The organism is Nocardioides cynanchi (assembly GCF_008761635.1).
Taxonomy (GTDB): Bacteria; Actinomycetota; Actinomycetes; order Propionibacteriales; family Nocardioidaceae; genus Nocardioides; species Nocardioides cynanchi.
Map to the genome: position 1 here is coordinate 3,268,521 of NZ_CP044344.1, position 112,663 is coordinate 3,381,183.

Genomic DNA, 112,663 nt, shown 5'->3' on the forward strand with positions numbered 1-112,663 from the left:
TAGGCGTCCACGAACATCTCCATGAACCACTCGTACGCCGCGTCGGGGTCGGTGCGCAGCAGGCACATCGCGTTGCCCAGCACCATCAACCGCTCGATGTGGTGGGCCCAGCCGTGCTCCAGCACGCGGCGCAGCACGAGGTCGACCGGCTCCAGGCCGGTCTCCGCTGTCCACCAGCCGGCCTCGAGCGGGCGGGTGTGCGCGAGCTGGTTGCTGGTCCGCATCCTGCTCCCATGCACGACGTACGCGGCCCGCAGGTACTCCCGCCAACCGATCACCTGGCGTACGAAGCCCTCGAGACTGGCGAGGGGGACGCTTCCTCCGACGACCAGCGCACGACTGAGCACCTCGTGCGGTGAGATCAGCCCCACGTTGAGCGCCGGGGTCAGCAACGAGTGGAAGAGGAAGGGGTGCTCGACCGACAGCGCGTCCTCGTAGGGCCCGAACTCCGCGAACCGGGCGGCCAGGAAGTCTTCGAAGGCCGCGTCCGCCTCGGCGTGCGACGTCGGCCAGGCGAACGTCGCGGCATTGCCGGGGTTGTCGGGGAAGTCCCGCCCGACCCAGCCGATGGCGTCCTCGACCTCGACATGCCGGTCGGGGGGTCCACCCGCTGCGGGTCCGGCACCGGGTGCCGTCGCGGCAGCTTCTTCCGGTTCTCCTCGTCGAAGGACCAACGTCCGCCCTCCGGTGCGCCGTCCTCGGTGACCAGGACGTCGAGCCGCTTTCGCTGCCACGCGTAGAAGTGCTGCATCCGCGGAGTCGTGGTCCCGTCGAAGGCCTCGGCCAGCTGGGCGCGGGTGGTCAGGAAGTTCGGGGTGTCGGCGACGTCGTCCGGAGCGAGCCGGTACCCGCCCTCGGCGAGCGCAGCGGTGAGGTCGCGCGACAGCCAGTCGTCGACGACGTCGTAGACCGTGACCCGGGTCGGAGCCAGCCGGCGGATCTCGCGGGCCAGGGCGACGCGGGAGGTCGTGCGGCGGTCGGTGTCCACCTGGACCACGTCGTACCCGCGCTCGCGCAGCCGGGCGCCGAAGCGGCGCAGCGCGGCCCGGTGCAGGACCAGCTTCTGCACGTGGAAGCGGTACTGCCGGAACATCAGGTCGTGCTCGACCAGGACGAACGTCGTGCCGGCGGGGGCGTCGAGGTGTGACTCGAACAGCTGGTGCGGCAGCACCAGCCGGACGTGTCGCTCGGTCACCCGGCCAGCCTACGAGCCGGCCTCCCGCGGTCCGGCGGCCCGTGCGCCAGGTCACGCGGGCGCGGATGCGGGCGATGGAGGTCCGCACCCGTAGAATCGTCTGCAGCCAGTGGGACTGCTTGAGTTCGAGGCCCACTCTCTATGCAACGCACCCGGTGTGGTGGCGCAGTCCTTACTCAGCTGCGCGGAGACCAGCGATCGGGTGGAGCAAGACGCGTCTTGCAGGCTCACCCGTTCCGCACCCGCGGGATCGGCGCCGGACGCACCCGATGACGCCACCCGAAAGCAGCTGATCGCGCATGTCCGCGCCCGAGAACACCACGCTCGACCTCGAGTTCACCGACACCGAGCTCGCCGAGCTGGTCGAGGTCACCGAGACCGACACCCCCGACGACTCCGACGTCCAGGCCCCCGAGGCCGAGCTCGCCGAGCCCGAGTCCCCCGAGGCCGACGCCGAGTCCGAGCCGAGCGAGCCCGTGAGCAACGTCTTCACCGGCCTGCCCGTCGAGCTGATCGAGGCCCTGCGCCAGCAGGGCATCGTCACGCCGACCGCCGTCCAGGAAGCCGTGATCCCCGACGGGATGGCCGGCCACGACGTGCTGGGCCGCGCCCAGACCGGCTCCGGCAAGACCCTCGCCTTCGGCATCCCCGCGCTGGCCAAGCTGGCCGGCAGCAAGAGCCGCCCCTGCCACCCGCGTGCGGTGATGATCGTGCCGACCCGTGAGCTGGCCAACCAGGTCGCCAAGGCGATCCAGCCGCTGGCGGCGGCGATGAACCTGAAGCTGACCACGGTGTACGGCGGCACGCCGTACGACAAGCAGACCCGCCAGCTGCGCCAGCGTGCCGACATCGTCGTCGCCACCCCGGGCCGGCTCGAGGACCTGCTGGAGAACGGCTACTGCTTCTTCGACGACATCCAGCTGACCGTGCTCGACGAGGCCGACCACCTGTGCGACCTCGGCTTCTATCCTGAGATCGACAAGCTCGTCGGGATGACCCCGGCCGGCTCGCAGCGGATGCTCCTCAGCGCGACGCTCGACGGTGACGTCGACAAGCTGGTCCGCACCCACCTGCGCAACCCCCGGCTGCACGAGCTCGACCCCAACGCCGGCTCGGTCACCACGATGACCCACCACACCCTGACCGTCGGCGGCTTCAAGGAGAAGGTCGGCGCCGCCGTCCGTCTCGTCGAGGCCAACGGCCGCACCATCATCTTCACCCGGACCCGTGAGGGCGCTGTGGAGCTCGCCGAGGCGCTGACCGGCCAGGGCGTCGACGCGGTCGACCTGCACGGCAACCTCAGCCAGAAGGTCCGCGAGCGCAACCTGCACCGCTTCTCCTCGGGTGCCGCCAAGGCCGTCGTGGCCACGGATGTCGCCGCGCGGGGCATCCACGTGGACGCCGTCGACATGGTGATCCACTTCGACGCGGCCAGTGACGCCAAGGCCTACCTGCACCGCAGCGGGCGGACGGCGCGGGCCGGCGCCGCCGGCGCCGTGGTCACGATCACCACCCCGAAGTTCCTCCAGCAGGTCGTGCGCCTCCAGCAGAACGCCGGCGTCGAGGTGCTGCACCACGACATCCAGACGGCCCCGGACCACCTGTCCGCCGCGCTGCTGGCCAAGCACGGCTCGGCCGCGCCGAAGAAGTCGTCCTCGTCGTCCTACGCCGGCAAGAAGCCCGGCGGCTACAAGGGTGGCAACAAGTCCGGCGGCTACAAGGGCAGCAACCCTCGGGCGGGCTACAAGGCCGGTGGCGGCTACCAGGGCGGCAAGCCGGCCGAGGGCGGGTCCAGCCACGGCCCCCGCAAGTCCGGCACGTCGTCGTACACCAAGGGCAAGTCGTACGCCGGGAAGCGCGCGACCGCCGCGCGCTGACCGCCACTGACCGCCGGCCGGGTCAGCCCCGGGCCAGCGACCACGCGATCGCGAGCATGGTGAGTCCGATCAGCACGTCGAGGACCTGCCAGGCCCGCGGTCGGGTCAGCACGGGGCTCAGCAGCCGCGCGCCGTAGCCCAGTCCGCTGAACCACACGATGCTGCCCAGGCACGCCCCGGCTGCGAACCACCACTTGTCCGTGGGCCCGTCGTGGGCCGCGATCGAGCCCAGCAGGAGCACGGTGTCGAGGTAGACGTGCGGGTTCAGCCAGGTCAGGGCGGTGGCCTGGAGCACGGCCCCGCGCAGCCGCGGCTCCTCGGGGCCGGTCGGTGTCAGGGCGCCGGCGTGCCGGGCACGCCACAGCGAGCGCACGCCGTACGCCGTCAGGAAGGCCACGCCGAGCCAGCGGACCACCGTGAGCGCGGTCGGTGCGTGCTGCACGAGCGCGCCGATCCCGGCGACCCCGGCGAGGATCAGCACCAGGTCGCTCACCGCGCAGATCACGACGACCGGACCGACGTACTGCCGGAGCATCCCCTGGCGCAGCACGAAGGCGTTCTGTGCGCCGATCGCCACGATCAGCGACAGGCCGGTGAGCAGTCCGGCAACCAGGGCGTCGAGCACGCCCCCACGCTAGAGCCGCAGGTCAGGTCAGGCGCTGGGGGGCGCGTTCCGGCTGCGTCCGGTCGCCACGGCGAGGATGAAGCCGAGTACGGCCACCCCCACGCAGATCCACCCGACGGCGGTGGTGGCGACGTGGTCGGTGACGCTGGTGGGCAGGTCCACCGCCCCGGTGAGCAGCACCAGGCCGATCACGAGCAGGAGTGCCGAAATGCCGATTCCCATGAGTATCTCCTGAGGTCGAGTCTCCCGAGGCGTGCCTGCTTCGTGCCCCGAACCGGCCCGCCGCAATCATCCGAGGAGACGGTGGGGGAGCGCAACGGAGCCGGTGGCCCCGCTCGGGCGTGCCACCGGCTTCGGGTGCGATCCCGCGCGGGGCGTGCTGTCAGAAGGCGCTCTCGTCGAGGTCCATCAGCGACAGGTCGGCGCCCTCGGCGATGACCCGCTCGGCCGCGACCCGCGGCAGGTTGGTCTGCGCGAAGAACTGGGCGGCCGCGACCTTGCCCTCGTAGAACGCCTTCTCCTTGGCGGGCAGGTCACTTCCGAGCTTGCCGAGCGCCACGTCGGCGCCGCGGAGCAGGAGCCAGGCGCAGACCACGTCGCCCAGCACCATCAGCAGCCGGCTGGTGTTCAGCCCGACCTTGTAGATGTTGCGCAGGTCCCCGCCCTCGGCGGACGCGTCGGCACTCATCAGGTCGTTGATCATCACGCCCACGATCGCCTGGGCGTCCTCGAGGGCGGTGGCCAGCAGGGCCCGCTCGTTCTTGAGCCGGCCGTTGCCGGCCTCGCTCTCCAGGAAGGCCGAGATCTCGCCGGACAGGTGGCCCAGCGCGGTGCCCTGGTCCTTGACGATCTTGCGGAAGAAGAGGTCCTGGCCCTGGATCGCGGTGGTGCCCTCGTAGAGGGTGTCGATCTTGGCGTCGCGGACGTACTGCTCGACCGGGTAGTCCTCCAGGAAGCCCGAGCCGCCGAAGGTCTGCAGCGACTCCGTGCCCAGCAGCACCCACGAGCGCTCGGAGCCGTAGCCCTTGACGATCGGCAGCAGCAGGTCGTTGACCGCCATCGCCAGGTCGTCCTTCTCGCCGTTGTGCTCGGCGATCATCACGCGGTCCTGCCAGGACGCGGTGTAGAGCACCAGGGAGCGCATCGCCTCGGAGAACGACTTCTGCGTCATCAGGGAACGGCGTACGTCGGGGTGGTGGGTGATCGTCACCCGCGGCGCGGTCTTGTCCGCGGCCTGGGTCAGGTCGGCGCCCTGCACCCGCTCCTTGGCGAAGTCGAGGGCGTTGAGGTAGCCGGTCGAGAGCGTGGCGATGGCCTTGGTGCCCACCATCATCCGGGCGTTCTCGATGACCTGGAACATCTGGGCGATGCCGTCGTGCACCTCGCCGAGCAGCCAGCCGCGGGCCGGCTCCCCGCCGCCGACGCCCGGGTCGCCGAAGGTGAGCTCGCAGGTGTTGGAGACCTTGATCCCCATCTTGTGCTCGACGCCGGTGACGTAGACGCCGTTGCGCTCACCGGTCGGCTCGCCGGTCTCGGGGTCGAAGTGGAACTTGGGGACCACGAACATGCTCAGGCCCTTGGTGCCCGGGCCGCCGGCCCCCTCGACGCCCACGGGGCGGGCCAGCACGAGGTGGATGATGTTGTCGGAGAGGTCGCCCTCGGCGGAGGTGATGAAGCGCTTGACGCCCTCGATGTTCCAGGTGCCGTCGTCGTTAGCGGTCGCCCTGGTCCGGCCGGCGCCGACGTCGGACCCGGCGTCCGGCTCGGTCAGCACCATGGTGGTCAGCCAGCCGTTGTCCACGATGTGCTGGGCGATCTTCTTGTCCCGCTCGTTGCCGTTGCGGTGGACCACGCCGGCGAACATCGGCCCGGCGCCGTACATCCAGATGGCGGGGTTCGCGCCGAGCACCATCTCGCCCAGGGCCCAGTTGAAGCTGGACGGAGCCGGGGTGCCGCCGAGAGCGGCGAGCGTGCCGAGGCGCCAGTACTCCGACGCCATCCAGGCCTGGAAGCTCTTCTTGAACGCCGCGGGCACCGGGGCCTCGTGGGTCTCCGGGTCGAACACCGGAGGGGTGCGGTCGGACTCGGCGAACGACTCCGCGAGTTCCTCCCGGGCGAGCCGGTCGACCTCGGCGAGGATCTCGCGAGCGGTCGCGGCGTCGATCTCGGAGAAGGGGCCGGTGCCCAGCACCTCGTCGCTCCCGAGCAGCTCGAAGAGGTTGAACTCGATGTCGCGGAGGTTGCTCTTGTAGTGACCCATGTGCCTGCCTGTCCGGTGAGATACGTACGGGTGTCGTCCGAGGCGCAGTGCTACTCGTCGGTAACATAATTCTGCCTCGTGCTGCGGCGCCTCGCAACCGCCGACGGCGGATCGGCCGGATCTCCCGCGGGAACTGTGACCCAGCCCACGGTGGCGCCGACGGCGTTCGGGCGTCGTCTGGGACACTGTGCGCATGCGAGTCTCCGCCAAGGCCGACTACGCGCTCCGTGCGCTGATCGAGATGGCCAACCCCGCGGACGGGGACGGCCGTCCGGTCAGTGCCGAGGAGCTGGGACGCCGGCAGGACATCCCGCACAACTTCCTCCAGGCGATCCTGGCCGATCTCCGCAAGTCCGGGATCGTGCTCGCCCAGCGCGGGCAGTCGGGTGGGTGGCGCCTGGCCAAGCCCGCGGAGGACGTGACCGTGGCCGACGTGATCCGGGCCGTGGACGGACCACTGGTCTCGGTCTACGGGCTGCGCCCCGAGGCGGTGTCCTACAACGAGCGGGCCGATGCCCTCCAGCGGGTGTGGATCGCGGCCCGGCACTCGCTGCGCGACGTGTTCGAGCAGGTCTCGGTCGCCGACCTCGCCGCCGGTGCCCTGCCGCCCGGAGTGGCTGCGCTCACCGAGGACGAGGACGCCTGGCAGCCCCACTGATTCCGCCTCGGTGTCGAGCGGAGTCGAGGCTCACTCGACGGCGGAGACCCAGTCCACGAAGGGCTTGAGCGTGCGCCAGTCGTCGCGCACCGCCTCGAGCAGCTCGGGGTGTGGATGATCGGCTCGAACCCGTAGTCGTGGCCGATCGTCAGCGACTTGTGGCGAAGCAGGTCGATCCGCGGGTGGTCGACGTCGTACCCGCGCGGTGCGGTCTTGAGGGTGTGGCCGCCGATCACCCACCCTCGTCCGGCGAGGCGCTCGAGCAGCGCGGCCAGCGGCTTGCCGGTCTCGTCGTCGTCGATCGCGGCCCGGATCGCGGCGATCCGGGGCCCGGACGCGTCGTAGAAGCCGGCGCCGGTGCGGACCCCGCGGGCCGAGACCTCGACGTACCAGCCGGTGGCCGGGCCGACCCCCACGAAGGCGCCCTGGGCGGTCTTGTACGGCGTCTTGTCCTTGGCGAACCGCACGTCGCGGAACGGCCGGAAGATCTTGGCCTCGCCGAACTCCTCGGCGAGCGCCGCGCAGAGCGCGGTCATCGGCTGCTTGACCGAGTAGTCGTAGGTGCCCTTGTGCTTCTCCCAGAACGCCCGCGTGTTGTCGACCTCGAGGTCGTCGTAGAAGTCGAGGGCGGTGGAGGGGAACCCGGTGAAGTCGGCCGCCATGACTCTCACCCTAGGGCGTGCGCGCCGATGTCGGGATCCCCCGGTCGACCGGCTCTGGGTGGGTTCTTCTCGTGAGATCCCGGAACTTCGTTCCGTCATCTCACTCGGAACGGCTGCTCTACTGAACCGGCTGAGACTCTCGTTCTTCTCGTCGTCCGCCGGAGCTTCGCTCCGTCGGACGACTCGCGGGATGCCGCTCAGGCAATCCGACTGTGGCTGGGTTCTTCTCGTGAGATCCCGGAACTTCGTTCCGTCATCTCACTCGGAGCGGATGACGAGATTCGAACTCGCGACATCGACCTTGGGAAGGTCGCGCTCTACCAACTGAGCTACATCCGCACAGCCGGCCCGGGGCCGACAGGCAGGGATCGTACCTGCTCGCACCCGTCGCGGACGAACGGGCCCAGTGGCAGTGGGCGGCCTCAGACCGGCAAAAGCTCGGGCCGCTTCGGGAGTACGCCGTCACCCGACGAGCGGCCGGTGATCCGGCGCCGGATCCACGGGGCCGCATGGGTGACCGCCCAGGCGAAGTCGGCCCGGCGCCCGACCCGGGCCGGCGCGTGGTCGGTCAGCATCGACGGGTCGAGAGGCACCAGGTCGTGCGGAACGCCGAGCGTCTCCAGCACCTCGATCGCCACCGCCTGGTGCCCGACCGGGCCGAGGTGGAGGCGGTCTTCGGACCACACGGTGGCCGGGTCGTCGGGGCGCATCCGCCACGAGTCGAGCACCACCACGCCGTGCCGGTCGGCGATCTCGCGGACCCGCTCGTTGTAGACGGCGAATCGCCCGCGGAGCCGTCCGAAGGGACCGCCGACGCCCGGGTCGAAGGCCGTGAACATCCCGACCGTGGCGCCACTGGCGACCAGCCGGCCGATCGCGTCGTCGTACACCTCGGCGAGTGCGTCGACGTCGAGCCGCGGCCGGAGCAGGTCGTTGCCGCCGGCGTAGATCGTGACCAGGTCGGGAACGAGCGCGAGGGCCGGCTCCACCTGCTGCTCGACGATCGGGCGCAGGGTGCGGCCCCGGATGGCGAGGTTGGCGTAGCCGAAGTCGTCGGTCTGGGTCGCCAGCACCTCGGCCACCCGGTCCGCCCAGCCGCGGACGCCGTTCGGGCGGGTCGGGTCGGGGTCGCCGACGCCCTCGGTGAAGGAGTCGCCGAGCGCGACGTAGCGGTGGAAGACGGGAGCGGTCACGTCCGGAATCGTCTCAGAGCGATGGATTCGAGACGGCTGCAGGGCGACCTGCTCTCCGGTCCGGAGCGCCGGGTAGCCTGCGACCGTGCTGCTCAGTGACCGCGACATCCTGGCCGACATCGATGCCGGCCGGATCGTGATGGACCCGTGGGACCCGGCGATGATGCAGCCCTCGTCGATCGACGTCCGGCTCGACCGCTTCTTCCGCGTCTTCGAGAACCACCGCTACCCCCACATCGACCCGGCCGCCGACCAGTCCGACCTGACCCGTGTCGTCGAGCCGGACGGTGACGAGCCGTTCATCCTGCACCCGGGGGAGTTCGTGCTCGGCTCGACGTACGAGATGGTCACCCTGCCCGACGACGTCGCCGCCCGGGTCGAGGGCAAGTCGTCGCTCGGGCGGCTCGGCCTGCTGACCCACGCCACCGCCGGCTTCGTCGACCCGGGCTTCTCCGGCCACGTCACCCTGGAGCTGGCCAACGTCGCGACCCTGCCGATCAAGCTCTACCCGGGGATGAAGATCGGCCAGTTCTGCTTCTTCCGGCTGTCGTCGCCGTCGGAGCACCCCTACGGCTCGGAGAAGTACGGCTCGCGCTACCAGGGGCAGCGCGGTCCGACACCCTCGCGGTCGTTCCAGAACTTCCACCGGACCACGATCTGATGGCGTCGATCTCGGACCTGACGATCGCGGTGCTCGGCGGCACCGGCCCCCAGGGCCGGGGCCTGGCCCGTCGCTGGGCGGGGGCCGGACTCTCGGTCGTGCTCGGCAGCCGGTCCACCGAACGAGCCGCCGAGGCCGCGGCCGCCCTCGCCGAGGCCACGGGTGGTGACCTGCGCGGGGCGTCGAACCACGAGGCGGCCGCAGCGTGCGACCTGGCGGTGGTGGCGGTGCCGTACGACGGTCACGCCGACCTGCTGCGCGCGCTCGCGGAGCCGCTGGCCGGCAAGATCGTCGTCGACTGCGTGAACCCGCTCGGCTTCGACCAGCAGGGCGCCTACGCGCTGCCGGTCGCCGCCGGGTCGGCAGCGCAGGAGGCGGCCGAGATCCTCGCCGACTCGACCGTGGTCGCGGCCTTCCACCACCTCAGCGCCGTGCTGCTCGACGACCCCGAGGTCTCCTCGATCGACACCGACGTGCTGGTGCTGGGCGACGACCGGGACGCCACCGACCTGGTGGCCTCGCTGGCGGACGTCGTACCCGGACTGCGGGGCGTGTACGGCGGCCGGTTGCGCAACGCCCATCAGGTCGAGGCCCTGACCGCCAACCTGATCAGTGTCAACCGCCGCTACAAGGCGCACGCCGGGGTCAGGGTCACCGACATCTGAGCGCCGGCTGGACCCGGACAGCAGGAAGCCGACCGCAGCCTCCTGCGATCGGCTTCCCTTTCAGCGGGCCGTGGGAAAGGGTTCACAGCCAGCTGAGACGGCGGACCTTGCGGTGCCGACGGCGGACGCCGGTCGGCTGGTGCCTGGTCGTCGGGTGGATCCGGTCCTCGATCAGGTAACGGGCCTGGGCCTCGATCACGGTGGTGTTCATGGCGCTGTCTCCTCTCGGTGTGGTGGTGGTCAGACCTGCGTCAGGACGATGTCGCCGCTGACGGTGCGGGCCTGGAGCTCGATGTGGTCCTGTCCCTCCTGGGGTGCCCCGACGCTGTCGAGGTCGGAGCGGACCGAGCCGGTGACGGTGTTGAGGTCGGCCCAGACCGGGGTGCCGGCTGGGATGCCGATGTGGACGTCGCTGCTGGCGCCCTTGGCGCTGACCTTGCCGCGCCGCGCCCGGCCGATGCTCAGGTCGCCGCTGCCGGTGGACAGCGAGACGTCGGCGTTGGCCGTGGCGACGTTGAGGTCACCGGAGCCGGTCTTGACCACGGTGCGGGCGTTGGTGGTGCCGACCTCGACGTCGCCGGAGCCGGTGGAGATGTTGAGCTCGCGGACGCAGCTGCCGACGGAGACGTCACCCGAGCCGCTCTTCACGTTGACCTCGGCGTGGCCCTCGGCGATCTCGACGTCGCCCGAGCCGGTGTCGACCGAGACCGGGCCGGAGAAGGTGTCGCAGGTGACCTCGCCGGAGCCCGTCTTGATCCGGGCAGCGCCGACCTGGCCCTCGACCTCGATGTCGGCGCTGCCGGTCTTGACCGCCAGGTTGCTGTCGGTGGGGAGGGTGACCCGGACGTCGAGGGAGCTCTCCCGGCCGAAGAAGCCGCCGCTGTGCTTCGGCCCGATCACCCGCAGCGTGTTGCTCTCGAAGGTGACCGCGACCTCGTCGGCCTCCCCGCCCTCGATCTCGAGGGTGGTCTCGGCGGTGTCGGCCGCGGAGATGCGGACCCGGCCCTTCCCGATCTCGATCACGAGGTCGATCGGCCGGCTGGTCTCGAACTGGCGGTTCATGGTTCCTCCTGGGTGGCCGCTCGCCGTGAGTCGACCGTGAGATGGGTGTGGTCTACCGAGGGAGCGACCTCCGGTCGTCCCCGTGCGGGCTGTGGTGGTGGGTGCTGCTGGTGCTATGGCGGGCTCAGAGCCAGCCGGTCATGCGCTTGGAGCCGCGTCCCTTCGAGCCGCCGAAGGGGTCGTTGCCGAAGAACGGGATGCTCGAGAGGTCGACGTCGATGTTGATGGAACCGTCGCGAGTGGCCATCCGGATGATGTTGACCAGCCACGTGTTGAGCGACTGGCCGGCCTCCGCGGCCCGCTCCTCGGCCTTGCCCTTGACCGCCTCGGGGAGCCGCAGCGTGATCCGGGCCAAGTTGCCGTCCTCGACGTCGTCGGGGGCGGGAGGGGGCGGCGGAGGCGGAGGCGTGGGCGCCGCGGTGTGGACCAGGAAGTCGAGGTCGCGGCCGTTCAGGCGGACGTCGACGCCACCGTTGGGCATCTCGGCGGTGATCTCGGCCGCGGCCTGTGAGACCGCCTCCATGATCGCCAGCCGGGCGCTGGAGTCGAGGGCGAAGGTGAGCCGCTCGGCGGCCTGACGGGTCTCGTCCCCGGCGGAGTCGGCCGCGGAGACCAGCGAGCTCCGGAGGCTGTCGACGTACGGCGTGATGTCCATGTGCATCATCCTGACATCACAATGATGTCATGTCAAGTCTCTCGTGACATCAGTCTGTTGTCACGTGATGTCAGGGCGCGTCACAGGTCGAAGAGGGAACCACCCTCGGGGATGTCGACGTCGGTCCGGGGCTCGGGCGAGGCGGAGCCGGGCCGGGGCTTCTCGGTGGGCTCGGGCTCGTCGTCGCCCTCAGGGGCGTGGTCCGCGGGCTCGGTCCCGGAGCCTGCGGCCGCGGTCGCGGCGGCACTCACGCTCGCGCCGCTCGGCCGGTTGTCGTCGGCCGGCTCGGGCTCCGCGGGGGCGATGTCGAACAGGGATCCACCGGTCGCGATCTCGCTCGCGGGCGCCGGCGTGGTCTCGGCCGGCACCGGCTCGTCGGCGGGCTGCTCGGTCGGAGCCGCGGCCGCTTCGGTCGTCGGCTCCGGCGCGGGCTCGGGCTCCTCGGGGGCGATGTCGAACAGTGACCCACCGGCGGCGGGAGCCGTCGCGGGCTCGGCAGAGGACGGTACGGCGGGGTCAGCGGGGGGCTCCGGCGCTCCGCTGTCGGCGGCCTCCTCGCCCAGGTCGAAGAGAGACCCGCCGGCCGCTGCCGGGGCCGCCGGTGCGGCCGGCTCCGGCTCGACGTCGGTGCCGACATCGAACAACGACGAGCCGCCGGACGCCTTGGCGGCGGGCCCGACGTCGGCGGTCTCGGTGACGGTGTCCTCGGTCTGGGTGTCGTCGCCGGGCTGGGGCTCGGCGCGGGTCTCCTCGCTGCGCGCCTCAGGCTCGGTCGGCGCGGCGGCCGTGGCACCCGCGGACTCCGCGCGGCCGGCCCGGGTCGCGGACTCGCCCTTCACCGAGGCCAGCAGCATCTGGGCGACGTCGAGCACCTCGACCTCTTCGCGGGCCTGGCCCTGGGCCTGCTCCGAGGTCAGCCCGTCGGAGAGCATCACCCGGCAGAAGGGGCAGCCCACCGCGATCTGGTCGGCGCCGGTGCCGACGGCCTCCTTGGTGCGGTTGACGTTGATCCGCTCCCCGATGCTCTCCTCCATCCACATCCGGGCCCCGCCCGCGCCGCAGCAGAACGAGCGCTCGCCGCTGCGCTCCATCTCGACGTACGACGCTCCGGGCAGCACCTGCAGGAGCTCGCGGGGCGGCTCGTAGACCTGGTTGTGGCGGCCGAGGTAGCAGGGGTCGTGGTAGGTGATCGTCCGCTTGGCGGCGCCCGCGCCGGAGGCGACCGGGGTCAGCTTTCCTTCCCGGACCAGCCGGTTGAGCAGCTGGGTGTGGTGGACGACCTCGAGCTCGAGGCCGAAGTCGCGGTACTCGTTCTTGAGGGTGTTGAAGCAGTGCGCGCAGGTGGTGACGACCTGCTTGACCTCGTGCTCGGTCAGGGTCTCGACGTTCTGCTGGGCCAGGCCCTGGTAGATGAACTCGTTGCCCGCTCGACGGGCCGGGTCGCCGGTGCAGGTCTCGCCGTTGCCGAGCACGCCGAACGAGATGCCGGCGATGTTCAGCAGCTCGGCGACCGCGCGGGTCGTCTTCTTGGCGCGGTCCTCGTAGGCGCCGGCGCAGCCGACCCAGAAGAGCCAGTCGACCGACTCCAGGGACTCGAGGTCCTCACCGACCACGGGGACGTCGAAGTCCAGGCCCTTGGCCCAGTCCATCCGGGCCGTGGCCGACATGTTCCACGGGTTGCCCTTGCCCTCGAGGCCCTTGAACAGCTGGTTGAGCTCGGCCGGGAAGTTGTTCTCCACCAGCACCTGGTAGCGGCGCATGTCGATGATGTGGTCGACGTGCTCGATGTCGACCGGGCACTGGTTGACGCACGCGCCGCACGACGTGCAGGACCACAGCACGTCGGGGTCGATCACGCCGTACATCGACTCGTCGCCGATCAGCGGACGCTCGGACTCCTTGCGGGCGGCCTCGGGTACGTCGTCACCCTCACCCGCCAGCGTGGCAGGGGCCGCGGCCATCGCGTGGTCGCGGAGGTTCATGATCAGCAGCTTGGGAGACAGCGGCTTCTCGGTGTTCCAGGCGGGGCACTGCGACTGGCAGCGGCCGCACTCGGTGCAGGTCGTGAAGTCGAGCAGGCCCTTCCAGGTGAAGTCGCCGATCGCGCCGACCCCCAGCCGGGCGTCCTCGTCGAGGTCCTCGATGTCGTCGAGGGTGACCGGCTTGCCGGCCGAGATCAGCGGCTTGACCGCTCCTAGCGCGACCGGGCGGCGTCCGAAGAGCACGTTGAGCGGGGCCACGAAGATGTGGAGATGCTTGGAGTTGAGCACGAAGATCAAGAACGCCAGCATCACGCCGATGTGGAGGATCAGGCCGATCCCGATCAGCGCGGTGCTGTCGGGCAGCACCTTGCCGAGCAGGTAGGAGACGAACGCGGCCTTGCCGTAACCGTGGCTCGTGCCCATGTCGCGGGCCTCGACCGCGCCGCGGAACAGGAACAGGGTCCACACGACGTTGAAGATCATGAACAGCGTGAAGTACGCCGGGCCGAGGTGGGACCCGAAGAACCGCGACTTGCGGCCGAGCGTCTTGGGCTGGTTGCGCAGCCGGATCGCCCAGAACACCCCGATGCCGACCAGGGCCATCACCGCGATGAAGTCCTGCACGAAGCCGAGGACCGCCCAGTTGCCGAAGACGAACCAGCTCCACTCGGGGTTGCGGGTCAGCAGGATGACGTAGGCCTCGAGGTAGACCGTGCCCAGGATGATGAAGGCCCAGAAGACGAAGAAGTGAGCCGCGCCCGGGACGCTCCACTTGAGCAGCTTCTTCTGCCCGAAGACCTCGACGACCTGGCGCTTCAGGGCGGCGCCGAGCTTGCCGGTGACGCCCGCGATCCGGTCGGGTGCCGGCTGGCCGCTGGTGATCACGCGGTAGAGGAACCACACCCGGCGCCCGGCGAACGGCAGCGCGATCGCGTTGAGCAGCAACCCCAGGATCAGTACGGCGGTCACGGTCACTCCCTGTTGTCGCGGGCGTCGTGGTGGTGCGTCGGCGCCGACACTACGGGCAGGAGCAGGCAGCGGTCATGGGCGCCCGACCCCGGGATCGTACCCGCAGGTAACTTGCGGAAACCGGAGTGGTGGCGGAGGTCTCAGCCGGGGCCGCCGAGCCGCCTGGTCAGCGCGGCCGCCGCACGCCGTACCTCGGCCGCGAGACCCTCGGGCTCGTCCTCGGCGAAGGTGACGGCCAGGCCGGCGACGGGGTGCTGGTTGTGGTCGAGCACCGGCGCCGCGACGCTGGCCAGGCCGGGCGTCACCTCGCCCGACTCGGTCGCGTGCCCGCGCCGCCGGGTCTCGGAGAGCACCGCGCGGAGCGCGCTCAGAGTGCGGGGTCCCGTGCCGTGCCGGTCCACGAAAGCCGACGCGTCGGGGTAGAGCGCCCGCACCTGCGCGGCCGGCAGGGCGGAGAGGATCGCCCGCCCGCTGGCGGTCAGGTGAGCCGGCAGGCGCACGCCGACGTCGGTGACCAGGGGCGGGCGGCCCGGCGCACGCTCCTCCACGACGTACAGCACGTCGCGGCCGTGCAGCACCGCGAGATGGGCGGTGTGGCCGGTGCGGTCGACGAGGTCGGCCAGCGTCCGGCGACTGATCCGCTGCAGGGGCTCCTGGCGGCTGAAGCCGCTCCCCACCTCGAACGCCGCGACCCCCAGGCCGTAGCGGTGCTCCTCGGGCAGGTGGACGACGAAGCCCTCCTCGATCATCGCGCCGAGGAGGTGGTACGCCGTCGAGCGCGGGAGACCGCAAGCCCGCGTGATCCGGTCCAGCGAGACCGGATCCGGCTGGCTGGCCAGGAAGCGCAGCACCTGGAGGGTGCGCGTGGCTGCCGGCACCTGACCCATGCCGGGATCGTGCCACGCCGGGCGTCAGCGACGCCCGGGGCTCACTCGGTGGTGCGCGGGCGCTCCGTCGGCGTCTCGCCGACCGTGGTGTCACCGGTGGAGGTGGTCGGCTCCGCTGTGGCCCGGTGGCTGCCGGCGCCGCCCTCGGTCGAGGTCGGCGTGGTGGTGGTGCCCGTCCCGTCGGACGTGGTCGACGTCGTGGCCGTGGACTCGCCCTCCGTCGCGGTCGACGTGGAGGTGGTGGCGGGGTCCGTGCCCTCGGCGCTGCTCTCGTCGTTCCAGACGCTGGGCTCGTACTCGGCGGACTTCGTGTTCACGTCGGGATCGACCCGATCGGCCTCACGGAGCCGGTCCTCGTAGGTGGCCTGCTCGACCTGGTGGCCCTGCTCGGCGGCCCGGGCGCGCTCGACGGCGCGCTCGGCCTCGGCCTGGGCCAGCTCGGCCTTGGCACGAGCCTCGTCAGCGGCCCGCTGGGACTCGGTCAGCCCACTGGCCTGGGTGCTCGCCTCGGCGCGCAGCTCCTCGGCCCGGACTCGCTGCTGCTCGGTGCGCTTCTTGTTCGCCATCGCCACGATCGCAACGATCGCGATCACGACGACCACGGCCAGGATGATCCAGAGCCACATCGGAGTTCTCCCCACGTCGGCGCCCCGGACGTCCCGGGGCCGTGTCGACACTAGACCGGGCCGGGGGGTCGGATCGCCACCCGCAGGGGTGGGCTCACCGGATGAGGCAGCGGGACCGCCGTGAGGATGCGCGACCCCGCTGCCTCCGGTGGGTCAGCGCTGCGGGCGGTTGATCCGCAGGGCCGCCTCGCCGAGGTTGATCACGGCGCCCGAACCGTCGAGCAGCGTGATCCGGAGGGCCACGACCGAGATGCCGGTCCTGGTCTTGGTGACCACCTTGCGCTCGAGCTTGGCCACGCCCGGGATCTCGAGCACGCCCGAGGGCGGGAACGTCTGGGTCTGGCCGCCGGCGGTGATGCTGCCGAGCTGCGTGCCCTTGGCGGTACGGACCCAGCCGTGGGACGTGCGGGTCACGTTCGCCTTGCCGACGATGGCGTTGACGATCAGCTGCCCGCCGCCGAGGTTGATCCGGGCGATCTTGGCGCGCTCGAACCCGTGGGCGCTGCCGTTGCCCTGGCTACCCTTCTGCGCCGAGGCGAGCCCGCTGACCACGAGCTGCCCGCCGACGTTCAGGCTGGCCAGCGACTTGGTCCGGACGACGCCACCGGTGCCGAGGCACCCCATCAGGGACAGCGGGTTGGGGCCGCTGTGCACGAGGTCGGTCAGGGCCGACACGACCCGGGTCGCGTTGGAGTGGCCGCGGAAGATCCCGCCGGTGAGCCCGTCGTTCAGCTGGGCGTGGCTCAGCGCCACCTTGACCGAGGTCCCCGTGGGAACGACGTCGATCCGCAGGGCGAGCGCCTTGGCCGACGCGGCGTGGTCACCGTGGGAGGTCGCGCTGGTCCCGAGCGAGATGGTGGCCAGGCCGGGGACGGTGACCGGCTGGTTGGGCGTCGGTGCCGGGACGTTCTGCGGCGGCCCGACCGGGGGCGTGAAGGTGATGCTGCCGATCGCGGTGTCGGTGCTCGAGTGGAAGCCGGACCCGTCGTGGAACGCCTTGGCGGTCGACCTGATCGCGTTCACGCTCAGGGTGCCCAGCCCGCTGGAGGCGAGGGTGAGCTGAGCGATGGTGTGGCGGGCGTGCGAGGCGACCACGCCGTGCCGTGCGGTGGTCCAGACCCGGGTCTTGACGCCCGAGGCCGTGCCCAGGCCCGGCACCGTGGCGTCGGCGACGTCGTTGGTGCGGTTCAGGCCCGCCAGGTCGGTGCAGCCGATGTGCTGGTAGGCCGTGGTGCCCGAGCTGGCGGGCAGCTGGCCGCCGATGATCCGGGTGCCGTAACCCGAGCCCTGGAAGGCGTACGTCGTTGCCCGGGTGCGGTCGGAGGTGCTGTGGGAGGTGTCGGCTGCGAAGCCCGGACCGGTCGTGGTGAGGGCGAGACCGGCGCAGAGTGCGCCGACCCCGATGGTGAGGGGTGTACGTGCGTTCATGTGGTGCTCCATTTCCCCGTGTTTGAGACTGTCTTAACGAAGCCCTGACGTGGGGGTCACGCCTGCGGACGGCGAGGAAGCCCGATTTTACGTCCGGTAGGGGCGGGTGGCGACGGGCACGCGGATGACCCGGGCCTGACCTCGACTTAGGACTTCCTTGATGTTGACGGCGGGCCGGAGCCACCTTCTTTGTCTCGGATCCCAGACAGCGGGAGGCGCGGGCCGCTGGTGCCGTGCCCGCGACCGGGAGTTGGATGACGGCATGGAGACGGTGCACGTGGGCGTGGGTCCGGTCTCGTTCGCGGAGGTCGTCGCAGTGACCCGCGACGGTGCGGCGGTCGAGCTGACCGAGGAGGCGCTGGCCGCCATCGATCGGGCCCGGGCCGTCGTCGATCGGCTGGCGTCGGCGCCCGACCCGGCGTACGGGATCTCGACCGGCTTCGGGGCGCTGGCGACGCGCCACATCCCCACCGAGCGCCGCGAGCAGCTGCAGCGCTCGCTGATCCGCTCGCACGCAGCCGGCTCCGGCCCCGAGGTCGAGCGCGAGGTGGTGCGCGGCCTGATGCTGCTGCGCCTCTCGACGCTGGCGACGGGGCACACCGGCGTACGACGTGAGACGGCGCTGCTGCTCGCCGCCGTCCTGTCCGCGGGGATCACGCCGGTGGTGCGCGAGTACGGCTCCCTGGGCTGCTCCGGCGACCTCGCGCCGCTGGCGCACTGTGCCCTCGCGCTGATGGGGGAGGGCGACGTCCGTGACAGCTCCGGCGAGCTGGTCCCCGCGGCGCAGGCCCTGGCCGTGGCCGGCCTGGCGCCCGTCCAGCTCGCCGCCAAGGAGGGCCTGGCCCTGATCAACGGCACCGACGGAATGCTGGGGATGCTGGTGCTCGCGATCACCGACCTGCGCCGGCTGCTCGCGACCGCCGACATCGCGGCCGCCATGAGCGTCGAGGCGCAGATGGGCACCGACCGGGTCTTCGCCGCGGACCTCCAGGAGCTGCGCCCGCAGGTCGGGCAGGCACTGTCGGCCGCCAACCTGCGCGCCCTCCTCGCCGGCTCCGGGGTGATGGCGAGCCACCGCGAGGACAAGGTGCACCGGGTCCAGGACGCCTACTCCCTGCGCTGCTCGCCCCAGGTGCACGGCGCCGCCCGCGACACCGTGGAGCACGCCGCCCTCGTCGCCGAGCGCGAGCTGGCCAGCGCGGTCGACAACCCCGTGGTCCTGGCGGAGGACGGGCGGGTCGAGTCCAACGGCAACTTCCACGGCGCCCCCGTGGCCTACGTGCTCGACTTCCTGGCGATCGTCGCGGCCGACGTGGCCTCGATCTCCGAGCGGCGCAGCGACCGGTTCCTGGACCGGGCGCGCAACCACGACCTGCCGCCGTTCCTCGCGGACGACCCAGGCGTCGACAGCGGCCTGATGATCGCGCAGTACACCCAGGCCGCGATCGTCTCCGAGCTCAAGCGTCTCGCCGTCCCGGCCAGCGTCGACTCGATCCCGTCGAGCGCGATGCAGGAGGACCACGTGTCGATGGGCTGGTCGGCCGCTCGCAAGCTCCGGCGCTCCGTCGACGGGCTCACTCGGGTGGTGGCCATCGAGCTGATGACCGCCGCCCGCGCGCTCACCCTGCGGACCACGACCGGTCCGACCGCCGGCACCACGCCCGCGCCGGCCACCGGTGCCGTCGTACGCCTGCTGGCCGAGCGCGGCATCGGCGTCCCCGGGCCCGACCGTTTCCTGTCTCCCGAGATCGAGGCTGCCGTGGCGCTCGTCGCCTCGGGCGCCGTCCTGTCCGCCGTCGAAGAAGTGATCGGAGAGCTCGCATGACCGACTCCAACCCGCGCCTCCCCATCCACGCCCCCCACGGGACCGAGCTGTCGGCGAAGAGCTGGCAGACCGAGGCGCCGCTGCGGATGCTGATGAACAACCTCGACCCCGATGTCGCCGAGCGGCCCGAGGACCTCGTCGTGTACGGCGGCACCGGCAAGGCCGCGCGGTCCTGGCCGGCGTACGACGCGCTGCTGGCCTCGCTGCGCGACCTCGAGGACGACGAGACCCTGCTCGTGCAGTCCGGCAAGCCGGTCGGCGTGATGCGGACCAACCCCTGGGCGCCGCGAGTGCTGATCGCGAACTCCAACCTGGTCGGAGACTGGGCCAACTGGGAGGAGTTCCGCAGGCTCGAGGAGATGGGGCTGATCATGTACGGCCAGATGACGGCCGGCTCGTGGATCTACATCGGCACCCAGGGCATCCTGCAGGGCACCTTCGAGACCTTCGCCGCGGTCGCGGACAAGAAGTTCGGCGGCACCCTGGCCGGCACGATCACCCTGACCGCCGGGCTCGGCGGCATGGGCGGCGCCCAGCCGCTCGCGGTCACGATGAACGACGGTGTGGCGATCTGCATCGACGTCGACCAGTCCCGGATCACCCGCCGGATCGAGCACCGCTACCTCGACGAGCAGGCCGACTCCCTGGAGGACGCCGTACGCCGCGCCGTCGCGGCGCGCGACGCGAAGCGGCCGCTGTCGATCGGCGTGCTCGGCAACGCCGCCGAGCTGGTGCCGCAGCTGCTCGAGATGAAGGCACCGATCGACGTCGTCACCGACCAGACCTCGGCTCACGACCCGCTGTCGTACCTCCCGGTCGGGGTCGCGTTCGACGACTGGCACGACGCAGCCGAGCGCGACCCGGCCGGGTTCACCAAGGACGCCGAGGCCTCGATGGCCGTGCACGTGCGGGCGATGGTGGAGTTCCAGGACGCCGGCGCCGAGGTGTTCGACTACGGCAACTCGATCCGGGACGAGGCCCGCAAGGGCGGCTACGACCGGGCGTTCGAGTTCCCCGGCTTCGTGCCGGCGTACATCCGGCCGCTGTTCTGCGAGGGCAAGGGGCCGTTCCGCTGGGCGGCACTCTCGGGCGACCCGGCCGACATCGCGGCGACCGACCGCGCGATCCTCGAGCTCTTCCCGGACAACGCGCGCCTGCACAAGTGGATCACCATGGCCCAGGAGCGCGTGCAGTTCCAGGGTCTGCCGGCGCGGATCTGCTGGCTCGGGTACGGCGAGCGCCACCTGGCCGGGCTGAAGTTCAACGAGATGGTCGCCTCCGGCGAGCTGAAGGCGCCGATCGTGATCGGTCGCGACCACCTCGACTGCGGCTCGGTCGCCTCGCCGTACCGCGAGACCGAGGGCATGCTGGACGGCTCGGACGCGATCGCGGACTGGGCGATCCTCAACGCCCTGGTCAACACCGCCTCCGGCGCCACCTGGGTGTCGTTCCACCACGGCGGCGGGGTCGGGATGGGCCGGTCGCTGCACGCCGGGCAGGTCTGCGTCGCCGACGGCACCGAGCTGGCCGCGCAGAAGATCGAGCGGGTCCTCACCAACGACCCGGGCATGGGCGTGATCCGCCACGTCGACGCCGGCTACGACCGGGCGGTCGAGGTGGCCGACGAGCGCGGCGTGCGCGTGCCCATGCGTCGATAGTCCGGCACGCCTGGCACCTTCGGGCAGGGGCCCAGGGTGCCAGGCGTGCCGGACGATCTCGGCGAGGCACCGGTCTCACGGGGTCATCCACAGGCGGTGGGAGGCCGGGTGGGTGAGGCCCCCGGGCGGGGGACACCCCGTCCATGGAGAGACATCGGTGGGAACCGGTCTGCGAGAGGCCGGAGGGACTGGTCGTTCCGGCTCGGATCGGTACGACGGGCGGTCCGACCCGCGGGCAGGCGCGCGGTCCTGGTTGGGAGCGATGTGCGCCCGGCTGGTGGGTGCCTCGGGATCGACCCTCCTGTGTGGAGCAGCACGTCCTCGAGCAGTCGGCTCGACTCCCCGACTCTGGTGCGGTCACGGGATGGGCGGCCCTGAGGTGGCGAGGCGGCACGTTCTTCGACGGCCGTGCCGAAGGAGAGGGCGCCTGGTTGCCGGTCCCGCTCCTGCTCGGCGGTTCGAACCTCCGACAGCATCCGCGGTCCACGATCAGCCAGGAGCGGTTCCCTCCGAGGGAGCGCACCGAGGTCGCCGGCCTGCCCGTGTCGACGGTCCAGCGAGCGGTCTTCGACGAGATGCGTCGCGTGGGGACGCTGCTCCACGCCGTACAGACGGTCGAGATGGCGGCCGCAGCCTCGCTGATCTCGGTCGCACTGATGACGGCGTACGTCGTTCCACACCGGAACGGCTACACGGGCGTGCCGCTCGTGCGCCGTGCCCTCGGTCTGGCCATCGACGACAGCCGCTCTCCCCGCGAGACCTGGCTGCGGCTGGTCTGGCTCTCCCTGGGCCTGCCACAGCCGCTCTGCAACCAACCCGTGTTCGACCTTAGGGGTCGGCTACTGGGCTACCCGGACATCTTCGACCCGGTGGCCGGTCTGGTCGGTGAGTACGACGGCGCCGACCACAAGGACCGGGAACGGCATCGGCGGGACGTGGCGCGGGAGGAGCTGTTCCGGGACCACGGGCTGGAGTACTTCGCGGTCGTCGCCGGCGACTCCCGGGAAGCCGCGTCGGCACGGATGCTCGCTACCCGCCGACGGGCCCGCTTCCTCTCGCCGGACCAGCGTGCGTGGACCCTGCAGCCCCCGGCCTGGTGGCCGATTCCGGAGTCCCTCGACGCGCGGCTCGCTCGGCTCGGACTCGTCCCCGCCCTCACCCACGCCTGATTGCGATAGTCCGGCACGCCTGGCACCTCAGCGGACTCTTGGGAGGTGCCAGGCGTGCCGGACTATCCGTGGCGTCGGCTGGCAGGATCGGCGGGATGGAGTCCCAGCCGGAGCGCGACCGGGTCCTGGCGCAGGTGTGGGCGCACGTGCCCGCACCTGACCGGCCGGTGCTGGTCGCTGTCGACGGCGCGGACGGCGCGGGCAAGACGTGGTTCGCCGCCGACCTCGCCCGGGTCGCGGACCGGCCGGTCGTGGTGGCGACGCTCGACGACTTCCACCACGACCGCGCCCGGCGCCATGCCGAGGGGCGGACCGGCGAGACGGTGTGGGCGCGCAGCTTCGACTACGCGGCGGTACGACGTGAGCTGGTCGACCCATGGCTCGCCGGTGCCGGTACGCCGTACCGCCGACGTTGGCACGACCTGGCCCGTGACCAGCGGGTCGACGCCGCGCCGGAGCCGGTGCCCGCGGGCGGTGTGCTCCTCGTGGAGGGCGTGTTCGCGCAGCGACCCGAGCTCGCAGACGCGTGGGACCTGACGGTGTACGTCGACACCCCGGACGCGGTGCGCCTGGCCCGGATGGCGGTGCGGGACGGCGTACCCGGAGAGCCGGACCACCCGGACCAGCGGCGCTACCTGGAGGCGCAACAGATCTACCGCGACGCCTGCCGGCCGCTCGAGCGAGCGGGGATCGTGATCGACAACGCCGCGCCCGAACGGCCCCGGATCGCCCGGATCGCCGCGGGGGTTGCGCACGGGGCGCACAATGACCAGTCATGAGCCCTAAGCCGGCGAAGCGCCGGGTGCCCCTGACCGACATCTCATCGCGCGCCTGGGAGCACCCGGCCGACCAGGGCGCCCTCGTCGCGCTGCGCAAGCTCAAGGGCTTCGACAAGCTCATTCGGATGATGTCCGGCCTGATCAACGAGCGGGCCGTGCGCCTGGAGCTGCTCGGCTCCGCGGTGCGGGTCGACGAGCGCCAGTTCCCGGCCCTGCACCGGCTGCTCACCGAGGTCGGCGCCACCCTCGACGCCACCGACCTCCCGGAGCTCTACGTGCGGGCGACGCCGATGTTCAACGCCGAGACGATCGGCATGGACAAACCGGTGATCGTGGTGGACTCCGGATTGGTCGGGCTCCTCGACGAGGAGGAGCTCCGGTTCGTGATCGGGCACGAGCTCGGTCACGCCCTCAGCGGGCACGCGGTGTACCGCACGCTGCTGCTCCGGATGCTCAGCCTGACCGGCCTGCTGGCCGTCGTACCCCTCGGCACGGTCGGGCTCCGGGTGATCGTCGCCGCGCTGATGGAGTGGTCTCGCAAGTCCGAGCTGTCCGCGGACCGCGCCGGGCTGCTGGCCACCCAGGACCCGGCGGCGGCGTTCCGGACCCACATGAAGCTGGCCAGCGGTGGACACCTCGACGAGCTCGACCAGACGTCGTTCTTCGCCCAGGGCGCGGAGTACGCCGGCTCCTCCGACATCCGCGACTCGGTGCTCAAGCTGCTGCTGATCGAACGGCGTACCCACCCGTTCGCGGTCTCCCGCGCGGCCGAGCTGCGCAGCTGGGTCGACTCCGGCGCCTACACCGCCATCCTGGCCGGCACCTACCCGCGCCGCGAGGAAGACGCCGACGCGCAGCTCAGCGAGGCGGCGCAGGCGGCTGCCCGCAGCTACAGCGACGCCTTCCGCGAGAGCCAGGACGTGCTCGGGCGACTCGTGCACGACGCGGCCGGCTGGCTCGGGACTGCCAAGGGCTGGCTCGACGAGCAGCTGAGGCGCCGGGGTGACGACGAGGAGTAACAACTCCAAGGCTGCTGCGCAGGGCGCCGAAGGCTGTCACCATGGACGCGTGCCGGCCGGAGGGACGATCGACGACGCCGTACGGCGCATGTGCGCCGGCGACGGCGACGCGTTCCGTGAGGTCTACCGGTCGACGCAACCGGCCCTGCTGCGCTACCTCACCGTCCTGGTCGGGACCGCGGACGCCGAGGACGTGGCGTCGGAGACCTGGGCGCAGGCGTGCCGCGACCTGGGCCGCTTCTCCGGGGACGCCGACGGGTTCCGGGGCTGGGTGACCACGATCGGTCGACACCGGGCCCTGGACCTCCTGCGGCAGCGGAGCCGGCGGGTGCGGGTCGACCGCGACCTGACCGACATCGAGGTCGCCGACCCGCGCGACCTCGAGGCCACGGTCGAGGAGGCGTTCGGTACGGCGGGTGCGGTGGCCCTGATCGGCAGCCTGCCGCGCCAGCAGGCGGAGGCGGTGTGGCTGCGGGTCGTGATGGGCCTGGATGCCAAGACCGCGGCGTCGGTGATGGGCACGCGGCCCGGCGCCGTACGGTCGTCGACCAGCCGTGGGCTGAAGACGCTGGCACGTCTTCTGGAGTCCCGGACGGGGTCGACCACCGCTCAGCGTGACATTCGGGTGGCTTCCGGCGCTGAAGGAGTGAGATGAGCGCATGGAAGCAGCATCGAGCGGACCGCCGCGAGGGTGACCTCGGCGGCGGGTGGTCGACGACCCCCCGGGTCGATCGCCTGCTGGAGGCGGCCCGCGCGCCCGGCACGTCCCGCGAACTGGCGAGTGAAGACGTGGCGGCGCGGCACTTCCATCGCGCTCATCTCGAACGTGTCCACACGACGAGAGAAGTAGCCATGTCCAAGCCCTCCCCCCGGGCCGGCATCAAGGCAGCGCTCGCGAGCGCCGGCGTTGTTGCGCTGATGTCGACCGGCGCGGCGTTCGCGAGCTCCGGTCACGCCCCCTGGTCGTCGGGTGCCTCAGGCCGTCCGACGACGATCCCGTCCCACAGCCACCCGACCGACGATCCTTCCGAGACCGCCACCAGTGAGTCGAGCGAGTCCGACGACCCGTCGGCTCCTGCGTCCGACGGCACCACCGGACCCGACGCGCACGCCCTGCCGGGGCTGTGCCGCGCGTACGCCGCGGGCCAGAAGGCCGACCACGGTCACGCCCTGTCGAGCCCAGCCTTCGTTGCCCTGGTGACGGCTGCCGGCGGCCCCGACGGTGTTTCGGACTTCTGCGCCTCCCTGGCTCCGGTGGCGGGTCACCCGACTCACCCCGTTCACCCGACTCACCCCGTGCAGCCGACTCATCCGGCGAGCCCGACTCATCCGGTCCACCCGAGCCACCCGGCGCCGACGCACACCGTGCCCACGCATCCGGCGCCTCCGAGCCACCCGACTCCGACGGCGCACCCGAGCCACCCGGGCGGTCATCCGTCCCACGGCTCGCACCCGACTCGGCCCTGAGGCCGACGCGGACGCCATCCGATCCCGTGTGGGGCGGGGCGGATGGCGTCAGGCGTGCCGGTTGCCGATCGCCTCGCTGATGGCGAGCGTACGGCGTGCGGTCTCGACGTGGAGGTTCTCGATCATCCGGCCGCGGTAGGTCACCACACCCGCGCCGGCGCCGTCCGCCCACGCCTGGACGATCCCGCGGGCGTCCGCGACGGCGTCCTCGCTCGGCCCGAACGCGGCGTTCGCGCCCGCGACCTGGCCTGGGTGGATCAGTGTCTTGCCGTCGAACCCCATCTCCCGGCCCTGGCGGCACTCGGCCAGGAAGCCGTCGGTGTCCTGCACGTCGTTGTAGACACCGTCGAGGATCGCTCTCCCCGTCGCGCGGGCGGCGAGCAGGGCCAGGCCGAGCCCGGTCAGCAGCGGATGCCGGCCGGGGACGTGCTCGGCGTACAGCTCCTTGGCCAGGTCGTTGGTGCCCATCACCAGCACGGTCAGGCGGTCGCTGGCCGCGGCGATGTCCTCCGCGTGCAGCATCGCGACCGGGGTCTCGACCATGGCCCAGAGCTTGGTGCGCTCCGGGGCGTCGTACGACGCCATCGCGTCGACGAGGGCCAGCACGGCGTCGGCGCTGTCGACCTTCGGTACGACGATCGCGTCCGGGCCGGCGGCGCAGGCGGCGGCCAGGTCGTCGCGGTGCCACTCGGTGTCGGCGCCGTTGACCCGGATCGTGAGCTCGCGATGGCCGTAGTCGCCGCTGGCGGCCGCGGCACACGCCGCGTCGCGGGCGGCGGGCTTGGCGTCGGGCGCGACAGCGTCCTCGAGGTCGAGGATCAGCGCGTCACAGGGGAGCGTCTTGGCCTTCTCCAGCGCCCGCTCGTTGGACGCCGGCATGTAGAGCACCGAGCGGCGCGGGCGGAAGTCGCTCACGCGTCGACCCCGATCCCGTCGTAGAGCGCCCTGAGGTCGGGGTCGCGCTCGGCCAACTGCTCGGCGAGCTCGACCAGGACCAGGCACTGCTTCAGCGAGGCGTCGTCCTCCATCTTGCCGTCGAGCATCACCGCCCCACTGCCGTCGTTCCCGTTGGCGTGCAGCGCCGCGACGACCCGACGCGCGTGCGCGATGTCCTCGACGCTGGGGGAGAAGACCCGGTTGGCGATCTCGATCTGCCGGGGGTGCAGGCTCCAGGCGCCGACGCAGCCGAGCAGGTAGGCGTTGCGGAACTGGTCCTCGCACGCGACCGTGTCGGCGATGTCGCCGAACGGGCCGTAGTAGGGGTAGATCCCGTGCGCCGCGCAGGCGTCGACCATCCGGGCGATCGTGTAGTGCCACAGGTCCTGCTGGTACGTCGTGCGGTCGGCGTCGACGTCGGCGCCGTCGGCGGTCCGGGGCGGGTCCTGGCGGACCAGGTAGCCGGGGTGGCCACCGCCGACCCGGGTGGTCTTCATCCGGCGGTCGGCGGCCAGGTCGGCCGGGCCGAGGCTCAGCCCCTGCATCCGCGGGCTCGCGCCACAGATCTCCTCGACGTTGGCGACGCCGCGTGCGGTCTCGAGGATCGCGTGCACCAGCAGGGGCTTCGTGAGGCCGGCCCGGGCCTCGAGCTGGGCGAGCAACCGGTCGACGTACGCGATGTCCTCGGCGCCCTGCACCTTGGGCACCATGATCACGTCGAGCTGGTCGCCGATCTCGGTGACCAGGGTGGTGAGGTCGTCGAGCACCCACGGGCTGTCGAGGGAGTTGACCCGGGTCCACAGCTGGGTGCTCCCGAAGTCGGTGCTCCGGGCGATCTCCACCAGCCCGTGCCGAGCGGCCTCCTTGTGGTCGGCCCTCACGGCGTCCTCGAGGTTCCCCAGGAGCACATCGACGGTGCCGACCATGGTCGGGACCTTGGCCGCCATCTTGGCGTTGGACGGGTCGAAGAAGTGGATCGCCCGGCTCGGCCTGGCCGGGATCTCTCGGAGCGGCTCGGGGGCTCCGACCGCAAGCGGCCGGAAGAAGTCCTTGGCACTGCGCACACCGGTCATGGGCGGAAACTACCGGTGCGCGGACCCGCTCGGGTATGACGCACTCCACTCGGCGGCCCTCGACACGGGTGGCTTGACCCTCACCCTGCGGCAAGCCCCAGGCTCACCGGACCGGCGGACGTCGCCGGTGGACGAGGATGTGACACATGGAGCGGATGACCATCGGCGACTTCGCCCGGGAGGCCGGGCTGACGCCCAAGGCACTGCGCCTGTACGACGAGATGGGTCTGATCGTGCCCGCAGACGTGGATGCGGTCAGCGGCTACCGGTACTACGGAGACGACCAGCTCGAGCGGGCCCGGCTGGTCTCGCGGCTGCGCCTGGTCGGGATGCCCCTGGCGCGGATCCACAGGGTCGCCGACCTCCCGCGGGAGTCGGCGGCGGCCGAGGTGGCGTCGTACTGGCGCCAGGTCGAGGCCGACACCCGCACGCGTCGGGCCCGGGTGCACGCCTTCGTCGCCGAGATGAGAGCGAAGGAGACACACATGAGCGGGATCTCGACCCAGCGGTGCGAGGTGGCCAGCCGACTCGAGCAGGGGCACCGAACCGAGCAGCGGGACGCCACCCACGCCGGAGAGCGGCTGTGGGTGGTCGCGGACGGCATGGGGACGGGCGGTCACGCTGCCGCCGTGGCGCTGGCTGCCTTCTTGGCGACCGAGCTGGAGGGGGAGCCGTTGGGTGCGCTCGACGCGGCGGTGGCGCGGGCCCAGCGCGCCGTGGAGTCCCTGCACGGAGGTCTCGTCACGTCCACGACGCTGACGGCCGCGTGGCTGCTCGACGACCGGCTGGCGGTGGCCCACATCGGGGACTCGCGGGCGTGCGTGCTGCGCGACGGCGAGCTGATCCGGCTGACCTCGGACCACACCGAGGTGCAGAGCCTGATCGACGAGGGCTCGCTCACCGAGGAGGAGGCGCGCAGCGATCCGCGGCGCAACCTGCTCAACCGGGCCCTCGCCGAGGAAGGTCCGGGGGAGGCGGACGTGTTCGTCGTTCCGGTGCGCGACGGTGACCGGATCGTGCTCACCACCGACGGGGTGCACGCCGTGCTCGAGCCCGAGCGACTGCACGCCCTCCTGGGCAGCGGGACGCCGCAGGAGTCGGTGGACGCCGTCGCGGCCGCGGTCGAGGAGGCGGGCGCGCCGGACAACTACTCGGTCGTGGTCGCCGACCTCGCCTGACCGCGCCCGGCTAGGCGTGGGCGGGGGCGTGAGGGTCGACCTCGGCCGCCACGCCCTCGTCGTCGACGTCCGCGGTGTAGTCCGCCTCCGTGGTCTGGTCGACGCCGGGATCGACCTTCGCGGCCCTCAGCACGACCGTCAGCACGATGGTCACCAGGAGGTTGATCAGGAACGCGGTCGCGGCGATGTAGACCTTGGTCGACGTACCGGGGAAGAGGGCCAGCGGGCTGCCGAAGTGCGCCTGCACCGGGGAGGCCTGCCGGTAGGCGACCACCGTCCCGTAGGCCATCCCCGCGGCCCAGCCGGCCAGCACGCCCCACCGATGGAACCACCGCGTGTAGAGCCCGACCACGATCGCGGGGAAGGTCTGGAGGATCCAGACGCCGCCCAGCAGCTGCAGGTTGATCGCGAACGACTTCGACAGCGCCAGCACGAAGACCAGCGCGCCGACCTTGACGACGAGCGAGGCGATCTTGCTGACCTGCGCCTCCTCGGCCGGGGTGGCGTCGGGCCGGAGGTAGGCCCGGTAGATGTTGCGGGTGAACAGGTTGGCCGCCGCGATCGACATGATCGCGGCCGGCACCAGCGCCCCGATCGCGATCGCGGCGTAGCCGACCCCGGCGAACCACGCGGGGAACTCGTTCTCGAACAACTGCGGCACCGCGAGCTGGGGGTTGGGCGGGTTGCCGGACACGGTCACGCCGGCGGCGACGGCGATGAAGCCGAGCAGGGCCAGGAGCCCGAGCAGGAAGGAGTACGCCGGGAGCAGGGCCGCGTTTCGGCGGATCACGCCCCGGTTGCGCGTCGACAGGACGCCGGTCACGGAGTGGGGGTACATGAACAGGGCCAGGGCCGAGCCGAGGGCCAGCGAGGCGTAGGCCCAGTGCAGTGTCGGCGGCGGCATCAGTCCCTTGCCGGCGGCCTGGCCGGAGGCGATCGCGGAGGCGTTGTCGCCGTTGAACTTCGTGAAGGAGGCGTCGGCGGTGCTGAAGATGTGGCCCCATCCGCCGAGCTTGTGGGGCAGGTAGATCACCGCGACGATGATCACGACGTAGATCAGGACGTCCTTGACGAACGCGATCAGCGCCGGTGCCCGCAGCCCCGAGGAGTAGGTGTACGCCGCGAGCACGGCGAAGGCGATGAACAGCGGGAGGTCCTTGAGGAACCAGTTCCCGCTGCCGCCGAACCCGGCGACCTGGAGCACCGACTGGATGCCGACCAGCTGGAGGGCGATGTACGGCGCGGTGGCCAGGATGCCGGTCACGGCGATCGCCAGCCCCAGGGTCTTGGACCCGTAGCGGCCGTGCACGAAGTCGGCCGGCGTGACGTATCCGTGCCGGTGGGAGACCGACCAGAGCCGCGGCAGGAACACGAAGATGATCGGGTAGGCGACGATCGTGTAGGGGACGGCGAAGAAGCCGGTCACGCTGCCGGCGTACAACGTCGCGGGGACGGCGATGAAGGTGTACGCCGTGTAGAGGTCGCCACCGATCAGGAACCACGCGACGAAGGTGCCGAAGCCCCGCCCGCCCAGCCCCCACTCGTCGAGGCTGTCGAGGTCGGCCCGGCGCCAGCGGGCAGCGGCGAAGCCCAGGATCGTGACGACCAGGAACAGGAAGACCAGGACGGTGACGGCGACGGCGCTCATCGGCCGCTCCCGCCACGGCGCCGGTCGGCGACCCTGGACAGGGTGAAGGCGAGCAGGGTGAGCACCGCCGACATCAGGATCATCGCGAACTGGAACCAGTAGAAGAACGGGAAGCCCCACAGCGTCGGGTCCGTCTTGTCGTACAGCGGCACCCAGAGCGGCAGCACGACGGCCGGCAGCAGGACCACCAGGATCACCGCCCACAGTGCGGTGGGGTGTCGGCGGGCGGGCGCGGGTGAGTCCTGGGACATGGCAACCTCCGAGTCGGTCTGAACCAGGCACGACCCTAATCACGGGACCGCCGACGGGGAAGGCCGAGAACCCTCACCCCCGGGCGTCGTACGTCGTCCGGGTTTGAGGTGCGCGGCACGGGGTACGGGCCGGCGTACCACGGGGACTCGTTCGCATCATTGGGGAGGTCCGCCGTGGACTGGTGGAGCCAGGCGTCATGCCTGAAGGAAGATCCGGAGCTGTTCTTCCCGGTGGGGACCCGAGGGCCGGCGGTCCTCCAGGTCGAGGAGGCCCGGCAGGTCTGCCGGCGCTGCCTGGTCCGCACCCAGTGCCTCGAGTGGGCCATCGCCAGTGGACCTGACCACGGCGTCTGGGGCGGGCTCGACGCCGAGGAGCGTCGTCAGCTGAAGCGGAGCCGGGCCCAGGTGAGCTGACGGCTCACAGGTCGGCGAGCGCCCGGTGCCGGGTCACCGGGTTCCACTCGTGCACCCCCGCCACCTCGACGCCGGGCGCCGCGTAGTAGGGGTCGGCGGCGATGATCGCGTCGACCTCCGCGCGGTCGTCCGCCAGGAACACCAGCAGGGCGCCCGACTCGTCGGACCAGGGTCCGGCCGCCAGGAGGCGCCCGTCGGCGGCCAGCTCGGCCAGCCGTTCACGGTGGGCGGGCCGGTGGTCCAGGCGGGCCGGGTCGTCGGAGAAGGACAGCTGGACGGCGAACATGTGGCCATCGTAGGCATCGGGTGCGTCGTACCCCGCGGCTAGGCTGGCGTCGTGGTCGACCCGGTGCCGTCGCTGTTCGAGTAGGCCGGTGGCGAGCCCGCCGTCCGACGCCTGATCGACGCGTTCTACGACCGCGTCGAGGCCGACGACCTGCTGTCGCCGTTCTTCCCGGGTGGGGTGAGCGAGCAGCACCGCGCCCACGTCACGGTCTGGTGGGTCGAGGTGCTCGGCGGGCCGTCGACCTACACCGAGCAGCTCGGGGGTTACGAGTCGATGCTGGCCCACCACCGCGATCTCGGCATCACCGCCGAGCAGCGGCTCCGGTTCGCATCGCTGATGAGCCGGGCCGCGGACGACGCGGCACTCCCGGCCGACCCCGAGTTCCGCGCGGCGCTCGTGGGCTATCTCGAGTGGGGCACCCGGATCGCGATGCACAACTCGCAGCCCGGCGCCGAGGTCGTGGAGCACGCGCCCGTGCCGCGCTGGGGCTGGGGCGTCGCGCCGCCGTAACGTCCCTGATGCCCGGCGGCGCTCTCGGTGCCCGCCGGCGCGGTGACAGGGGGCGGCTTTCCCCGGTTCACCGGTGAAATCGTCGCTCCCCAGCCGAAATTTCGGCAGGGAAGCAGAGGTTTCGGCTGGGAAGTCAGGCCCCGGAGCGGTCGGGTCGGGACTGTTGCGTCAGCGGCTGCGGCGGAACCAGCGACGGCGCGGGGCCGGCGCGGGGGCGGGGCGGGCCAGCTCGGCGGCGGCCCGCGCCCGATCGGCCTCTGCGGCACGGCGGCGAGCCAGGCGGCGTTCGCGCCAGGCGTCCACCTCGGCGTCGACGTCGCGGGGCATCGTGACCAGCGGAGGGCCGTCGACCGGCGTGTAGCGCGCGTGCAGGACCCGGGCGTTGAAGTCCTCGAGCAGGCGCCGGACCTCGGACTCGGCGGTGTGACGGTCGAGCGCCGCGTCGAGCTCGGCGTCGTCCTTGCGGAGCTGGAGGGCGGGCGGGAGGACGCTGATCTTCTCGCGCTCGACCAGCTTCTTGATCCACCAGTCGGGGTCGTGCTGGGCGCCGAGGCCCTCGATCGGCTTGCCGGCGCCGGGCAGGTTGTCGAAGTCCCCGCGCTTCATCGCCTCCTGGATCTGGAGGTCGACCCACCGGTCCTGGCGCTGGATCCGCTGGGCCGCGGCGGCCCGCCCGGTGCGCTCGTCGCGCTCCGGTGTGCGGTCGAGGGACTCCGAGTCACCCATGTCGACATTTTCTCACGACCCGGGCGGGTTCCCGCCACCGGTCAGACAGGTTCGCTGACGGCGGCGTTGAGGGCAGTGGCGAAACCCGTCCAGGCGAGGTACGGCGTGAGGAGGGCGGCAGCGGCCGGGGTCTCGCGCCTCAGGGCGAGGATCTCGGTCGCGAGCACGGTGTCGAGGGCGGCGATCACCACCAGCGAGCTCCGCTTGTCACGGATCCCGAAGAAGGTCCCCGGCCATGCGCCGTTCAGGGCGAGCTGGGTGAGGTGGAGCGCCTTGGTGCGGGCGGAGGCGTGCGGGTACATCAGCCAGCCCGCGGCCGCCGTGGCGGCGTACAGCCCCGACCACACCGGGCCGAACGCCGACGCCGGTGGCGCCCAGCCCGGCCTGCGCAGCCGCCCGTAGGTGTCCGCCGCGTCCCGCGAGGCCAGCCCGCCCAGTCCGGCCGCGGCGACGACGGGGGCCACGGCGAAGGTCAGGCGTTTGAGGTCCATGCCGGCGAGCCTAGGGCGCCGCTGGGCGGTCGCCTCTCGGATCCGAGACGTCGGTGGCCGGGTGGCGCGTTGACCCGGCGACCGCGGACCGGTGGACTGTGGGCGTGTCAGCCCCGGGAGCCCCAGGATCCACGGTGTACGACGTCGGCCAGCGGCTTGCGCCGGCGTGCGGTCGGCGAGCCCGACGGCGCCTCGTCGGTGGTGCGGTGGCCGAGGCTGATCGCGCCGACGGGGTCGAAGTCGTCGGGGATGCCGAACTCCCGGCGAAATGCGCGGTCGTGCTCGGGCGGGATCCCGAAGAAGCAGGCGCCGAGCCCCTCGTCGACCGCGGTCTGGAGGATCAGCAGGCTCGCCATCGCGGCGTCCATGTGCCAGAACGGCACCGGCCAGCGGGCCTCGTCCTCGTCGGTCCAGCCCTTGTCGGCCTCGGCGTAGCGACTGAGGTACGCCGCCTTGCTCGAGCACGGCACGATCAGCACCGGCGCAGTCCGCATGCCCGCCAGCCAGCTGTCCGGCAGCTCGCCGGGGCTCGTGGTGACCGACCAGAACCGGTCGATGTCGGCGCGATCCTCGAGGACGAGGAACGCCCAGCCCTGGCTGAAGCCCGCGCTCGGAGCGCGCACCGCGTTGGCCAGCGCGCGGTCGAGGAAGGCGGGGTCGACCGGCTCGTCGGTGTAGTCACGGATCATCCGTCGCCGTCGTACGACGTCCTGGAACTCCATGGGCCTCAGCATGCCTGACGACTTCGAGCGGATGTGGGCCGAGCTGGCGCCGATCGGGCGGTCCGCGGGCTCGGGTGGCTACTTCCGGCAGCCGTTCACCGCAGCCGAGCAGGAGCTCCGGGCGTGGTTCGACGAGCAGGCCGCCGCCCGCGACCTGCGGGTCGAGGAGGACCCGTTCGGCAACGCGGTCGCCTGGTGGGAGCCGGGCCCTGGCGGACTATCACGATTGCTCGTGGGTTCGCACCTGGACTCGGTGCTGGACGGAGGAGCGTACGACGGACCGCTGGGCGTGGTGTCGTCGTTCGCGGCGCTCGACCGGCTGCGCGCGCGGGGCGTCGTACCGACGCGTCCGGTCGGGGTGGCGGCGTTCGTGGAGGAGGAGGGGTCGCGGTTCGGTCTGGCCTGCCTCGGCTCGCGCCTGGCCACGGGGGCGACGACGTGGGCGGTGGCCCGGGAGCTCCGCGACCGGGACGGTACGGCGTTCGGTGACGTGGTCGCGGGCGGCGTGTCCGACCTGCTCGACGGCGTCGGCTGCTACGTGGAGCTGCACGTCGAGCAGGGACGCGACCTCGTCGACCGCGGTCGGGCGATCGGGGTGGCGAGCCGGATCTGGCCGCACGGGCGCTACCGCGTCGACATCGCCGGCACCGCCAACCACGCCGGGACGACCCGGATGGAGGACCGGCGCGACCCGATGCTCACCTACGCGATGACCGCGCTGGCAGCCAACAAGCAGGCGCGGGTGACCGGGCAACGGGCCACGTTCGGGCGGCTCGAGACCTCGCCCAACTCGACCAACTCCGTGCCCTCGGCGGTCACCGCGTGGCTGGACGTCCGCGCCGAGACCGACGCGCACCTCGCCGACCTGGTCGCGACGATCACGCGGCAGGCGGAGGAGCGCGCCGAGCGGGACGGTACGACGCTCACGGTCACCGCCGAGTCGGTCTCCGGCGCCACCGAGTTCGATGCCGACCTGGCCGCCCGGATCGCCGCCGACCACGCGGAGGGCGACTGGCCGGTGATCGCCACCCAGGCCGGGCACGACGCCGGGATCCTGTCCGCACGGGGGTTCCCCAGCGCGATGCTCTTCGTCCGCAACCCGACCGGGGTGTCGCACTCACCGGCCGAGCACGCCGAGGTGGCCGACTGCCTGGCCGGGGTCGACGCCCTGGCCGAGACCATCGAGCGGCTGGCCACATGAGCGACCCCACGTCGTACCTCCTCGAGCGGGCCTGGGTGGACGGCGCCGTCCACGACGACGTGTTGGTGGAGATCGAGGACGGGCGGTTCTCCCGGGTGGAGGTTCTCGGCCGAGACCGACGCTTCTCGGCCGAAATTTCGGCCGAGAAGCAGCGGCTTCCCCGGTCCACCGGTGAAACCTCCCCCCTCCCCGGCCTCACCCTCCCGGGGCTGGCGAACTGCCACAGCCACGCGTTCCACCGGGCCCTGAGGGGAAGGACCCAGCGCGGGTCGGGCACGTTCTGGACCTGGCGCGAGCAGATGTACGACGTCGCCGGGCGGCTGGATCCGGACTCCTATCTCGCGCTGGCGGAGGTCACCTTCCGGGAGATGGTCGCGGCCGGGATCACCACGGTGGGGGAGTTCCACTACCTGCACCACCAACCCGACGGCACGCCGTACGACGACCCGAACGCCATGGGCCGCGCCGTCATCGAGGCCGCGACCAGGGCCGGGATCCGGCTCACCCTGCTCGACACCTGCTACCTGACCGCCGGCATCGGACGGCCGCCGGAGGGTGTGCAGCGCAGGTTCAGCGACGGCGACGTCGACGGTTGGGGCGAGCGCCTCGACAGCCTGACCGGCGACGAGCGGACCAGGATCGCCGGCGCCTACCACTCGGTGCGCGCCGTACCCCGCGACCAGATGCGCACCCGGACCGCCTCCCCGCTACACATCCACCTCTCCGAGCAGGTCGCGGAGAACGACGAGTGCCTGGCGGCCTACGGCCTGACCCCGACCCAGGTCTTCGCCGAGGCCGGCCACCTGACCGACCACAACACGCTCGTCCACGCCACCCACCTCACCGACGACGACGTCCGGCTGATCGGCCGCTCGGGGGCGTACGTCGACTTCTGTCCCACCACCGAGCGCGACCTCGGTGACGGCATCGGCCCCGGAAGGGCCCTGCAGGACGCCGGGGCGCGGCTCACCCTCGGCAGCGACAGCCATGCGGTGATCGACCCCTTCGAGGAGATGCGCGCGCTCGAGCTCGACGAGCGCCTCGCCTCCCGGAGCCGCGGCCACTGGACCGCGGCCGAGCTCCTCGTGGCCGGCACCCGCCACGACTCCCTGGGCTGGGACGACGTGGGCCGGATCGCGGTCGGTGAGCGCGCCGACCTGGTCACCCTCGCCACCGACACCACCCGCACCGCTGGCACCGGCGCCGACGAGCACACGGCGGTGTTCGCCGCCGCGGCCGAGGACGTCACCCAGGTCGTGGTCGACGGTCGGGTCGTCTTCCGGGCCGCCGACCGCCAGCAGCTCGGGCGCGACCTGGCCGACGTGGTGGGGAGACTGTGGTCATGACGGCGACCCTGATCACCCACATCGGGGAGCTGGTCACCAACGCGCCCGACGCTCCCGACCTGCTGGGCGCGATCCACGACGCCGCGCTCGTCGTCGAGGGTACGACGGTGGCCTGGGTCGGTGCGGCCGTCGACGCGCCCGCCGCCGACCAGGTGATCGACGCGGGTGGGCGCGCCGTGATCCCGGGCTTCGTGGACTCCCACTCCCACCTGGTCTTCGCCGGCGACAGGGGCGAGGAGTTCGCCGCCCGGATGGCCGGCGAGCCCTACGCGGCCGGGGGCATCCGGACCACGGTGGCCGCGACCCGGGCCGCCGGTGACGAGCAGCTCACCAGCCACGTCGCGCACCTCGTCGCCGAGATGCGCCGTCAGGGCACCACCACGGTGGAGATCAAGAGCGGCTACGGGCTGAATGTCCTCGACGAGGCCCGCAGCCTCGCCATTGCCCGGCAGTTCACCGAGGAGACCACCTTCCTGGGCGCGCACGTGGTCCCCGACGGCACCACCCCCGAGGAGTACGTCGCGCTGGTCACCGGCCCGATGCTCGACGCGTGCGCGCCGCACGCCCGTTGGATCGACGTGTTCTGCGAGGTCGGGGCCTTCGACGAGGACCAGGCGCGGGCGATCCTCCTGGCCGGGCGGGCGGCCGGGCTGAAGGGCCGCCTGCACGCCAACCAGCTCGGCCGGGGACCCGGCGTACGACTCGGCGCGGAGCTCGGCCTGACCGCCGTCGACCACTGCACCCACCTCTCCGACGCGGACGTCGCCGCCCTCGCCGACTCCGGAACGATCGCCACCCTGCTGCCGGGGGTGGAGTTCTCGACCCGGCAGCCCTATCCCGACGCACGGGCGCTCCTCGACGCCGGCGTCCGGGTCGCCATCGCCACCGACTGCAACCCCGGCTCCTGCTTCACCAGCTCCATGCCGCTATGCATCGCCCTGGCGGTTCGCGAGATGGGGCTGACCCCGGCCGAGGCCGTCCACGCCGCCACCGCGACGGCCGCCGCGGCCCTCGACCGCACCGACATCGGCAGGCTGGTGCCGGGCAGCCGGGCGGACCTCGTGATGCTGGACGCGCCGAGCCACGTCCACCTGGCCTACCGCCCGGGCGTCCCTCTCGTCACCGGCACCTGGGTGGGTGGACGTCCCGTCTGAGGTAGCAGCCCGCGGCGCGGGGTCGGTCTGAGGTAGGGGCGAGCCAGAGATAGGGCACGGTGCCGATGTCCGGGCCTACCTCACAGGCGCAGTCTCGTCGTATCAGTCACGGATACGAAGGGATGAGAGCCATGAACGACCTGTACCTGCTGGAGGGCGAGTACCACTACCGCGCCAACCGCACCCGCAACGAGCTGCGCCCGGTGCGCTACCGCCGCTGGCGCAAGCGCGTCGCGGCGAACGGCGCCGCCGCGGCGACCAACGAGAAGAACTGGATCAGCTGACGTGGTGTCCGTGGTCCACGACATCATGGACCGCATGACGTCGCCGCTGGTCGGTCGAGATGCCGAGCTGGAGCACCTCTGCTCCACGCTCGGCATCTCGTCGTCGGGCGACGTGGCTGATCGATCCGCGATCCTCCTGGCCGGCGACGCCGGCGTCGGCAAGACCCGGCTGCTCACCGAGCTGCGCGACCGGGCGATCGACAACGGCTGGCAGGTGCTGGCCGGGCACTGTCTCGACTTCACCGACAGCGCACTGCCCTACCTCCCCTTCTCCGAGATCACCGGCCGGATCTCCCGCGAGCTGCCCGATGTCTTCGACGACGTCGCCGCCCGCCACCCCGCCCTCCTCCGGCTCCTGCCCGGCCAGCGGATGCTGAGCCAGGCCACCGACCCCGAGTCGCTGCCCGCCGACCAGGGTGCCCTCTTCGACGGCGTCCACGCGCTCGCCGAGGCTGCCGGCGCCCGGCGGCCGACGCTCCTCGTCGTCGAGGACCTCCACTGGGCCGACCAGTCGACCCGCGACCTGATGAGCTTCCTGTTCAGCCGCGGCTTCGAGGCCCCGGTCGCCCTCGCCGCCTCCTACCGCTCCGACGACCTCCACCGCCGTCACCCGCTCCGCCGCCAGGTCGCCGAGTGGGCGCGGATGAGTGGCGTCGAGCGCCTCCAGCTCGAGCCCCTGGCCGCTGCCGACGTACGCCGTCTGGTCCAGGAGCTGCACCCCGACCCGATGTCCGAGGAGTGCCTCAGCGACATCGTGACCCGCGCCGAGGGCAACGCCTTCTTCGTCGAAGAGCTGGTCGGCGCCACCTGGGCGCGCGGCGGAGGTGTGCCCGTGGACCTCGCCGACGTGCTCCTGGTCCGTCTGCAGGGGCTCGACGAAGCCGCCGTCACGGTCGTCAGGGCCGCGGCCGTCGCCGGGCGCCGGGTCTCCCACGCGGCCCTGAGCGCCGTGGTCGACGTGTCCCCGGCCGACCTCGACCGGGCCGTGCGCGACGCCGTCGAGGGCCATGTGCTGGTGCCCAGCCGCGACGACGACTTCTACCAGTTCCGCCACGCCCTGCTGGCCGAGGCGGTCTACGACGACCTGCTGCCCGGGGAGCGCACCGCCCTCCACGCCGCCTACGCCCGCGCCCTGCTCGAGGGTCGCGCGACCGGCACCGCGGCCGAGCTCGCGCGTCACGCGCGCCTTGCCCACGACTACGCCACCGCGCTCACCGCGAGCCTGCGCGCGGGTGACGACGCCCGCGGCGTCGGCGGTGCGGAGGAGGCGGCGTTCCACTACCTCCAGGCGCTCGAGCTCTGGCACGACTCGCGCCTGCCCGAGGACACCGGACTCGACTACCCACGTCTGGTGGGCCTGGTCTCCGACGCGCTGGTCGCCGCCGGCCACCCGGCTCGCGCGCTCGGCGTGGTCCGCGAGCAGCTCGACCACCTCCCCGAGGGCACCGACGACTCCGTCCGGGGCCAGATCATGGGGGTGCTCGCGGGGACGCTGGTGATGACCGAGACCTCCGAGGACCCGACCGAGCTGACGCGTGCGGCCGTTGCGCTGGTCCCGGACGAGCCGACCAACGCCCGGGCCAAGGTGCTCGCAGCCCACGCCCGCACCCTGGCCCGGGCCGGCCGCAAGGACGAAGGGCGGCCGGTGGCGATGGCCGCCCTCGCCCTGGCCGAGCGGCTCGACATGCCCCGCCTCGCCAGTGACATCCGCACCACGCTGGTGGGGCTCGAGCGCAGTGTCTCACCGGAGTCGATCGCGGAGGCCCTGCGCGCCGCGAGCGAGGATGCCGCTGCGGCCGGCGCCGCCAACGCCGAGCTCCGGGCCCTCCTGCTGCTCGGGCACCACCACCTCGACCTCGGTGAGTTCGGGCGGGCGGACGAGGCGTTCGAGCGCACCAGGGCCCGCGCCCGTGCCGTCGGCACCCCCTGGGTGCCCTGGGCGGCCGAGGCGCGCTGGACCCACGCGGTCTCGCTGAGGCTTCAGGGCCGGTGGGACGAGGCGCTCCAGGTGCTCGACATCAGCCGGGAGTCGCCACCGCCGATCTACCGCGCCCTGATGACCGCCACCCGGGCCCAGGTGATGGCCGCCCGGGGCGAGACGGCCGCCGGTGAGCTCGCGCGGGAGCTGCACGACTTCTGGCCGCTCGAGGGGCTGATCGCGATCACCGGCGGCTCGGCCGAGCTGATGCTGCACGAGCAGGCCGGCGACCAGGCGGCCGCCCACACGACGTACCGCCTGATCGTGGACACCCTGACCCGGATCTGGCACCCGCAGTTCCAGGCCCGGGTGCGCCTGGCCACGATCACGCTGTCGGCCTTCGCGTCGGGGGCCACCCACCGCAGCGCCGCCGAGCGCGCCGACGACCACGACGTCGTCACCCGTCTGGCAGCCGACGCCCACGGGGTGCTCGACCGGCGCGGAGACGCTCTGGTGTCCTGGGGGCCCGAGGCCCGCGCCTGGGAGGCCCGACTGGACGCCGAGCTGCTCCGCTGGAGATGGGCCGCGGACATCGACCCGCCGAACCACGACGAGCTCGTGGAGGCCTGGCGCCGGGCCGAGCGCCGGGCCGAGGTCTTCGCCGATCCCTACGAGCTGGCGGTCGTGCGGGCCCGGCTCGCGACCCTGCTGGCGGCCACCGGTGATGCAGACGCGGCTCGCGAGCTGGCCGTGGCTGTCTCCGACGTGGCCGGTCGGCTCGACGCGGCGCCCCTGCTGGCCATGCTCGGGCCGCTGCGCCAGCCGGGCCGGCCCACCTCGGTGCCGTCGGCGCGGCCGACGCTGACGCCCCGGGAGACCGAGATCCTGGCTCTGGTCGCCGAGGGTCGCAGCAACGGTGAGATCGGGCGCCAGCTGTTCATCAGCACCAAGACGGTGTCGGTCCACGTGTCCAACATCCTGGGCAAGCTCGCGGCGTCGGGCCGCACCGAGGCCGCCGCCATCGCCCGTCGCGACGGCCTGATCGGCTGAGCCCCGGCCCCGGCACCGGCACCGGCACCGGCGCCGCGGGTCGCGCCGGCGCGTCGGGGCCTGATCGACGTACTCCTAGTATGGCGACAGGAACGGAGCCGCCATGCCCACCACCCTCGAGACCGACCCGTCAGCCCTGACCGCGCGACGCTTCGAGCGGATGCGTCCCTTCGGGGGCGACACCGCCCCACCCGTCGACACCACCGGGCTGCCACCCGGACCGCGCTGGCCGGTCTGGCTGCAGAGCGTGGGCCTGCTGCGGTTCCGGCACCAGTTCGTGCCGCATCTGTGGCGGGAGTACGGCGACGTGTTCACCGTGCGGGTCGTGCCGGGTGGCCGGCCGCTGGTGCTCTTCACCAGGCCGGAGCACGCCAAGGAGATCTTCGCCGGCGACCCCGAGGTCTTCCATGCGGGCAAGGCCAACGCGATCCTCGGCCCGATCATGGGTGAGCACTCGCTCCTCCTCCAGGACTCCTCCGCGCACAAGCGCGCCCGTGCGCTGCTGATGCCTGCCTTCAATGGCCAGGCGCTGCGCGGCTACCGCTCCCTGGTCGAGGAGGTGGCGCGGGACGAGGTGGCGCGCTGGCGGCCCGGTCAGGAGCTCCGCAGCCTCGACCGGATGAACGCCCTGACCCTCGAGGTGATCCTCCGCGTGGTCTTCGGGGTGACCGACGAGGACCGCCTGGCCCGGCTCCGGCCCTGCGTCAACCGGACCGTGAACATCAGCCCCGCGGTGCTGCTGGGCTGGGGCTATCCGGCCCTGCAGAGGTTCGGCCCCTGGAGGAAGACCGTCGACAACGCCTACGCGCTCGACCGGCTGATCTACGCCGAGATCCGCGAGCGTCGTGCTGCCGCCGACCTCGCCGAGCGCACCGACGTGCTGTCCCGGCTGATCCGTGCCGCCCCACCCCAGGAGGCGACGAACGGGTCGAGCGCCGCCGACGGTGGGGACCGGCTCACCGACGAGGAGCTGCGCGACCAGCTCGTGACGCTGCTCCTGGCCGGCCACGAGACCACCGCCACGGCGCTCGCCTGGGCGCTCTACGAGCTCGGTCGCGACCCCGCGCAGCTGGTCCGGGCGCGGACGGCGGCCGGAGAGGGTGACGACGACTGGCTCGAGGCGGTGCTCAAGGAGTCCATGCGCCTCCACCCGGTGATCCCGATGGTGGTCCGCACCTTGATCCGGCCGGCCACGGTCGGGGGCTGGGACCTGCCGGCCGGGGCGACCGTGGGGCCTTCGATCATCCTCACCCACGCCCGCCCGGACAACCATTCCGACCCGTCCCGTTTCGACCCCGAGCGGTTCGTCGGGCACAACCCTCCGGTGAACACCTGGATCCCCTTCGGGGGCGGGGTGCGGCGGTGCATCGGGGCCGGGTTCTCGCTGATGGAGGGCGTGGCCGTGCTCCGCCAGGTGCTCACGTCGTACGACGTGACGGCGGTGGGCGCGGACCGGCCCCGGGTCCGCAACATCACCAGCGTCCCGCGGCGCGGAGCCCGGATCCGCGTCGGCTGATCACGATTTGGGCGAACGTCTGACTGAGTGCCATCGGGCCCGTCACACTGAGGGGTCATGGGCTGGGGGGCACGCATCGCTGCTACGCGGATGGACATCCGCCCCTTCCGCGAGCACCGGGACTTCCGGCTGCTGCTGATCGCTGGGACCGTCTTCTACTTCGGCGGGATGATGACCTACGTCGCCATTCCCTTCCAGATCTACCAGCTCACCCACTCCAACCTGGCGGTCGGCGCGGTCGGCCTGGCCGAGCTCGTCCCGCTGATCGTCTTCGGGCTGTACGGCGGTGCCCTGGCCGACCACATGGACCGTCGACTGCTGCTGATCTGGACTGGGATCGCCCAGGCCGCCTTCACCGCGTGGCTGGCGATCAACGCCTTCTCCAGCCATCCGCGGCTGTGGGAGATCTTCCTGGTCTCCGGGCTCCTGGCGTCGTCGTCGGCGATGCAGCGGCCGTCGCGCGAGGCGCTGCTGCCGCGCACAGTCCGGCACGACGAGATCATCGCGGCCAACGCGCTGAGCAGCCTCGGCATGCAGTTCGGCGTGCTGGCCGGCCCGGCCCTCGGTGGCGTCCTGGTGGCGTCGTTCGGTCCGGCCTGGTGCTTCCTGGTCGACATCGTCGGCCTCTTCGTCGCCTCGATGCTCTACGCCGCGATGCGGCGCTACCCGCACGTCGGCGAGACCGAGCCGCCTAGCCTGCGCGGCATCAAGCTCGGGCTCCGGTACGCCATGAGCCGGCGCGACCTGCTGGGCACCTACGTCGTCGACATCGCCGCGATGCTGCTGGCGATGCCGGTGGTGCTCTTCCCCGCACTGGCCGCGGAGGTCTTCGGCAACCCGCACCTGCTCGGCCTGCTCTACTCCGCGGAGACGGTCGGCGCGCTGATCGCGACCGCGCTGTCGGGCTGGACCTCACGGGTCCGGCGGCACGGCCGGGCGATCGTCCTGGCGGCGATGGCCTACGGCGCCTTCATCGCGATGGCGGGCATGGCTCCGACGATCTGGGGTGCGCTCTTCTTCTTCACCTGCGCCGGCGCCGCCGACATGATCTCGGCGCTCTTCCGCGGCACCATCTGGAGCCAGACCATCCCGGACAACCTGCGCGGACGGCTGGCCGGCATCGAGATGCTCAGCTACTCCGTCGGGCCGCTCGGAGGGCAGGTGCGCGCCGGCCTCGTGGCGGACCGCTGGACGGTCCGCGGCTCGATCGTCAGCGGCGGCGTGGCCTGCGTGGGCGGCGTCGCGCTGACCGCGATGTGGCTGCACGACTTCTGGTCGTACGACGCACGCACCGACGAGCATGCCGTGGCCCAGAGACAGGCCCGGCAGCTCGCCGGTGAGCGCGTCAACCCTGCCCAGTAGCACCCCGCGGGTGCGACCGGGTCAGTTCATGCCGAACAGCGCGAACATCATCCCGGCGAAGGCGTGCGGCGCGCCGCTGTCCTTGTCCGGGTAGAAGCACAGCGAGACGTACTGGCCCTTCGGGACGTGGTACTTCCACACGATGGTGTGTCCGGGGCTGATCACCTCGGTCGAGGCCGTGGCGCCGCCCTGCTTGAAGAACGTCGGCGGACCCGACGGGTTCATCAGCCAGTTCATGACGTCCTGGTCGGTGGTGGACTTCCGAACCTGCTCCACGTCGATGAAGTGAGGCTGGATCGCGTTGTTGGTCGACTTCATCCAGCCGCGGTGCGGGTTGGAAGCCGGCGCCTTGAAGCTCATCGAGCCCTTCATGCCGAGCTTGCCGTCGGCCGACGGCAGGGACCGCGTCTGGTGGGCACCCTTGGCCTTGAAAGTGCCGACGGTGTTCCGCTTGAGGTTGATCACGTAGTACGTGCCGGCCTTGTCGATGTCGGTGCCCCACATGTTGGGCTTGGCGCCGGGTGCGGGGATCGGCATGCCGCCGTAGAACACGACGTTCTTGTCGACGCGCTGCACGGTCGGGACATCCCCGGCCATGAGCGGCCCGATGTCCGCGGCCAGGTCCGCGAGCGTGTAACCGCTCTTCAGCCGGAGCAGCTGGATCGAGCCGTTGGCGGTTCCGCGGACGACCTTGAACATGGTCTTGCCGGGCTTGATCTGGGCGCTCGAGAGCTTGAGGCTGCCCTTGTTCGCCTTGATCGTGAAGACCGGAGCGGCGGCCGAGCGGGCCGCCGTGTGCGTATGTGTGGTGGCCTGGGCGGCGCCGCTCACGGCGGCCAGCCCGGTCACCGAAGCCGTGAGCAGCAGCGCTGTGGTCGCCGCCGCACGGGAACGTGTGTGCATCTCGAGTCTCTCCTCCTGATCGGGAGCCCCCCTGCGGAACCCTTGGGGGCAGTTCTAGGCGGCGTCGGCCGGTCCGTCACGCATCGACGCGGAGAATCACTCCCGAGGATGACCTGGGAGGCGCCGAATCATCCTCCGGGATGACCCGGCCGAGGGCGGGCTTGTCCGCTCGGCGACAATGGCCACGGCGACGAGCGGTGTCGAGGGAAAGTTCCGGTCCAGGAGGTGTGCTGAGGGTGAGTGTGGACGAGCAACGCCCGGTGCTCGCCGGTCTGGCTGCCCTGGTGGGCGTGGCGCTCGCGGTCGGACTCGTCGCCGCGCTCGCCGTCGTGGCCGGTGCCCATGTGCTGGGCCTGGGCGGCGGACGGGCCGACGGGGGCCCCGGCGCCGCCGGGGCCACCATGTACCTCCCGAAGCCGCAGAAGACGCAGCCCGCGAGTGGTCCGTCCATCACGCTGGGCTCGGCGCCCACCTCCAGCAGCGCGTCGCACAGCCCCCGCGTCCGCACCCACCCCCGCAAGCAGATCTCGCTCCAGGCCGGCGAGCAGACCGTCGCCCCGATGGGTCGGATCGACCTGAGCGGCACCTACCCCGGTGGGGAGGGTGCGGTGCTGAACGTCGAGAAGTTCAGCAACGGTTCCTGGCAGGGCTTCTACTCGGTCTCGGCGACGGTCACCAACGGGACGTTCTCGACCTACATCCAGACCGGCACGCCCGGGGTGAACCGCTTCCGGGTGGTCGACTCGGACACCCACATCGCCTCCAACGAGATCAAGGTGACCATTCGCTGAGCCCGGCTCGGTGTCAGGCCGCGCCGCACAGCTCGTCCGGTCGCGCCGCCAGGTGCTCGCCGCTACGTCTCTGGTCGGCACGCCCACCGGAGGTGCTCCGCTGGCCGGCGACCACGCCGCCGAGCACGAGCACCATGCCGAGCGCCTGCGGCCACCCGAACGCCTCGCCGGCCACCACCACGCCGAGCCCGGTGCCGACGACCGGGTTGACCAGGCCGACCAGGGCGACCGCGCCCGCGGGCATGGCGCGCAGCCCGGTGAACCAGCACCAGTAGGCCAGGCCGGTCCCGGCGACCATCAGCCACAGGTAGCCCGACACGGCCTGAGCCCCGAGGTGCGGTGGAGGACCTTCGAAGAGCCAGGCGACCGGCAGCAGGGCGAGGCCGCCGACGACCAGCTGCCACGACACCAGGGTCAGCAGGTCGACCGGCGGGGTCCACCTCTTGACCAGCACGAACCCCAGCGCCGACACGACCACGGAGCCGAAGGCGGCGACCAGCCCCAGGGCATCCAGGTGCCCGGGCGAGCGCAGCACCAGGAGCGTGACACCGAGCAGGCCGACACCGGCGCCCGCGATCCGCCGCGGCCCGGCCCGCTCCCCGATCACCAGCGCGGCCAGGGCCATCACCGCCAGCGGCGAGGTGGCCTGCAGGGTGGAGGCGAGGCCGCCGGGCAGCCGGTAGGCGGCCAGGAAGAGCAGCGGGAAGAACAGCCCGATGTTGCACAGCCCGAGGAGGATCGCCCGCCACCACCAGCCGGGCGGGGGAAGCCGACGGGTGACGGCGAGGAGCACGAGCCCGGTCGGGAGCGCTCGCAGAGTGGCCGAGAGCAGCGGCCGGTCGGGCGGAAGGAGGCGCTCGGTGACGAGGTACGTCGTACCCCACGCGGCGGGCGCGAAGGCGGTGAGGGCGAGCGTTCTCCAGGAGATAGTTTCCATGGAAGGTAATATACCTTCCATGGAAGATATAGTGAAGGCCATGGACCCGGACCACGTGGACGCGATCCTGGCGCAGTGGGCTCGCGAGCGCCCCGATCTCGACGCCTCGCCGATCGGCCTGATCGGACGCCTCCACCGGCTCGCGGACGTGCTGAACGTCGAGCTCCGACGTGTCTTCGCCGAGGAGGGGCTCGGGGACGGCGACTTCGACGTGCTGGTCACCCTGCGCCGGCACGGCGCCCCCTACGAGCTGACGCCCGGCGAGCTCGGAGCCTCGACCATGGTGACGTCGTCGGCGGTGACCAAACGGATCGACCGGCTCGAGCAGGGAGGGCTGGTGACTCGCACCGTCAGCGCGTCGGACGGACGGTCGCGCCGGATCCGGCTGACCGAGACCGGCCTCGTGCTCGTGAACCGTCTGATGGCCCGCCACGTCGCGAACGAGCAGCGGCTGGTGTCGGGCCTCACCGCTCAGGAGCGGACCCAGCTCGCCGACCTCCTGCGCCGCTGGGGTCAGACCTTGGAGGGATAGTCCGGCACCCCTGGCACCTTTCGGGGCGCCCGGACGGTGCCGTACGTGCCGGACTATCCCGAGACGGCGCCTCAGCCCAGCCAGTCCATGGTGTTCGGGTGGGGGCCGATCCGGCCGTCCTCGCCGCGGTCGAGCCCGGTGATCGTGGCCAGGTCGTCGTCGGAGAGCTCGAAGTCGAAGATCGCGAAGTTCTCCGCCATCCGCTCCCGGCGCATCGACTTCGGGAACACGATGTCACCACGCTGGAGCTGCCACCGAAGCGCCACCTGGGCGGGGGTGCGGTCCAGCCGGGCGGCGATCTCGGCGATGGTCGAGTCGTCGTTCACGCGGCCCTTGGCGATCGGGGCCCACGCCTCGGTGACCGTGCCGTGCCGCGCGCCGGCCGCGCGGGCCGCCTCGTTGCCGAAGAACGGGTGCACCTCGATCTGGTTCACCGCGGGTACGACGCCGGTCGCCTCCACGATCCGGTCGAGGTGCTCCGGCTCGAAGTTGGAGACCCCGATCGACCGTGCCCGGCCGTCGCCGCGGAGCTCGACCAGCGTCTCCCAGGTGGAGACGAAGTCGCCGTCGTAGCGGGTGGGCAGCGGCCAGTGGATCAGGAACAGGTCGACCTGGTCGAGCCCCAGTCGATCCAGGGACTCCCCGAAGGCGCGGCGCGCGTCGTCGGGCCGGTGGAAGCCGTTGTTGAGCTTGGTGGTGATCCACAGGTCGTCGCGCGGGATGTCTGCGGCCGCCACCGCGGCCCCGACCTCGGCCTCGTTGCCGTACATCTGCGCGGTGTCGATGTGGCGGTAGCCCACCTCGAGCGCGGTCTCGACGGTCTGCTGCGTCTGGTCGGGCGGCACCTGGAAGACCCCGAACCCGAGCTGCGGGATCTCGCGGCCGTCGTTCAGGGTGACGTTCGGGACGGAGTTGCTGGAAACAGTCATGCAGGGCCCGACAACACGATTGCGCAACTTATTCCGCGGAGGCGTTCGCCGGCCTCGGATCGGTTGTGGTCACCCTGTTAGATGGGGGCCGTGCGACTCCTGAGAACCCTCGCCCCGCTGCTCCTGGTGGCGTCCCTGGCCACCGCCTGCGGCTCGGGCTCGAGCTCCACCCCGGGTGGGGCCGGGGGCTCCACGACGCCGACCAGTGGCGGCACCACCGGCACCACCGCGAGCGGGCAGCTCGAGCTGCGACCGGTCTACGCGCGCTACGCCACCGGCGTACCCCTGGGGCCGCAGGTGCCCAAGGCCCTGCTCGACGCGATGTCCTCGCAGGCCTGCCCGATGGACCCGGCCGAGCTCCAGGGAATGCTGATGGAGTGCGACGCCGGCAAGACCGTGTTCCTGCTGAAGGACCCCGTCGTCACCGGTGACGTGACCAAGGCGCACATCCACCAGATCGGCCACAAGAACCTCTACTTCCTCCGGCTCACCCTGGATCCCACGGCCGCGGCCACCCTCGACTCCGACGCCCAGTCGATGGTCGGCACCGAGCTGGCTTTCTGCTTCGGCGGGAGCGTGATCACCTCGGTGATCGTGGATCCCCACTTCTCGGCCGAGCGCCTGACGATCACCGGCAGCTACACCAAGGCCCAGGCCACGAAGCTGGCCGGTCAGATCACCGCGTCGTAGCCCGGCCGGTCAGTAGCCCACCTCGTTCGGGTTGCGCCACTGGCGCTCGAACGGGAGCCGCCAGGCGAACGGCGCGACCAGCTGGTGGATCTGGTTGGGTCCCCACGAGCCCTGCGCGTAGGGCCGGACGATCGGGGGGTTCTCCAGGAGTGGCGTGGACAGCTCCCAGAGCCGCTCGATGCCCTCGGCGCTGGTGAAGAGCGTCCGGTCGCCGCGGGCGGCGTCGTAGATCAGGCGCTCGTAGGCCTCGAGCACCGCTCCGGCCCAGCCGGTGTCGTGCATGGCGAACTGCATCGACAGCTTGTCGAGCTTCATGCCCGGCCCGGGCCGCTTGCCGTAGAACGACAGCGACATCTTGGCCTGGTCGGCCAGGTCGAAGGTCAGGTGGTCGGGGCCGTGATCGCCGACTCCCGAGCCCGGCGGGAACATCGAGCGGGGCGGCTCACGGAACGCGATCGAGATGATCCGGGCCCCCTCGGCCATCCGCTTGCCCGTGCGCAGGTAGAACGGCACCCCGGCCCACCGCCAGTTGTCGACGTAGCACTTGAGCGCGACGAAGGTCTCGGTCTCGGAGTCGTGCGCGACCCCCTCGATGTCGCGGTAGCCGACGTACTGGCCACGGACCACGTCGGTCGGTTCGATCGCGCACATCGAGCGGAACACCTTGTTCTTCTCCTCGCTGATGGCGTAGGGCTCGAGCGCCGTCGGAGGCTCCATCGCGGTGAAGGCCAGCACCTGAAACAGGTGGGTGACCACCATGTCCCGGTACGCACCGGTGCTCTCGTAGAACGACGCGCGCTGCTCGAGGCCGAGCTCCTCGGGGACGTCGATCTGCACGTGGTCGACGTGGTTGCGATGCCAGATCGGCTCGAACAGGCCGTTGGCGAACCGGAACGCCAGGATGTTCTGGGCGGCCTCCTTGCCCAGGAAGTGGTCGATCCGGAAGATCTGGTCCTCCTTGAAGACCTGGTGCAGCTCGGCGTTGAGCTTCTTCGCGCTGGCCAGATCGGTGCCGAACGGCTTCTCCATGATGATCCGGCTGCGCTTGACCAGGCCCGCCTCCTTGAGCTCGTGCACGACGGCGAGGGCGGCCTTGGGCGGCACGCTGAGGTAGTGCAGGCGGTCGAACTCCGCCGTGCGCTCGCCCTCCGCCTCCTCGATGCAGCGGCGGAGCCCCTCCGGCCCGGTGTCACCGGGTGCCCAGTGCAGCAGCTTGGCGAACTCCGACCAGCCGTCGGTGTCGCCGTCGTCACCGGCGAACTCGAGCACGGCCTGGTGGGCGAACTCGATGAACGAGTCGCGGTCGTGCTCCTCGAGCGACGTACCGACGACCTGGACGTCGCGCATCAGCCCCGACTGGAACAGGTGCAGCAGGCCGGGCAACAGCTTGCGCCGGGACAGGTCGCCGGTGGCGCCGAAGAGGACGACGGTCGTGGGCTTCAGAGGCATGTGACCAGCCTGCCCCCACGGCCGTCGTAAGAGAAGGGTGGGGCCGGAACGGGCGGGTCCTCGAGGAGCGAACCCGCCCGCCGTTCAACTGCGGTGGGCCAGCGACTCCTGGTCGGCGTCGGCGTCGGCGTCCGTGACGGCGTCCGCGTCGTCGTCCGGCGTCTGCGCGGCCTCGGCCTCGGCCGGGACGTCGACGTCCGCACCGGCGGCGTCCGGCTCGGCCCACGCCTCCTCGGCGTCACCGAAGCCGGTCAGGGAGAACGGTGCGGTCCCGGTCAGCGTGGCCAGCATCTGGCGGACGTTGGCCAGCTGGGCGTTGATGCTGTCGCGGCGCTGGGTGGCGGCGGCCAGCTCGCGGTCGGTGTCCGCCCGGATCCGCTCGGCGGAGGCCTTCGCCTCGCCGATGATCTGCTCGGCCTTCTCGCGCGCCTCCTCCGCCAGCCGGGCGGCCTCCTTGGCTGCCTGGACCCGGGCCGCCTCGGCCTCGGCGCGGGTGCGGTCGGCGAACTCGCCGGCCTCCTCGAGCCGGGCCTGGGCGGCCGCCATCTTCTGGGTGAACTCCTCCTCGGCCGCCTGCCGACGACCGGCCAGGGTGGTCTCGAAGTCCGCCGCCGCCTTGGCGGCGCGGGCGCGCTGCTCCTCGTAGACCGCCTCAGCCTCCTGCATCCGCACCGAGGCGGCCCGCTCGGCGCTGTCGCGGTGCTCGTCGGCCGCCTTGCGGGCGTCCTCGACGATCCGCGAGGACTCGGCATCGGCCTGGCTGCGGGCGTTCGCGGTGTAGCGGTCGGCCTCCTCGCGCACCGAGGTGGCGTACTGCTCGGCGTTCGCACGATGGGCGTCCGACTCGTCGTGGACCTTGCTGCGCAGCTCGGCCGCCTCGGCGTCGGCGAGGGAGAGGATCTCGCCGACCCGGGCTCCGAGGTGCTCGTAGCTCGGGGGCTCGGCCGACGACGTGCTCGCCGCATGCAGCTCCTCGACCCGGGCGGCGAGCCCGTCTCGCTGCTGGGTGAGCGCGGTGACGGCTGCGGACAGCTCGTCGATGCGGTGGTCGACCTCGGCGGGGTCGTAACCCCGCATCACGGTGCGGAACTCGGTGGAATCGGTCACGGCTGGGGATCCTGAGGGGGAGGGGGATGGGTGGGGGTGGGAACGGCCAGCGCCTGGATGACGCCGGACAGCTGACCGAGCTCGGCGGTGATGCCGTCCCGGCGTCGTGCGAGCAGGGCGATCTCGGCGCGGGCGTCCTCGAGGGTACGACGGGCCTGGGTCCGCAGCTCGTCGGCCTCGGCCCGCGCACTCGCCACGAGCTGGGCTCCTTCGGTGCGGGCCCGGCGCAGCTCGTCGTCGGCGTCGCGCTGCTTCTGGAGGACCTCGTCGGCGACCTGCCGCCGCAGGGCCCGGGCTCCGGTCTCGGCCTCGGCCAGGCGGTGCCGGGCCCGCTCCTCGAGCTGGGCGGCGGCGTCCTCGGCGTCCTGGCGGATCCGGGCGGCATCGGCCTCGCCCAGAGCGCGGGTGTCCGCGGCGTCGCGGGCGGCGAGGTCGCGCTCCTGCCCGGCCTGCCGTCGTACGTCGTCGGCCTCGAGGCGGGCGGAGCCGCCCTCGTCGGCCAGTCGCTCGCGGAGCCGGCTCGAGGCGGCAGCGATCTGCTGACGGGTCTGCTGGAGCCGAGCGCCGGCCTGCCGATGCCCGAGGTGCCGGAGTCGTTCGGCCTCGAGCTCCGCGGTCTCGAGCAGGGACCGGACGGTCTGCTGGGTCCAGGTCGTCTGCTCGGCGGCCGCTGCCAGCTCGCGCCTGGCCTCCACCTGCGCCGCGGCCAGCAGCTCGCCGGCCTGCGCCTGGGCCTCGGCGAGGACCTGCGCGGCCTGCTGCCGGATCTGGGCGGAGGCGGCGTCGGCGTCCTCGCGCGCGGTCCGCGCCGCGACCTCGGCGGCCTCGTGCAGCCCGGCTGCCTCGGCCTGGGCGGCCGCGAGGAGCTTCTCGACCTGGGAGTTGGCGTCTGCGACCCGGGTCTCGACCAGGTCGCGGGTCTCGGAGTCCTGCTGGTCGGCCTGGGCGCGCGCCGCGGTGACCATGCCGTCCGCTCGCTCGCGAGCCTCGGAGACCAGGCGCTCGGCCTCCGTGCGGGCGTCGTGCAGCGTCTGGTCGGCCGCAGCGAGCCGCTCGGCGGCGCTGCTCTCGCCCTCGGCCAGGATCTGGTCGTGATGGGTCTGGGCGGCTTCCATCAGCAGCCGGGCCTGGTCACCGGCGTCGGCCACGATCTGACGTGCGTCCGCGGAGCCGTCGTCCAGCACCTTGCGGGCCAGGTCGTGGGCGCGGGTCGCCTCCGCGTGCAGGCGGCCGACCTCCTCGTGCAGCGAGCGGGCCTCGTCGGTGAGCCGGCCGGCCTCGTCCTCGGCCCGGCTCTGGAGCTCGTCGGCGACCCGCTGGGCGTGGCGGAGCAGTGCCGCGGCCCGCTCGGTGTCCTCTGCGGGGCCGGGTCCCGGGGGTCCCTGCTGCATCGCAGTCATCTGGCGATCCTCCCAGAGGTTGGCCGACTTGGGGAGCCTATGACCACTCTCGGACGGCATCGGGGCGGGGTCACAAGGCGAGCTGGTACCACGCGGTGTCGATCCAGCGGTCGAACTTGCGGCCGACCTCGCGCATCGTGCCCAGATGCGCGAAGCCGCACGACTCGTGCAGGGCCTGGCTGGCCGGGTTGGGCAGCGCGACCAGGGCCAGCGCCACGTGCATCCCGTCGGCGCCCAGGCGCGGCAGCAGGTCGTCGTACAACCGACGGCCGAGGCCCTGACCGCGCGCCTGCTCCGCGATGTAGACCGACGTCTCGCGGGTCAGCCGGTAGCCGGGCCGGGGACGGTACGACGAGGAGTAGGCGAAGCCGACCACGTCACCGTCGACGTCGGCGACCAGGAAGTGGTCGCCGGGCTCGGTGCTCTCGAGCCGGTGCTGCCAGTAGTCGACCGCCGGTGGCTCGAGGTCGAAGGTCGAGATGCCGGTGCGGACCTGCTCGGCGTAGATCGCGGCCACGGCGGCGAGGTCCTGCTCGGCGGCGGGGCGGGTGGCCGTCACGGCAGGAGGCCGTGGGCCCGGAACATCCGGTCGTAGATCGCCAGCACGACCGGCTCCTTGTGCCGGTTGTAGTCCATCCCGGTGCCGCCGCCGGGGCGGGCGTTCATCGCGGCTGCCGCGGTCCGCTTCGCGTCGGCGTACGCCGCCAGGTCGTCGGGGTGGTCGCGCAGCCAGGCCTGGAACATCAGGTGTCGGACCACCTCGGGACAGCCGGGACCGAAGACGTGCACGTAGGCGACCGGGTCGGCGTACGTGACCAGCCGGTGCTCGTGCCACCACGGCTCGCGGATGGTGTGGACGAACCCGGCGGCCTCCAGCTCCGGGAGGTACGACGCCTCGTCGGCCGGGTCGGCGACCACGAGGTCGACGTCGATCACCGGCTTGGCCGGCAGGCCCGCGACGGAGGTGGAGCCGACGTGGTGGAGCTCGAGGACCCGCTCGCCGAGCGCGTCGCGGATCGCGCCCTCGACCCGGGCGAAGTCGGCCGGCCAGCGGGCGTCGTACTCGGTCACCACGATCTCGTAGGGCTGCGAGGGCCCGTCCACCCACGGGTCGGCACCCGGTGGGGGGTCGTCGAAGTAGTGGCGGGTGATCTCCTCGTTCGTCGGGCGCACGGACCCCACGCTAACCGCGGCCGCGCGGACGGGGGGTGTCCCGCAGCGCGATCGCACGCGCCGGCCAGTTGGTGGTGATCATCCAGACCCGGTGGTCACGCAGGAGTCGCCGCTGGAGCCGGGGGCTGTCGACGGTCCACACCAGCAGGGGGACCCCGATCCGCGCCGTCCAGCGGGTCAGCCGGACTATCGCCAGGGCGTAGTGAGCGGCCACGGCATCGGCCCGGGAGGCCTCGAAGCGCTGCCGGGGGAAGAGCTGTCCGAGCAGGCTCCTCGCGGCCTCGCGCCACGTCAGGTTCCGCACGCTGGCGCCGATGCTCAGCCCGACGAGGATGCCCAGGCCGCGGTCGGCGATCCAGTCGCGCATCGCGTTGGTCGCGTCGCTGTTGCCGGTGGTCATGATGATCCGCGCGGGGTCGAGGGAGGCGACGAGCACCTCGAGCAGGTCGATCTCCCAGAGCCGCCCAGCGTCCCGGTCGTGCTGCGAGGTCGCGAACTTCATGTCGACGTGCGCGCCGATCCCGGTCGGTGCGAGGGCGGCGAGGAAGTCCGAGAGCAGCATCACCTCGGGTGCCCGGGCGTGCAGGTCGGCCCAGCTCAGCTTGCGGATCAGGTGGTGATCGCCGACCGGCCCGACCCCGGGGTCGTGAGCGATCACCCACGTGCCGTCGCTGCAGCGCCGTACGTCGAACTCGACGTAGTCGGCACCGACCGCCGCGGCATGCGCGATGCCCTCCACGGAGTTCTCCAGGCTGCGGTCGCTCGCCCCGGCGGCGCTGAGCTCGGCGTAGCCGCACCGGTGGGCCGAGACCAGGACCCGGTGTCGTGCCGCCACAGCCGAACCGTAGCGCCGCTGCCGCGAAGTTCGGACCGATCGGACGCTTCTGCGCCGTTCACCCACGAGACCGGACGGGCCGGGTTAGGTTCGCGCTCCCAACCAGCAAAGGACTCACATGACCCTCACCTCTCGGGCCACCGCCGTCGCTGCGGGCGCTCTCGCCCTCGCGCTCACCGGACCGGGCCTCTCCGCGCACGCCGCTGGCACGAACTGGAAGAGCCTCGTCACGTTCGAGGGCGCCAAGATCCAGGCCTGCAAGGTCCCGACCACGGCCACCGGCCCGTGGAAGGTCAAGCTCCGGATCGACGCCACCAAGGCCACCACGCGCGTCCAGGGCGCCGGCTACGTGATGAAGGGCAACAAGACCACCGACAGCTGGAAGAGCGCCTGGGTGACCCGCGGCCACTACTCCGGCGTCGGCACCGTCAAGCTCCCCCGGGGCGCGCAGTACACGCTCAACGCCGGTCTCGGCGGCGGGCAGTCGGGCGACGGCGGCTCCTTCGTCGCCAAGCAGGTCCCGCACTGCTGATCCAGAACTCGATCACGGTCCGCGGCGCTCCTGCGTAGCGTCGCGGACCGTGATCAGCGCCTCACCGAGGCGGTACGGCGTCAGGCCACCGCGACGACGACGAGCAGTGCTGGGTCCTCGTCGACCAGGCCGGGCTTGACCGCGGTCGTGCCGATGCTGGCCGGCGACGCCGCGCCCTGCGTCGTACCTTCCAGGTCGTCGAGCGCGAGGTCCGCGCCTGGGACGCCGCGCACGGCACCACCGCCTGCGGGGACCTGGTGGACGAATGGGGCTCCGAGCTGGACCTGCTCCGGGTGTGACCGGGGTCACTCCCCGAACCGCCCGACCGGGAAACAAAGCAGTGGGGGCGGTCGTTGGACCCAGTGAACAGAGTTGAGTCGATCCGGCTCAACGAGTTTGCTTCCGACGTGCTCAGCACGGAGGATGGCCCTGCAACCGAAGCAACCAGACCGGCCGCCGCGAGCGGCCGGACGACCCGGAGGTAACCCAACATGGCTCGTGCCGTCGGCATCGACCTCGGTACGACGAACAGCGTCGTCGCCGTCCTCGAAGGTGGAGAACCCACCGTCATCCCCAACGCTGAAGGGGCCCGCACCACGCCGTCCGTCGTGGCCTTCGCCAAGTCCGGCGAGGTCCTGGTCGGCGAGGTCGCCAAGCGCCAGGCGGTCACCAACATCGACCGGACGATCCGTTCGGTCAAGCGCCACATGGGTGGCGACTGGTCGGTGAAGATCGACGACAAGTCCTTCACCCCCCAGCAGATCAGCGCCTTCGTCCTCCAGAAGCTCAAGCGCGACGCCGAGGCCTACCTCGGTGAGACCGTGACCGACGCCGTGATCACGGTGCCGGCGTACTTCTCCGACGCCCAGCGCCAGGCCACCAAGGAGGCCGGCGAGATCGCGGGCCTGAACGTGAGCCGGATCGTCAACGAGCCGACCGCGGCCGCGCTGGCCTACGGACTCGACAAGGGCGACGACCAGACCATCCTGGTCTTCGACCTCGGCGGTGGCACGTTCGACGTGTCCCTGCTCGAGATCGGCGAGGGTGTCGTCGAGGTCAAGGCGACCAGCGGTGACAACCACCTCGGTGGCGACGACTGGGACAGCCGCGTCGTCGAGTGGCTCGTCAAGAAGTTCAAGGACAACAACGGCGTCGACCTGGCCCAGGACAAGATCGCCATGCAGCGCCTCCAGGAGGCTGCGGAGAAGGCCAAGATCGAGCTGTCCGCCTCGAGCGAGACCACGGTCCACCTGCCCTACATCACCCACGGCGAGTCCGGCCCCCTCCACTTAGAGGAGAAGCTGACCCGCGCGGAGTTCCAGAAGATGACCTCCGACCTGCTGGACCGCACCAAGGCGCCGTTCCAGTCGGTGCTCAAGGACGGCGGCGTCGACGTCAGCAAGATCGACCACGTCGTGCTGGTCGGTGGCTCCACCCGGATGCCAGCCGTGGGCGAGCTGGTCACCCAGCTGCTCGGTGGCAAGGAGCCCAACAAGGGCGTCAACCCCGACGAGGTCGTCGCGGTGGGCGCGGCCCTGCAGGCCGGCGTGCTCAAGGGCGAGGTCAAGGACGTCCTGCTCCTCGACGTCACCCCGCTGAGCCTCGGCATCGAGACCAAGGGCGGCGTGATGACCACCCTGATCGAGCGCAACACCACGATCCCGACCAAGCGGTCGGAGATCTTCACCACGGCCGATGACAACCAGCCGAGCGTCGAGATCAAGGTCGCCCAGGGCGAGCGCCAGATGTGGGGTCAGAACCAGCCGCTCGGTAACTTCGAGCTGACCGGCCTGCCGCCGGCACCTCGGGGCATCCCGAAGATCGAGGTCACCTTCGACATCGACGCCAACGGCATCGTCCACGTCTCCGCCAAGGACCAGGCGTCCGGCCGCGAGCAGTCGATGACGATCTCCGGCGGCAGCGCGCTGGGCAAGGACGAGATCGACCGGATGGTCAAGGAGGCCGAGCAGTACGCCGCCGAGGACGCCGCCCGCCGGCAGACGGTCGAGACCCGCAACCAGGCCGACTCGCTGGTCTACACCACCGAGAAGTTCCTGGCCGACAACGGCGACAAGATCCCGGACGACGTCAAGACCGAGGTCCAGGCCGACGCCGACGCGCTCAAGGCCACCCTGGAGAACGCCGAGGCGAGCTCGGACGAGATCCAGGCCGGCGTGACCAAGCTGAGCGAGTCCAGCCAGAAGATGGGCGCCGCGATGTACGCCGCCGCCGAGGCCGACCAGGCCGCGGCCGGAGGCAGCGACGGCTCGACCGGTGGCAGCGACGACGACGTCGTGGACGCCGAGATCGTCGATGAGACGGTCGACGGGTCCGACGGCGGAAGCGCCGAGGGCGAAGCCAAGTGACCAAGAAGCAGCAGCCCGAGGGGGAGCCCGACGTGGCTCCCCCGGAGGCTGCGGCGGACGTCGTCGGCGACGAGGACACCGCGCCCGAGGAGGGTGCGCTCCTCGACGCCGACGACGCGCCCGGAGACCTCACCGGCGAGTCGCCTGACGCCGCCACGGACGATCCGGACGAGCGGGCGGCCCGGGCCGAGCAGGCCCTGACCGAGCGCACGCTCGACCTCCAGCGGCTCCAGGCCGAGTACCTCAACTACAAGCGCCGCGTCGACCGGGACCGCGAGCTGGTGCGTGAGAACGCGACGTACGCCGCCCTCGCCCCGATCGTCGAGGTGCTCGACACGATCGACCGGGCCCGTGAGCACGGCGACCTCGACCCCGGCTTCCAGGCCGTGGCCGACCAGCTCGAGCGGGTCGTCAGCGGCGCCGGCCTGGTGCGGTACGGCGAACCGGGCGACGCGTTCGACCCGCGCCTCCACGAGGCGCTCAGCCACATCGGGGAGGATCCCGACGTGGAGGTCACCACGGCCAAGGTGGTCGCCAAGGCGGGCTACCGGATCGGCGACCGTGTCGTCCGGGTCGCGCAGGTGCTCGTCGTCGATCCCGCCCAGGCCTGACCCGGCCTCGACCAGCTCGACCAGCACCACCCACGACACCGGAGAGGAGGGGGACGTGAGCACCGACGGGATGCGCGCCGACTGGGCGACCAAGGACTTCTACGCCGAGCTCGGCGTGACCGACAAGGCCACCCAGGCCGAGATCAAGAAGGCCTACCGCAAGCTCGCGCGTGCCAACCACCCCGACTCCAACCCCGGTGACAGCGCCAAGCACGAGAAGTTCAAGGCCGTCGCCGAGGCCTACGACGTCCTCGGCGACGAGGAGAAGCGCAAGAAGTACAACGAGGTCCGGTCTCTCTACTCGGGTGGCGGCTTCCGAGGCGGCTTCCCGGGAGGTACGACGACCGGCGGCGGTCCCGGCTTCGACCTCGGCGACCTGATCCGCGAGCGGAGCGCAGGGGGCGGTGGGTTCGGCGACCTGTTCGGGGACCTCTTCGGCGGCGGTCGGGGGCGGCAGCAGAGCCGCGCCCGGCCCACCCGCGGCGCGGACGTCGAGAGCACCGCGACGATCAGCTTCACCGACGCCATGGACGGTGTCACGATCAGCCTGCGGCTGACCTCCGACGCCCCCTGCCCCGACTGCCACGGCACCGGCGGCAAGCCCGGCACGACCCCGCACATCTGTCCGGAGTGCGAGGGCGCCGGCTTCGTGGTCAGCTCCATGGGAGGCGCGTTCTCGATCAACGAGACCTGCCCGCGCTGCGGCGGCCGGCAGCTGGTGTACGACGAGGCCTGCCCCACCTGCCACGGCTCCGGCCGCGGCTCGTCGGCGCGCAGCATCCAGGCCCGGATCCCGGCCGGGGTCAAGGACGGCCAGCGGATCCGGCTGCGCGGCAAGGGCGGCGCCGGTGAGAACGGCGGTGCCCCGGGCGACCTCTTCGTGACCGTGAAGGTGTCCCCGCACCGGTTGTTCGCCCGCAACGGCGACAACCTCACCCTCGACGTCCCGGTGTCCTTCGACGAGGCCGCCCTCGGGGCCGAGATCAAGATCCCGACGCTCGGCGGCAGCCCGGTCACGCTCAAGGTGCCCGCCGGCACGCCCAACGGCCGTACCTTCCGGGTCCGGGGCAAGGGCATGGCGAAGCCCGACGGCACCCGCGGCGACCTGCTGGCCACCGTCCAGGTCCAGGTGCCCGCCCGCCTGAACGACGCTGCCCGCGAGGCGATCGCCGCCTACCGCGCGGCCGGCGTCGACAGCACCCTGCGTGCCAACCTCTTCGAGAAGTCGTGATGGACGGCAACGGCCCCGGCCTGCCTCCCGACGCCGCGGTCTACGTGATCAGCGTGGCCGCCGAGCTGTCCGGCCTGCATCCCCAGACGCTGCGCTCCTACGAGCGGATGGGCCTGATCATGCCGGGCCGCACCGGTGGTGGTGGTCGTCGCTACAGCCACCGCGACATCGAGCTGCTCCGCGAGATCGCCCAGCTCACCGCCGGCGGCGTGGGCATCGAGGGCGTGCGCAGGATCCTCGAGCTCGAGGACCAGGTGGCGGCGCTCCAGGCGCGTGGCCGGGAGCTCGCCGACGAGCTCGACGCCACCCGTGAGGCGCTCCGCCAGGCGATGACCTCACGCCGTACCGATCCCAACAAGCTGCCCGTCCTGCGCCGACCTGATCCGGGCGCCTCCCTCGTGGTCTGGCGACGCCAGCGCTGAGCCGCTCCGCGTGGCCCGATGACGCCATGGACGCGGACCCCGGGCCCGCCTAGCCTGAGCCGCACATCTCGGATGGTCCGGATGGAGGTGCGGCCATGCGGCGATGGCGCTCGGCCTTGTTCCCAGGAGTGGTTCTCGTGGCGGCGCTCCTGCCGGCCGGCATGTCGACGGCGACGACCGCGCACGGCCCCCGGGCGGCGGTCCGGGCCTCGATGACCGCGGCAGCCTCGATCGCCGACCAGGACCGCAACGGGAACCGCGTCGACGACAGGCTCGACGCCCGACTGGCCCACGCGAGTGCCGGCCAGACGCTGCGCGTGATCGTCACCGGTGCGCAGGCACCCACGGCGAAGCGCGCCGTCGGTGGCTTCCACGTCCGCCACCGGCTGCCGCTGATCGACGGCTTCTCGGCGTCGATGACCCCGGCGCAGATCCAGGCGCTTGCCCGCACCTCCGGGGTCCGGCGGATCGAGCCGGTCACCCGGGTCCGCGCCCTCGATGACGGCACCAACCGAGACTTCGGCGCAGCCGCCGTGCCGACCGACCATCCCGGCGTCGACGGCCACGGCGTCGGCCTCTGCGTGGTGGACACCGGGGTGGACCCCAGCCACGAGCAGATCGCGCCGCGCACGGTGACGTTCAAGGACTTCGTGAACGGACGGACGACGGCGTACGACGACCAGGGTCACGGCACCCACGTCACCAGCATCGCTGCGGGCGACGGGGTCGGCGGCTCGAGCGCCGCGACCTTCCGCGGGGTGGCGCCGGCGGCGAACCTGTACGCCGCCAAGGTGCTCGACTCCACCGGGTACGGCGCCAACGACGTGGTGGCGGCGGGGGTGCAGTGGTGCGCCAGCCAGCCCGGGGTCGGCGTGATCTCGATGTCGCTGGGTGACACGGCAGGTGGTGACGGCACGGACGCCGTGAGCCTGGCGGTGGACGCGGCGTACGCGGCCGGTGACGTCGTGGTCGTGGCCGCCGGGAACAGCGGTGACCAGCCGGGCACGATCAACGCGCCGGGGACGGCGACGGGCGCGATCACCGTCGGCGCGGTCTCGGACTGGTCGAGCCCCGTCGGCACCGACCGGCATGACGACGGCATCTGGCTCGCGGCGTTCTCGAGCCGCGGCCCGACGGTCGACGGCCGGGTCAAGCCCGACATCTCCGGGCCCGGCATGACCGTGCGAGCCGCACAGGCCGGCACCGTCAGCGGTTACGTCACCGAGAGTGGCACCTCCATGGCGACGCCGTACGTCGCCGGGGCGGCGGTGCTGGCGCGCGAGGTCGCGCCGTCCGCGACTCCGGCGCAGATCCGCACCGCCTTGAGCTCGACCGCGCGCGACGTGGGCGCGGTCGGGACGGACAACGAGTACGGCGCCGGCTTCGTCGACGTCCGCGCCCTGGTCAGCAGCCTGTCCGGCGACTCCCCGGTCCGGACCACGGCCTTCCCGCAACAGAGCCGCACCGTGGTCACCGTCCCCACCAACGGCGCGGTGGACGTCCCGATCACCGTCCCGAGCGACGGGGTGGGGGTCCCGATCGGCGTCACCGCGACGATCGCCGGTTCACCGGTGTGCTACTTCGGCTGTCTCTACGTGGAGTGGACGCCGGACATCGACCTGGAGCTCCGGGACCCGTCCGGCACGGTTGTCGCGAGCAGCGCCTGTGCGCTGAGCGGGCTGCTGTGCGGGGTCGGGCGGCAGGAGACCGTCGGCTACCGGCCGACCGTGGCCGGCACCTACACGCTGCACGTCTACGCCTTCACCGGCGACCCGAACTACGGGCAGGGCGGGACCGTCGCGGTCGACGTCTCGCGCGGGCCGGCCGGCACGTCGTCGCCGCCACCACCGCCTCCGGCGAACCTCCCACCGATCGCCGATGCGGGGCCGGACCAGACGGTGCTGGTGAACCCGAGGGCGACCAAGGCCACCTTCACCCTCGACGGGCGCGGCTCCTCCGATCCGGACGGGACGATCACGTCGTACGTCTGGCGGCGGGGCACCACCACCGTCGGCAGCGGATCGACCTTGACCCTGACGCGCAAGCCGGGCACCTACACGTTCACCCTCAAGGTGACCGACAACGGCGGGCTGACGGCGAGCGACACCGTGACGGTCACGGTGAAGAAGGCCTGACGCCGCTTCCGGACTCCCAGTGACCGGGTCGTCGGAGATGGCCCGGGAGGGACGTCGACGCGTCGCCGTGGGCGCCGTTGAGCTGTGGCTGGCCGACGAAGAGCGCCTCGCTCAGGTCGGTGCCCCTCAGGTCGGCGTCGCGGAGGTCGGCGCCGAGCAGGTCGGCGCGGCCGAGGTCCTGACCGCGCAGGTCGGCCCGGATCAGCAGGGAGCCGCGCAGGTCGGCGTCGCGCAGCAGCCACGGGCGCAGGTCACGGCCGGCGAGGTCCTGACGGCGGTACGACGTGCCCGACCCGCCGCGGAGGCGAGCAGCCGCCGCGTCGAGCACCGCGCCCACGCGGGGCTGGAGCTCGTCGACGTCCACGCCCAGCAGCTCGGCCGGAGACGCGGCGGTCAGGTGGACGATCTCGGCCTCGAGCGCGGCGGCGTCCTCGTCGGGCGTACGCCGGCCCACCTCCCCGAGGTGAGCCAGCATCTCGTGAAGCAGCCGCATCACCGAGAGCACCGCCGCCATCTCGGGGAGGTTGTCCTGCTCGCGCCACGAGACACCGCCGTAGGTCACCTGCGAGACCTGCTGTCCGGCCCCGAAGCACTCGAAGACCGAGCAGCCGGGCCAGCCGTCCTCCCGCAGCGTCGCGTGGATCGAGCACCGGTCGTCCGCGGCGAGGTGCGGGCACGGCGTACCGCCCGGCTTGTCGATGCCGAAGCCCGAGGCCGCCTGGAACGGGAGCAGCACGCAGCACAGGGCGAAGCAGGAGCTGCAGTCCGCGACCAGGGCCGGCGGTGTCGGGGAGTCGGCCACACCGCCATCCTGCCAGCCGCGAAATTTGTCAGAGTTGAGGGGAATCGACTCAACTTCTGGCTCGTTGCATCAGTAGGCGACCACACTGGTGGCCCGCCGTCAGTCGGCACGCACGCACAGGAGATCGACACACACATGAGCACCTTCGGGGCCGAGAAGTTCACGACGCGCAGCCGTGAGGCCATCGAGACCGCCCAGCTCGCCGCGACCACGGCGGGCAACTCCGCGACCGAGCCCGTCCACCTGCTCGCGGCCCTGCTCCGCGACGCGGAGGGTACGGCGCGCCAGCTCGTCGGGAAGGCCGGCGTCGACGCCTCGGCGCTGGCCGCCCAGGCCGAGGCGGGCGTGCAGGCGCTTCCCCAGGCGACCGGGTCGACGGTCGCCCAGCCGGCGGCCTCCGCCTCGCTGACCCGGGTCCTGGCCGGTGCGATCGACCTGGCCGGGTCGATGAAGGACGACTACGTCGCCACCGAGCACCTGCTGGTCAGTCTCGCGACCGTCCAGTCCAGCGCCCAGAAGCTGCTGGTCGACGCCGGCCTGACCGCCGACGGCTTGCGTGAGGGACTGACCGCCCTGCGCGGCAACCGCCGGGTCACCAGCCCGGACGCGGAGTCGACGTACGAGAGCCTGGAGAAGTACTCCGTCGACCTCACCCAGGCGGCCGAGGACGGCAAGCTCGACCCGGTGATCGGCCGGGACGCCGAGATCCGCCGGGTGATCCAGGTGCTGTCGCGTCGTACCAAGAACAACCCGGTCCTGATCGGCGACCCGGGCGTCGGCAAGACCGCCGTGGTCGAGGGGCTGGCGCAGCGGATCGTGGCCGGCGACGTGCCCGACTCGCTCAAGGGCCGGCGGCTGCTCAGCCTCGACCTGGCCGCGATGGTGGCCGGCGCGAAGTACCGCGGCGAGTTCGAGGAGCGGCTCAAGGCCGTGCTCGAGGAGATCAAGGACTCCGGTGGCCGGGTGATCACCTTCATCGACGAGCTGCACACCGTGGTCGGCGCGGGCGCCGGCGGCGACTCCGCGATGGACGCCGGCAACATGCTCAAGCCGATGCTGGCCCGTGGCGAGCTGCGGATGATCGGCGCCACGACGCTGGACGAGTACCGCGAGCGGATCGAGAAGGATCCCGCGCTGGAGCGCCGCTTCCAGCAGGTCTTCGTGGGCGAGCCGAGCGTCGAGGACACCATCCAGATCCTGCGCGGCATCCAGGAGAAGTACGAGGCGCACCACGGGGTCCGGATCACCGACGCCGCGCTGGTCGCGGCGGCCACCCTGAGCGACCGCTACATCACCGGTCGCCAGCTTCCCGACAAGGCGATCGACCTGATCGACGAGTCGGCCTCGCGGCTGCGGATGGAGATCGAGTCGTCTCCCGAGGAGATCGACCAGCTCCGGCGCACCGTCGACCGGCTGAAGATGGAGGAGTTCGCGCTCGCCAAGGAGACCGACGCCGCCTCCGTCGAGCGCCTCGCGAACCTGCGCGCCGACCTCGCCGACCGCGAGGAGGAGCTCCGGGCGTTGGAGTCCCGCTGGGAGCGGGAGAAGGCGTCGCTCGAAGGCGAGGGCGAGATCCGTCGGGCCCTCGACCAGCTCCGGATCGAGGCCGACAAGATGCTGCGCGAGGGCAACCTCGAGGGCGCGTCCAAGATCCGCTACGAGTCGATCCCCGAGCTCGAGCGCCGGCTCGAGGCCGTGGAGGTCGCCGAGGCCTCCGAGACCGAGCCGCTGGTCGGTGAGGAGGTCGGGCCCGAGCAGATCGCCGAGGTCGTCGAGGCCTGGACCGGCATCCCGACCGGCAAGCTCCTCCAGGGGGAGACCGCCAAGCTGCTCGAGATGGAGTCGGTGATCGGCCGCCGGCTGATCGGGCAGCGCGAGGCCGTGCGCGCGGTGAGTGACGCCGTACGACGGTCGCGGGCGGGGATCTCCGACCCCAACCGGCCGACCGGCTCGTTCCTCTTCCTCGGCCCGACCGGCACCGGCAAGACCGAGCTGGCCAAGTCGCTGGCGGACTTCCTCTTCGACGACGAGCGCGCGATCGTCCGGATCGACATGAGCGAGTACTCCGAGAAGCACTCGGTCTCGCGCCTGGTGGGCGCCCCTCCCGGCTACGTCGGGTACGACGAGGGCGGGCAGCTCACCGAGGCCGTCCGCCGGCGCCCGTACTCCGTCGTGCTCCTCGACGAGGTGGAGAAGGCGCACCCCGAGGTCTTCGACATCCTGCTCCAGGTGCTCGACGACGGACGCCTCACCGACGGCCAGGGCCGCACGGTCGACTTCCGCAACACCTTGCTGATCCTGACCTCCAACCTCGGCTCGGGCTTCCTGGTCGACCCGACCCTGGACCCCGAGACCAAGCGGAACTCGGTGCTGTCGGTGGTGCGCTCGAACTTCAAGCCGGAGTTCCTGAACCGCCTGGACGAGATCGTGGTCTTCGAAGCGCTCACGCGCGACGAGCTCACCCACATCGTCGACCTGCAGCTCTCGCTGCTCGAGCAGCGACTGGCGGTGCGCCGGATCACCATCGACGTCTCCGACGCTGCGCGCGCCTGGCTGGCCGAGACCGGCTACGACCCGGCGTACGGCGCCCGCCCCCTGCGCCGGCTGATCCAGAGCGCGATCGGCGACCGGCTCGCCCGGCTGCTGATCGGTGGCGAGGTCACCGACGGCGGCAAGGTGAGGGTCGACGTCCAGGACGGCGAGCTGGTCCTCCACCCCGCCTGACCCGAGTCGGCACAAAGAGGCAGTGGCACACCGCTGAGTCGGCGCAAACAGGCACGCGTACGACGCCGAGTCGGCGGAAACAGGCACGAGTAGGACGCTGAGTCGGCGCAAACAGGCAGCGGTGCAGCGCTGAGTCGGCGCAAACAGGCACGGGTAAAGCGCAGACTCTGCACTGGAGCGTGCACCTTTGCGCCGACTCAGCGTGATGGTGGTGTCTCTTTGCGCCGACTCAGCCGCTTTGCTGTGTCTCTTTGCGCCGAGTCAGCGTGATTGCTGTGCCTGTTTGCGCCGACTCGGCTACTCCGCGGTGGACTTCGCCCAGAGGTTGATGCCGGACTCGACGGCGTACCGGTCGATCTCGGCCAGCTCGTCGCTCGAGAGGGGTGGGAAGGCCAGCGCGTCGAGGTTGGTGTCGAGCTGCTCGACGCTGGACGCTCCGATCACCGTGGAGGTGACACGCGGGTCGCGCAGCGACCACTGGAGGGCCAGCTGGGCGAGCTTCTGGCCGCGTTGCTCCGCGATCGCGTTCAGCGCCCGCACCCGGTCGAGCACATCGGCGTCGAGGCCCGCGATCGTCGAGTCCGGACGGGCGGCGCGCGAGTCGTCGGGCACCCCGTCGAGGTAGCGGTCGGTGAGCAGGCCCTGGGCCAGTGCCGAGAACACGATGCACCCCATCCCCTGCTCCTCCAGCGCGTCGAGCAGGCCGCCCTCGATCCAGCGGTTGAGCATGGAGTACGACGGCTGGTGGATCAGCAGCGGAGTGCCGAGCTCGCGGGCGATGCTCGCGGCGTCGGCGGTCCGCTCCGGGGAGTACGACGAGATCCCGACGTAGAGCGCCCGGCCGGAGCGCACCGCGGTGTCGAGCGCGCCGATCGTCTCCTCCAGCGGGGTGTCGGCGTCGTAGCGGTGGCTGTAGAAGATGTCGACGTAGTCCAGACCCATCCGGCCCAGCGACTGGTCGAGGGAGGCGAGGACGTACTTCCGCGAGCCGCCGCCCTGGCCGTAGGGGCCCGGCCACATGTCGTAGCCCGCCTTGGTCGAGATCACCAGCTCGTCGCGGTACGGCGCGAAGTCCTCACGCAGCCACCGGCCGAAGTTCTCCTCGGCCCGGCCGTACGGCGGCCCGTAGTTGTTGGCCAGGTCGAAGTGAGTCACGCCCCGGTCGAACGCGCGGCGCAGGATCGCGCGCTGGCTGTCGTCGGGACGGTCGTCCCCGAAGTTCTGCCAGAGACCCAGTGACAGCGGGGGGAGCTGGAGTCCGCTGCGCCCGCAGCGGCGGAAGTCGGCGTCGTCGTACCTGCTCTCGGCTGCGTGATAGCTCATGGCCCCATCCTGCCGCCTGCCCACGATGCCGGAGCACCCGGCCGTGCGTGGTGCAATGGAACCCGTGAGCCAGCCGTCCACGACCCCCGTGCGCCCGTCGCAGGTGACCGTCGCCTCGTGGATGATCATGATCGGCTCGGTCTTCGTGGTGCTGATGGTGTGGGACCGGATCGCCGGTCTGCACTCGCTCGAGTCGCGACAGGCGCTCCAGTCGGTGCTCGACAACCCGGGCGTCAAGGGCTCCGGGCTCCAGGTCGACGACCTGATGCTGGTGGTCCGGATCCTGGGCATGGTCGCCGCCGGCTGCGCCACGGCGATGGTCGTCCTCGGCTACCAGGCCATGCATCGCAGCCGGGTGGCCCGCCTCGTGATGAGCATCCTGGCCGTCCCGCTGTTCGTCGGTGGCCTCGCGATCGGCGGCTTCGTGTCGTCGGGCGTCGCGGCCGCGGTGGCGACACTGTGGCTGGGCCCGGCTCGGGCGTGGTTCGACGGACGAGACCCGGCCGCCGACCGGCCGAGGCCCCTGCCGCGCCAGGTCGCGGACCCGGGTCGGCCCCCGGGCGGTCACCCCTCGGCGTTCGGCTCCCCGACTGCCCCGACCTCGCCGACCGCTGCGGCGGCCCCGCCCTCCACACCCGCGTCGGCGAGCGAGATCTGGGCACCCCCGCGCACCTCGGTGTACGACGCGCGCGGGGCCGCCGGCTTCGGCGCCGCGCCGGCCCCGCGCGAGCTGGAGGGCAGCCGACCCAGCACGGTGCTGTGGGCCTGCGTGATCACCTGGATCTTCGCCGGCCTCACCGCGCTGACCCTGGTGGTCTCGGTGAGCTTCCTGGCGGCCAACTCCACGGCGGTGCTCGCCAAGATGCACGACCAGAACCCGGCGCTGGCCGAGCAGGGTCTGAGCGACCACGCCATCCTGGTGATCTGCTACGTGTTCTGCGGTCTGTGCATCCTCTGGTGCCTGGTGGCAGCCGGGTGCGCCACCCTGGTGTTCCGGCGGGTGCGCTGGTCGTGGCTGGCCCTCGTCGTCTCGACCTCGGGGGTCGCCGCCCTCTGCCTGCTGGGCGTCGTCGGCTCCGTGATCACCCTGGTGCCGCTGGCGGCAGCCGGTGTCACGCTGGCCCTGCTGGTGCGCCCCGAGTCGCGCCGCTGGTTCGGCTGATCAGCGGCCGAGGTCGGCTCCGGCCAGCCGTCGCAGGGCCTCCTCGATGACGCCGGCCTCCTTGCAGAAGGCCCACCGCACCAGGTGGTCGCCGGCGTGCGTGTCGTGGAACGGCTGGGCCGGGATCGCGACCACACCGGCCCGCTCGGGCAGGGCCAGGCAGAACTCCATGCCGTCGGCCCAGCCGAGGGCCGAGATGTCGGTGAGGGCGAAGTAGGTGCCCTCGGGGCGGCGCACGTCGAGACCGAGCCCGGCCAGGCCGTCGCAGAGCAGGTCGCGGCGGGCCTGGAGGTCGCGGCCGAGCGCACGGGGCCAGTCGGGCTCCTGGTCGAGCCCGTGGGCGACCGCGGGCTGCAGGGGAGCGCCGGAGGTGAACGTGAGCCACTGGCTGGCCGCGAGGACGGCCGAGACCAGGTCGGCCGGGCCGGTCGCCCAGCCGACCTTCCAGCCGGTGACGCTGTAGGACTTGCCGGCGCTCGAGAGCGTCAAGGTGCGATCGAACATCCCCGGCAGGGTCGCGAGGGGGACGTGCTCATGATCGTCGAAGGTGAGGTGCTCGTAGACCTCGTCGGTGATCACGACGAGGTCGTACTCGGTCGCGACGTCGGCGACCGCCTGGAGCTCGGCCCGGGTGAGCACCGTGCCGGTCGGGTTGTGCGGGCTGTTGAGGAGCACGAAGCGGGTGCGCGGGGTGACTGCCGCACGGAGCTCGTCGGCATCGAGCCGGTAGTCCGGCGCGCGGAGGGTGACCACGCGGCGTACGCCACCGGCCATCTGGATCATCGCGACGTAGGAGTCGTAGTAGGGCTCCAGCACGATCACCTCGTCGCCGGGGTCGACCAGCCCGAGCAGCGCCGCGGCGATGCCTTCGGTACAGCCGGTGGTGACCAGCACCTGGCTGTCGGGGTCGAGGTCGAGGCCGTAGTGGCGCTGCTGGTGCCGTGCGATCGCCTGCCGGAGCACCGCGACGCCGTTGCCGGGGGCGTACTGGTTGGCGCCGGCGGAGATCGCCTCGCGGGCGGCCTCCAGCACCGAGGCCGGACCGTCGGAGTCGGGGAACCCCTGGCCGAGGTTGACCGCCCCGGTGCGGACCGCCAGCTGCGACATCGTGGTGAAGATCGTCGTCGGGATGCCGTCGAGGCGCGTCGCGGTGCGCACGGTCACGCCTGCGCGGCGGTCCACGCCGCCAGCAGCTCCTGCTCGCGCTCGGGCGACAGACCGACCGCCGGGTTGGTCGCCTGGTCGGGGTGGGCCTGCGCCCAGGCCAGGGTGTCGCGGACGACGTCCGCGAACGGCCGGTGGGTCAGCCCGGTGGCCTCGGCTCGTGACGTGCCCATCGCCAGCGCGAGCTCGGGGCTGCCCTCGGACCACAGCGGCAGCTGGGCCCCGTCGACTCCCTGCCCGACCAGCCAGTCGCCGTCCACCTCGACCAGCGTCGCGTCGCTGCCGAGCGCGGCCAGGGTCTGCTCCACCATCGCCGCGAACGTCGTCGAGGGCCGCGCTGCCGTGAACGCGCCCGAGATCCGGCGCTCGGCCAGCGTGACCGTCCAGGCGCCCATGTCCCGCGCGTCGATGCACTGCATCGGTGCCTCGCCCGGACCCGGCAGCAGGATCGTGCCCCCGCGGGCGGCCCGTAGCACCCAGTAGGGGTAGCGCGCCGTCGCGTCGCGCGGACCCACGACGTACGTCGGGCGCACGATCGCCAGGCCGGCGTCGCCGTAGGCCTCCCGGGCCGCCGTCTCGCAGGACACCTTGAGCGGGCCGTAGGTCTCACCCGTGATCTCGGTGACGTCGTCGGCCGCCTCGTCGAAGAGCGGCGAGGCCTCGTCGGCGCCCACGGTGGCCGGCTCCTCGTAGACCGACACGGTCGAGATGAAGACGTGGTGCCCGCCGCGGTCGCCCAGCGCCTCATGGAGATGGCGCACCTGACCGGGCAGGTAGGCGCAGACGTCGATGGTCGCGTCCCAGGTCTGGCCGGCGAGCACCGCGAGATCGCCGTTGCGGTCGGCCAGCAGGTGGGCTGCTCCGGGCAGCTCGTCGGTCGCGTTGCGGTGGAGGAGGGTGACGTCGTGTCCGGCGTCGAGGGCGGCCTGCGCCATGGCATGGCCGACGAAGTGAGTGCCGCCGATGATCAGGATGCGCATGCTGGGAGAGTAGTCACATGGACCGACACGTTGATCCAGCACTGGCGCGCGACATCGACTCCCGCTGCCGACTGACCGGGGAGTTCACGCTGCGCTCCGGGCAGGTCGCCGGCGAGTACTTCGACAAGTACCTCTTCGAGACCGACCCCGACCTGCTCGCCCGGGTCGCGGCGGCGATGGTGCCGCTGCTGCCCGAGGGCACCGAGCTCCTCGGAGGTCTCGAGATGGGCGGCATCCCGATCGCCACGGTCCTCAGCTCCCAGTCGCGCCTGCCCGCGATCTTCGTGCGCAAGCAGGCCAAGACCTACGGCACCTGCAAGCTCGCCGAGGGTCCCGACGTCGAGGGCCGGACCGTAACTCTGGTCGAGGACGTGATCACGACCGGCGGCGCGGTCCGGGACGCGACCCGCGCACTGCGCGAGGCGGGGGCGATCGTCGAGACCGTGGTCTGCGCCATCGACCGGTCGCCGGGCGACGACAACCCCCTGGCCGACGTCGGGCTGGAGATCCGGGCCGTGCTCACCAAGGCCGAGCTGGACGCCGTACGTTCCTGATTCGGCCGCGCGTCTCGCGGCCCGGTGGGACCATGGGGACCCCCACCTCTCCCGGGAGTCTCGCCATGTCGTCCCCCCGACGGACCACCGTCCGTGCCCTCCTGACCGCGTCCGCGCTGACGGCCTCGCTGCTGGTGTCCGGTGCCGCCGGCCAGGCCGTCTCGGCCGCCTCGACCAGTGGAGCCAGTCCCACGCTGCAGCCCCGCTCCTGCACGGCCAAGCCGATGACCGCGCCCAAGGCGGGTGTCTACTACGGCGTCAGCATCGACTGGGAGCACGACAGCCTCGCTGCCTACGCCCGGCGGCTCGGTCACGACCCCGCGATCGCGGTCACCTTCGCGGGCTTCCCGATGACCCGCCAGGACCGCACCAACGTCTCGGCCGCGGTGGACCAGGCCACGGGCGTCCACAGCGCCCTGCTGCTCACCCTGGAGCCGCACCAGGGACTGGCGGCGGTGACCAAGGCCGCGGCGACCACGCTGGCCCGTCAGCTCAAGGGCTACAACCAGCGCGGCGTGGCGGTGATCGTGCGGTTCGCCCACGAGATGAACGGGTCGTGGTACCCGTGGGGCCAGCAGCCGAAGGCGTACGTCGCCGCCTTCCGTCGCGTGGCCGTCGCCGTGCACCACGGAGCGCCCGGGTCGCTGATGATGTGGGCGCCGAGCTATGGCGGGGGATACCCGTTCACCGGGGGCGCCTACGAGGCGGCGCCCGGATCGGCCGACGCGCTGGCGCTGGACACCGACCACGACGGCACCCTGGACGCCACCGACGACAGCTACGCGCCGTACTGGCCGGGTGACAGGTACGTCGACTGGGTCGGGATGTCGCTCTACCACTGGGGTACGGCGTACCCCTGGGGCGAGAACGAGGTGCCGCAGGCGGGCAAGTTCGCCGACGAGCTGCTCGGCAGGTTCCAGGGACCCGGTGCCGACGAGCGGGTCGTCCCGAACTTCTACGCGACCTACGGCACCGGACACCACAAGCCGGTCGCGATCAGCGAGACGGCCGCTCTCTACAACCCGACCGGCGGCGGTGCCGGTGCCCTCGCGGTGAAGTCGGGCTGGTGGCAGCAGGTCTTCGCCCGGAACCTGCAGCGCCAGCTCCCGCGCCTGAAGCTGATCGACTGGTTCGAGTGGGACAAGTACGAGTCGGAGGTGGGGGGGCCGGTCGACTGGACGGTCACCCGCAGCCGCGCGATCCGGCGGGCCTTCCGGCACGCCCTGCCGTCCTGGCTGAGGTACGGCGTGCCGCGCTGCTAGCTGGTGGCTTCCTCGCCGCGCTGGCGCCACCACTCGATGCCGATCGGGATGACCGTGAGCACCAGCAGGGCCAGGATCAGCAGGTCGATGTTCTTGGCGACCCAGGGGAAGGCCGAGCCCAGGAAGTAGCCCAGGCACATGATGCTGGCCACCCACAGCACCGCGCCGATCACGCTCCAGAGCCAGAACTTCACCCGGTTCATCTCGCTCACGCCGGCGATCAGGGTGACGTAGGTGCGTACGAACGGCACGAACCGGCCGATCAGCAGCGCCTGGCTGCCGTGCCGCTCGAAGAAGTCGACGGTCTGGTCGAGGTACTTCTTCTTGATGATCCGGCCGTCGTGACGGCGGATCGGGTGCCCGATCGCCCGGCCTATCTCGTAGCCGGCGACGTTGCCCAGGAAGGCCACGATCGTGAAGCCCAGGACGCCCAGGGCCAGGCCCACGAGGTTGGGGGTGCCGGCGAGGTTGAGCTTGTCGGTGGCGAGGAACAGCCCGATCGAGACCAGCAGCGTGTCACCGGGCAGGAAGGGGAAGAAGAGACCGCACTCGATGAAGATGATCACGAGGCTGATCAGCACGAACTGGGTGTGGAAGTGGTCGAGCAGCCAGTTGGGGTCCATCCACGGGACGCCCAGGAGCATCGTCTGCAGGCCGGTCACTCGATGAGGGTACAGAGCGTCGTCTGACGGCCACCTGTCCGGTGCGGGGTGTCGCGACGGACTCGTCGAGCCGGGGGGTGGCCTGGGCTAGCGTCCCGCCCATGGAGCAGATCGACAGCGACGCTTTCCTGGCTGCGGCCCGGGTCGCCGGCCACCTCGCCCGACGGGCCGAGGTCACCGAGCATTGGGACGACGAGAGCGCCTGCGAGGCGATGAGCGTCGGAGGCCTGGCCTGCCACCTGGTCTCCCAGGTCGACAACGCCGTCCGGCTGCTGGGGGCCGGCCCGTCCGACCAGCCGCCGATCGCGCTGGCCGACCACTACGCCGGCGTCGGCTGGCGCGACCCCGACGACGAGGCCAACGTCGGCATCCGCGAGGGGAGCGACGCCCGGGCCGCGGCAGGGCCGCAGGCGCTCCACACCTTGATCGATCGTCGCCTCGCCGAGCTGCCGACCACGCTGGCGTCGGTCGGGAGCGGCGACCCCGTGCTGATCCCCTGGCAGGGCTGGTCGCTGACAGCCGGCGACTTCCTGGTCACCCGGATGATGGAGATCGTGGTCCACTCCGACGACCTGGCTGCGAGCGTCGACCTGCCCACCCCGGGCTTCCCCGACCGGGTGCTGGAGCCGGTGCTCGGCCTGCTGACCGGGCTGGCCGTCCGCCGGCACGGCGCGACCGCCGTGGTCCGGGTCCTGACCCGGCCGCAGCGGGCGCCGGCCTCGATCGCCGCCTTCTGATGGGCGGCCCGGCTCCCGGTGACGACGAGCGCGCGCCGTACGACCCGATGCCCTACGGCCCGGTTGAGGTGGGGGTCGGACCGTGGTCGGGGGAGTGGCCCACCGGTGAGGAGTACGACGCGGCGCTGCTCGCCGACGGAGACCGCCGCAACGTCGTGGACCGCTACCGCTACTGGCGGCTCGAGGCGATCGTGGCCGATCTCGACACCCGCCGCCACGACTTCCACGTGGCGATCGAGAACTGGCAGCACGACTTCAACATCGGCACCGTGGTCCGTACCGCGAACGCGTTCCTCGCCGCCGAGGTCCACATCATCGGCAACCGCCGGTGGAACCGCCGCGGAGCGATGGTCACCGACCGCTACCAGCACCTGCGGCACCACGCCACGGCGGCCGACCTCGCGGCGTACCTCCATCAGCGAGACGTGCGGCTGCTGGGCATCGACAACCTGCCCGGCTCGGCACACCTGGAGACGGCTACCGTGCCGCGCCGGGTCTGCTTCCTGTTCGGTCAGGAGGGCCCCGGGCTCTCCGACGGCGCCCGCGAGGCCTGTGACGGCACCTTCTCGATCGCGCAGTTCGGGTCGACGCGCTCGATCAACGCCTCGGCCGCGGCCGCGATCGCCATGCACGCGTGGATCCGGGAGTACGCCGACCTGGGCGGCGACTCGGCGTGGCGGGGCTGACGCCCCGGCTCAGCCAGAGGTCTTGGTGTAACAGACGACCGTGCTGTCGTGGGTCAGGTTCCAGATCGGCTTCGGCTTCCAGCTGAACAGGTACGACCGGCTGTTGACGCGCGACGGGCACCTCGCCCGTCCCGCCCGGACCAGCGCGCGGCGGCCGGGGAACGACCTGCTGGAGACGGTGAACGAGCCGGTCGCCCGGTAGCTGTGGGCCGACGAGCACGTCGTGGGCAGGTGGCTGGTCCCCTTCAGGCAGCGCGCGACCTTGTCGCCCAGCGGCAGCCCCGACAGGGCCGGCTGGTGGTCGGTGGGCAGGGCGGCCAGAGCCCTGGCGCGGCGGAGCACCAGGTCGCAGCGGATCCAGGTGGCGCCGGCGGTGATCTGGTCGGCGGTCGGCTGGAAGAACACGAAGTCGTAGGCCGACCGGTCGCGCACGGTGTCCTGCTGGCCGAGGGCCTTGCGGAAGTACGGCGTGCAGAGCTTGATCCCCTGCTTGACGATCTGGGTGTCCGACAGGTCGGTCCACAGCACTCCGGAGGGCAGGTCCGGCACGCCGATCACCCGTTCGTCGTGGGTCTTCCGGCACGCGATGGGGGTCGTGGCGTCGGTGCGCGCCGCGGCCTGCGCCGAGGTCAGGTTGCGACACTCCCCGACCGCCGGCCTCGGGAGGGTGCCGCCATCGGCGGACGGTGTGGCGGCCAGCAACCCGGCCGCGGCCAGAGCGAGGGTGAGCGGACCGGTCAACCAGTGGCTGCGTCGCATGATGGGGGACCCTACCGTCGGCCGACCCGGGTGCCGGTGCGGCACTCGGACGCCGGGGCGGTGGGGAAGGTCGTCGGGCCCGGGCGGCAGAGGACGAACGGCCCCCCGGGGCGGGCTCAGCGGGCACTAGGGTTGGAGCTGTCGAGCCCGCAGGTCCCAGAGGAGTCGTCCCATGCCCATTGCCAAGCCCGAGATCTACGCGCAGATGCTCGACACCGCGAAGGAGAAGGGCTTCGCCTTCCCGGCGATCAACGTGTCGTCGTCCCAGACGCTGAACGCGGCGCTCAAGGGCTTCGCGGACGCGGGGTCGGACGGCATCATCCAGATCTCCACCGGCGGCGCCGAGTACCTCTCCGGGCCAGCGGTGAAGAACATGGTGACCGGCTCGGTCGCGTTCGCGGCGTACGCCGTCGAGGTGGCCAAGAACTACCCGATCCACGTGGCCCTGCACACCGACCACTGCCCCAAGGACAAGCTGGACGGCTTCGTCCGGCCGCTGATCGACATCAGTGCCGAGCGGGTCAGCCGCGGCGAGGCCCCGCTGTTCCAGTCGCACATGTGGGACGGCTCCGCCGTACCCCTGACCGAGAACCTCGAGATCGCCCGCGACCTGCTGGCCAAGTGCGCGGCGGCCCACATCATCCTCGAGGTCGAGATCGGCGTGGTCGGCGGCGAGGAGGACGGCGTCGAGGGCAAGATCGACGAGAAGCTCTACACCAGCCCGCAGGACGCGCTCGACACCGTCGCCGCCCTCGGCCTCGGCGACCAGGGTCGCTACCTGACCGCGCTGACCTTCGGCAACGTGCACGGCGTCTACAAGCCCGGCAACGTGAAGCTCCGGCCGGAGATCCTCCAGGCCGCCCAGGACGCCATCATCGAGAAGTTCGGCGCCGACGCCGGCTTCGGGCCCGGCACCCGTCCGCTCGACCTGGTCTTCCACGGCGGCTCCGGCTCCACGGAGGAGGACATCGCGGCGGCCGTGTCGTACGGCGTGGTGAAGATGAACGTCGACACCGACACCCAGTACGCCTTCACCCGCCCGATCGCCGACCACATGCTGAAGAACTACGACGGCGTCCTCAAGGTCGACGGGGAGGTCGGCAACAAGAAGGCCTACGACCCGCGGGCGTGGGGCAAGGCCGGCGAGGCCGGCATGTCGGCACGGGTCGTCGAGGCCTGCGCGAACCTCAGCTCGACGGGCCACGCCCTCGGCTGACCGCCACGTCGGGCCGTCAGTCGAGTGCCGGCGAGGTCGCCGGCTGGCGCGCGGCCGCGGGATCGCTGACCGCGGCGTTGCGCGCCGTGAGGTGGCGGGGCAACGCGAAGAACAGGACCGAGACGAAGCCGAGCGCCAGGATCGCGACCGGGAGCAGCAGGGTGTCGGACATGGCGGCGCTGAACGGCGCGCGCACCGGCAGCGGCAGCTGCTGGAGCTGACCGTCGGGCTCGGCGCCACCGGACAGGCCGTGGGCGGCGATCCGGCTGTCGATCAGGACCGCGATCGCAGCGGAGCCCAGCACCGCGCCCACCTGACGGGTGGCGTTGTAGACGCCCGAGCCGGCGCCGGCGAGATGCATCGGCAGGTTGCGGGTCGCAGTGGCAGCCAGGGGAGCCCAGATGCCGGCCATGCCGATGCCGAGCAGGCCGAAGGCGACCAGGATGTGCCAGACCGGGGCGTCCGCGGTGAGCACCCGCGAGAGCGCGAAGATCGAGACCGCCGTGATCGCGAAGCCGCCGCCGGTCAGGACCCGCGGGTGCACCTTGTCGGTGAAGCGCCCGACGATCGGGGCCAGGATGATGGACATCACCGCCATCGGCACGAAGAGCAGGGCCGACTCGAGGGGTGAGTCGCCACGCACGAGCTGGGCGTAGAGCATCACCGGGAAGCCCATCGCGGTCGCGGTGAACGACATCGACGAGATCGCGAAGCTCGAGATCGAGAAGTTGCGGTCGCCGAACAGGCTGAGCGGCACGAGCGGCTCCTGCCGGTTGACGCGCTGCCACAGCACGAACACGGTGAAGACCACCAGGCCGCCGATGATCGAGGTCAGCACCCAGGCGCTCCAGTGGTACTTGTGGCCCTGCTGGATGCCGAAGACCAACAGGAACATGCCGACCCCGCTGAGGGCGACGCCGACCCAGTCGAACTTGTGCATCCGGGTCTCGAGCGTCGGCACGAGACGCACCGCGAGCACGAACCCGATCACCCCGACCGGGATGTTGATGAAGAAGATCCACTCCCAGCCCAGGGCTCCGACCAGGATGCCGCCGAGGATCGGCCCGATCAGCGTGGCGACGCCGGCCGTGGCGCCCCACAGCGCCATCGCCTGGCCGCGCTTCTCGGCCGGGAAGATCCGGGTGATCACCGACATCGTCTGCGGCGTCATCATCGCCGCGCCGAAGCCCTGGAAGACCCGGGCCACGATCAGCATCTCGATGCTGGTGGTCAGGCCGCACCACAGCGAGGCGAGAGTGAAGATGGTCAGGCCGATGAGGTACAGACGCTTGGGGCCGAAGCGGTCGCCGAGCCGGCCGGTGATCAGCACGGGCACGGCGTACGCGAGCAGGTAGGCGCTGGTCACCCAGACCACGCTGTTCACGTCGGCGTGGAGGTCGGAGATGATCGCGGGCGTCGCCACGGTCACGATCGTGGTGTCGACCAGGATCATGAAGAAGCCGAGGCACAGCGCGAAGAGCGCCGGCCACGGTCGCACGTCGGGAGCGGGCTGCTGCTGCGTGGGAGTGGTCTGCGCCATGACAAGAGTCAACACCGGGCCACCGACATTGATTCCGCGGTTTCCCGTCGGCGGTGGGCCGGAGGCGCGTCTGGCAAGGTGGTCCTCATGAGCCACGTCGACCTGATGGCCGGTCCGCCACCGACCCACCTCCCCGAGGACCCCGCCACCCCCGAGCTCGACGGCGGCGACCCGCCCGCCGACGTCGTACGCCGTCACCCGGCCTCGCCGATGGCCTGGGCCGCGCTGGCCGACCTCGCGAAGGCCGACGGGGCCGACGACGTCACCGTCTACGCCTATGCCCGGGTGGGCTACCACCGCAGCCTCGACATGCTGCGTCGCAACGGCTGGAAGGGGCACGGCCCGGTGCCGTGGGCGCACGCGCCCAACCGCGGCTTCCTGCGCTGCCTGGCCACGCTGGCCCTGGCCGCCCGCGCCATCGGCGAGGACGACGAGTGGCAGCGCTGCTCGGAGTTCCTGCGCGACTCCAGCCCCGAGGCGGCCGACGCACTGCTCGGCTAGGCGCCCAGCAGCGAGCGCACCCGCTCGGTGCCCAGCGCCACGATCAGCGTGGGCAGCCGCGGGCCGCGGTCGGCGTCGACCAGCAGGTGGTAGAGCAGGGTGAAGAACTCCTTCTGGTCGGCCTTCACCTCGTCCGTGGGCTGGTCGTCGAGCGCCATCCCGCGCGCCAGCTTCGGTACGCCGTACACCAGCGAGGTCACCGCATCGAGCTCCAGGTCGCCCTGGAGCCCGGTCAGGAGCAGTGAGAGCCACTCCCGCTCCTGGGAGGAGAGAGCCTCGATGGCGACGGCGTCGGGCTCGGAGCGCACCGACGTGCGCTCGGACTCGGGCACGAACTGCTCGGTCCAGGCCATGGCCCGCGACAGTCGTGGCTCGAGGTCGTCGACGGAGTCGTGGGCGTGCCCCAGGTGGGAGACGATCCGGCTGATCTGCTCGGCGGACCCGGCGGTCACGTCGGCCACCGAGGCCAGCATCCGGAACGGAACGACGACCCGCGGCGCTGGCAGCGGACCGGACGACGCGGTGGCCGCGGCCCGCTCGTGGGCCAGCACCTGCAGGTCGCGCCTGGCGGGGTCGGCGGCCTTCCGGCCGAGCGCGTCCCACTCGTCGTACAGGCGCACGACCTCGGGGCCGAAGTCGATGTCGAAGGTCTGCTTCGGCTGGCGGCGGACGTAGAGCCAGCGCAGGATGCCGGGCTCGAGCACCGTCAGGGCGTCCGAGGCGGTGGGTGCACCGCCGGCCGAGGACGACATCTTCTGCATGCCCGCGAAGCCGACGAAGCCGTAGCCGAACCACGCCGGCCGCGGGTAGCCCCACACCGACTCGACCAGCTCGTGGCCGACCGTGAACGACGAGCCCGGAGTCGCGTGGTCCATCCCGGCCGGCTCGAAGTCGACGTGCTCGAAGGCCCACCGCATGGGCCAGTCGACCTTCCAGACCAGCTTGCCTTCGTCCTGGGTCGCCAGGTTGGTCGTCCCGTGGTAGTCGCACACCGAGCAGACGTAGGCGAGATCGGAGGTCTCGTCGTCGTACGACGTGACCGTGGTGGTGTCGCGGCCGCAGTCGTGGCAGTAGGGCCGGAAGGGGAAGTAGCCGACGCCTGTGCCGGGGGCCGCCTCCTCCTCGTCGTTGGCCACCGACTCGGCCAGCGCCTCGGCCTCCTGGGCGGCGTGGTCGTCGAGCGCGTCCGGCTCGTCGGACGACGGGGGCTTCCGGGTGCGGTACTTCTCGAGCACGGCGTCGATCTCGGCCCGGTGGCGGACGGCGCGCAGCACCTCGTCGCGGTAGATGCCGGAGCGGTAGCGCTCGGCCTGCGAGATCGTCTCCACCTCGGCACCGAGCGCCGCGAAGGTCTCGATCACCGGCTCCTTGAAGTGCGTCGACCAGGAGTCGTGGCAGCTCCAGGGGTCGGGCACGTCGACCAGGGGCCGCCCGATGTGCTCGGCGAACGCGGGGTCCACACCGTGCGGCACCTTGCGGAACCGGTCGTAGTCGTCCCACACGTGCAGGTGGCGGACGGCGACGCCCCGACGGCGCAGCTCGTCGGCCACGAAGTGCGGCATCAGGAACTCGCGCAGGTTGCCCAGGTGGACCCGGCCGGACGGCGAGATGCCGGACGAGCAGGTCACCGGACCCATCGCCCCGGTCTTCTCGTGGTGGCGGACGGCGTCGTCGGCAGCACGGGTCACCCAGTCGACGGGGTCCTTCGTGGCCATGGGCGCGGGCTCCTGGAGAGGTCGGCGGGTGGGCCACGAACGCTACCGGAGCCGGATTCCACCCCCGAGTCGTGGGCCCGGCGCCGGACGCGAGAAAGGGCGCCGGCCGGAGACCGGGCGCCCTCTCCACGGACGTCGCCCGTTCCCCCGCGAAGGGCGCCTGTCCACGAGGAGTCTTGCCTGTCCGCTCGCGGCCACACGAGTCGACGCTGCCGCTGGCACTAAGATGCCAGCATGGCTCCTCGGCGTCGTGCCGTCACGGTCCTGGCGGCGCTCGGTCTCGATCCCGAGGCGGAGCACCGGTACCACCAGGTCCTCCCGCTCTCCGGAACGCCGATCGCCGGCGTCGCCTCCGCGCTCGGCGTACCCGAGGAGCACCTCGGCCAGACCCTGGCCCCCCTCCTCGCTCACCGGATCGTCTCCGTGACCGAGGGCCGCCTGCGGGTCAGGCCTCTGGCCGAGGCCCTGGCGGAGGCGTTGGCGCGCGAGGCGGACGCGACAGCGGCCACCCGCGAGCGGCTCGACGGGCTGGCGGCCGCCGTCCCGTTGCTGGTGGCCGCGGGCTCGCGGCCCGGTCCGGGGGAGGTCGAGGACGTCGGGGCGATCGACGGCGAGGTCAGCTCCGGTGGCAACGCCCTGGCCCTGCTCACCGCGCTGATCGAGCAGAGCAAGGGCGACCTGCTGTTCCTGCGCCCCGACACCTGGATGATGCCGCGCGAGTCGGCGATGGCGCGGGTGGTCGGCCGGGCCGTGGCGTCCGGTCGCCGTTCCCGGGCCATCTACCCGGTGCGAGCGGCCCGGGAGGCGCCCGAGGCCCTCGAGGCGCGGGTGGCCGAGGGTGAGGAGGTGCGGTTGCTCGACGACCTGCCCACCCGCCTGATGATCATCGGGACCACCCACGCGATCGTGCCCGAGCCCCTGGGGTTCGCCGACGAGCCGCGGATCCTGGTGCGGCAGGGCGCGATCGTCGGGGCGCTCACCCTGCTGTTCGAGCTCTACTGGCAGCGCGCGGTCGCCGCACCCGAGCTCCTCGACAGTCCCACCGGGCAGCGCGCCTTCCTGCTCCGCCAGCTGGCCTCGGGGGCGAAGGACGAGCAGATCGCGCGCACCCTGGGCGTCGGCCTGCGGACCGTACGCCGGCGGGTCGCCGAGCTGATGATCGAGCTGGGGGTGGACACGCGCTTCCAGGCCGGGGCCGAGGCCGTACGCCGCGGCTGGCTGTAGGCGGCACGCCCGTCACCGGGTCTCGACACGCGGTCACGACCTCGCGAGCTCGGTCGCGCGCTTGCTCGACCTGCCCGAGCCCACGTAGACCGCTCGTCCCTCGCGGTCTACTGCTCGGGCAGGATGAAGGAGTAGGCCCCCGGCTCGACGTGCCAGCTGCGCTGGCGCTCCGGGCCGCTGATCTCCCCGTCGGCACTGATCCAGAAGGAGTCGCCGGAGATGGTGACCTGCCGGGCCCGGAAGTACTGCACGTCGTCGCGCCGGTGGTGCTCGCCCTTGCGCAGCGAGACGGCGTAGCCGACCTTGGCCGCGGCTCCGATCGCGTGCGAGATCATCACGTCGACCTTGCCGTCCTCGGGGTCTGCCTCCGGGGTCAGCTCGGTGCCGCCGCCGACGTTCGCGCCGTTGCCGACCGCGACCATCAGCACCGGCTGGTCGAGGTCGGTGACGACCTGGCCGTCGACCTCGACGTGCATGTGCACGCTCGGGGGGTGGAACGCCGAGAGCACCGCGCCGATCGGGTAGCCGAGCTTGCCGAGGTTGACCTTGCCGAACCCGACCGAGCCGAGGCGCTCCTTCCAGCGGGCGCCCCGGCGGCTGGCCTGGGCGCCGGCGCCCACGTGCACGTTGTTGACCACGATCTCGCCGAGCTCGTCGACGATCAGGTCCATCGGCCGCACCTCGCCGGTGACGACCAGCTCGGCCGCCTCGTCGAGGTCGAGCGGGATCCCGAGGGTGCGCGCGAAGTCGTTGCCGGTGCCCATCGGCAGCAGGCCGACCACGGCCCCGGCCAGGTCGTGGCGCCGGTAGAGCGCGGAGATCACCGCGTGCAGGCTGCCGTCACCTCCGGCGACGATGATCCGCCGCGAGCCCGCACGCTGGAGCACGCCGTCGAGCTCGCCGGGCTTGGAGGTGGACTGCACCTCCACCGAGCAGTGCGTGCGCAGGATCCGGAGGGCCGACTCGAGCGCCTCGTCGTCGGCGGTCCCGGCGTCCTCATTGGTGATCACGAGCAGCGGGTCCACGGGGCGGACCCTAGCCCACGTCCACGACCGTCAGGCTCCCCCGGTGGGGTAGGGTCGCGTCCGCACGAGGCCCCGCCCGGCGCCGATGGGCGCGAGCGGGGCCGATCCGTTTCTGGGAGCCGGTGGAGGTCCGATGCCCGCGATCGTCGTGCTCGGCGCGCAATGGGGTGACGAGGGCAAGGGCAAGGCCACCGACCTGCTCGCGACCACCGAGCAGATCGACTACGTCGTCCGCACCAGCGGTGGCCACAACGCCGGCCACACGATCGTGGTCAACGGCGAGAAGTTCGCCACCCACCTGCTGCCCAGCGGCATCCTCACACCCGGCTGCACATCGGTGATCGCCAACGGCGTCGTGGTCTCGCCCGAGGCGCTGTTCCGCGAGCTCGACGCCCTCGAGGCGCGCGGGGTGGACGTCTCGCGGATGGTGGTCAGCGCCAACGCCCACGTGATCGCGTCGTACCACTCGACCATCGACCGGGTCACCGAGCGCTTCCTCGGCTCCAACAAGGTCGGCACGACCGGCCGCGGCATCGGGCCGGCGTACGCCGACAAGGTCGCCCGCGTGGGCATCCGGATCGCCGACCTGTTCGACGAGAAGATCCTGCGGGCCAAGGTCGAGGCCAGCCTCGAGGTGAAGAACCAGCTCCTCGCCAAGGTCTACAACCGCCGGGCGGTCGAGGTCGACGCGGTGGTCGAGGAGCTCCTCGCGTACGTCGACCGGTTGCGGCCGATGGTGGCCGACACCTCGCTGCTGCTCAACCGGGCGCTCGACCGCGGCGAGACGGTGCTGTTCGAGGGTGCCCAGGCGACGATGCTCGACGTCGACCACGGCACCTACCCCTTCGTCACGTCGTCCTCGCCGATTGCGGGCGGGGTGTGCACCGGCGCCGGCATCGGCCCCACCCGGATCGACCGGGTGATCGGCGTGATCAAGGCCTACACGACCCGCGTCGGCTCGGGCCCCTTCCCGACCGAGCTCTTCGACGAGGACGGCGAGAAGCTCTGGAAGATCGGTGGCGAGGTCGGCGTCTCCACCGGCCGCGACCGCCGCTGCGGCTGGTACGACGCGGTGGTCGCGCGCTACGCCACCCGGGTGAACGGTCTGACCGACCTGTTCCTGACCAAGCTCGACGTGCTCTCCAGCTGGGAACGGGTGCCGGTCTGCGTGGCGTACGACGTCGACGGCGAGCGCCAGGACGAGATGCCGATGACGCAGACCGAGTTCCACCACGCGAAGCCGGTCTACGAGTACCTCGACGGCTGGTGGGAGGACATCTCCGGCTGCCGCTCCTTCGCCGAGCTGCCGGCCAACGCCCAGGCCTACGTCCGGGCGCTCGAGGAGATGTCCGGGACCCGGATCTGGGGCGTGGGCGTCGGGCCCGGGCGCGAGCAGACGCTCGTCGTACCCGCGTAGCAGCCCGCGGCGGTACTGTCCGGTTCATGCTCGAGCCGCGCGAGGCGATCGACCGCATCAACCAGGTCTACGGCCGCCATCCACACCACCGGGCCCTGCACGCACGCGGCACCTTCTACACCGGCACCTTCACTGCCACCCCCGATGCGACGGGCCTGTGCTCCGCCGCGGCGTTCTCCGGTGACCCCGTGCCGGTGCTGGTCCGTTGGTCCAACGGCGGCGGCGACCCGGGGCGCCCCGACCAGGACCAGGACGTGCGCGGCATGGCCGTGAAGCTCCAGGCTCCCGGCGGTGACGTCGACCTCCTGGGGCAGACGTCCCCGCGCTTCCCGACGCGCGATCCCGAGGAGTTCCTGTCGATGACAGCCGCGGCGCAGCGGCAGGCGACGTTCCCGCTGTGGATGCTGCGCCACCCCACCACGGTGCCCGCGCTGCTGGCCGGCCTCCGCGCCAAGGCGCTGGGCCCGCCGTACTCCTACGCCGAGGTCTCCTACTACCCGATCCACGCCTACGCCTGGGCCGCGGCCGACGGCTCCCGCTCCTGGGTCCGTTACGTGCTCCGGCCGGTGGGTGGTCGTGACGAGCGGCCCGACGGTGAGTTCACCGGACCCGAGCGGCTGACCGACGAGATCGCGGCGCGCCTCGTCGCCGGGCCGGTGCGCTACGACCTGCGGGTCACTGTCGCGGCCGCGGGCGACGACCCGCACGACCCGACCTCGGTCTGGAAGGGTGCACGCGAGCTCAGTGCCGGTGTCATCGAGGTGACCACGAAGGTGTCCGACCCCGAGCAGTCAGGCGGCCTGGTGGTCTACGACCCGACCCACGTCGCGGAGGGGATCGAGCTGTCCGACGACCCCATCCTGCGCTACCGCGGCGCGTCGTACGGCGAGTCGATCTCGCGGCGCTCGTCCTGACCGTTCGGACTTGATCGGGGTCGACAACTGCGGTCAAACGCGGGTGGGTGCCCTCGGCAGATGCTCGGTCCATGACCCTTCCGTACGCCGAGCCACTGACCCTGACCGAACCCGCCGACCTCGTCGTCCCCGAGCCGCCCCGTCGTGGCGAGGACGGCGGCGCCCCGTGCTTCCCCTGCAGCCCCGACTCCGACTCCAACCTGATCTGGTCCGACGACGCGTGGACCCTCCACAACCCCGGTCAGACCGGGCTGCCGGGATCGGTGTGGCTGGCCGCGCGGGCGCACTTCGACTCGTTCGCCGACATGCCGGCCGATGTGGCGTCGACGTTCGCCGGTGTCTGCGGGCGGGTCGAGCGCGCGGTGCTCGCCCTCGGGGACGTCGGGCGCGTCCACGTCTACCGCTGGGGCGACGGCGGCGCGCACTTCCACGTCTGGTTCGTGCCGCGCCCGCTGGGGCGGCTCGACATGAGCGGCCCGCACCTGATGGCCTGGGAGGACGTGCTCCCGCCGGCGACCGATGAGCAGATCGCCGAGGCCGGGCAGCGGATCGCTGCGGCGATGGCGTAGCCCGTGACCGCCACGACCGTCGCCACCCTGGAGCGCCGGCTGGGCCTGGGCGACGCGGTGTTCATCGGGCTCGGCTCGATGATCGGCGCGGGTGTGTTCGCGGCCTACGCACCGGCCGCCCGCGCCGCCGGCTCCGGTCTGCTGCTCGGGCTCGCCCTGGCGGCGGTGGTGGCCTACTGCAACGCGACGTCCTCGGCCCAGCTCGCGGCTGCGTACCCCTGGGCCGGTGGCACCTACCTCTACGGCCGCGAGGTGCTCGGCGAGTGGTGGGGCTACCTCGCCGGCTGGGGGTTCCTGGTCGGCAAGACCGCGAGCTGCGCGGCGATGGCGCTGACCTTCGCGGCGTACGTCGCGCCCGAGGGTTGGCAGCGACCGGTCGCGGCGGCCGTGGTCGTGGTGCTCGCCCTGGTGAACTGCGCGGGCGTGACCCGGACCGCCCTGCTCACCCGCGTGCTGGTCTCCCTGGTGCTGGTCGCCCTGGTCGTGGCCGCGATCGCCTGTCTCCGGGGCGGGACCTCGTCGGGACTGTCCGGCTGGGCGTCGCCCCGGAACGGCGTCTACGGCGTTCTGCAGTCGGCCGGGCTGCTCTTCTTCGCCTTCGCCGGCTACGCCCGGATCGCCACCCTCGGCGAGGAGGTGCGCGAGCCGGCGCGGGTGATCCCGCGCGCGATCGTCGCCGCCCTGGCCGGGGCGGTCGTCGTGTACGCCGTCGTGGGGGTTGCCGTGCTCTCGGTGCTCGGCGCGTCCGGGACCGCCGCGTCGACGGCCCCGCTTGCCGACGCGGCCCGGGTCGTCGCCGCTCCGTGGGTCGTCGGCGTGGTGCGGGTCGGGGCGGCGCTGGCCTCGGCCGGTGCGCTGCTCGCCCTGGTCGCCGGGCTGGGCCGGACCGGCCTGGCGATGGCACGCGAGGGCGACCTGCCGCGCCGGCTGGACGCCGTACACCCGCGCTTCCGGGTGCCCCACCGCGCCGAGCTCTCGGTCGCGGCCGTGGTCGTGGTGCTCGTGCTGACCGCCGACCTGCGTGGGGCGATCGGCTTCTCGTCGTTCGGGGTGCTGCTCTACTACTTCGTCGCCAACGTGTCGGCGTACGCCCAAGGGAGTGGGGTCCGTCGGTTCCCGCGGTGGCTCCAGGTCCTCGGAGCCGCGGGCTGCCTCACCCTCGTCGCCACACTGCCCTGGGAGTCGGTCGTGACCGGGCTGGTCGTGCTCGCCGTCGGTGTCGCGCTGCGCGCGGGTCGCCTCGCTCTGCGGTGACGGCGGACCACCAGGTGGTCCGGAGCCACCACACAGGGCGCTCCTCCACAGGCCGACCCTCCTAGGCAGCGGATGTGGCGGCTCGGCGTCCATGCTCGAGGGATGTCGCAGCGCCGCGAGGTCGACTTGATCGGCGAGCACCTGTCGAGGCAGACGGGCGTGATCTCGCGCGGCCAGGTGCACGCTGCAGGCGAGGCGGTCTGGGACATCCGGCGGCGGCTGCGTAGCCGCGAGTGGGTGCGGCTGCTGGACGGCGTCTACCTCGACCACACGGGCGAGCCGACCTGGCTGCAGCGGAGCTGGGCCGGGGTGCTGTTCCTCCGGCCCGCGGCCCTGGCCGGGTCGTCCGCGGTGCGGGCGGCGCTCGGGCCGGGCTGGCGCGGGTACGACGACCGGGGACCGATCGAGATCGCGGTCGCCCGCGACCGGAGAGTGAACGCCCCCGCCGGCTATCGCGTGCGTCGTACGACCGACTTCGACCGGCGGGTGCTCTGGAGTGCCGGGCCACCACGGGTCCGGCTGGAGGAGGCGGCCGTCGATGTGGCAGCGCGCCAGACGGGGGAGTTCGAGGCGATCGCCGTCCTGGCCGACATCTGCCACAGCCGGCGCACGACCGCGGCGCGGGTCCGCGATGCATGGGCAGGACGGACTCGCCTGCGACGTCGCGCGTGGCTCGGCGCGATCCTCGACGACATCGCCGAGGGCACGTGCTCGGTCCTGGAGCACGGGTATCTCACCCGGATCGAGCGGGCGCACGGTCTTCCACGTGGGCGGCGCCAGGCGCCCCAGGTCGCCGGTCGCGGCCCGGAGTTCCGCGACGTGGTCTACCTGCGGCAGAAGATGATCGTCGAGCTCGACGGCCGGCTCTTCCATGACACAGCGCGCGCCCGCGACGTCGACCTCGACCGCGATCTCGACGCCGCAGCGCTCGTCGGTGGGCTCACCGTGCGCCTGGGGTGGGGGCAGGTGTTCGAACGCCCGTGCCGGACGACGCGTCGCCTGGTCGCGCTGCTGCGGGGTCGCGGCTGGGAGGGGGCGCCGGTCCCGTGCGGGCCGACGTGCACCGTCCAGTCATGAAGGTGGTGGCTGTGGACCACCTGGTGGTCCACAGCCACCACAGAGCGCCCGAGTGGCCCCGATAGGCTCGCCCCGATGAGAGTCCTCGTGATCGGCACCGGTGGCCGGGAGCATGCCCTGGCGCTCGCCCTGGCCCGCGACCCCGGTGTCAGCGAGGTGCATGCCGCGCCGGGCAACCCCGGCATCGGCGAGGTCGCGACGCTGCACGACGTCGACCCGATGGACGGCGGTGCGGTGGCCGCGCTGGCCCGGGCGATCGGGGCCGGACTCGTCGTGGTCGGGCCCGAGGCGCCGCTGGTCGCCGGGGTGGCCGACGCCGTGACCGCGGTGGGCATCCCCTGCTTCGGACCGTCCGCGGAGGCGGCCCGGCTCGAGGGGTCCAAGGCGTTCGCCAAGGAGGTCATGAACGCGGCCGGAGTCCCGACCGCCGACGCCCGGTTCTGCTCGACCCCCGACGAGGTGGCGGCCGCTTTGGACGCCTTCGGCCCGCCGTACGTCGTGAAGGACGACGGCCTGGCCGCCGGCAAGGGCGTCATCGTCACCGACGACCGTCAGGCCGCGCTCGACCACGCCGCCGGATGCGGGAGCGTCGTGGTCGAAGAGTTCCTCGACGGCCCGGAGGTCAGCCTGTTCGGGATCTGCGGCTGGAGCGAGCGCGACGGTACGACGGTCCACCCGCTGCTGCCGGCGCAGGACTTCAAGCGGATCTCCGACGGCGACCAGGGACCCAACACCGGCGGGATGGGCGCCTACACCCCGCTGCCCTGGGTGCCCGACGACCTGGTCGACGAGATCACCCGCACCGTGCTCCGGCCCACGGTCGAGGAGATGGCGAGGCGAGGGACGCCGTTCCGCGGACTGCTGTACGCCGGGCTGGCGCTGACGTCGCGCGGCCTGCGGGTGGTGGAGTTCAACGCCCGCTTCGGCGACCCCGAGACCCAGCCGATCCTGGCGCTGCTCGACTCGCCTCTGGTGCCGTTGCTGCTCGGCGCGGCCACCGACGACCTCGCCGCCGTGCCCCCGCCCACCTGGAAGCCCGGCGCTGCGGTCACGGTGGTGATGGCCAGCAAGGGCTACCCCGAGACCTCCTCGAAGGGCGACGTCATCGTCGGCACCGAGACCCTGGCCCGCGACCCGCACGTCCAGGTCATCCAGGCCGGCACCGCCCTGGTCGACGGCCACCTGGTCACCGCCGGCGGCCGGGTCCTGGCCGTGACCGCGACCGGCACCGACGTCGCCGATGCCCGAGCCCAGGCCTACGAGGGCGTCGCGATGATCTCCTTCCCGGGCGCCCAGTGGCGCCGCGACATCGCAGCAGGCCGATGACCGAACCCTCTCGGGACCGGGCCGTCACCGACAGCGGCGGCACGATGGTGCGCTTGACCGAGCCACCTCGCGCCGTCACGCCCGACCTCTCCCTGCTCGAGCAGCTGCGGACCCGCGCGCGAGCCGAGCCGGTGCGCGCCGCGGGTGCCCCGCCGTACTTCGCGACCGGCGACGTCGTGAGCTGGTTCTACGGCGACTGGGTCGACGTGCTGCGGGTCGTCCGCGACGACGAGCGCGGCCTGGTCGCCTGGTTGCCGCGAGGGTCGGAGCGCATCGTCGCGGTGGCTGTCGACGGCCAGGGGCTGCGCGACCGGCCGGTGGAGGAGCGGCCCAACGTCGAGCGCGTGCTGCGGGCCGTGACGTGGCGGGGACCGGGCGTCCTGAGGATCGCGCCGGCGGAGCGGCCGTGGTCGGTGTGGTACTTCACCGACGAGACCGACGGCTCGTTCGAGGGGCACTACGTCAACCTCGAGCTGCCGCACGAGCGGCCGGTCGACGGCAGCCCGCGGGTGCTCAGTCGCGACCTGGTCCTCGACGTGTGGGTCGAGGACGGCGAGACCTGGCTCAAGGACGTCGACGAGCTCGAGGCCGGGGTCACCGTCGGGAAGTTCACCGCTACCCAGGGCGCCGTGATCCGTGACGTCGCAGAGCTCGCCCGGGCCGAGCTGATCGAGCCGCGGGCGTGGCCGCTCGACGAGGGCTGGGAGACCTGGCGTCCGCCGGAGGGGTGGGACGAGCCGCTGACGCTGCCCGCGTCGGTAGCCTTGCGCTCGTGAGCGTGCCCAACGTCCTGGCGACGCGGTACGCCGCGCCCGATCTCGCGGCGATCTGGTCGCCGGAGCACAAGGTGGTGCTCGAGCGGCGCCTCTGGGTCGCGGTGCTGAAGGCCCAGCGCGACCTCGGGGTCGACGTACCCGACGGTGTCGTGGAGGCCTACGAGAAGGTCGTCGCCCAGGGTGAGCAGGGCGTCGACCTGGCCTCCATCGCCGACCGCGAGCGGGTGACCCGCCACGACGTGAAGGCGAGGATCGAGGAGTTCGCCGCGCTCGCCGGTCACGAGCACATCCACAAGGGGATGACCAGCCGCGACCTGACCGAGAACGTCGAGCAGCTCCAGGTGCGCCAGTCGCTGGAGCTCGTGCGCGACCGCACCATCGCCGCGCTGGCCCGCCTGGCCCGGCTCGCGAGCGAGCACGAGGCGACCGTGATGGCCGGGCGTTCGCACAACGTCGCCGCCCAGGCGACCACGCTCGGCAAGCGCTTCGCCACCGTGGCCGACGAGCTGATGACCGGTCTCGAGCGGGTGGAGGAGCTGCTCGGGCGCTACCCGCTGCGCGGGATCAAGGGCCCGATGGGCACCAGCCAGGACATGCTCGACCTGCTCGGCGGCGACGAGGCGAAGCTGGCCGACCTCGAGCAGCGCGTCGCCGACCACCTCGGCTTCGCACGGGTGCTCGACAGTGTCGGCCAGGTCTACCCGCGCTCCCTCGACTTCGACGTCGTCTCCGCGCTGGTGCAGCTGGTGGCCGCGCCGTCCAACCTGGCCACCACGATCCGGCTGATGGCCGGGCTCGAGCTGGTCACCGAGGGCTTCGCCGAGGGCCAGGTCGGCTCCAGCGCGATGCCCCACAAGATGAACACCCGCTCCTGCGAGCGCGTCAACGGCCTCGCGGTGGTCCTGCGCGGCCACCTGTCGATGGTCTCCGAGCTGGCCGGCGACCAGTGGAACGAGGGCGACGTCTCCTGCTCCGTCGTACGACGGGTGGCGCTGCCCGACGCGTTCTTCGCCACCGACGGGCTGTTCCAGACCTTCCTCACCGTGCTCGACGAGTTCGGCGCCTTCCCCGCGGTGATCCACCGCGAGCTCGACCGCTACCTGCCGTTCCTGACCACGACCAAGGTCCTGATGGCCGCGGTCCGCGCCGGCGTCGGTCGCGAGGCCGCGCACGAGGCGATCAAGGAGCACGCGGTGGAGGTGGCGCTGGAGATGCGCCAGGGGCGGTCCCACAACGACCTCTTCGACCGCCTCGCCGCCGACCCACGGCTCGGCCTCGACCGCGCCGACATCGCCGCGCTGGTCCGCGAGCCGATCGAGTTCACCGGCGCCGCTCGCTCCCAGACCGCCGCCGTCGTACGCCGCGTGGAGCAGGTCGTGGCCCGCCACCCCGACGCCGCGTCGTACACCCCCGGCTCGATCCTCTAGCCCGCGAGCAGCCGGTCGAGCTTGGCCTCGAGCCGGGCGATGTCGGCCTTCGTCGCCGACTCGAGCTCCGAGCGCAGGTCGACCACGATCGTGCCGCCCGGCTCGAGCTTGACCTGGTCGACGTCGGTGATCTTGTAGGCGTTCTGCCGCCGCAGGGCCGCCTCCATGTCGGTCTGCCGCACGCCTTCGTGGCGCAGCGCCTCGGGGATCCACTTCCCGCCGCGCGCGAGCACGGTGGTGGTGCCCTCCATGAAGGCCGCGATCTTCGCGTGCGGGCGCACGACCCGCACCAGGAACGCGTTGGCGGCGATCAGCACGGTGGCGCCGATCAGGCCGCCGAGCAGGGAGTTGTCGGGGCCGATCACGGCGTTCTGCACGACGTTCGAAAGGAGGAGCACCACGATCAGGTCGAAGGAGTTCAGCTGTGCCAGGTCGCGCTTGCCGGCGACCCGGAGCAGCACGATCAGCGCGAGGTAGACCACGACGGTCCGGATCACCTTGTCGAGCACGGAGATGTCGAGGTGCATGAGGTCGGTCCACATGCACCAGATCATCGTCGCGGTCGACCGCCGTGCTGCTTAGGCTGGCCGCATGGACAAGGCGGTGTCGGTGAAGGTGACCGGACGCGTCCAGGGCGTCGGCTTCCGCTGGTACGCCGTGCAGGAGGCCGAGCGGCTCGGCGTCCGCGGCTGGGTCCGCAACGAGCCCGACGAGTCGGTGGCCGGCCACTTCGAGGGACCGGCCGACGCCGTCGACGCCCTGGTCACCTGGTGCGGCTCCGGGCCGTCGTCCGCCTCGGTCCGCCACGTGGCGGTCCGCGAGTCCCGTCCCACCGGCACGGCGGAGTTCACGGTCAGGTACTGATCGGGTGGCGACCGCCTGTCGGTAGCCTTCGACCCATGCAGTCGCCCGTCGCCCCACCGATCGAGGGTGCGACGCACCTGCACTCCGGCAAGGTCCGTGACCTCTACGAGCTGCCCGACGGCCGGCTGCTGATGGTCGCCAGCGACCGGATGTCCGCCTTCGACTTCATCCTCGAGACGACGATCCCCGACAAGGGCGAGATCCTCACCCGGATGTCGCTGTGGTGGTTCGACCAGCTCTCCGGGCTGGTGCCGCACCACGTGCTGTCCACCGACGTCCCGGCCGAGGTCCGCGGCCGCGCGGTGATCTGCGAGCGGCTCGAGATGTACCCCGTCGAGTGCGTCGGCCGTGGCTACCTGACCGGCACCGGCCTGCTCGACTACCGGGCGACCGGTCAGGTCTGCGGCATCAGCCTGCCCGAGGGGCTCCTGGACGGCAGCAGGCTCCCGGAGCCGATCTTCACCCCGGCGACCAAGGCCGACTTCGGCGACCACGACGAGAACGTCTCGTACGACGCCGTCGCGGGCACCGTGGGCGACGGCGTGGCCGAGCAGCTGCGCAGCCTGACCCTGGCGGTCTACGCCCGGGCCGAGCAGATCGCCCGCGAACGAGGGATCCTCCTGGCCGACACCAAGCTGGAGTTCGGGGCGCGCCCCGACGGCACCATGGTGCTCGCCGACGAGGTGCTGACGCCCGACTCCTCGCGCTTCTGGCCGGCCGACGACTGGCACCCCGGCCGGGCCCAGCCGTCGTACGACAAGCAGATCGTGCGCAACTGGCTGCTCTCGCCCGAGTCCGGCTGGGACCGGGCATCCGGCGCGGCGCCCCCGCCCCTGCCCGACGAGATCGTCACGCTGACGCGGTCGCGCTACCTCGAGGCCTACCAGACCCTGACCGGCGAGACCTGGTGACCCGATGAGCACTTTCACGGTCACCATCGACCTGCCCCATCCGCCGCCGGTGCTGTTCCGGTTCCTGGCCGAGCCGCGCAACCGGCCACGCTGGCAGAGCTCCCTGCGCACCGTCGCCGACATCGACGAGGGCGAGCCGCATCCGGGTCAGCACTGGCGCGACGTGACCAAGGTCGGCATCCGGCCGCAGATGCAGCTCACCGAGCTGGTGCCCTACCGGTTGATCTCCGAGACCGGCCACTGGCACGGCGTGGACGGCCTGCTCAGCCTCAAGTTCCTCAAGATCCAGCAGGGCACGCGGGTCACCGCCGAGGGTCGCCTGATCGGGCGCGGTGCCTTCGCGCTCGCGGCCGCGGTCAGTGGCCGCTGGGCTCCGGAGACGATCCGCAAGGACCTGCTCCGCGCCTCGGAGGTGCTGTCGCAGGAGCCCGGCGACGGCGTGGCGCGAGGCTAGGCGAAGCCTTCGGGCTCAGGCGAACGGGTTGGGTCGTCCGCCGGGCAGCTGCGCGAGCAGCTCCTGGGCCTGGGCGAGCAGCTTGTGCTCGACCAGGACCTCGTAGCGGGTCGCGATCACCGCGCGCACCGAGGAGAAGTCGCGCTGGCCGCGGGTGGCGGCGTACCCGATCAGGGCCCAGACCAGGCCGAAGACCAGACCGAAGAGCACCGTCGACAGCACGGTCGCGATCGCGGTGGTGCCGCTCTTGGAGAAGATCGTGATGATCAGCCCGACGAAGAGGCCGAGCCAGACCCCCGACAGCGCGCCGCCGGCCGCGACCTTGCCCGTCGTGAGGCGGCCGGTGATCCGCTCCACGGACTTCAGGTCGGTGCCGACGATCATGCAGTTCTCGACCGGGAAGTGGTTGTCGGAGAGGAAGTCGACGGCCTTCTGGGCGGCGGCGTAGTCGTCGTACACGGCCAGGGACTGGGGGAACTGGAGCTGCAGGAGGGCCGAGCCCTGACCCGGCTGGCCCGGTGCGCCGAACGGAGTGTTGGATGCCATGGCACCAGTGTGCCGGTAAGGGGTGCCGGTACGCCGTGCCAGGTCGACTCGTCCCTAGACTTGGGTCCGACCCGCGCGCTCCGGCGCGCCGACGCTGCGAAAGGCGCGCCCCGTGGCCCGATACGTCGTCGACGTGATGCCCAAGCCCGAGATCCTCGACCCGCAGGGCAAGGCCGTGCTCGGCGCCCTGCCCCGGCTCGGCTTCGGGGGGGTCACCGACGTCCGGCAGGGCAAGCGGTTCGAGGTCGAGGTCGAGGGCGACGCCTCAGCCGCGGGGCTCGACGAGGTACGACGGATGGCCGAGACCCTGCTGGCCAACCCCGTGATCGAGGACTTCACGGTCCAACCCGTCGAGCCGGAGGCGACCACCGAGCAGCCGGAGCCGACCTCGTGAAGATCGGTGTCGTCACCTTCCCCGGCTCGCTGGACGACGTCGACGCCGCGCGCGCCGTACGCCTGGCAGGAGGTGAGGCGGTCGCGCTGTGGCACGGCGACGCGGACCTGCACGGGGTCGACGCCGTGGTGCTGCCGGGTGGCTTCTCCTACGGCGACTACCTCCGGTGCGGTGCGATCTCGCGCTTCGCCCCGGTGATGTCCGAGGTCGTGACCTGGGCCGGTCGGGGCCTGCCGGTGCTGGGCATCTGCAACGGCTTCCAGATCCTCTGCGAGTCCCACCTGCTGCCCGGCGCCCTGATCCGTAACGACCACCGGACCTTCGTCTGCCGCGACCAGCGACTGCGGATCGAGAACAACCGGACGCCGTGGACGTCGTCGTACGCCGAGAACGCCGAGGTCACGATCGTGCTCAAGAACGGCGAGGGCGGCTTCGTGGCCGACGAGCCGACCCTCGCGATGCTGGAGGGCGAGGGCCGGGTGGTGGCTCGCTACCTCGGCGACAACCCCAACGGCTCGCTGCACGACATCGCCGGCATCACCAACGCGCTGGGCAACGTCGTCGGTCTGATGCCCCACCCGGAGCACGCGGTCGAGGCGCTCACCGGCGCCGGCACCGACGGGCTCGGCTTCTTCACCGGGCTCGCCGCGCTCACCGCCCGCTGATCAGCGCGTCTCAGCGCGTCGCGCGGAGCCCGGAGGCCAGCGCGGCCCAGGTCGCCGGGTTCGCGACGCCGAGGGAGGGCCGGCCGACCGCCGACTGCCAGGTTCGCAGCGCCGCGTCGGTGCGGACGTCGAAGATCCCGTTGACCGGCAGCCCGAGGCCACGGGAGGCCGCGTTCAGGGTGCGCTGCAGGTCTCGGACCGCGGGGCCGGTGGAGCCGAACTTCGCCACGGGCTGGGTCCCGGTGGCGAGCAGCGACATCCAGCTGTGCCGGTTCCACGACGGCCGCACCGGCAGCCCGTGGGCGGTCTGCCAGGCGTTGACGGCGGCGAGCGTGGCCGGGGTCCAGTGGCCGTTCAGCTTGCCGGCGTACGCCTTCTGCTCGGTGAGCAGGCACTGCAGCGCCGTGACCAGGGCCGGGTCGGAGGTGGCGCCGGTGCGTGGGTAGTCGGGCAGGTCGACCGGGACGCCGTTGCAGTGCGACTCGGGCCGCGCGGTGGGAGTGCCGAGGCTGAGGTAGTCCTTGTCCACGTTGATGGTGACCCCGCCCCACGTCTCGTTGTGCCCACCGACGTACTGCTTCATCCGGCCGCCCGGGCGCCAGCCGTCGTTGCGGATGTAGCTCGTCGAGGTGTCGGCCTTGCCGTCCCAGCGGGCGATCCAGATCTGGTCGGGCAGGTGGTACGCCGTGGGGTCGTCGATCCGGGCCTCGTCGAGCATCCAGATGCCCGAGCCCGCGGAGGAGTAGACGCCCGAGACGAAGTGCCGGGTGTGCAGCTCGCGGGTCCAGGCGCTGAGGAACGCCATCGCGGAGTCGCGGCAGCGCGTGTTGGTGGCGTCGAAGCCCTCGAGGTCGTACCACATCGTGCTGCCCGGGGCGATGCCGAGCGCCGTGGCCGCCGCGACGGTCTTGTCGGCCTCGGCGACTCCTTGCTTGCGGGCCTTGCCGTAGTGCTGGGTGGCGCCCGGGGTCGGGTCGATGGTGCGGTCGTGGCCGTAGCGAGGGAAGCGGGGGTTGCACGACGCCTGCGGGCCGAGGGTGATCGGCAGCAGCCGCCAGCCGTTGGCCAGCTGGGTGGTGATCCAGGTGGGGGTGAGGTTGGGCTGGTTGCGGCAGGCCCGCGAACTGCCGGAGATGTAGATGCCGACCGCGAGGTAGGGCGACTGCCGCAGCCAGGTGTTCATGCTCTTCTGCGAGGGCGCCAGGCACTGGTCGAACCCGTATCCCCGGAAGTTGCCCGGGGTCACGACGTTCGCGGGCACCGACTGCGCGGACGGGACGACCGCCGTCGGCACGAGTGACGCCGTACTCGCCAAGACGGCCAGCGCCGCTGCGCCGAGCAGGGGACGCAGGAACATGTGGTCACTCCAGGATCGGTGGTCGGGGACCCCGTGGGCGGGGGCTCGGCCAGTGATCTGGGCCCACGGGGACCCGACACCTTAAACACACGAGTCACACCCGTCACAGTGGTTCGGGAGAACTACAGGGCTGTAGTTCGCGGCGGCGGGTCAACCCGGATGCGCTGGCGGTTTCGGACGTCAACGTCCGACACCTCACGTTCCCGGCCGACGTATCGACCGGGAACGTCAGGTGTCACCGGTGAACCGGTGAAGACTTCGTCCTCACGCGACCTCGGCGAGCTCCGGCTCGAGGTCGAGCACGACCGGCTCCGGCGCCCGCCGGTCGCGGAGGAGCAGCGTGGCGACGAGGAGCGCGGCCAGTGAGAAGGCGGCTGAGGTGAGGAACGCCGGCTCGACGCCCGGCACGAACTGGCCGGGTACGGCGCCGGTCGCGTAGACCGACACGATCGCGGCGACGCCCACCGCACCGCCGAGCTGCTGGGTGGTCTGCAGCAGGCCGGACGCGGAGCCGGCGTGCTCGGGCTCCACGCCACCGAGGACGGTGGCGGTGATCGGCATGAAGATGAAGCCGGTCGAGAGACCCGCGATCAGCACCGGCCCGAAGACCGATCCCCAGTACGTCGACGAGGTGCCGAGCTGGCTGAGCCAGAGGTAGCCGACGACCAGCGCCGCGGAGCCGATCATCACCATGGTCCGGGCCCCGAGGACCGAGAGCAGGCGCGGAGTGACCCGGGACATCGCGAACACGCCGAGGCTGAAGGGCAGGAACGCCGCGCCGGTCTCGAACGGCCCGAAGCCGAGCACCCGCTCGTCGTACTGCACGACCAGGAAGAACATCGAGAAGTTCGCCCCGATCACCAGCGCCATCACCATCAGGGCGCCGACCCGGCGCCGGTTGCGGACCAGGTGCGGCTGCACGAGCGGGTGCGGGTGCCGCACCTCGGTGCGGGCGAGCACGAGCAGGAGCAGGAGGCCGACCACGAAGCCGGCGATGGTGCGCACCGACAGCCAGCCGTGCTCGGGGGTGCCGATCAGCGACCAGACGATCGCGACCGCGCCGAGCGTGGCGGTGAGGGCTCCGACGATGTCGAAGCGGCCCTCCCGGCGCGGCGTCTCGGTGACGAAGCGTCGGGCGGAGACGAGGACGGCGATCCCGATCGGCACGTTGATGAACAGCGTCCAGCGCCACGAGCCGAGGTCGGTGACGACGCCACCGAGCAGCAGCCCGATGGACGCGCCGGCCGACGACACCGCACCGAAGAGGGCCAGGGCCCGGTTGCGAGCCGCTTCGTCCGGGGCGCTCGTGGTGAGCAGGGCGAGCACGCTGGGTGCCGCCATCGCCGCGCCGGCGCCCTGGAGCGCCCGGGCCAGCACCAGCTGGGTCGGGGTCTGGGCCAGTCCTCCGAGGAGGGAGAAGAGCGTGAACATGCTCAGGCCGATCTCGAACATCCGGAGCCGGCCGCGGACGTCACCGAGCCGCCCGCCGAGCAGGAGCAGGCCGCCGAAGGCGAGCGTGTAGGCGTTGAGCACCCACGAGAGCGACGCCGGGCCGAAGCCGAGGTCGGTGTCGATCCGGGGGAGGGCGACGTTCACGACGGTGGCGTCCAGCACGAGCATCAGCTGGGCCACCAGGACGATCGCCACCCCGGTCGCGACGCGGCCGGCGTTCGGCGGAAGGTCCGTGGGGAGGTCGTGGGTGGTACGGGTCGTGAGAGCTGTCTGCTGGGAAGAAGACACGGGATGGATCCTGTTCTGGTCCCGAGGGCGGGGCCGAGGTACTCTTAGCGGAGAAGTTCTCCGGTTGGAGACCAATATACGGAGACACTCTCCGTTTGGCAAGTGAGGTGGAGCATGCGCGCCGATGCGCAGCGCAACCGCGAGCGGCTGATCGAGGTCGCCCGGGAGGTATTCCGCGAGCAGGGGTACGACGCGTCGCTGGACGAGGTCGCCAAGCGGGCCGGCGTCGGCGCGGGCACCCTCTACCGCCACTTCCCCAGCCGCGAGGTGCTGCTCGACGCGATCATGCAGAGCTGGGTCGACCGGGTGAACGAGTCGGCCGACAAGGTGCTCACCCACGAAGGATCGCCGCGCGACCTGCTCCTGGCGTGGTTCGAGACCTACGTCGAGCTGATCAGCCTGCACAAGGGAGGCCCGGCGCGGATCACCCAGGCCATGGGCGACTCCTCCTCCCCGATCGTCACCAAGTGCCAGACACTGACGGCGGCGACCGACCGGATCGTCGAGCGGCTCGAGTCCGAGCACGCCCTGCGCGACCACGTCGAAGCCGTCCAGATGGCGCGGCTCGTCGGTGGGGTCGCCACGGTGGCCGACAACGGCAACCTCGACCACGACGCCGTCCGTCCGCTGCTCGAGGTCATCGCCGACGGCATGCTCGTCTCGAGCGACACCAGGTCCTGAGCTAGGCACCGAGCGCGCTCGCCGGCGGGAAGCCCGGTCGGTTGTCGCCGCCCCCGCGGACCGTGAAGATGCTGGTGTGACCAGCACGGCGTCGGAGGGCTGTCGCGTCCGCGTGCTCGGACCCCTGGAGGTCGCGGTCGCCGGCGGGCCGGTGTTCCCGACCGGTCGGCAGGGGGCGCTGCTGGCCCTGCTCGCCGCCGACGCCGCCGCCGTCGTCCCGCACGACCGGCTGGCCGACGCGCTCTGGCCGGATGAGGCTCCGCGGGACCCGCTCAACGCCCTCCAGATCCTCGTCTCGCGGTTGCGGGCCCGCCTCGGGGCGGACCTGGTGGAGACGCGGCCGGGCGGGTACCGGCTGGGCGCCGCGGGTGACCTCGACGCCGCGCGGTTCGAGGCCCTGGTCGCCGAGGCTGCCGGCACTGGCCCGGAGCGCGCGGTCGGCCTCCTCGGAGCGGCCGAGCGGCTGTGGCGCGGCGCCGCCCTCGCGCCGTACGACGACCTGCCCGGCGTGCGTCAGGCCGCGGCCCGCCTGACCGCACTGCGCTTCGTCGCCCGTGAGCGGCGCGCCCAGGCACTGGTCGAGCTGGGACGCTTCGACGAGGCGGTGTCCGAGCTCGAGGCGCTGGTCCTCCTCGACCCCCTGCGCGAGACGGCCGTGTCCGTGCTGGTGACCGCCCTGGCGCGGAGCGGCCGCGCCGCCGAGGCGCTCGGGCGCATGGCCGACCTCCGGGTCCAGCTGCGGGCATCGGGCCTCGACCCCTCGCCGTCGATCGAGGCCCTCCAGCAGCGGGTGCTGACCGGCGACCTCGGCCCCGACGGCGACGCGACCGTGACCGGCTCGCCGCTACGACTGGTCTGCCGCCAGCTCAGCCGGGCGCCGGGCGAGACCGTGACCCTGGGGGAGGCGGGCACGGGCCCGCCTCTGGTGTTCGTGCCGGGGTGGGTTTCGCGGCTCGACTCGGTGGCGAGCGGGTTCGACCCGCGTGGCCGGGTGCTGGCCCGGCTGGCAGCCGAGCTGCGGGTGGTCACCTACGACCGCTACGGCACCGGGCTCTCGCCCGGCCGGGTCACGTCGTACGACCTCGAGAGCAGCGTGGCCGAGCTGCTGGCTGTGCTCGACGCCCTGGGGGAGCGGCGGGTCGTGGTCATGGGGTCGAGCGCGGCCGCCCCGATCGCCATCTCCGCCGCGGCCCGCGACGCCCGGATCGAGCGGCTGGTCGTGCTCGGCGGGTACGCCGACGGGCCCCGTGTCTTCAGCAACCCCGGCGTCCGCGAGGCGATGCTGAGTCTCGTCCGCTCCAGCTGGGGTGTGGGCTCGCGGGTGCTGGCCAACCTCCTGATGCCCGACCGGTACGACGAGAAGGTCTTCGCCCGCTTCCAACGGCAGGTTGCCGACGCCGAGGTCGCGGCCGGCTTCCTGGAGCAGATGTACGACGCCGACGTGTCCGCCGAGCTCGGCCGGGTCCGGCAGCCGACCCTGGTGCTCCACTACGCGGACGACCCGGCGGTGCCGATCGCGGGCGGCCGGCAGGTGGCCGAGGGCATCGCCGGTGCCCGCCTGCGGGTGCTCGACGGCGCCTACCACCTGCCGCCGGCGCGTCACGCCGCGGCGATCGCGGACACGATCGTCGCCTGGTGCCGCGAGCCGCTGACCTCGGGAGAGAGCCCGGCGCCGGCACGACAGTGACCTGCAAGGTCGACCCGTCACGCTCCGGACATGACCGACACCCTCTTCCACGCCCACCCGGTCCGCGGGCCGATGAACGCCGCCTTCTTCTGGGCCGCCGGCGGCATGTTCGACCGGCTGCTGCGCTCGCACAAGCGGCGGGTGTACGCCGACCTCCCGGACACCGTGGTCGAGCTGGGTGCCGGCGTGGGTGCCAACCTGCGCTACCTCTCCCCGGGCTCCACCCTGATCGCGGTCGAGCCCAACCCCGCCATGCACGGGCGGCTCCGGCGCGCCGCCCGGCGCAGTGGCGTCCACCTCGATCTCCGGCCGGTGTCGGCCGAGCGCACCCACCTGCCCGACGCGAGCGTGGACGTCGTCCTGAGCAGTCTGGTGCTGTGCAGCGTCGGTGATCCCGGTCAGGTCCTCCGCGAGGTCCGCCGGGTGCTGCGTCCCGGTGGCCGTTTCGTCTTCGTCGAGCACGTGGCCGCGCCGGCCGGGACGCCGTTGCGCCGGCTCCAGCGGTGGGTCCGGCGTCCGTGGGCGTGGTGCTTCGAGGGCTGCTCCTGCGAGCGCGACCTCGCCTCCGTGGTCGGGGACGCCGGCTTCGACCGCGTCGACGTCGAGAGCTACCGCCTCCGGTCGCCGTTCCTGCCGTTCAACACCCAGATCGCCGGGGTCGCCACCCGATGACCGGCGAACCGCCGCTCACGGTCGGTCTGATGCGGCAGCCCGACGAACCGGCGGCTGACCTCGCCCGCGACCTCGCCGCGCTGTCCTCGGCGGGGCTGGACCACGTCGTGACCGCCGACCACGTCAGCTTCCGGGTCGGAGCCGGCCGGGACGGGCTGATCGACGCCGCGACGCTGCTCGCGACCGGCGACCTCCCGGTGTACGTCGGCCTCTACCTGCTGGCGCTCCGGCATCCGGTCCTGGTGGCCCGGCAGCTCTCCACCCTTGCGGAGAGCGCCCCCGGCCGGCTGGTGCTGGGCGTCGGCGTGGGCGGCGAGGACCGGCACGAGGTGGAGGTGTGCGGGGTCGACCCGCGCACCCGGGGGCGGCGGACGGACGAGTGCCTGGCGGTGCTCCGCGGCCTGCTCGCAGGCGATCCGGTCACCCACCACGGTGACTTCTTCGACCTCGAGGAGGCTCTGGTCCTGCCCGCGCCCTCGCTTCCGGTGCCGATCGTGGTCGGCGGACGCTCGGACGCTGCCCTGGCCCGGGCCGCCCGCTTCGGGGACGGCTGGCTGGGCATCTGGGTGTCCGCGCGCCGGTACGCCGAGGTGGTCTCCCGGATCGCCGAGCTCGCCGACGCCGAAGGCCGCGGCGAGGTGGCGTGGCGGCACGGGCTCAACGTCTGGTGCGGGCTCGGCGCCGACCCGACCGAGGGCCGCGAGCACCTCGCGGCCGCGATGACCGCCCTGTACGGGCTGCCCTTCGAGGCCTTCGCGCGCTGGTCGCCGAGCGGATCGCCAGAGGACGTCGCGGCCTTCCTGGCGCCGTACGTCGACGCCGGGGTGCGCGACCTCAACCTGATCTGCCCCGGTCGGGACCGCGCCGCGGTCCTGACGCGTGTCGCGGAGGTCAGGAGGCTGCTCCTCGACCGGTAGATTGACGTCCGTGCCGCAGACCCTCGACACCGTCGCCGTCGCGGCCGCGGACCCCGACCGTGACCAGCCCTGGGCCGAGCTCGGGCTGAAGGAGGACGAGTACCTCCGGATCCGCGAGATCCTCGGCCGCCGCCCGACCTCGAGCGAGCTGGCGATGTACTCGGTGATGTGGAGCGAGCACTGCTCCTACAAGTCCTCCAAGGTGCACCTCAAGCAATTCGGCGAGATCGCGCAGGAGACGCCTGTCGGCAAGATGCTGGCCGGCATCGGAGAGAACGCCGGCGTCCTCGACATCGGCCAGGGGTACGCCGTCACCTTCAAGATCGAGTCTCACAACCACCCGTCGTACGTCGAGCCCTACCAGGGCGCCGCGACCGGGGTCGGCGGCATCGTCCGCGACATCCTGGCCATGGGCGCACGCCCGGTCGCGGTGATGGACCCCCTCCGCTTCGGCCCGTTCGACGCCGACGACACCCACCGCGTGCTGCCCGGGATCGTGGCCGGCGTCGGCGGTTACGGAAACTGTCTCGGCCTGCCCAACATCGGCGGTGAGGCGGTCTTCGACGCGTCGTACGCCGGCAACCCGCTGGTCAACGCCCTCTGCGTCGGGGTGCTCCGGCACGAGGACCTCCACCTGGCCAAGGCGTCCGGCGAGGGCAACCGGGTGATCCTGTACGGCGCGCGGACCGGCGGTGACGGCATCGGCGGCGTCAGCGTGCTGGCGTCGGAGACCTTCACCAGCACCGGGCCGACCAAGCGCCCGAGCGTCCAGGTCGGCGACCCGTTCATGGAGAAGCTGCTGATCGAGTGCACCCTCGAGCTGTTCGCGGCCGGTGTGGTTGCCGGGATCCAGGACCTCGGGGGCGCCGGCCTGTCCTGCGCCACCAGCGAGCTGGCCAGCGCCGGCGACGGCGGGATGCGCGTCTCGCTCGACCTGGTGCCGCTGCGCGACTCGAGCCTGGTGCCCGAGGAGATCCTGATGAGCGAGTCGCAGGAGCGGATGATGGCCGTCGTCGAGCCCGACGACGTCGAGCGGTTCCTGGCGATCTGCGCGAAGTGGGACGTCGAGGCCGTCGACATCGGCGAGGTCACCGAGACCGGCCGCCTCGAGATCGAGTGGCACGGCGAGACCGTGGTCGACGTACCCCCTCGGTCCGTGGCGCACGACGGGCCGACCTACAAGCGACCCTTGGCCCGCCCGGGCTGGCAGGACGACCTCCAGGCCGACCGTGCCGAGGCCCTGCCGAGGCCGGAGTCCGAGGGCGACCTGCGCGAGACCGTGCTCCGGATGGCGGCCTCCCCCAACCTGTGCGACAAGTCGTGGATCACCGACCAGTACGACCGCTACGTCCAGGGCAACACCGTGCTCGCCCAGCCGTCCGACGCCGGGATGGTCCGGGTCGACGAGGGCACGCACCTCGGCGTCGCGGTGGCCACCGACGGCAACGGCCGCTACTGCAAGCTCGACCCCTACACCGGCGCCCAGCTCGCCCTGGCCGAGGCCTACCGCAACGTCGCCTGCGGCGGCGCGACCCCACTGGCGATCTCGGACTGCCTCAACTTCGGCTCGCCCGAGGACCCCGACGTGATGTGGCAGTTCGCCGAGGCCTGCCGCGGCCTCAAGGACGCGTGCGTGACCCTCGGCATCCCGGTCACCGGCGGCAACGTCTCGCTCTACAACCAAACCGGCACCACCGCGATCCTGCCGACCCCGGTGGTCGCCGTGCTCGGCGTGATCGACGACGTACGACGTCGTACCCCGACCGGCTTCGTCGCGGCCGGCGAGGTGATCGTCCACCTCGGCCAGACCCGCGAGGAGCTGTCCGGCTCGGAGTGGGCCCACGTCGTCCACGACCACCTCGGCGGCCTACCGCCCGAGGTCGACCTGCACGCGGAGAGCCAGCTCGGTCGCCTGCTGGTGGAGGCCGGCCGGGGCGGCCACCTCACCAGCGCCCACGACATGTCCGACGGCGGACTGGCGCAGAGCCTGGTCGAGTCATGCCTGCGGCTGGGGATCGGGGCGACCGTCTCGCTGCTCGGCGACCCCTTCGTCGGCCTGTTCTCGGAGTCCGCGGCGCGGGCGATCGTCACGGTCGAGGCCGAGAAGCTCGAGTCGTTCCTGACGATGGCGGCGAGCCTCGGCGTCCCGGCCGGTGAGATCGGCCGCACCGGTGGCTCCTCGCTGACGGTGACCGACCGGTTCGAGATCCCCCTCGACGAGCTGTCCGGGGCCTGGCGCGGCACGCTGCGCGCCGCGTTCGCCGGCTGAGGAACGGTCCGGTCGCCGCGCGGCTCCGAACTCCCGGGGTGGACCGTCGACAGCTGCTGACCCTGGCCGGCCTCGGCCTGCTCGCACCGGTCGTGGCGTCCTGCCAGACTCGTCCGGTGACCATCCGGAAGCGTCCCGCCGGCGCGAAGCGGATCGGGTACGGCGACGACCCGGCCCAGTTCGTCGAGCTCACGATGCCCGCCGGCGAGCCGAAGGGGGTCGTGGTCGTCGTGCACGGCGGCTTCTGGAAGGCCGCCTTCGGCATCGAGTACGGCCGCCCGATCAGCGCCAGCCTGGCCGATCACGGCTGGGCGGCCTGGAACATCGAGTACCGCCGGGTGGGCAACGGCGGCGGCGACCCCACGACGTTCGACGACGTCGCGGCTGCGATCGACGCGCTGTCCGGGCAGGACCTCGACCTGAGCCGGGTGCTGGGGGTGGGTCACTCGGCGGGCGGCCACCTCGCGACGTGGGCTGCGTCGCGCACCCGCTTCCCGCGGTGGAAGTCAGGGGTCGAGCTGACCGGGGTGGTCTCGCAGGCGGGTGTGCTCGACCTGTCGGCGGCGTTCGACGAGAACCTCGGCAGCGGGGCGGTCGTCGCCTTCCTCGGCCACCGGCCCGGCCGCGACGACGCTCCGCTCGACCCGATCCAGCAGGTCCCGCTGGCGATCCCGGTGCACTGCATCCACGGGACCAGTGACACGAACGTGCCGATCAGCCAGTCGCGTGACTACGTCGCGGCCGCCGTCGCCGCCGGCGCCGCGGCGGAGCTGACCGAGGTCGACGGCGACCACTTCGTGCTGATCGACCCGAAGTCGGATGCCTGGCACCGGACCCTGACCATCCTGGACGGGCTCTGAGCGTGGTCACCGACGGGCTGCGGATCGGGCGGTCGGTGGTGATCCCCGAGCGGGAGCTGTCCGAGCGGTTCTCCCGTTCCTCCGGCCCCGGCGGCCAGGGCGTGAACACCGCCGACTCCCGGGTCGAGCTGTCCTTCGACGTGGCCGCGTCCCCGTCACTGCCCGCGGCGACGCGGGCCCGGATGCTGGCCCGGCTCGAGGGTCGCCTGGTCGACGGGGTCCTGACCCTCGCCTCGTCGGAGCACCGCAACCAGCTCGCCAACCGTCGTACGGCGCGGGAACGGATGAGCGAGGTCCTCACCGCCGCGGCGGCCCCGCCGCCCCGTCCCCGCCGCCCCACCCAGCCCTCCCGCCGCGCCAAGCAGCGGCGCCTCGACGAGAAGAAGCAGCGCTCCCGGACCAAGCAGGGCCGCGCCGGCAACTGGGACTGAGTCGGGATAGTCCGGCACGCCTGGCACCTGGAAAGGGTGGAGAAGGGTGCCTAGCGTGCCGGACTACCCCTGGCTGGGGGTCTCGACCAGGGAGGTCAGGCGGGCCGCGAGCGCCGCGCGTGCGGTGGTGTGGTCCCACGCGAGCAGCTCGCCCATCGGGTGCTCGGCGAGCAGCCCGCGCAGCAGGAGGTCGCCGAGCCAGTAGCCGGCTCGGGGTGGGAGCTCCCGCTCGGACTCCTGGACGGTGAAGAGCGCCCGCACGCGCGGGTCGTCGTACGACGTGTCGAGTCCTTCGAGCGCTCGCCGCGCGATCCGGCCGACGAGGGCCGCGCAGTCGTCGGCCCAGCCGCCGTGGGTGTCGTCGAACCACAGGTACCCGCCGTCGCCCAGGCCGGGATGCAGGTCGCGCGAGACGGCGACCGCGAACCCCTCCTGGAACAGCGCGCCGGCACAGTCTTCGGGCCACCTGCCGGCGCCGTGCCGGTCGTGGGCGACGTGGAAGGCCTCGTGGGACACCAGGATCGCGTCGAAGGGCTCCTCGCCCAGGAACTCCAGGGCCAGGAACAGGGTCTCGCGTCCGGCGTACTCGGTGACCCATCCGTTGGAGGTGTGGGCGCCGACCATCAGGACGACGTCGAGGTCGTCGTCGATCAGGCCCTGCGACCTGAAGTAGCGCTCGGCCCCCGCCACCAGGCCGCGAGCGCGGGCTTCGACCGCGGCCATGGTCGGCGCCAGCCGCAGGACGTCGTGCGCCGCCGCGGCCCGTCTCGCGGTCAGGCCCCAGGCGCGGTAGTAGACCTCGAAGACCGCCGGTTGGGCGGCTTCGTACTTCTCGACCCAGGCGATCTCGCGCTCGGCGTCGTCGCGGATCGCGGCCAACGCGAGGTACTCAGGGACGGTGGTGGTCAGTCGCACGGGGCCTCCTCACACGGTCTAGCCGGCAACGGCGGCGGCGGCGCCGTGCTCGAGGTCTGCGCGCCACTGGGCCGGGCGCGGCACCGAGCGGATGCTGCGGCTCAGCGTCGCGGCCAGGGCCACCAGCACGGTCAGCACCACCAGGACCAGCACGGCCCGATCGCCGCCGAGCGAGGTCAGCAGCCAGGCACCCATCAGGGGCGCCAGCGGCATCACCATCATCGAGGTGAACTGCATGGCCGACGCGACCCGGCCCTGCAGGTCGTCGGGGGTGTGCGCGACCCGGTAGGCGCCGATGCCGGCGTTGCCCGCCGGGTTGAGCAGCAGGAGCAGGAACACCGCGGTGCACGCCGCCCACGGGGTCGACCACCAGATCAGCGGGATCAGGGGCAGTGAGCACATCCAGGCGATCGCCAAGGTCAGCCAGCCGGTGCGGGCGCGCTCGATGATGTACGGCGCGGCGAGGGCGCCGAGGATCCCGCCGACGCCGGCCGCGGTGGAGACCAGCCCGATCTGCGCGGCCGGGTAGCCCTCGCGGATCAGCCGGAGCAGCACCACGAAGAACACCCCGTTGACCAGCAGGTTGGTGGAGGAGGAGAAGAACATCAGGGTCCGGAAGAAGCGGCTGTCCCAGATGAACCGCAGACCCTGCACCAGCTGGGCGCGCAGCCGTGGCTGGACACCTTCACGACGCGGTGGTCGCAGGTCGGTGCGGATCCGGCTCACGGTCAGGCACGACACGGCGAAGGTCACGGTGTCGACCAGGAACGGCACCCAGGCCCGGACGGCGTACAGCAGGCCACCGAGCGGGCCACCGAGCAGGGCGGCGATGTGCTGCCGGGCCTGGTTCTGGCTGAGCGCGGTCGAGAGGTCCTCGGTGGCCACGACGGCGCGGATCGCCGCTCCCTGGGCAGGCTGGAAGATCCCGGAGCCCACACCGGTCAGCAACGCCACGACCACCAGGTGCGGCACCGTGAGCACGTCGAGGATGCCGGCGACGGCGAGCGAGCCGTAGAGCACCACCCCGGCCGCGCTGGCGCCGAGCATGAGTCGCTGGCGGTCGACCCGGTCCGCGATCACCCCCGCGGGCAGCAGGGTGGCGCACAGTCCGAGCAGGCCGACCGACTCGAGCAGCGCCGCGACCAGACTGGAGCCGGTCAGGTGGTAGCCGAGCAGGGGGAAGACGAACAGCGACATCGTCGAGCCGAGCTCGTTGACGGTCTCGCCGATCCAGAGCGTGGTGAAGTCACGATTGCGGGCGAGCTCCCGGTAGCCGGTCATGTTCCGCACCGTATGTTGCGCAACAGGTATTGCGCAAGTGTTCGTGCGAAACTGTGGCAGAATGGCGGTCGTGAGTGAGCCCTACCCCCGTCGGCACGATCCGACCGTGCTCCGAGCGATCGCGCACCCGACCCGCAACCGGATCCTGCACGAGCTCGAGGCGTCGGGTTCGCTCCGGGCCGCCGACGTCGCCCGCCTGCTCGACATCCCGGCCAACCAGGCCAGCTTCCACCTGCGCCAGCTCGCCAAGTACGGCCTGATCGAGCCCGCCCCCGACGACGCGAGGGACGGTCGCGACCGGGTCTGGCGGGTGGTGGACGAGGGACGGCTGCAGTTGAGCCTCGACGAGATGCTCGACGCCCCCGGCGGCCCCGCGGCGGTCAAGGTCTGGCAGCGGAACGCCTCGGGCTGGGCGCACCAGATCGTCGACGAGGCCTACACCCTCGACCGCACCCCCGGTGTGATGCGGGCGATCACCGAGCAGCCACTGCGGCTGACCCGCGACGAGGCCAAGGAGCTCTGCGAGCGGCTCGACGCCGTGCTCCAGCAGACACTGAAGGAGAAGCGCGACGCCGACGACGACGTCGATCGCTCGACGTACCTCTTCTTCTCGATCATGCAGCCGCACCCGCAGCGGACCGGCTCCTGAGGCGTCGGCGTCGCGTGGTGTGATGGGCTCGTGCCTGCCCGTCTCCGGCCCGCCAGCGCCGCCGAGGTGACCGCCGCGCTCGCTGCCGAGCCGCGCCAGCCGGCGCAGACCCGGCTGCTGGTCAAGCACTATCTCGCGGTGCTGTCCGAGCGGGCACCCGGCGCGTCGGTCGAGGTGCGGGTGCCGCCGTACGCCGCGGTACAGGCGGTCCCGGGCGTCCGACACACGCGTGGCACGCCGCCGGCCGTGGTCGAGCTCGATGCCGACACCTGGATCGCGCTGGCCGTCGGGGAGCTGACCTGGGCGGTCGCCGAGGCTGCCGGCCGGGTGCGGGCCAGCGGGGAGCGAGCCGACCTCTCCGCCCTGCTTCCCCTGGCCCAGCCGTGATCGTCGCCCTGCTGCCGACCCAGCGACTGGTCGACGCGGTCGGGCCGCTCGACGGGGTCGAGCTGGTGCTCTGGCGCGGAGACGGGCCGCCGCCCCGGGCCGACGAGGTCGACCTGGTGGTGCCCGACTACGCCCGCGGCCGGGCCGCGATGGGGCAGCTCGGCGTCCTGCCCCGGCTGCGCGTCGTCCAGCTGCAGACGGCGGGGTACGACGGCGTGCTCGAGCTGACGCCTCCCGGTGTCCTGCTGGCCAACGCGCGAGGGGTGCACGACGACGCGACCGCCGAGCTCGCGCTCGGACTGACCATCGCCTCGCTGCGCGGGATCGACACCGCCGTGCGCGAGGCCGGCACCTGGCGCCAGGACACGTCGCGGCGGAGCCTGGCCGACAGCCGGGTGGCGGTGCTGGGCTACGGCGCGATCGGTCGTGCGGTCGCCGAGCGGATGCTGGCCTGTCGGGCCGTGGTGACCGGGGTGGCGTCGGCGGCGCGCGACGACGACCTCGTCGGCCGGGTGGTGACCGTCGACGACGTCGGCTGGTCCGCCCAGCACGTCGTGGTCGTCGTACTCCCGCTGGACGACGCGACCCGTCACGTGGTCGACGCTCCCTTCCTGGCCCGGCTCGCCGACGGCGCGCTGGTGGTCAACGTGGGCCGCGGGCCGCTGCTGGACACCGACGCGGTGCTGGCCGAGGTCGGCCGCCTGCGCTTCGCCCTCGACGTCACCGATCCCGAGCCGCTCCCGTCCGACCACCCGCTCTGGACCGCGCCGGGCGTGCTGGTCACCCCCCACATCGCCGGCGGCACCACCGCGATGCTGCCCCGGATGGCCGACCTGGTCCGCGACCAGCTCACCCGCCTCCGCGACGGCCGCGCCCTCCGTAACGTCATCCGCTGACTCGGCGCAAAGAGGCACGCCAACCACGCCGAGTCGGCGCACAGGGGCATGCCAGGCATGCCGAGTCGGCGCAACAGGCACGGGAACGACGCTGAGTCGGCGCACACAGACACGGGAACGACGCCGAGTCGGCGCACGAGGGTGCGTCAGGCGGTGACGACCTCGCGGAATCCGGTCACCAGCAGGTCGATGTCCGACTCGCTGGCCACGATCGGCGGGGCGAGACGAACGGTCTGGCCGTGGGCCTCCTTGGCCAGGATCCCCTTGGCCAGCAGGGCCTCGGTGAAGTCGCGGCCGGTCATCCTGTCCGGAGCGATGTCGATCCCGGCCCAGAGCCCGCGGGCGCGGACGGCGTCGATGCCGAAGCCGACCAGGTCGGAGAGCCCGTCGTACAGCTGCTCGCCGAGCTTGGCCGCCCGCTCCTGGAACTCGCCGGTCTCCAGCATCGCGACGACCTCGCGGCCGATCGCGGCGGCCAGCGGGTTGCCGCCGAACGTGGAGCCGTGGGTGCCCGGGGTGATCACGCCGAGCACGTCGCGGTCGGCGGCCACGGCGGAGACCGGGTAGAGGCCGCCGCCCAGCGCCTTGCCCAGGATGTACATGTCGGGGACGACGTCCTCGTGGTCGCAGGCGAAGGTGCGGCCGGTGCGCGCCAGGCCGGACTGGATCTCGTCGGCGACCATCAGCACCTGCTCCTCGCGGCACAGCGTGCGCACCTGCTGCAGGTAGCCCTCCGGCGGGATGACCACGCCGGCCTCACCCTGCACCGGCTCGAGCAGCACGGCCACCGTCGTGCTGTCGACGGCGGCACGCAGCGCCTCGATGTCGCCGTACGGCACGAGCCGGAAGCCCGGAGTGTACGGCGAGTAGCCGTGGGTGGCGTCGGAGTCGGTCGAGAACGACACGATCGTGGTGGTGCGCCCGTGGAAGTTGCCCTCCATCGCCACGATCGTCGCCTGGTTCTCCGGGACGCCCTTGACCTGGTAGCCCCACTTGCGGCTGACCTTGATCGCGGTCTCCACGGCCTCGGCCCCGGAGTTCATCGGCAGGATCGTCTCCTTGTCGGTGAGGTCGGCCAGCGCCTCGGAGAACGGCCCGAGCTGGTCGTTGTAGAACGCACGACTGGTCAGCGTCAGTCGACCGAGCTGCCGGCGCGCCACCTCGACGAGGCGCGGGTGGCCGTGCCCGAAGTTGAGGGCGGAGTAGCCGGCCAGACAGTCCAGGTAGCGCCTGCCGTCGACGTCGGTCACCCACGCGCCCTCGCCGGAGGACAGCACGACGTGCAGCGGGTGGTAGTTGTGCGCCGCGTAGGTCTCGGTCAGCTCGATGTGCCGGGCGGTGTCGGGTGAGACGTGGTTCATGAGGACTGCTTTCGGGCCGTCGGGTCGCGGGTCGGGGAAGTCCTCCCATGGTGGCGTACCGGGCAGCCGGAAGCCAAATGATTGTCAGACAATTCTCGTCGTGTCGGGATAGTCCGTGACGAAAGCGCCCTATCTGGGCCCGAAATAGGGCCCGATCGTCACGGACTATCGGGGTGGATAGGTTGGCGGGCATGAGCGATGACGACCTGCGCGCCCGGGTGCGCGACGTCCTTCCCGGTGTACGACGCGACCTCGAGGCGCTGGTCCGGATCGAGTCGGTCAGCGCCGACCCCGAGCGCGCCGGTGAGGTCCAGCGCAGCGCCGAGGCGGTGCGCGACCTGTTCGCGGCCGAGGGCTTCGAGGTGCAGGTCACCAGCGCGGAGGGCGGTCGCCCGGCCGTGATCGCCCACAAGCGGAGCAGCCGCGAGGGCGCGCCGACGGTGCTGCTCTACGCCCACCACGACGTCCAGCCCGAGAACGACCACGCCGACTGGGACTCCCCGCCGTTCGAGCCGACCGAGCGGGAAGGCCGGCTCTACGCCCGCGGCGCCGCCGACGACAAGGCTGGCATCGTCGCCCATCTGGGTGCCCTGCGGGCGCACGGCGACGACCTCCCGGTCAACGTCGTGATGTTCGTCGAGGGCGAGGAGGAGGTCGGCTCCGACAGCCTCCCGGCGCTGTTGAAGCAGCACCTCGACGAGCTGCGCGCCGACGTGATCGTGATCGCCGACAGCGGCAACTGGGACATCGGCGTCCCCGCCCTGACCACCAGCCTGCGCGGCCTGGTCCGCCTCGACGTCGAGGTGCGCACGCTGACCCACGGTGTCCACTCCGGGATGTGGGGAGGCCTGGTCCCCGATGCGCTGATGGCCCTGTCCCGCCTGATCTCCACGTTGTACGACGACGCCGGCAGCGTCGCGGTCGAGGGCCTGTACGCGGGCCCCGCCGCCGATGTCGACTATCCGGAGGCTCGGCTGCGCGCCGAGTCCGGCGCGGTCGCGAGCGTCCGGTGGATCGGCACCGGCTCCAGCGTCGAGCGGCTCTGGACCAAGCCGTCGCTGTCGATCATCGGCCTCGACGCACCCAAGGTCGCCGGCTCCAGCAACACCCTCGTGCCCGCCGCCCAGGCCCGGCTGAGCCTCCGGATCGCCCCGGGTGACACCGTCGCCGGTGCCCGCGCCGCCCTCACCCGCCACCTCGAGCAGCACGTGCCGTGGGGCGCCGAGCTCACGATCACCCCGGTCGACTTCGGCGAGCCGACCGCGATCGACGCCACCGGCCCTGCCTACGACGCGGCCCGGGCCGCCTTCACCGAGGCCTGGGACGGCACCGAGCCGATCGACATGGGTGTCGGCGGGTCGATCCCGTTCATCGCCGAGTTCCTCGACGCCTTCCCCGAGGCCAGCGTGCTGGTGACCGGCGTGGAGGACCCCGACACCCGCGCCCACGGCGCCAACGAGGGCCTGCATCTGGCCGAGTTCGAGCGCGTGGTCCTCGCCGAGGCGCTCCTCCTCGACAAGCTGGGTCACCAGGGCCGCTGATCCGCGAAACCGGTGGTGCGGCGATGCCGGTACGCCGTACCCCTGCACCTAGACTGGCGCCGTGACCCCACCCACCAGCCGCCGGGGCGGCGACGGTCGGCTCACCGCAGCGCTCGATCCGCACGACCAGGGTCCGCAGGACGCCTGTGGTGTCTTCGGGGTCTGGGCGCCCGGTGAGGAAGTCTCCAAGCTCTGCTACTTCGGGCTCTACGCGCTGCAGCACCGCGGCCAGGAGTCCGCGGGCATCGCCGTCAGCAACGGTCGCCAGATCCTGGTCTACAAGGACATGGGGCTGGTCTCGCAGGTCTTCGACGACTCGACCCTGGACTCCCTCAAGGGCCACCTCGCGATCGGGCACTCGCGCTACTCCACCACCGGCGCCAGCACCTGGCACAACGCGCAGCCGACGTTCCGCCCGACCGAGGACGGCTCGATCGCGCTGGGCCACAACGGCAACCTGATCAACACCGCCGAGCTCCGCGACATGGTGGCCGCGCTCCCGGGCCTGCCCGGCGAGCTCGACCTGCACGGTCGGGCGCTCGAGCAGTCGACCAGCGACACCGACCTGGTCACCGCGCTGCTCGCCCAGCACCCCGACACCTCGCTCGAGCAGCGCGCACTGGAGGTGCTGCCGCTGCTGCGGGGCGCCTTTTCGTTCGTCTGGATGAACGAGTCGACGCTGTACGCCGCCCGCGACGCCCAGGGGATCCGGCCGCTGGTCCTGGGCAGGCTCGACCGCGGCTGGGTCGTCGCCAGCGAGGACGCCGCACTGGCCACGATCGGCGCCAGCCGGGTCCGCGAGATCGAGCCCGGCGAGATGCTGGTGATCGACGAGAACGGCCTGCGCTCCCACCACTTCGCCGAGCCCGCCCCCAAGGGGTGCGTGTTCGAGTACGTCTACCTGGCGCGCCCCGACGCCACCATCAGCGGGCGCAGCGTCCATCAGGCGAGAGTCGAG

110 protein-coding genes, 1 tRNA gene and 2 pseudogenes (2 of these 113 only partly in view) are annotated in these 112,663 nt (G+C 72.1%); 64 read left to right on the forward strand and 49 right to left on the reverse strand.

The genetic code is table 11. The features are described from left to right. A protein-coding gene (locus tag E3N83_RS19855; RefSeq protein ID WP_202879245.1) for an FAD-binding domain-containing protein crosses the window boundary here: on the reverse strand, positions 1-392 show its 5' portion. It extends 289 nt beyond the left edge of the window; the window shows 392 of its 681 coding nt (coding positions 1-392); it begins with the start codon at positions 390-392; its stop codon lies off the left edge, out of view. After that, a complete protein-coding gene (locus tag E3N83_RS19860) occupies positions 386-1,195 on the reverse strand; it encodes a cryptochrome/photolyase family protein (RefSeq protein ID WP_202879246.1) in 810 nt (269 codons plus the stop codon). Before E3N83_RS19860 ends, E3N83_RS19855 begins: the two co-directional genes overlap by 7 nt. A 299-nt stretch (positions 1,196-1,494) precedes the next feature. Here E3N83_RS19860 and E3N83_RS15815 point away from each other — a divergent pair, with 299 nt between their 5' ends. Then, positions 1,495-3,072 (forward strand): DEAD/DEAH box helicase, encoded by a 1,578-nt coding sequence (locus E3N83_RS15815; RefSeq protein WP_151084133.1) that lies wholly within the window; start codon positions 1,495-1,497, stop codon positions 3,070-3,072. Between the two features lie 22 nt (positions 3,073-3,094). On the opposite strand, the gene E3N83_RS15820 is transcribed toward E3N83_RS15815, so the two are convergent. From E3N83_RS15820 to E3N83_RS15830, 3 genes are all read right to left on the reverse strand, one after another. Beyond that, positions 3,095-3,697, reverse strand: coding sequence for a LysE/ArgO family amino acid transporter (locus tag E3N83_RS15820; RefSeq protein WP_151084134.1), 603 nt, complete (start codon positions 3,695-3,697; stop codon positions 3,095-3,097). A 27-nt stretch (positions 3,698-3,724) separates the two neighbouring features. Then, positions 3,725-3,919 carry a hypothetical protein gene (locus tag E3N83_RS15825; RefSeq protein WP_151084135.1) on the reverse strand — a complete coding sequence of 65 codons (195 nt, stop codon included), beginning with the start codon at positions 3,917-3,919 and terminating at the stop codon, positions 3,725-3,727. Between the two features lie 160 nt (positions 3,920-4,079). Then, complete coding sequence (locus E3N83_RS15830; protein ID WP_151084136.1) at positions 4,080-5,957, reverse strand: acyl-CoA dehydrogenase; 1,878 nt, start codon at positions 5,955-5,957, stop codon at positions 4,080-4,082. Between the two features lie 193 nt (positions 5,958-6,150). On the opposite strand from E3N83_RS15830, the gene E3N83_RS15835 reads away from it, so the two are divergent. After that, positions 6,151-6,615: an RrF2 family transcriptional regulator gene (locus tag E3N83_RS15835; RefSeq protein ID WP_151084137.1), complete on the forward strand. Its 465-nt coding sequence runs from the start codon at positions 6,151-6,153 to the stop codon at positions 6,613-6,615. Positions 6,616-6,758: 143 nt separating this feature from the next. On the opposite strand, the pseudogene E3N83_RS15840 reads toward E3N83_RS15835, so the two are convergent. From E3N83_RS15840 to E3N83_RS15850, 3 genes and pseudogenes are all read right to left on the reverse strand, one after another. Further along, a pseudogene (locus E3N83_RS15840) lies at positions 6,759-7,376 on the reverse strand (DUF2461 domain-containing protein); the annotation flags it as partial. A gap of 167 nt (positions 7,377-7,543) precedes the next feature. After that, positions 7,544-7,616: transfer RNA gene (locus E3N83_RS15845), tRNA-Gly, on the reverse strand. Between the two features lie 83 nt (positions 7,617-7,699). After that, positions 7,700-8,470 carry an SGNH/GDSL hydrolase family protein gene (locus tag E3N83_RS15850; protein WP_238342939.1) on the reverse strand — a complete coding sequence of 257 codons (771 nt, stop codon included), beginning with the start codon at positions 8,468-8,470 and terminating at the stop codon, positions 7,700-7,702. 85 nt (positions 8,471-8,555) lie between these two features. Between E3N83_RS15850 and dcd the strand changes: the two genes are divergently transcribed. Together dcd and npdG are read left to right on the forward strand one after the other, a co-directional pair. Continuing rightward, a complete protein-coding gene (gene dcd / locus E3N83_RS15855; protein ID WP_151084139.1) occupies positions 8,556-9,131 on the forward strand; it encodes a dCTP deaminase in 576 nt (191 codons plus the stop codon). Further along, positions 9,131-9,796, forward strand: a complete 666-nt coding sequence (gene npdG / locus E3N83_RS15860; protein ID WP_151084140.1) for an NADPH-dependent F420 reductase — start codon at positions 9,131-9,133, stop codon at positions 9,794-9,796. The genes dcd and npdG overlap by 1 nt, the downstream gene beginning before the upstream one ends. 82 nt (positions 9,797-9,878) lie before the next feature. Here the strand turns inward: npdG and E3N83_RS20260 are convergent, their stop codons facing one another. From E3N83_RS20260 to E3N83_RS15890, 7 genes are all read right to left on the reverse strand, one after another. Then, the gene (locus E3N83_RS20260) at positions 9,879-10,007 is read right to left on the reverse strand and encodes a hypothetical protein (protein WP_272950266.1); all 129 of its coding nucleotides are present in this window, start codon (positions 10,005-10,007) and stop codon (positions 9,879-9,881) included. A 29-nt stretch (positions 10,008-10,036) separates the two neighbouring features. Beyond that, positions 10,037-10,858 (reverse strand): DUF4097 family beta strand repeat-containing protein, encoded by an 822-nt coding sequence (locus E3N83_RS15865; protein ID WP_151084141.1) that lies wholly within the window; start codon positions 10,856-10,858, stop codon positions 10,037-10,039. A gap of 124 nt (positions 10,859-10,982) precedes the next feature. Continuing rightward, the gene (locus tag E3N83_RS15870; RefSeq protein ID WP_238342940.1) at positions 10,983-11,513 is read right to left on the reverse strand and encodes a toxin-antitoxin system HicB family antitoxin; all 531 of its coding nucleotides are present in this window, start codon (positions 11,511-11,513) and stop codon (positions 10,983-10,985) included. A gap of 80 nt (positions 11,514-11,593) precedes the next feature. Continuing rightward, positions 11,594-14,464, reverse strand: coding sequence for a heterodisulfide reductase-related iron-sulfur binding cluster (locus E3N83_RS15875; protein WP_151084143.1), 2,871 nt, complete (start codon positions 14,462-14,464; stop codon positions 11,594-11,596). A 140-nt stretch (positions 14,465-14,604) separates the two neighbouring features. Continuing rightward, complete coding sequence (locus tag E3N83_RS15880) at positions 14,605-15,351, reverse strand: IclR family transcriptional regulator (protein ID WP_151084144.1); 747 nt, start codon at positions 15,349-15,351, stop codon at positions 14,605-14,607. A 41-nt stretch (positions 15,352-15,392) separates the two neighbouring features. Next, a complete protein-coding gene (locus E3N83_RS15885) occupies positions 15,393-15,977 on the reverse strand; it encodes a hypothetical protein (RefSeq protein WP_151084145.1) in 585 nt (194 codons plus the stop codon). Positions 15,978-16,130: 153 nt separating this feature from the next. Next, entirely contained in the window at positions 16,131-17,405 is a 1,275-nt protein-coding gene (locus E3N83_RS15890) for a choice-of-anchor P family protein (protein ID WP_151084146.1), read from the reverse strand. A 262-nt stretch (positions 17,406-17,667) separates the two neighbouring features. Here E3N83_RS15890 and hutH point away from each other — a divergent pair, with 262 nt between their 5' ends. The 7 genes from hutH (at position 17,668) to E3N83_RS19630 (ending at position 25,322) form a co-directional block, all read left to right on the forward strand. Beyond that, positions 17,668-19,230: a histidine ammonia-lyase gene (gene hutH / locus E3N83_RS15895; protein WP_151084147.1), complete on the forward strand. Its 1,563-nt coding sequence runs from the start codon at positions 17,668-17,670 to the stop codon at positions 19,228-19,230. After that, positions 19,227-20,888, forward strand: a complete 1,662-nt coding sequence (gene hutU / locus E3N83_RS15900) for a urocanate hydratase (RefSeq protein WP_151084148.1) — start codon at positions 19,227-19,229, stop codon at positions 20,886-20,888. Before hutH ends, hutU begins: the two co-directional genes overlap by 4 nt. 305 nt (positions 20,889-21,193) lie before the next feature. Beyond that, a complete protein-coding gene (locus E3N83_RS15905; protein ID WP_151084149.1) occupies positions 21,194-22,057 on the forward strand; it encodes a hypothetical protein in 864 nt (287 codons plus the stop codon). 95 nt (positions 22,058-22,152) lie between these two features. Next, positions 22,153-22,836: a nucleoside/nucleotide kinase family protein gene (locus E3N83_RS15910; RefSeq protein WP_191907829.1), complete on the forward strand. Its 684-nt coding sequence runs from the start codon at positions 22,153-22,155 to the stop codon at positions 22,834-22,836. Further along, positions 22,833-23,855: a M48 family metallopeptidase gene (locus tag E3N83_RS15915; RefSeq protein WP_151084150.1), complete on the forward strand. Its 1,023-nt coding sequence runs from the start codon at positions 22,833-22,835 to the stop codon at positions 23,853-23,855. Before E3N83_RS15910 ends, E3N83_RS15915 begins: the two co-directional genes overlap by 4 nt. Before the next feature lie 49 nt (positions 23,856-23,904). Next, positions 23,905-24,510: an RNA polymerase sigma factor gene (locus E3N83_RS15920; protein WP_202879247.1), complete on the forward strand. Its 606-nt coding sequence runs from the start codon at positions 23,905-23,907 to the stop codon at positions 24,508-24,510. After that, the gene (locus E3N83_RS19630; protein ID WP_191907830.1) at positions 24,507-25,322 is read left to right on the forward strand and encodes a hypothetical protein; all 816 of its coding nucleotides are present in this window, start codon (positions 24,507-24,509) and stop codon (positions 25,320-25,322) included. The genes E3N83_RS15920 and E3N83_RS19630 overlap by 4 nt, the downstream gene beginning before the upstream one ends. Positions 25,323-25,370: 48 nt before the next feature. Here E3N83_RS19630 and E3N83_RS15930 read toward each other — a convergent pair whose 3' ends face one another. After that, positions 25,371-26,237, reverse strand: a complete 867-nt coding sequence (locus E3N83_RS15930) for an HpcH/HpaI aldolase/citrate lyase family protein (RefSeq protein ID WP_272950267.1) — start codon at positions 26,235-26,237, stop codon at positions 25,371-25,373. Beyond that, on the reverse strand, positions 26,234-27,331 hold the full coding sequence (locus E3N83_RS15935; protein WP_202879248.1) for an HpcH/HpaI aldolase/citrate lyase family protein: 1,098 nt from the start codon (positions 27,329-27,331) through the stop codon (positions 26,234-26,236). The genes E3N83_RS15930 and E3N83_RS15935 overlap by 4 nt, the downstream gene beginning before the upstream one ends. Before the next feature lie 146 nt (positions 27,332-27,477). Between E3N83_RS15935 and E3N83_RS15940 the strand changes: the two genes are divergently transcribed. Next, positions 27,478-28,509 (forward strand): MerR family transcriptional regulator, encoded by a 1,032-nt coding sequence (locus E3N83_RS15940; protein WP_151084151.1) that lies wholly within the window; start codon positions 27,478-27,480, stop codon positions 28,507-28,509. Between the two features lie 10 nt (positions 28,510-28,519). On the opposite strand, the gene mctP is transcribed toward E3N83_RS15940, so the two are convergent. Both mctP and E3N83_RS15950 read right to left on the reverse strand, forming a co-directional pair. Beyond that, on the reverse strand, positions 28,520-30,157 hold the full coding sequence (mctP, locus tag E3N83_RS15945) for a monocarboxylate uptake permease MctP (protein ID WP_151084152.1): 1,638 nt from the start codon (positions 30,155-30,157) through the stop codon (positions 28,520-28,522). Further along, entirely contained in the window at positions 30,154-30,408 is a 255-nt protein-coding gene (locus E3N83_RS15950; RefSeq protein WP_151084153.1) for a DUF3311 domain-containing protein, read from the reverse strand. The genes mctP and E3N83_RS15950 overlap by 4 nt, the downstream gene beginning before the upstream one ends. 174 nt (positions 30,409-30,582) lie before the next feature. Between E3N83_RS15950 and E3N83_RS15955 the strand changes: the two genes are divergently transcribed. Further along, the gene (locus E3N83_RS15955) at positions 30,583-30,822 is read left to right on the forward strand and encodes a WhiB family transcriptional regulator (protein ID WP_151084154.1); all 240 of its coding nucleotides are present in this window, start codon (positions 30,583-30,585) and stop codon (positions 30,820-30,822) included. Between the two features lie 4 nt (positions 30,823-30,826). Here the strand turns inward: E3N83_RS15955 and E3N83_RS15960 are convergent, their stop codons facing one another. After that, the gene (locus tag E3N83_RS15960; protein WP_151084155.1) at positions 30,827-31,108 is read right to left on the reverse strand and encodes a YciI family protein; all 282 of its coding nucleotides are present in this window, start codon (positions 31,106-31,108) and stop codon (positions 30,827-30,829) included. Between the two features lie 99 nt (positions 31,109-31,207). Between E3N83_RS15960 and E3N83_RS15965 the strand changes: the two are divergent. Continuing rightward, positions 31,208-31,618: pseudogene (locus tag E3N83_RS15965) on the forward strand (group II truncated hemoglobin); the annotation flags it as partial. A gap of 168 nt (positions 31,619-31,786) precedes the next feature. Here E3N83_RS15965 and E3N83_RS15970 read toward each other — a convergent pair. The 3 genes from E3N83_RS15970 to E3N83_RS15980 all read right to left on the reverse strand — a co-directional run bounded on the left by E3N83_RS15970 (position 31,787) and on the right by E3N83_RS15980 (position 33,557). Then, positions 31,787-32,344 carry a DnaJ family domain-containing protein gene (locus E3N83_RS15970; protein ID WP_151084156.1) on the reverse strand — a complete coding sequence of 186 codons (558 nt, stop codon included), beginning with the start codon at positions 32,342-32,344 and terminating at the stop codon, positions 31,787-31,789. Between the two features lie 41 nt (positions 32,345-32,385). Then, a complete protein-coding gene (locus E3N83_RS15975; RefSeq protein ID WP_151084157.1) occupies positions 32,386-32,835 on the reverse strand; it encodes a TspO/MBR family protein in 450 nt (149 codons plus the stop codon). 107 nt (positions 32,836-32,942) lie between these two features. Further along, a complete protein-coding gene (locus E3N83_RS15980; RefSeq protein WP_151084158.1) occupies positions 32,943-33,557 on the reverse strand; it encodes a nitroreductase family protein in 615 nt (204 codons plus the stop codon). Between the two features lie 10 nt (positions 33,558-33,567). On the opposite strand from E3N83_RS15980, the gene E3N83_RS15985 reads away from it, so the two are divergent. The 7 genes from E3N83_RS15985 (at position 33,568) to E3N83_RS16015 (ending at position 43,388) form a co-directional block, all read left to right on the forward strand. Beyond that, positions 33,568-34,758: an allantoate amidohydrolase gene (locus tag E3N83_RS15985; RefSeq protein WP_151084159.1), complete on the forward strand. Its 1,191-nt coding sequence runs from the start codon at positions 33,568-33,570 to the stop codon at positions 34,756-34,758. Further along, positions 34,755-36,104, forward strand: a complete 1,350-nt coding sequence (locus E3N83_RS15990; protein ID WP_151084160.1) for a formimidoylglutamate deiminase — start codon at positions 34,755-34,757, stop codon at positions 36,102-36,104. The genes E3N83_RS15985 and E3N83_RS15990 overlap by 4 nt, the downstream gene beginning before the upstream one ends. Then, positions 36,101-37,258, forward strand: coding sequence for an imidazolonepropionase (gene hutI / locus E3N83_RS15995; RefSeq protein ID WP_151084161.1), 1,158 nt, complete (start codon positions 36,101-36,103; stop codon positions 37,256-37,258). Before E3N83_RS15990 ends, hutI begins: the two co-directional genes overlap by 4 nt. Positions 37,259-37,389: 131 nt before the next feature. Beyond that, complete coding sequence (locus E3N83_RS19635) at positions 37,390-37,542, forward strand: hypothetical protein (RefSeq protein ID WP_191907831.1); 153 nt, start codon at positions 37,390-37,392, stop codon at positions 37,540-37,542. 34 nt (positions 37,543-37,576) lie between these two features. Continuing rightward, positions 37,577-40,510, forward strand: a complete 2,934-nt coding sequence (locus tag E3N83_RS16000; RefSeq protein WP_191907832.1) for a helix-turn-helix transcriptional regulator — start codon at positions 37,577-37,579, stop codon at positions 40,508-40,510. A 103-nt stretch (positions 40,511-40,613) separates the two neighbouring features. After that, complete coding sequence (locus tag E3N83_RS16010; RefSeq protein WP_151084163.1) at positions 40,614-42,026, forward strand: cytochrome P450; 1,413 nt, start codon at positions 40,614-40,616, stop codon at positions 42,024-42,026. A gap of 90 nt (positions 42,027-42,116) precedes the next feature. Beyond that, positions 42,117-43,388, forward strand: a complete 1,272-nt coding sequence (locus E3N83_RS16015; RefSeq protein WP_238342941.1) for an MFS transporter — start codon at positions 42,117-42,119, stop codon at positions 43,386-43,388. Between the two features lie 21 nt (positions 43,389-43,409). Here the strand turns inward: E3N83_RS16015 and E3N83_RS16020 are convergent, their stop codons facing one another. Further along, positions 43,410-44,291 carry a hypothetical protein gene (locus tag E3N83_RS16020; protein ID WP_151084165.1) on the reverse strand — a complete coding sequence of 294 codons (882 nt, stop codon included), beginning with the start codon at positions 44,289-44,291 and terminating at the stop codon, positions 43,410-43,412. Between the two features lie 236 nt (positions 44,292-44,527). Between E3N83_RS16020 and E3N83_RS16025 the strand changes: the two genes are divergently transcribed. Then, a complete protein-coding gene (locus E3N83_RS16025; RefSeq protein WP_151084166.1) occupies positions 44,528-45,082 on the forward strand; it encodes a hypothetical protein in 555 nt (184 codons plus the stop codon). A 13-nt stretch (positions 45,083-45,095) separates the two neighbouring features. Here E3N83_RS16025 and E3N83_RS16030 read toward each other — a convergent pair whose 3' ends face one another. Next, positions 45,096-46,019: an EamA family transporter gene (locus E3N83_RS16030; protein ID WP_151084167.1), complete on the reverse strand. Its 924-nt coding sequence runs from the start codon at positions 46,017-46,019 to the stop codon at positions 45,096-45,098. Between the two features lie 19 nt (positions 46,020-46,038). Between E3N83_RS16030 and E3N83_RS16035 the strand changes: the two genes are divergently transcribed. After that, positions 46,039-46,551 carry a MarR family winged helix-turn-helix transcriptional regulator gene (locus E3N83_RS16035; RefSeq protein ID WP_238342942.1) on the forward strand — a complete coding sequence of 171 codons (513 nt, stop codon included), beginning with the start codon at positions 46,039-46,041 and terminating at the stop codon, positions 46,549-46,551. A gap of 71 nt (positions 46,552-46,622) precedes the next feature. Here E3N83_RS16035 and E3N83_RS16040 read toward each other — a convergent pair whose 3' ends face one another. Continuing rightward, on the reverse strand, positions 46,623-47,480 hold the full coding sequence (locus E3N83_RS16040) for an aldo/keto reductase (RefSeq protein WP_151084168.1): 858 nt from the start codon (positions 47,478-47,480) through the stop codon (positions 46,623-46,625). A gap of 90 nt (positions 47,481-47,570) precedes the next feature. Between E3N83_RS16040 and E3N83_RS16045 the strand changes: the two genes are divergently transcribed. Next, positions 47,571-48,170: a SecDF P1 head subdomain-containing protein gene (locus tag E3N83_RS16045; protein ID WP_151084169.1), complete on the forward strand. Its 600-nt coding sequence runs from the start codon at positions 47,571-47,573 to the stop codon at positions 48,168-48,170. Between the two features lie 9 nt (positions 48,171-48,179). Here the strand turns inward: E3N83_RS16045 and zwf are convergent, their stop codons facing one another. The 6 genes from zwf to E3N83_RS16075 all read right to left on the reverse strand — a co-directional run bounded on the left by zwf (position 48,180) and on the right by E3N83_RS16075 (position 54,134). Further along, positions 48,180-49,619, reverse strand: coding sequence for a glucose-6-phosphate dehydrogenase (gene zwf / locus E3N83_RS16050; protein ID WP_151084170.1), 1,440 nt, complete (start codon positions 49,617-49,619; stop codon positions 48,180-48,182). An 84-nt stretch (positions 49,620-49,703) separates the two neighbouring features. Further along, complete coding sequence (locus E3N83_RS16055; RefSeq protein WP_151084171.1) at positions 49,704-50,726, reverse strand: DivIVA domain-containing protein; 1,023 nt, start codon at positions 50,724-50,726, stop codon at positions 49,704-49,706. After that, positions 50,723-52,126: a coiled-coil domain-containing protein gene (locus tag E3N83_RS16060; RefSeq protein ID WP_151084172.1), complete on the reverse strand. Its 1,404-nt coding sequence runs from the start codon at positions 52,124-52,126 to the stop codon at positions 50,723-50,725. The genes E3N83_RS16055 and E3N83_RS16060 overlap by 4 nt, the downstream gene beginning before the upstream one ends. A gap of 70 nt (positions 52,127-52,196) precedes the next feature. Continuing rightward, the gene (locus tag E3N83_RS16065) at positions 52,197-52,685 is read right to left on the reverse strand and encodes a GNAT family N-acetyltransferase (protein WP_151084173.1); all 489 of its coding nucleotides are present in this window, start codon (positions 52,683-52,685) and stop codon (positions 52,197-52,199) included. Next, positions 52,682-53,299 carry a GrpB family protein gene (locus E3N83_RS16070; protein WP_202879249.1) on the reverse strand — a complete coding sequence of 206 codons (618 nt, stop codon included), beginning with the start codon at positions 53,297-53,299 and terminating at the stop codon, positions 52,682-52,684. Before E3N83_RS16070 ends, E3N83_RS16065 begins: the two co-directional genes overlap by 4 nt. A gap of 10 nt (positions 53,300-53,309) precedes the next feature. Continuing rightward, a complete protein-coding gene (locus E3N83_RS16075) occupies positions 53,310-54,134 on the reverse strand; it encodes a glycerophosphodiester phosphodiesterase (RefSeq protein ID WP_191907833.1) in 825 nt (274 codons plus the stop codon). A 118-nt stretch (positions 54,135-54,252) separates the two neighbouring features. Here E3N83_RS16075 and E3N83_RS16080 point away from each other — a divergent pair, with 118 nt between their 5' ends. After that, positions 54,253-54,666, forward strand: a complete 414-nt coding sequence (locus E3N83_RS16080) for a hypothetical protein (protein WP_151084176.1) — start codon at positions 54,253-54,255, stop codon at positions 54,664-54,666. Between the two features lie 80 nt (positions 54,667-54,746). Here E3N83_RS16080 and E3N83_RS19640 read toward each other — a convergent pair whose 3' ends face one another. Beyond that, complete coding sequence (locus E3N83_RS19640; RefSeq protein ID WP_191907834.1) at positions 54,747-54,899, reverse strand: hypothetical protein; 153 nt, start codon at positions 54,897-54,899, stop codon at positions 54,747-54,749. A gap of 258 nt (positions 54,900-55,157) precedes the next feature. Between E3N83_RS19640 and dnaK the strand changes: the two genes are divergently transcribed. From dnaK to E3N83_RS16105, 5 genes are all read left to right on the forward strand, one after another. Next, the gene (gene dnaK, locus E3N83_RS16085) at positions 55,158-57,032 is read left to right on the forward strand and encodes a molecular chaperone DnaK (RefSeq protein WP_151084177.1); all 1,875 of its coding nucleotides are present in this window, start codon (positions 55,158-55,160) and stop codon (positions 57,030-57,032) included. Next, on the forward strand, positions 57,029-57,643 hold the full coding sequence (grpE, locus tag E3N83_RS16090; protein WP_191907835.1) for a nucleotide exchange factor GrpE: 615 nt from the start codon (positions 57,029-57,031) through the stop codon (positions 57,641-57,643). Before dnaK ends, grpE begins: the two co-directional genes overlap by 4 nt. A gap of 70 nt (positions 57,644-57,713) precedes the next feature. Then, on the forward strand, positions 57,714-58,874 hold the full coding sequence (dnaJ, locus tag E3N83_RS16095) for a molecular chaperone DnaJ (RefSeq protein WP_151085363.1): 1,161 nt from the start codon (positions 57,714-57,716) through the stop codon (positions 58,872-58,874). Then, positions 58,874-59,296, forward strand: a complete 423-nt coding sequence (locus E3N83_RS16100) for a heat shock protein transcriptional repressor HspR (RefSeq protein WP_151084178.1) — start codon at positions 58,874-58,876, stop codon at positions 59,294-59,296. The genes dnaJ and E3N83_RS16100 overlap by 1 nt, the downstream gene beginning before the upstream one ends. A gap of 137 nt (positions 59,297-59,433) precedes the next feature. Next, on the forward strand, positions 59,434-61,431 hold the full coding sequence (locus tag E3N83_RS16105) for a S8 family serine peptidase (protein ID WP_191907836.1): 1,998 nt from the start codon (positions 59,434-59,436) through the stop codon (positions 61,429-61,431). Here E3N83_RS16105 and E3N83_RS16110 read toward each other — a convergent pair. After that, on the reverse strand, positions 61,412-62,233 hold the full coding sequence (locus E3N83_RS16110) for a pentapeptide repeat-containing protein (RefSeq protein ID WP_151084180.1): 822 nt from the start codon (positions 62,231-62,233) through the stop codon (positions 61,412-61,414). The genes E3N83_RS16105 and E3N83_RS16110 overlap by 20 nt on opposite strands. Positions 62,234-62,368: 135 nt before the next feature. Between E3N83_RS16110 and clpB the strand changes: the two genes are divergently transcribed. After that, positions 62,369-64,957: an ATP-dependent chaperone ClpB gene (gene clpB / locus E3N83_RS16115; RefSeq protein WP_151084181.1), complete on the forward strand. Its 2,589-nt coding sequence runs from the start codon at positions 62,369-62,371 to the stop codon at positions 64,955-64,957. A gap of 297 nt (positions 64,958-65,254) precedes the next feature. Here the strand turns inward: clpB and mgrA are convergent, their stop codons facing one another. Next, entirely contained in the window at positions 65,255-66,280 is a 1,026-nt protein-coding gene (gene mgrA / locus E3N83_RS16120; RefSeq protein WP_151084182.1) for an L-glyceraldehyde 3-phosphate reductase, read from the reverse strand. Between the two features lie 64 nt (positions 66,281-66,344). On the opposite strand from mgrA, the gene E3N83_RS16125 reads away from it, so the two are divergent. Next, positions 66,345-67,442 (forward strand): hypothetical protein, encoded by a 1,098-nt coding sequence (locus E3N83_RS16125; protein ID WP_151084183.1) that lies wholly within the window; start codon positions 66,345-66,347, stop codon positions 67,440-67,442. Here E3N83_RS16125 and E3N83_RS16130 read toward each other — a convergent pair whose 3' ends face one another. Together E3N83_RS16130 and E3N83_RS16135 are read right to left on the reverse strand one after the other, a co-directional pair. Further along, positions 67,443-68,624 (reverse strand): pyridoxal phosphate-dependent aminotransferase, encoded by a 1,182-nt coding sequence (locus E3N83_RS16130; protein WP_272950268.1) that lies wholly within the window; start codon positions 68,622-68,624, stop codon positions 67,443-67,445. Continuing rightward, the gene (locus E3N83_RS16135) at positions 68,603-69,586 is read right to left on the reverse strand and encodes an NAD-dependent epimerase/dehydratase family protein (RefSeq protein WP_151084184.1); all 984 of its coding nucleotides are present in this window, start codon (positions 69,584-69,586) and stop codon (positions 68,603-68,605) included. The genes E3N83_RS16130 and E3N83_RS16135 overlap by 22 nt, the downstream gene beginning before the upstream one ends. 17 nt (positions 69,587-69,603) lie before the next feature. Here E3N83_RS16135 and pyrE point away from each other — a divergent pair, with 17 nt between their 5' ends. Both pyrE and E3N83_RS16145 read left to right on the forward strand, forming a co-directional pair. Further along, positions 69,604-70,140, forward strand: coding sequence for an orotate phosphoribosyltransferase (gene pyrE, locus E3N83_RS16140; RefSeq protein WP_151084185.1), 537 nt, complete (start codon positions 69,604-69,606; stop codon positions 70,138-70,140). 65 nt (positions 70,141-70,205) lie between these two features. Next, entirely contained in the window at positions 70,206-71,402 is a 1,197-nt protein-coding gene (locus E3N83_RS16145; protein ID WP_202879250.1) for a glycoside hydrolase family 26 protein, read from the forward strand. On the opposite strand, the gene E3N83_RS16150 is transcribed toward E3N83_RS16145, so the two are convergent. Beyond that, positions 71,399-72,064 (reverse strand): DedA family protein, encoded by a 666-nt coding sequence (locus E3N83_RS16150; protein ID WP_238342943.1) that lies wholly within the window; start codon positions 72,062-72,064, stop codon positions 71,399-71,401. The two genes, E3N83_RS16145 and E3N83_RS16150, sit on opposite strands and share 4 nt — an antisense overlap. 101 nt (positions 72,065-72,165) lie before the next feature. On the opposite strand from E3N83_RS16150, the gene E3N83_RS16155 reads away from it, so the two are divergent. Together E3N83_RS16155 and E3N83_RS16160 are read left to right on the forward strand one after the other, a co-directional pair. Then, positions 72,166-72,801: a maleylpyruvate isomerase N-terminal domain-containing protein gene (locus tag E3N83_RS16155; RefSeq protein WP_151084186.1), complete on the forward strand. Its 636-nt coding sequence runs from the start codon at positions 72,166-72,168 to the stop codon at positions 72,799-72,801. Next, positions 72,801-73,487 carry a TrmH family RNA methyltransferase gene (locus tag E3N83_RS16160; RefSeq protein ID WP_238342944.1) on the forward strand — a complete coding sequence of 229 codons (687 nt, stop codon included), beginning with the start codon at positions 72,801-72,803 and terminating at the stop codon, positions 73,485-73,487. Before E3N83_RS16155 ends, E3N83_RS16160 begins: the two co-directional genes overlap by 1 nt. A gap of 9 nt (positions 73,488-73,496) precedes the next feature. Here E3N83_RS16160 and E3N83_RS16165 read toward each other — a convergent pair whose 3' ends face one another. Continuing rightward, on the reverse strand, positions 73,497-74,246 hold the full coding sequence (locus tag E3N83_RS16165) for a septum formation family protein (RefSeq protein ID WP_151084187.1): 750 nt from the start codon (positions 74,244-74,246) through the stop codon (positions 73,497-73,499). A 172-nt stretch (positions 74,247-74,418) separates the two neighbouring features. Between E3N83_RS16165 and fbaA the strand changes: the two genes are divergently transcribed. Next, complete coding sequence (gene fbaA / locus E3N83_RS16170) at positions 74,419-75,462, forward strand: class II fructose-bisphosphate aldolase (protein WP_151084188.1); 1,044 nt, start codon at positions 74,419-74,421, stop codon at positions 75,460-75,462. A gap of 16 nt (positions 75,463-75,478) precedes the next feature. Here fbaA and E3N83_RS16175 read toward each other — a convergent pair whose 3' ends face one another. Beyond that, complete coding sequence (locus E3N83_RS16175) at positions 75,479-77,002, reverse strand: DHA2 family efflux MFS transporter permease subunit (RefSeq protein WP_151084189.1); 1,524 nt, start codon at positions 77,000-77,002, stop codon at positions 75,479-75,481. Positions 77,003-77,089: 87 nt separating this feature from the next. Between E3N83_RS16175 and E3N83_RS16180 the strand changes: the two genes are divergently transcribed. Then, positions 77,090-77,503: a DUF3151 domain-containing protein gene (locus E3N83_RS16180; protein ID WP_151084190.1), complete on the forward strand. Its 414-nt coding sequence runs from the start codon at positions 77,090-77,092 to the stop codon at positions 77,501-77,503. Here E3N83_RS16180 and lysS read toward each other — a convergent pair. Continuing rightward, complete coding sequence (gene lysS / locus E3N83_RS16185; protein WP_151084191.1) at positions 77,500-79,218, reverse strand: lysine--tRNA ligase; 1,719 nt, start codon at positions 79,216-79,218, stop codon at positions 77,500-77,502. The genes E3N83_RS16180 and lysS overlap by 4 nt on opposite strands. A gap of 234 nt (positions 79,219-79,452) precedes the next feature. On the opposite strand from lysS, the gene E3N83_RS16190 reads away from it, so the two are divergent. Next, a complete protein-coding gene (locus E3N83_RS16190) occupies positions 79,453-80,442 on the forward strand; it encodes a helix-turn-helix domain-containing protein (RefSeq protein ID WP_151084192.1) in 990 nt (329 codons plus the stop codon). A gap of 107 nt (positions 80,443-80,549) precedes the next feature. On the opposite strand, the gene E3N83_RS16195 is transcribed toward E3N83_RS16190, so the two are convergent. Next, positions 80,550-81,467, reverse strand: a complete 918-nt coding sequence (locus tag E3N83_RS16195; protein ID WP_238342945.1) for a diacylglycerol/lipid kinase family protein — start codon at positions 81,465-81,467, stop codon at positions 80,550-80,552. A gap of 133 nt (positions 81,468-81,600) precedes the next feature. Here E3N83_RS16195 and E3N83_RS16200 point away from each other — a divergent pair, with 133 nt between their 5' ends. The 8 genes from E3N83_RS16200 (at position 81,601) to purB (ending at position 90,227) form a co-directional block, all read left to right on the forward strand. After that, on the forward strand, positions 81,601-82,884 hold the full coding sequence (locus E3N83_RS16200; RefSeq protein ID WP_151084193.1) for an adenylosuccinate synthase: 1,284 nt from the start codon (positions 81,601-81,603) through the stop codon (positions 82,882-82,884). A 26-nt stretch (positions 82,885-82,910) separates the two neighbouring features. Next, positions 82,911-83,798: a catalase gene (locus E3N83_RS16205; RefSeq protein WP_151084194.1), complete on the forward strand. Its 888-nt coding sequence runs from the start codon at positions 82,911-82,913 to the stop codon at positions 83,796-83,798. A gap of 71 nt (positions 83,799-83,869) precedes the next feature. After that, positions 83,870-84,367 carry a hypothetical protein gene (locus E3N83_RS16210; protein ID WP_151084195.1) on the forward strand — a complete coding sequence of 166 codons (498 nt, stop codon included), beginning with the start codon at positions 83,870-83,872 and terminating at the stop codon, positions 84,365-84,367. 3 nt (positions 84,368-84,370) lie between these two features. Further along, positions 84,371-85,621 (forward strand): APC family permease, encoded by a 1,251-nt coding sequence (locus E3N83_RS16215; RefSeq protein ID WP_238342946.1) that lies wholly within the window; start codon positions 84,371-84,373, stop codon positions 85,619-85,621. Between the two features lie 102 nt (positions 85,622-85,723). Next, entirely contained in the window at positions 85,724-86,698 is a 975-nt protein-coding gene (locus E3N83_RS16220; RefSeq protein WP_151084196.1) for a hypothetical protein, read from the forward strand. A gap of 75 nt (positions 86,699-86,773) precedes the next feature. After that, positions 86,774-88,024 (forward strand): phosphoribosylamine--glycine ligase, encoded by a 1,251-nt coding sequence (purD, locus tag E3N83_RS16225; RefSeq protein WP_151084197.1) that lies wholly within the window; start codon positions 86,774-86,776, stop codon positions 88,022-88,024. Beyond that, positions 88,021-88,800 (forward strand): ribonuclease FAU-1 family protein, encoded by a 780-nt coding sequence (locus E3N83_RS16230; protein WP_151084198.1) that lies wholly within the window; start codon positions 88,021-88,023, stop codon positions 88,798-88,800. The genes purD and E3N83_RS16230 overlap by 4 nt, the downstream gene beginning before the upstream one ends. Next, entirely contained in the window at positions 88,797-90,227 is a 1,431-nt protein-coding gene (gene purB / locus E3N83_RS16235; RefSeq protein ID WP_151084199.1) for an adenylosuccinate lyase, read from the forward strand. Before E3N83_RS16230 ends, purB begins: the two co-directional genes overlap by 4 nt. Here purB and E3N83_RS16240 read toward each other — a convergent pair. Continuing rightward, entirely contained in the window at positions 90,224-90,769 is a 546-nt protein-coding gene (locus E3N83_RS16240) for a DUF421 domain-containing protein (RefSeq protein WP_151084200.1), read from the reverse strand. The two genes, purB and E3N83_RS16240, sit on opposite strands and share 4 nt — an antisense overlap. Before the next feature lie 49 nt (positions 90,770-90,818). Between E3N83_RS16240 and E3N83_RS16245 the strand changes: the two genes are divergently transcribed. Genes E3N83_RS16245 through E3N83_RS16255 form a run of 3 tightly spaced genes read left to right on the forward strand, consistent with a single transcriptional unit; the run spans position 90,819 to position 92,456 of the window. Further along, on the forward strand, positions 90,819-91,091 hold the full coding sequence (locus E3N83_RS16245; RefSeq protein WP_151084201.1) for an acylphosphatase: 273 nt from the start codon (positions 90,819-90,821) through the stop codon (positions 91,089-91,091). 35 nt (positions 91,092-91,126) lie between these two features. Beyond that, complete coding sequence (locus E3N83_RS16250; RefSeq protein WP_151084202.1) at positions 91,127-92,002, forward strand: phosphoribosylaminoimidazolesuccinocarboxamide synthase; 876 nt, start codon at positions 91,127-91,129, stop codon at positions 92,000-92,002. 4 nt (positions 92,003-92,006) lie between these two features. Continuing rightward, positions 92,007-92,456: an SRPBCC family protein gene (locus E3N83_RS16255; RefSeq protein WP_151084203.1), complete on the forward strand. Its 450-nt coding sequence runs from the start codon at positions 92,007-92,009 to the stop codon at positions 92,454-92,456. Between the two features lie 15 nt (positions 92,457-92,471). On the opposite strand, the gene E3N83_RS16260 is transcribed toward E3N83_RS16255, so the two are convergent. After that, entirely contained in the window at positions 92,472-93,002 is a 531-nt protein-coding gene (locus E3N83_RS16260) for a general stress protein (RefSeq protein WP_151084204.1), read from the reverse strand. A 112-nt stretch (positions 93,003-93,114) separates the two neighbouring features. Here E3N83_RS16260 and purS point away from each other — a divergent pair, with 112 nt between their 5' ends. Together purS and purQ are read left to right on the forward strand one after the other, a co-directional pair. Beyond that, entirely contained in the window at positions 93,115-93,396 is a 282-nt protein-coding gene (gene purS / locus E3N83_RS16265) for a phosphoribosylformylglycinamidine synthase subunit PurS (protein WP_151084205.1), read from the forward strand. Further along, a complete protein-coding gene (gene purQ / locus E3N83_RS16270; RefSeq protein WP_151084206.1) occupies positions 93,393-94,061 on the forward strand; it encodes a phosphoribosylformylglycinamidine synthase subunit PurQ in 669 nt (222 codons plus the stop codon). The genes purS and purQ overlap by 4 nt, the downstream gene beginning before the upstream one ends. Positions 94,062-94,071: 10 nt before the next feature. Here the strand turns inward: purQ and E3N83_RS16275 are convergent, their stop codons facing one another. Together E3N83_RS16275 and E3N83_RS16280 are read right to left on the reverse strand one after the other, a co-directional pair. Continuing rightward, on the reverse strand, positions 94,072-95,418 hold the full coding sequence (locus E3N83_RS16275) for a glycoside hydrolase domain-containing protein (protein WP_151084207.1): 1,347 nt from the start codon (positions 95,416-95,418) through the stop codon (positions 94,072-94,074). Positions 95,419-95,682: 264 nt separating this feature from the next. Beyond that, positions 95,683-97,158, reverse strand: a complete 1,476-nt coding sequence (locus E3N83_RS16280; RefSeq protein WP_238342947.1) for an MFS transporter — start codon at positions 97,156-97,158, stop codon at positions 95,683-95,685. A gap of 114 nt (positions 97,159-97,272) precedes the next feature. On the opposite strand from E3N83_RS16280, the gene E3N83_RS16285 reads away from it, so the two are divergent. The 7 genes from E3N83_RS16285 to arfB all read left to right on the forward strand — a co-directional run bounded on the left by E3N83_RS16285 (position 97,273) and on the right by arfB (position 104,675). Beyond that, on the forward strand, positions 97,273-97,839 hold the full coding sequence (locus E3N83_RS16285) for a TetR/AcrR family transcriptional regulator (RefSeq protein WP_151084208.1): 567 nt from the start codon (positions 97,273-97,275) through the stop codon (positions 97,837-97,839). Positions 97,840-97,915: 76 nt separating this feature from the next. Beyond that, complete coding sequence (locus E3N83_RS16290) at positions 97,916-99,526, forward strand: bifunctional AfsR/SARP family transcriptional regulator/alpha/beta hydrolase (RefSeq protein WP_191907837.1); 1,611 nt, start codon at positions 97,916-97,918, stop codon at positions 99,524-99,526. Positions 99,527-99,556: 30 nt separating this feature from the next. Beyond that, on the forward strand, positions 99,557-100,198 hold the full coding sequence (locus tag E3N83_RS16295; protein WP_151084210.1) for a class I SAM-dependent methyltransferase: 642 nt from the start codon (positions 99,557-99,559) through the stop codon (positions 100,196-100,198). A gap of 29 nt (positions 100,199-100,227) precedes the next feature. Continuing rightward, on the forward strand, positions 100,228-101,115 hold the full coding sequence (locus E3N83_RS16300; protein ID WP_191907838.1) for an LLM class flavin-dependent oxidoreductase: 888 nt from the start codon (positions 100,228-100,230) through the stop codon (positions 101,113-101,115). Between the two features lies 1 nt (position 101,116). Beyond that, positions 101,117-103,384, forward strand: coding sequence for a phosphoribosylformylglycinamidine synthase subunit PurL (gene purL, locus E3N83_RS16305; RefSeq protein WP_202879251.1), 2,268 nt, complete (start codon positions 101,117-101,119; stop codon positions 103,382-103,384). Positions 103,385-103,500: 116 nt separating this feature from the next. Next, positions 103,501-104,244 (forward strand): alpha/beta hydrolase family protein, encoded by a 744-nt coding sequence (locus E3N83_RS16310; protein WP_238342948.1) that lies wholly within the window; start codon positions 103,501-103,503, stop codon positions 104,242-104,244. Positions 104,245-104,246: 2 nt separating this feature from the next. Then, positions 104,247-104,675, forward strand: coding sequence for an alternative ribosome rescue aminoacyl-tRNA hydrolase ArfB (arfB, locus tag E3N83_RS16315; RefSeq protein WP_151084213.1), 429 nt, complete (start codon positions 104,247-104,249; stop codon positions 104,673-104,675). 63 nt (positions 104,676-104,738) lie between these two features. Here the strand turns inward: arfB and E3N83_RS16320 are convergent, their stop codons facing one another. Continuing rightward, a complete protein-coding gene (locus tag E3N83_RS16320; protein ID WP_151084214.1) occupies positions 104,739-105,590 on the reverse strand; it encodes a hypothetical protein in 852 nt (283 codons plus the stop codon). A gap of 18 nt (positions 105,591-105,608) precedes the next feature. Continuing rightward, positions 105,609-106,871: an MFS transporter gene (locus tag E3N83_RS16325; protein WP_151084215.1), complete on the reverse strand. Its 1,263-nt coding sequence runs from the start codon at positions 106,869-106,871 to the stop codon at positions 105,609-105,611. Positions 106,872-106,941: 70 nt separating this feature from the next. Between E3N83_RS16325 and E3N83_RS16330 the strand changes: the two genes are divergently transcribed. The 3 genes from E3N83_RS16330 to E3N83_RS16340 are packed head-to-tail and all read left to right on the forward strand — an operon-like array spanning position 106,942 to position 108,803. Next, positions 106,942-107,520, forward strand: a complete 579-nt coding sequence (locus tag E3N83_RS16330; protein WP_238342949.1) for an ArsR/SmtB family transcription factor — start codon at positions 106,942-106,944, stop codon at positions 107,518-107,520. A 30-nt stretch (positions 107,521-107,550) separates the two neighbouring features. Then, entirely contained in the window at positions 107,551-107,907 is a 357-nt protein-coding gene (locus tag E3N83_RS16335; RefSeq protein ID WP_151084217.1) for a sterol carrier family protein, read from the forward strand. Continuing rightward, complete coding sequence (locus E3N83_RS16340) at positions 107,904-108,803, forward strand: NAD(P)-dependent oxidoreductase (protein WP_151084218.1); 900 nt, start codon at positions 107,904-107,906, stop codon at positions 108,801-108,803. Before E3N83_RS16335 ends, E3N83_RS16340 begins: the two co-directional genes overlap by 4 nt. Positions 108,804-108,949: 146 nt before the next feature. Here the strand turns inward: E3N83_RS16340 and rocD are convergent, their stop codons facing one another. After that, positions 108,950-110,164 (reverse strand): ornithine--oxo-acid transaminase, encoded by a 1,215-nt coding sequence (rocD, locus tag E3N83_RS16345; RefSeq protein WP_151084219.1) that lies wholly within the window; start codon positions 110,162-110,164, stop codon positions 108,950-108,952. A 191-nt stretch (positions 110,165-110,355) separates the two neighbouring features. On the opposite strand from rocD, the gene E3N83_RS16350 reads away from it, so the two are divergent. Together E3N83_RS16350 and purF are read left to right on the forward strand one after the other, a co-directional pair. Then, positions 110,356-111,705 (forward strand): dipeptidase, encoded by a 1,350-nt coding sequence (locus E3N83_RS16350; RefSeq protein WP_151084220.1) that lies wholly within the window; start codon positions 110,356-110,358, stop codon positions 111,703-111,705. Positions 111,706-111,766: 61 nt separating this feature from the next. Beyond that, positions 111,767-112,663, forward strand: the 5' portion of a protein-coding gene (gene purF, locus E3N83_RS16355) for an amidophosphoribosyltransferase (protein ID WP_151084221.1). It continues 645 nt past the right edge of the window; only the first 897 of its 1,542 coding nucleotides appear in the window; its start codon is at positions 111,767-111,769; the stop codon falls past the right edge of the window.

Coding starts and splice junctions, on each gene's coding strand:
- E3N83_RS15815 (WP_151084133.1), top strand. CDS start 1,495: ATGTCCGCGCCCGAGAACACCACGCTCGACCTCGAGTTCACCGACACC.
- E3N83_RS15825 (WP_151084135.1), bottom strand. CDS start 3,919: ATGGGAATCGGCATTTCGGCACTCCTGCTCGTGATCGGCCTGGTGCTG.
- E3N83_RS15830 (WP_151084136.1), bottom strand. CDS start 5,957: ATGGGTCACTACAAGAGCAACCTCCGCGACATCGAGTTCAACCTCTTC.
- E3N83_RS15835 (WP_151084137.1), top strand. CDS start 6,151: ATGCGAGTCTCCGCCAAGGCCGACTACGCGCTCCGTGCGCTGATCGAG.
- npdG (WP_151084140.1), top strand. CDS start 9,131: ATGGCGTCGATCTCGGACCTGACGATCGCGGTGCTCGGCGGCACCGGC.
- E3N83_RS20260 (WP_272950266.1), bottom strand. CDS start 10,007: ATGAACACCACCGTGATCGAGGCCCAGGCCCGTTACCTGATCGAGGAC.
- E3N83_RS15865 (WP_151084141.1), bottom strand. CDS start 10,858: ATGAACCGCCAGTTCGAGACCAGCCGGCCGATCGACCTCGTGATCGAG.
- E3N83_RS15870 (WP_238342940.1), bottom strand. CDS start 11,513: ATGGACATCACGCCGTACGTCGACAGCCTCCGGAGCTCGCTGGTCTCC.
- E3N83_RS15880 (WP_151084144.1), bottom strand. CDS start 15,351: ATGGGTCAGGTGCCGGCAGCCACGCGCACCCTCCAGGTGCTGCGCTTC.
- E3N83_RS15885 (WP_151084145.1), bottom strand. CDS start 15,977: ATGTGGCTCTGGATCATCCTGGCCGTGGTCGTCGTGATCGCGATCGTT.
- E3N83_RS15890 (WP_151084146.1), bottom strand. CDS start 17,405: ATGAACGCACGTACACCCCTCACCATCGGGGTCGGCGCACTCTGCGCC.
- hutH (WP_151084147.1), top strand. CDS start 17,668: ATGGAGACGGTGCACGTGGGCGTGGGTCCGGTCTCGTTCGCGGAGGTC.
- hutU (WP_151084148.1), top strand. CDS start 19,227: ATGACCGACTCCAACCCGCGCCTCCCCATCCACGCCCCCCACGGGACC.
- E3N83_RS15910 (WP_191907829.1), top strand. CDS start 22,153: ATGGAGTCCCAGCCGGAGCGCGACCGGGTCCTGGCGCAGGTGTGGGCG.
- E3N83_RS15915 (WP_151084150.1), top strand. CDS start 22,833: ATGAGCCCTAAGCCGGCGAAGCGCCGGGTGCCCCTGACCGACATCTCA.
- E3N83_RS19630 (WP_191907830.1), top strand. CDS start 24,507: ATGAGCGCATGGAAGCAGCATCGAGCGGACCGCCGCGAGGGTGACCTC.
- E3N83_RS15935 (WP_202879248.1), bottom strand. CDS start 27,331: ATGACCGGTGTGCGCAGTGCCAAGGACTTCTTCCGGCCGCTTGCGGTC.
- E3N83_RS15940 (WP_151084151.1), top strand. CDS start 27,478: ATGGAGCGGATGACCATCGGCGACTTCGCCCGGGAGGCCGGGCTGACG.
- mctP (WP_151084152.1), bottom strand. CDS start 30,157: ATGAGCGCCGTCGCCGTCACCGTCCTGGTCTTCCTGTTCCTGGTCGTC.
- E3N83_RS15950 (WP_151084153.1), bottom strand. CDS start 30,408: ATGTCCCAGGACTCACCCGCGCCCGCCCGCCGACACCCCACCGCACTG.
- E3N83_RS15960 (WP_151084155.1), bottom strand. CDS start 31,108: ATGTTCGCCGTCCAGCTGTCCTTCTCCGACGACCCGGCCCGCCTGGAC.
- E3N83_RS15970 (WP_151084156.1), bottom strand. CDS start 32,344: ATGGGTGACTCGGAGTCCCTCGACCGCACACCGGAGCGCGACGAGCGC.
- E3N83_RS15975 (WP_151084157.1), bottom strand. CDS start 32,835: ATGGACCTCAAACGCCTGACCTTCGCCGTGGCCCCCGTCGTCGCCGCG.
- E3N83_RS15980 (WP_151084158.1), bottom strand. CDS start 33,557: ATGGAGTTCCAGGACGTCGTACGACGGCGACGGATGATCCGTGACTAC.
- E3N83_RS15985 (WP_151084159.1), top strand. CDS start 33,568: ATGCCTGACGACTTCGAGCGGATGTGGGCCGAGCTGGCGCCGATCGGG.
- E3N83_RS15990 (WP_151084160.1), top strand. CDS start 34,755: ATGAGCGACCCCACGTCGTACCTCCTCGAGCGGGCCTGGGTGGACGGC.
- hutI (WP_151084161.1), top strand. CDS start 36,101: ATGACGGCGACCCTGATCACCCACATCGGGGAGCTGGTCACCAACGCG.
- E3N83_RS19635 (WP_191907831.1), top strand. CDS start 37,390: ATGAACGACCTGTACCTGCTGGAGGGCGAGTACCACTACCGCGCCAAC.
- E3N83_RS16000 (WP_191907832.1), top strand. CDS start 37,577: ATGACGTCGCCGCTGGTCGGTCGAGATGCCGAGCTGGAGCACCTCTGC.
- E3N83_RS16010 (WP_151084163.1), top strand. CDS start 40,614: ATGCCCACCACCCTCGAGACCGACCCGTCAGCCCTGACCGCGCGACGC.
- E3N83_RS16015 (WP_238342941.1), top strand. CDS start 42,117: ATGGACATCCGCCCCTTCCGCGAGCACCGGGACTTCCGGCTGCTGCTG.
- E3N83_RS16020 (WP_151084165.1), bottom strand. CDS start 44,291: ATGCACACACGTTCCCGTGCGGCGGCGACCACAGCGCTGCTGCTCACG.
- E3N83_RS16030 (WP_151084167.1), bottom strand. CDS start 46,019: ATGGAAACTATCTCCTGGAGAACGCTCGCCCTCACCGCCTTCGCGCCC.
- E3N83_RS16035 (WP_238342942.1), top strand. CDS start 46,039: ATGGAAGATATAGTGAAGGCCATGGACCCGGACCACGTGGACGCGATC.
- E3N83_RS16040 (WP_151084168.1), bottom strand. CDS start 47,480: ATGACTGTTTCCAGCAACTCCGTCCCGAACGTCACCCTGAACGACGGC.
- zwf (WP_151084170.1), bottom strand. CDS start 49,619: ATGCCTCTGAAGCCCACGACCGTCGTCCTCTTCGGCGCCACCGGCGAC.
- E3N83_RS16060 (WP_151084172.1), bottom strand. CDS start 52,126: ATGACTGCGATGCAGCAGGGACCCCCGGGACCCGGCCCCGCAGAGGAC.
- E3N83_RS16080 (WP_151084176.1), top strand. CDS start 54,253: ATGACCCTCACCTCTCGGGCCACCGCCGTCGCTGCGGGCGCTCTCGCC.
- dnaK (WP_151084177.1), top strand. CDS start 55,158: ATGGCTCGTGCCGTCGGCATCGACCTCGGTACGACGAACAGCGTCGTC.
- dnaJ (WP_151085363.1), top strand. CDS start 57,714: ATGCGCGCCGACTGGGCGACCAAGGACTTCTACGCCGAGCTCGGCGTG.
- E3N83_RS16100 (WP_151084178.1), top strand. CDS start 58,874: ATGGACGGCAACGGCCCCGGCCTGCCTCCCGACGCCGCGGTCTACGTG.
- clpB (WP_151084181.1), top strand. CDS start 62,369: ATGAGCACCTTCGGGGCCGAGAAGTTCACGACGCGCAGCCGTGAGGCC.
- mgrA (WP_151084182.1), bottom strand. CDS start 66,280: ATGAGCTATCACGCAGCCGAGAGCAGGTACGACGACGCCGACTTCCGC.
- E3N83_RS16135 (WP_151084184.1), bottom strand. CDS start 69,586: ATGCGCATCCTGATCATCGGCGGCACTCACTTCGTCGGCCATGCCATG.
- pyrE (WP_151084185.1), top strand. CDS start 69,604: ATGGACCGACACGTTGATCCAGCACTGGCGCGCGACATCGACTCCCGC.
- E3N83_RS16145 (WP_202879250.1), top strand. CDS start 70,206: ATGTCGTCCCCCCGACGGACCACCGTCCGTGCCCTCCTGACCGCGTCC.
- E3N83_RS16155 (WP_151084186.1), top strand. CDS start 72,166: ATGGAGCAGATCGACAGCGACGCTTTCCTGGCTGCGGCCCGGGTCGCC.
- E3N83_RS16160 (WP_238342944.1), top strand. CDS start 72,801: ATGGGCGGCCCGGCTCCCGGTGACGACGAGCGCGCGCCGTACGACCCG.
- E3N83_RS16165 (WP_151084187.1), bottom strand. CDS start 74,246: ATGCGACGCAGCCACTGGTTGACCGGTCCGCTCACCCTCGCTCTGGCC.
- fbaA (WP_151084188.1), top strand. CDS start 74,419: ATGCCCATTGCCAAGCCCGAGATCTACGCGCAGATGCTCGACACCGCG.
- E3N83_RS16175 (WP_151084189.1), bottom strand. CDS start 77,002: ATGGCGCAGACCACTCCCACGCAGCAGCAGCCCGCTCCCGACGTGCGA.
- E3N83_RS16180 (WP_151084190.1), top strand. CDS start 77,090: ATGAGCCACGTCGACCTGATGGCCGGTCCGCCACCGACCCACCTCCCC.
- lysS (WP_151084191.1), bottom strand. CDS start 79,218: ATGGCCACGAAGGACCCCGTCGACTGGGTGACCCGTGCTGCCGACGAC.
- E3N83_RS16190 (WP_151084192.1), top strand. CDS start 79,453: ATGGCTCCTCGGCGTCGTGCCGTCACGGTCCTGGCGGCGCTCGGTCTC.
- E3N83_RS16200 (WP_151084193.1), top strand. CDS start 81,601: ATGCCCGCGATCGTCGTGCTCGGCGCGCAATGGGGTGACGAGGGCAAG.
- E3N83_RS16205 (WP_151084194.1), top strand. CDS start 82,911: ATGCTCGAGCCGCGCGAGGCGATCGACCGCATCAACCAGGTCTACGGC.
- E3N83_RS16210 (WP_151084195.1), top strand. CDS start 83,870: ATGACCCTTCCGTACGCCGAGCCACTGACCCTGACCGAACCCGCCGAC.
- E3N83_RS16220 (WP_151084196.1), top strand. CDS start 85,724: ATGTCGCAGCGCCGCGAGGTCGACTTGATCGGCGAGCACCTGTCGAGG.
- purD (WP_151084197.1), top strand. CDS start 86,774: ATGAGAGTCCTCGTGATCGGCACCGGTGGCCGGGAGCATGCCCTGGCG.
- E3N83_RS16230 (WP_151084198.1), top strand. CDS start 88,021: ATGACCGAACCCTCTCGGGACCGGGCCGTCACCGACAGCGGCGGCACG.
- E3N83_RS16240 (WP_151084200.1), bottom strand. CDS start 90,769: ATGTGGACCGACCTCATGCACCTCGACATCTCCGTGCTCGACAAGGTG.
- E3N83_RS16245 (WP_151084201.1), top strand. CDS start 90,819: ATGGACAAGGCGGTGTCGGTGAAGGTGACCGGACGCGTCCAGGGCGTC.
- E3N83_RS16250 (WP_151084202.1), top strand. CDS start 91,127: ATGCAGTCGCCCGTCGCCCCACCGATCGAGGGTGCGACGCACCTGCAC.
- E3N83_RS16255 (WP_151084203.1), top strand. CDS start 92,007: ATGAGCACTTTCACGGTCACCATCGACCTGCCCCATCCGCCGCCGGTG.
- E3N83_RS16260 (WP_151084204.1), bottom strand. CDS start 93,002: ATGGCATCCAACACTCCGTTCGGCGCACCGGGCCAGCCGGGTCAGGGC.
- E3N83_RS16275 (WP_151084207.1), bottom strand. CDS start 95,418: ATGTTCCTGCGTCCCCTGCTCGGCGCAGCGGCGCTGGCCGTCTTGGCG.
- E3N83_RS16285 (WP_151084208.1), top strand. CDS start 97,273: ATGCGCGCCGATGCGCAGCGCAACCGCGAGCGGCTGATCGAGGTCGCC.
- E3N83_RS16295 (WP_151084210.1), top strand. CDS start 99,557: ATGACCGACACCCTCTTCCACGCCCACCCGGTCCGCGGGCCGATGAAC.
- E3N83_RS16300 (WP_191907838.1), top strand. CDS start 100,228: ATGCGGCAGCCCGACGAACCGGCGGCTGACCTCGCCCGCGACCTCGCC.
- E3N83_RS16325 (WP_151084215.1), bottom strand. CDS start 106,871: ATGACCGGCTACCGGGAGCTCGCCCGCAATCGTGACTTCACCACGCTC.
- rocD (WP_151084219.1), bottom strand. CDS start 110,164: ATGAACCACGTCTCACCCGACACCGCCCGGCACATCGAGCTGACCGAG.
- E3N83_RS16350 (WP_151084220.1), top strand. CDS start 110,356: ATGAGCGATGACGACCTGCGCGCCCGGGTGCGCGACGTCCTTCCCGGT.